This is a genomic window from Agrobacterium sp. 33MFTa1.1 (genome assembly GCF_004328495.1).
Lineage (GTDB): Bacteria > Pseudomonadota > Alphaproteobacteria > Rhizobiales > Rhizobiaceae > Agrobacterium > Agrobacterium pusense.
Genome location: NZ_CP036359.1, coordinates 1,291,839 through 1,382,500, shown reverse-complemented (window position 1 = coordinate 1,382,500; position 90,662 = coordinate 1,291,839). Strand labels below are relative to the sequence as shown.

Below are 90,662 nucleotides of genomic sequence, written 5' to 3'. Positions count from 1 at the left end.
AGCGGACTTATAAGAGAACCCCACCGAACAAGTCAACAGGCCAAATTCGAAAAACTCAGAAAATTCGACAAGCATCTGAATTTAATATGTTATTTCGGTTTCCTGGGAATGCCGGCCGACGGGCCCCTGTTAAACGCAGCGATTTTGCACAGGAGAAGATCCCGAAGGCCCGCAAGAACCGGGGCGTGCCTTCTTTTGGCCCGGTTCCTCACTAATTGGTTTGTCAACGAAGCGTTAACATGGGGCATGCCTGCGCATATCCTATAAAGCGCGCTGCAAACCTTTAGCCATGGTGTCGATGGATTTGACTCGCGGCTTTGAAAGTTGCACATCTTCGCCTGAAGTTTCTGGAGAGCGCATGACCGACGGGGCACAGCCAGTATGACTGCGGATCGCAACGTGATCCGGTCGCTAGGCACGGAACCGCCAATTCTGGCGGAAGGGCGACGTGCACCCGATCGCCGCGAAATTTCGCTTCGATGGCTTTCCGGCACGTTCCTCACTGGTATTACCTCTTCCATATTGATGGGTGTGGCCCTGTTTGCCGCTCTCGACGGACGTCAGCAGCTTGCCATCCCCGCCGAAGCCTTCGCCAAGGCGGATATGGGCAACAACGTGACGGAGGCAGCCCGTCGCGGCACGCGCCTCGTGGCACCGAATATTGCCGCGCGACCGTCCGACCGCTCGATCATGGAAGTCTCGACAGTCATCAACGAAGGCGACAAGGAAGTGGTCCGCAAGGTGCCCTTCTCCCACGTGAAAATTCCGCTTGCGGCAAATTACGCCAAGCAGGACGACTATCCAGCCTTCGATCCCCTTAATATCTTCGCCAGCAATGACGACAAGGACGCGTCGGCACCTGCACCGAGCAGGACGGGAACGATTTACGGTTCCGAGGTCGAATCCGAAGTCAGCCTGAAGACCGTTGCCTTTCCCGTGCAGCATTCCAAATTCCCCTTCGCCGGCTCGCTGAGCTTCGATGAGGTGGAGGAAGCCGTGCGTTCCAACGGATCGATCCTGACAGACGGCAACGAACAGCTTGCCGCGCTTTATTACATCGATCCACGCCGTTTCGATAATGACGAAGGCGACGTCGACATCACCGCCGGCCTGGCCGCCCGCGTCGTCGAACAGAACATGTCGGTCTCGACGCCGCAATCGGCCTCCGTTCCCGTCAAGGAATATGCCGATGACGTGATCCCTGCCCGTCAGACCGAAACCATCGAGGCCGCGCTTTTCGGCGCAGGTTATTCGAAGGCACAGTCTTCGGAGATTGCCGGCCTGCTGGCACCGCAAATCCAGTCGAACAATGTTGAAAGCGGCGACGTGCTGCGCGTCGGCATCCTTCAGGAAGACGAGAAAAGCGATATCGTGCGCGTGAGCCTTTACCGCAAGGGCCGCCACATGGTCACCATGGCCGTCGATGACCGCAAGCGCTTCATCAAGGCCAGCGAACCACCGAAACTGGACGCGGTGGCGACCGCCTTTGACAGCACACCCGCACCTGCGGCGGGGCGCGATCTGCCAAGCGTCTATGACGGGGTGTACCGCGCCGCGCTTGCTTACGGCATGAACCAGGGCATGGTTTCGCAGTTGATCAAGCTTCTGGCCAGCAGCGTTGATTTCCAGGCGCAGCTCAAGCCCGCGGATACGCTCGAAGCCTTCTTCTCAGTGGAAGATGCGGATGGCAAGGCGACGGACAAGTCGGAGCTGCTCTATGTCAATGCCAAGTTCGGCGACAACGAGACACGCTTTTACCGGTTCCAGAATCCGGAAGACAACAGCATCGATTATTTCGATGAAAACGGCAAAAGCATCCGGCAGTTCCTGTTGCGCAACCCGGTTCCAAACGGCCGCATGACCTCCGGTTTCGGCATGCGCCGCCATCCCGTGCTGAAATTCAGCCGCATGCATACGGGAACAGACTGGGCCGCCGCCCGGGGCACGCCGATTATCGCAACGGGTAACGGCACTGTCGAGAAGGCCGGATGGGCTTCCGGTTACGGCAACCAGACCCTGATCCGCCATGCCAATGGCTATGTCTCTTCCTATAACCACCAGAGCGCGATCGCCAAGGGGGTCACCGAGGGGGCAAAGGTCCGGCAGGGTCAGGTCATCGGCTATGTGGGGTCGACCGGTCTTTCGACCGGCGCGCATCTGCACTACGAGCTGATCGTCAACGGCACCAAGGTGGACGCGATGAAGGTGCGTCTGCCGGGCGGCAAGTCGCTTTCCGGCGAAGCGCTGGCGCGTTTCTCCGACGAGAGAAAACGCATCGACAATCTGCTGAATATCGAAGAAAAGTCCAATCAGGTGGCAAGCCGCTGATCGGCAGGGGATTTCAGATCAACAGAGTCCGCTTATAGGAAAAGGGCCCCGTTTCCGGAGCCCTTTTTTTATGCAGCGTCGGCGGCCTCAGTGTCGGCCTCGGCTTTTGGCGGCTTGACCTTGAACAGCAGCCGGTCGGTTCCAGAGGTCACCTTGACCCGCGAACCATCGGGGATTTCCCCGCCAAGGATCATTTCCGCAAGCCTGTCCTGAACCGCCTTCTGGATCACCCGCTTCAGCGGACGCGCGCCATAGGCGGGATCGTAGCCTTTGTTGGCAAGCCAGTTACGGGCATCCTCATCCAGTTCGAGCGAAATCTTGCGATCTCCCAGCAGCGAAACGAGCCGCTTCAACTGGATTTCCACGATGGCACCCATCTCGTCCCGCCGCAGGCGATGGAAGAGGATGATATCATCGATACGATTAAGGAACTCCGGCCGGAAATGCGACCGGACACGCTCCATCACCAGTTCGCGAACCGAATCCACGTCGTCATTGTCACCCATCTGCGTCATGAATTCCGAACCGAGGTTCGAGGTCATGATGATGATGGTGTTCTTGAAATCGACGGTGCGGCCCTGGCCATCCGTCAGGCGGCCATCATCCAGCACCTGCAGCAGGACGTTGAAGACATCCGGATGCGCTTTTTCGATCTCGTCGAACAGCACGACCTGATAAGGCCGGCGGCGAACCGCTTCCGTGAGCGCCCCGCCCTCCTCGTAACCGACATAGCCGGGAGGCGCACCGATGAGCCGGGCAACGGAGTGTTTCTCCATATATTCCGACATGTCAAGGCGAACCATCGCGGTTTCGTCGTCGAACAGGAAGCGGGCCAGCGACTTGGTCAGCTCGGTCTTGCCCACGCCCGTCGGGCCGAGGAAGATGAACGAACCGATCGGCCGGTTGGGATCCTGCAGGCCGGCACGCGAACGGCGAACCGCCTTGGACACGGCCTGAACGGCCTCACCCTGCCCGACAACGGACTTGGCAAGTTCGTCTTCCATGCGCAACAGCTTTTCGCGCTGGCCTTCGAGCATCTTGTCAACCGGAATGCCGGTCCAGCGGGAAACGACATGCGCGATGTTGTCCGCCGTCACCACTTCCTGAACCATCGAGCCGGCACCGCTGCTGTCCCGCGCTTCCGCTGCAGCCAGTTCCTTTTCGATCCCCGGAATGATGCCGTAGGTCAATTCACCGGCGCGCTGGAACTGACCGTTGCGCTGCGCGATCGCCAGTTCGTTGCGGGCTTCGTCCAGCCGTTTCTTGAGATCGGCGGCGTGGCCGAGCTTCTGCTTTTCCGCCTGCCAGCGGGCCGTCAGCGCATCGGCCTTCTCTTCCGTATCCGCCAGTTCATCCTCGAGCTTCTTGAGCCGGTCGACAGAAGACTGGTCCGTCTCCTGCTTCAGGGCTTCGCGCTCGATCTTGAGCTGGATGATCCGGCGATCCAGTTCGTCCAGTTCTTCCGGCTTGGAATCCACCTGCATGCGAAGACGCGACGCGGCTTCGTCCATCAGGTCGATTGCCTTATCCGGCAGGAAACGGTCGGTGATATAGCGATTGGAAAGCGTCGCAGCCGCAACCAAGGCCGAATCCGAGATACGGACCTTGTGGTGCTGTTCGTATTTTTCCTTCAACCCGCGCAGGATCGAGATCGTGTCCTCAACGGTCGGTTCATCCACCAGCACGGGCTGGAAACGGCGGGCAAGGGCCGGATCCTTCTCCACATGCTTGCGATATTCGTCGAGCGTGGTGGCGCCAACGCAGTGCAGCTCACCGCGGGCAAGCGCGGGCTTCAGCAGATTGGAGGCATCCATCGCCCCATCCGCCTTACCGGCGCCGACCAGCGTATGCATTTCGTCGATGAAGAGGATGATGCCGCCATTTTCAGACTGCACCTCATTGAGGACAGCCTTCAGGCGCTCTTCGAACTCACCGCGATATTTCGCACCTGCGATCAGCGCGCCCATATCGAGCGCCATCAGCTTCTTGTCTTTGAGGCTTTCGGGCACATCGCCATTGACGATGCGCAGGGCGAGGCCTTCGGCAATCGCCGTCTTACCGACGCCAGGTTCACCGATCAGCACGGGATTGTTCTTGGTACGGCGAGACAGCACCTGAATGGTACGGCGAATTTCATCGTCGCGGCCAATAACAGGGTCCAGCTTGCCTTCGCGGGCCTCTTCCGTCAGGTCGCGCGCGAACTTCTTCAGCGCGTCAAAGCCCTGTTCGGCATTGGCGCTGTCAGCCGTGCGGCCCTTGCGGATATCATTGATGACCTGATTGAGCGCCTGCGCCGTCACGCCGGCCTTCTTCAGGGAAGCCGAAGTGGAAGCAGAGCTTTCAATCGCAAGCGCCTGCAGAAGACGCTCGACGGTGACGAAACTATCGCCAGCCTTTTTGGCCAGGTCTTCGGCGGTGGAAAACACCTTTGCAAGGGGAGCCGTCAGCGAAAGGCCGCCATTGCCACCGGATACCTTTGGTAATTTTGCCAGTGCGGCATCATTGGCAAGACGCGCTTCTTTCGCGTCGCCGCCAGCCCGCTCAATCAGCGATGCCGCCATACCCTGCTCGTCATCGAGCAGCACCTTGAGAACATGCTCGGGCGAAAACTGCTGATGGTTTTCGGCCAGCGCAAAGGTCTGCGCCGATTGCAGAAAACCGCGAACGCGCTCGGAGTATTTTTCAATATTCATAGTCGAACCTCCATAGACCGGCCCGCCCGCTTTCGGCACGGCTCCGGGTGTTAGGGTTGAGGCTCCCTCAAAAGGCAAGCCCCGCTACGACAGCCGTGTTTAAGGATTTCACGATCGCCGCCTCTCGATGGTCGGTCGCCAGCAGTATCGGCAACCTTCCATCCTGCTCGAATATGGGAGGCATTTTCATCGGTTTAAAGGGGAAGAAATCCGGCCGTCGAGAAATTTTCCCAGGAAGTTGACGGGCGTCAGCTTCACCCTGCTAGCCATGCTGGCGCGCGCAGTCATAGACTTTGGCGCGCCAAAATAAAAAAACTCCGGCGAGCCGGAGTTTTCAGTCTGGGGCATGTCTGCCTGCGCTGTTTATTCCGCGGCGTTTTCAAGCGTGGCGGGAGCGGCCTCTTCACCGGCTCCTGCATCTTCACCTTCGGCACCTTCGGCAGCCGCAGTGCGACGTGGACGGCGCTGGCGCGGACCGGTCGCCCGGCGCGTCTTCGGTGCGCGTTCGGCTGGAGCTTCCGCCTGCTGCTGTTCCTCTTCGACGGCCACCTCCATCGGCGTACCCTCGATGACGGGCTGCGGCGCCTGACTGGCGTCATAAACCGGAGGCTGCTGGTCTGCGCTCGCCTGCTGGCGTGGCTGACGCTCCTGCCGCTCACGGCGGTCGGGACGTTCACGGCGCTCCTGGCGCTGCTCGTTCCGTTCGGCGCGCTCCTGGCGTTCGGGCTGCTGCGCGCGCTCGGCCTGTTCGGCCTGATGCTGCGGTGCAATGGCGCCTTCGTCACCATCATTCACATCCATCTCGTCGGCATCGGCGGCGTTATACTCGCCGCGGTCGTCGCGCTGGAAGCGTTCCTGCATCTGCGCCTGAGCCGACGCGATGATGCGGTTATAATGTTCAGCGTGCTGCAGATAGTTTTCAGCCATCACGCGGTCGCCGGAACTCTGTGCGTCGCGCGCCAGAGCCGCGTATTTTTCCGCTATGTGCTGGGCTGTGCCACGGATTTTAACATCGGGGCCGGAACTGTCATAAGTCCTGGTCAGCGGGTTACCGCCCTTGCGGTTGAAGTTGTTGTTACCGCCACCATTATTATTGTTGTTGTTTCCACGCCCCCGGCCGCGCTTGTTTTGCTGTCCTGGCCTCATCAATTGCTCACCTGAATTCTGTTTTGCTGATAATCTGGTTGTTTTCATGCAATTCCGGGCGGAAAACCGCTGGAAATTTTTCCTGAAATTGCTCCATCACGCGCCCTGCCGAGATACCTCCGGACAAGACCTCGCGTAAGACGACCGGTCGCGCAAATGCTGCACCGAGCCGTCTGCGAACAAAGTTTACTGATTCACATGCCGGAAACGCCCAGCCTTTCAGGGCTCTTTAAAGAACCCGCTTCGGGACTGACCCATACCCTGACGAATCTCAGTTCGTCCTCAGCCACCCGGCATGTGGCCGCAAACTATCCCGCTTCCCGCGGAAATCCAAGCCTTTTCTTTTGCTGTGCAAAATATCCTTGCAAAAAATTCCGCAGACATATCGTCGTCAACTATCTCCGGAAGGTCAAAACTCTATCATTACCGCCATAATCCTTCACGGCGTCCAGAAGAGAGAAGCCGTGGGAAGAAAATATAGCGGAAACATCAAGCCTTTGATCGAAACCGATCTCCACACCGACAATCCCGTTTTCCACAAGAAAGCGGCCTGCTTCGGCAGCGATGAGGCGGTACGGTGCAAGGCCGTCCTGACCTCCATCCAGCGCCGCCAGAGGATCATGATGACGAACCTCTCGGTCAAGCGTTGCGACGATATCGCTTCTTATATAAGGCGGATTCGACACAATTATGTCAAAGCGGCCAGAGATTTTTTCGAACCAGTCGCTTTGAACGGGTTCGAAACGACCGCCGAGATCATTTCGGAATGCATTTCTCGAGGCTGTCTCCAGCGCGTCGGCGGAGATATCGCTGCCGACACCGGTCGCCGCCGGGCATTCCTTCAAAAGCGCGAGACAGATCGCCCCCGTGCCTGTGCCCAGATCGAGAATACGCGCGCTGCCCCTGGCTGAAACGGCAGCCTTCAAGGCAGGCAGCAGCGTGTCTACCAGAACCTCCGTATCAGGGCGCGGCTCGAGCGTTTCCCTCGACAAAATAAGATCCAGGCCATGAAACTCCCGATGGCCCAGGATGCGGTGAACAGGCTCGCCGCCGGCGCGTCTTTCAACCATCGCATCAATTCGGGCTTGCTCCTCGGTCGTGAGCGACCGGTCCGGCTTCATCACGAAGTCGGTCAACGAAAAACCGACGACTTCGGCAATCAGGAGACGCGCATCGAGAAGTGGATCGGCGATCCCCGCCGCCTGCAGCCGCTTGCGGGCCGCGGCAAGTTCACTTGCGACAGTGGCCCCGGCCGGCGCGCTCAATGCTGCTCGCCGAGTTGCGCCAGCTGCCCCGCCTGATAATCGGCGATCAGCGCATCCACGAGCTCATCAATCTCGCCTTCGATCATCCGGTCCAGCTTGTAGAGCGTGAGATTGATACGGTGATCGGTGACACGGCCCTGAGGGAAATTATAGGTGCGGATGCGCTCGGAGCGGTCGCCGGAGCCCACCTGGCTCTTGCGGTCGGCCGAACGTTCACTGTCCACCTTCTGGCGCTCAATATCGTAAAGTCGTGAACGAAGAACCTGCATGGCCTTGGCGCGGTTCTGATGCTGCGATTTCTCCGAGCTCGTCACGATCAGCCCTGTCGGCAAATGGGTGATGCGAACGGCGGAATCGGTGGTGTTGACGTGCTGGCCGCCGGCGCCCGACGCACGCATCGTATCGATGCGAATATCTTCCGGGCGGATTTCGATATCGATTTCTTCCGCTTCCGGCAGCACCGCGACGGTGGCCGCAGACGTGTGGATGCGGCCGCTTGCTTCCGTTTCCGGCACGCGCTGCACCCGGTGAACGCCGGACTCGAATTTCAGCTTGGAGAACACCCCTCGCCCACTGATCGTGGCGATGATTTCCTTATAACCGCCGGCTTCACCCTCGCTTGCGGAGAGCACTTCCACCTTCCAGCCCTTGGAAGCAGCAAAGCGCTCATACATGCGGAACAGATCGCCGGCAAATAGTGCCGCCTCGGAACCGCCGGTCCCGGCGCGTATTTCGAGGATCGCACTTTTTTCGTCCGCAGCATCCTTCGGCAGCAGCAGGACCTGCATGTCCTTCTCGAGCTCTTCGATACGGCTCTCGATCTCCGGAAGCTCCATTTCCGCCAGTTCGCGCATATCCTTGTCGGTCGTCTTGTCGGCAAGCAGCGCTTCGAGATCGGCGGCCTCAGAGATCGCCTTCTCGTATTCGCGAATTTTCTTCACCACCGGCTCGAGCTCGGAATATTCCGAAGCGAGCTTCACATAGACATCCGCAGCAGGCCCGGCCGACATACGCGCTTCGATCTCGCCGAAACGTCTTTCCAACTCGCGCATTTTTTCGACGGGAAGCTTCGCCACCAGTCACTCCAATTATGAAACAGTTCTTTTTAAATGGGAATGGAATGCGTCGCCGCAAAGCGTAACAACACCTCGCGCGCGCTTTCCAGCGAATTATGATCATCCAGCGCCGCGTTCAACTCTTCGGCAAGACTTGCGGCATCGAGCCCGAGCAGCATGGCCTTCACGGGGCCGATCGCCGTCGGCGACATGGAAATCGAACGGAATCCAAGTCCGATAAGAGCCATTGCCGAAAGTGGCTTGCTCGCCATTTCACCGCACAGCGTAACCGAAGTCTGATGCCTTTCGCCCGCCCGCACGATATCGCGAAGCATGCGCAGGAACGGCTTGCCGAGATTGTCGAAGCGATCCGAAACACGGGCGTTGCCGCGATCCACAGCCATCGAGAACTGGAAGAGATCATTCGAACCCACGGAGACGAAATCCACCTCCTGCATCAGCTCATCGAGCTGCCACATCAGCGCCGGCACCTCCAGCATGGCGCCGAACTGCAGCTTTTTCGGCAGCGCATGGCTGAATTTGGAAAGATGCTGTACCTCCTTCTGCAGCAGGTCGCGTGCAGCGCGGATTTCGGACACTTCCGTCACCATCGGCAACATCATGCGCAGTTCGGCACCGGAAGCGGCGCGCAGAAGCGCGCGCATCTGCGTGCGCATCAGCCCCGGCCGGTCGAGCGACAGGCGAATCGCCCGCCAGCCAAGCGCCGGATTTTCCTCCTCCTGGCCGCGCATATATGAAACGACCTTGTCGCCGCCAATATCGAGCGTGCGGAAGGTAACGCTCTTGCCCTTCGCCTGCCGCAGGACGGAGCGGTAGAAGGCCTCCTGTTCCTCACCCTTCGGCATGTTGGAAGCGATCATGAATTGCAGCTCGGTACGGAACAGTCCAATGCCATCGGCACCCGATTCGTCCAGCTGCGGCAGATCCACCAAAAGACCAGCATTCATCTTGAGGTTGACCTTCTGGCCATCTTTGGTGATCGGTTCGACATTGCGAAGTGCGCGGAACTGCTCTTGCCGGCGGGCACGCAGACGCACTTTTTCCTCATAGGCGCGTTGCAGATCCGACATCGGACGCAAATGCACCTGGCCGTCATCGCCATCGATGATGATGGGATCGTTGTTTTCGGCAAGCGCGACAATGCCCGTCGCCTGCCCGATAACCGGAATGCCCATGGCGCGGGCCACGATGACGACATGGCTGGTCACCGCGCCATCTTCCAGCACCAGACCACGCAGTTTTTCGCGCGGATAATCCAGGAGTTCGGCCGCCCCCATGGCGCGGGCCAGCACGATGGCATCGAGCGGGAAATCCTGTTCCGGACCACGACCGCCGAAACCGATGAGCTGCCGAAGCAGCCGGTTGGCGAGATCGTCGAAATCATGCATGCGCTCGCGAAGGTAAGGATCGGTCAGGCGCATCATGCGCGCCTTGGTATCGCTCTGCACCTTCTCGACCGCCGCTTCCGCGGTCAGGCCGTTGCGGATCGCTTCTTCCATGCGTCGCACCCAGCCCTGATCGTGGGCGAACATGCGGTAGGTCTCGAGAACCTCGCGGTGTTCGCCTTCGGTCGGTACGTCACGGCGCTGCAGCATGTCATCGATGGAGAGCCGCAGCGAGCCGATAGCATCGGCAAGGCGACGGATTTCCGTATCCGCATCTTCGTTCAGCAGGTTGGTAACGACAATGCGCGGATCGTGCAGCACCACATGGCCAAGACCGATGCCTTCGCCATAGGCGTCGCCGTCGATGGAGACGGCACGCGTCAGGTCCAGCTCGACACCGGGGCGTGTGATCTTCTTCAACTCGCCGCTCGCCACTATTTCAGCGATAAGCATCGCGGTTGTTTCGAGCGCTTCAATTTCATCCTCCCGGTACGTTCGGCTGGCCTTGTTCTGGACCACAAGAACGCCAAGAGTGCGACCGGAGCGCAAAATTGGCACGCCGAGGAAGGAATGATAAATTTCCTCACCGGTTTCAGGAAGATAGCGGAATGCGGGATGCGCCTGCGCATCGGAAAGATTGAGCGGCTGGGCGGAAGCGGCAATGGTGCCGACAAGACCCTGCCCCATTTTCAGCTGGGCAAGATGCACGGCATCCTTGTTGAGACCTTCCGTCGCATAAAGCTCAAGCACGCTGTCGGAACGCAGCACATAGACCGAGCAAACCTCCGCCACCATGTTGCCGGCGATCTGACGGACGATCTGGTCAAGGCGGTCCTGCGGTTCAAGGTGCTCCGCCATCATTTCGCGCAGCCGCTTGAGCAGGACGCGCGGACCTGCGGAAAGGTCTCTCATCGCGTTTGCTCCCCGACGCTTCCGATCCGAATGTCATAATATTCGGGAATCAAAACGTCATTTAAAAATTTATAGCGCGAGAAGCGCGTCCCGCAAGGGACACGCTTTCATGAAACGCCACATCGGAAGAACGCAACTCCGAAGAATCGGAGCATCGGGAACCGATGTCTCGGCTTAGCTCTTATCGAGGCCGTAAGCAGAATGCAAAGTGCGAACCGCAAGTTCGGCATAGGCGCCATCGATCAGGATCGAAATCTTGATCTCGGACGTGGTGATCGCCTTGATGTTGATGTTCTTCTCGGCCAGTGCCTTGAACGCGCTGGCGGCAACGCCCGCGTGGCTGCGCATGCCAATGCCGATGACCGAAACCTTGGCGAGGCCGGTTTCGTTCTGTGCAACGTCGAAGCCGATCTGGGCCTTGTTGTCATCGAGAACCTTAAGCGCCTTGGCAACGTCGCCCGAAGGAACGGTAAAGGTCATGTCGGTGCGCGAACCGTCTTCGGAAATGTTCTGCACGATCATGTCGACATTGATGTGCGCTTCCGCCAGAGGCCCGAAGATCGCGGCGGAGACGCCCGGACGGTCGGCCACGCGGCGCAGCGAGATCTGTGCTTCATCCTTGGCATAGGCGATGCCGGTTACGACTTCCTGTTCCACGATTTCATCCTCGTCACAAATCAAAGTACCGGGCGGGTTGATGAGGTCGCCCATGCCCGGCGCATCGGGATCCTCGAAACTGGAGCGAACGAAGGTGCGCACCTTGTGTACCATGGCAAGCTCGACCGAGCGGACCTGCAGGACCTTGGCACCGAGCGACGCCATTTCGAGCATTTCCTCGAAGGCGATCTTTTTCATGCGGCGAGCCTTGGGCTCGATGCGCGGATCGGTCGTGTAGACGCCATCGACATCCGTATAGATGTCGCAACGATCCGCCTTCACGGCAGCGGCAATGGCAACGGCCGAGGTGTCGGAGCCGCCGCGGCCAAGCGTTGCAATGCGGTTATCGGGACCGATGCCCTGGAAGCCGGCAACAACGGCAACCTGGCCCTCGCCCATGCGTTTCACGATATCCGAGCCGTCAATCTCGAGAATGCGGGCGGCGCCATGCGCATTATCGGTGCGGATCGGGATCTGCCAGCCCTGCCAGGAGCGCGCATTGATGCCCATGGATTGCAGCGTGATCGCCAGAAGACCTGACGTCACCTGCTCGCCGGATGCGACAACCGCGTCATATTCGCGCGCATCATAAAAGGAGGCGGCATTGCTCCCCGTAATCTTTGCTGCGTTCTGCACCCAGTCAACCAATTCGTTGGTTTTACCGGACATGGCGGAAACGACCACAGCCACTTCATGGCCGGCATCCACTTCGCGTTTCACATGCCGGGCGACATTGTGAATGCGTTCGAGGTTCGCGACGGACGTGCCGCCGAATTTCATGACAATGCGAGCCATAGCCTTGACCAGTACCATCCCATTTTCCCGCCGGCTCTTTCAAAAGACGGACGGACAAGAACAAACCCAGTCGGCTCTTCCTGACAAAGAGCCTCAAGTTGCGGGTCTCTTAGCGAAAAGGCGGGGGCCACGCAATGCCGTTTATGAACCATGCGGTACGCCTTTTTCGGGAGCCTGAACATGCAACAATGGCGCACTGACGCGCCGGCGGGATAAAGCACCCGCAAAAGACCGTACCGCGGTGCACTGTACAAATCGGCCCATTCGCAGTATGAGCGCGGCAATGCAACCGGCCAGATGGCCGAAATGGCCTGTATCGGCTGCCCCGGAGACTTTAGGATCTATTGGTTTCGGGCGGATGCGGGCGGCTTCATATCCGAAAGACGGTAGATGACAGACACCCAGGGTATCGCCCCGGCGATCGCGCAGGCGTTGGAAAAACGCGGCTACAAAGATTTGACCCCCGTGCAGCAGGCCATGCTTGCGCCGGAACTTGCCGACAAGGACGCGCTGGTTTCCGCGCAGACCGGTTCCGGCAAGACCGTTGCCTTCGGCATCGCGCTTGCGACCACGCTGCTGCGTGACAACACCCGTTTCGGCCAGGCCGCTGCCCCTCTGGCGCTTGCCATCGCCCCCACACGCGAACTGGCCATGCAGGTCAAGCGCGAGCTGGAATGGCTTTACGAATTTGCCGGTGTCTCCATCGCCTCCTGCGTCGGCGGCATGGATATCCGCAATGAGCGCCGGGCGCTGGAGCGCGGCGCGCATATCGTCGTCGGCACGCCCGGCCGTCTCTGCGACCACATCAAGCGCAATGCACTCGATCTCTCATCGATCCGCGCTGTCGTGCTCGACGAAGCCGACGAAATGCTCGACCTCGGCTTCCGTGAAGATCTTGAATTCATTCTGGAGGAATCGCCCGAAGATCGCCGCACGCTGATGTTCTCGGCCACCGTGCCGCGCAGCATCGCCAAGCTGGCCGAAAGCTACCAGAAGAACGCCGTGCGCATCGCCACCGCTTCCGAACAGAAGCAGCATGTGGATATCGAATATCGCGCGCTTCTGGTTTCGCCTTCCGATCGCGAGAACGCCATCATCAATGCGCTGCGCTTTTACGAAGCCCGCAACGCCATCGTGTTCTGCTCCACCCGCGCCGCGGTGAACCATCTGACGGCCCGCCTGAACAATCGTGGCTTCTCCGTCGTGGCTCTCTCCGGCGAACTGACGCAGAACGAGCGCACACATGCCCTACAGGCCATGCGTGACGGCCGCGCCCGCGTTTGCGTGGCGACAGACGTTGCCGCCCGCGGCATCGACCTGCCCGGCCTCGAACTCGTCATCCATGCCGACCTGCCGACCAATTCCGAAACGCTTCTGCACCGTTCCGGCCGTACCGGCCGCGCCGGTCAGAAAGGCGTCAGCGCCATCGTGGTGCCGGTCAGCCAGCGCCGCAAGGCCGAGCGCCTGCTCGAAGGCGCCAAGGTCAGTGCCGCATGGGTACACCCACCCTCCGTTGAAGAGATCGTCGAGCGCGACGGCGCCCGGCTTCTGGCCGATCCTACGCTCAGCGAAGCAGTGGCGGATGACGAACGCGATTTCGTGACCAAGTTGCTGGAACAGCATGGCGCGGAAAAAGTCGCGGCGGCCTTCGTGCGCCTTTATCATGCGGGGCGTTCGGCACCGGAAGACATTTTTGAAGTCGCGCTTGATAACACCCGCAAGCCGCGCCGCGACAGTTTCGAAACACCCGAAAACAACGCTCCGCGCCGCGACAGGTCCGATTTCTCCGACAGTGCCTGGTTCTCCCTGTCTGTCGGTCGCAAGCAGAGTGCAGAACCGCGCTGGCTTATCCCGATGCTCTGCCGTTTCGGCAAGATCACCCGCCAGGATATCGGGGCGATCCGCATGCAACAGACCGAAACCTTCGTGGAACTGGCAGCCGATGCCGTCGACCGTTTCACTTCCGCCATCGGCAAGGACATGACACTGGAAAAGGGCATTCGCCTCAAGGCGCTTGAGGGCAAACCCGAGATGACTGGCGGCTTCCGCGAAGACACGCGGCCGGCCAAGGCCCAGCGGAAGTTCAGCAAGTCCGACAACGCGAGCGCCCCCCGCGATGATCGCAAGGGCGAAGACAAGCCCTGGAAAAAGAAAAAGCCCTTTGGCGACAAGCCGAAATATGAGGGCAAGAAGGACAAGCCATTCGAAAAGCGTGGGCCAAAGCCGACAAAGGGCTGAGGACGCCCTTCGTTTTTAGCTCTTGCAAGAAAATGAGTCCCTTTTTGTGGGACTCAAGCCGGTCGACGACCTCCTCCGTCATGCCGGACCTGATCCGGCATCCAGCCACGACGCGTCTGCGTCGTGAGAAGACCCTTTTGCGATCAAAGACTTGATCGCGCTAGACCCCGGATCAAGTCCGGGGTGACGGAGTGGGGATGCGAAAACTTTGCAATCGATTCAGGTCGACAGATTCAACAAAAAGCCCCGCTCTCGCGGGGCTTTTATTTTGTCTCAATTCTCAAAACGCCTGTGCTCAGAATTCCAGCGCGCGGTCGCCGTTTTCGTCCTTGATGCGGTTCGGAAGACCGATCTTGTTCAGAAGGTTCAGGAACGGCTTCGGTGGCAGTTCTTCAACGTTTGCCATCTGCTTCACATCCCATTCGCCTGTCGCTATCAACATGGCGGCAGCAACCGGCGGAACGCCAGCTGTGTAGGAAATGCCCTGCGAGCCGACTTCTTCATAGGCTTCCTTATGGTCAGCCACGTTGTAGATGAAGACTTCGCGTTCCTTGCCGTCCTTGATACCCTTGACGATATCACCAATGCAGGTCTTGCCGACATAATCGGGCGCCAGCGAAGACGGATCGGGCAGCACGGCCTTGACCACCTTCAGCGGCACGACTTCCAGACCTTCAGCCGTCTTGACCGGCTTTTCGGAGAGCAGCCCGAGGTTCTTCAGCACGGTGAAGACATTGATATAGTGATCGCCGAACCCCATCCAGAAGCGGACATCGGCGCCGTCCATGTTCTTGGACAGCGAATGCACTTCGTCATGGCCGGTCATATAGGCCTTCTGCTTGCCGACGACAGGCAGATCGAATTCCTGGCCGACTTCGAACATCTGGTTGGTCTGCCACTGGCCATTCTGCCAGGAATAGACGACCCCGGTGAACTCACGGAAGTTGATTTCCGGATCGAAGTTGGTGGAGAACCAGCGGCCATGGCTGCCGGCATTGATGTCGACGATATCGACCGAGGTGACCTTGTCGAAATACTCATCCTTGGCAAGACGCGCATAGGCGTTGACGACACCCGGGTCAAAACCGACACCGAGAATGGCAGTAATGCCCTTCTCCTTGCATTCTTCAGCACGCTTCCACTCGTAGTTTCCATACCACGGCGGCGTCTCGCAGATCTTGGTGGGATCCTCGTGGATCGCCGTATCCATATAGGCAACACCCGTGTCCATGCAGGCACGAAGAACGGACATGTTGACGAAAGCCGAACCGACATTGATGACGATCTGTACGCCGGTCTTGTTGATCAAGGCTTTCGTCGCCTCGATATCCATCGCGTCAAGCGCATGGGCCTCAAGTTTCACATCTGTCTTGAGGCTCTTCTTTTCGCGTACGGACTCGACAATCTTGCGGCACTTTTCCAAAGTCCGTGACGCAATATGAATGTCTCCCAATACATCGCTGTTCTGGGCGCATTTATGCGCCACGACCTGTGCTACGCCACCGGCGCCGATGATCAGAACGTTCTTCTTCATTTCAGGTGATGCCTCCTTTTCCCCGCAGGGATGAGCTTCGTTGGATGTTGAAACAGGGTTTAAGACAGGCTTTGCTCGAAATCGGCAAAGTCGAATTCACGGACGGCGCGAACCGAGCCGTCGAGTTCCTTGATGGCGATCGTCGGCATCTTCACGCCGTTGAACCAGTTTTTCTTGACCATGGTGTAACCGGCTGCGTCCTGGAAGGAGATGCGGTCACCCACTTTCAGCTCCTTGTCGAAACGGAAATCGCCGAAAATATCGCCAGCGAGGCAGGACTTGCCGCAAACCATATAGGGATGTTCGCCCTCGTTCGGCGATACCTTGGCGCTCTCACGATAGATCAGAAGATCGAGCATGTGCGCTTCGATGGAGCTGTCGACGATCGCGAGGTTCTTGCCGTTGAACAGCGTGTCGAGAACCGTCACTTCGAGCGTCGTGCTCTTCGTGATCGAGGCTTCGCCCGGCTCAAGATACACCTGCACACCGTATTTTTCTGAGAAGGCACGCAGACGGTCGCAGAACTGGTCGAGCGGGTAGTCGTCGCCAGTGAAATGAATGCCCCCGCCGAGGCTGACCCATTCAGCACGCGACAGCAGCGATCCGAATTTTTCCTCGATCTGCGTCAGCATGCGGTCGAACAGGGCAAAATCGCTGTTTTCGCAGTTATTGTGGATCATGAAACCGGAAATGCGATCCATGACCTTGTCGACCTTGGCGACATCCCATTCGCCAAGGCGGCTGAACGGACGTGCGGGATCGGCGAGATCGAAGCTCGAGGAGCTGACCTGCGGATTGAGGCGCAGACCGCGCGTGATGCCGGACGCCTTGTCGGCAAAGCGCTCCAGCTGGCCAATGGAATTGAAGATGATCTTGTCGGCATTCGCAATCACCTCGTCGATCTCGTAATCGGCATAGGCAACGGAGTAGGCATGGGTTTCACCGCCGAATTTCTCGCGGCCAAGACGGACTTCATAGAGCGAGGAGGAAGTGGTGCCATCCATATATTGCGACATGAAGTCGAACACCGACCAGGTGGCGAAGCATTTCAACGCCAAGAGCGCCTTGGCACCGGATTTTTCCCGCACATAGGCAATCTTCTCCATGTTGCGAAGAAGTTTTGTCTTGTCGATGAGGTAATATGGCGTCTGCAGCATCTCGTTTCACATATTGATTGAAGTCAAGGTCGGTCTTGGATGATGGGCCTTATATGATGCTTGTTACAGGAAAACAAATGTCCGGGGGCTAATTCCTTAAAAATGAGGCGCGTCGAGCGGGACGAAGAAAACACATGACGTTGCGGAACCAAGTCGGTGTCGCTGCGTTTCAATCACGGACAGGCGGGTAATTTCTGCCGCCGTAATGAAAGTCAGCGGCGTCAGTCATGGACATGTCGCCATCTCCATCAACGATGTTCAAGAAGGACTTCACTCATGGCAAGCGTGCGTAGCAGCGTTAATGACAAGATCCAGCAATCCCTCGAAAGCGGTGATGCAGCCGATGTGGCCGCGCAGCTCGCCCAGCTTCGCGAAGATCTGGCAAATCTTGCCAAGAGCGTGAAGGCGCTTGGCGTCGGTGCTTCGCATGAGCTGAAAGCTCAGGCCGCGCGTGTTGCGGACGATGCCATCTCCGCATCGAGCGACATGGCGGATACCGTGCGCAACGAGATTTCAACGCTGAATGACAATCTGACGGATCAGGTCCAGCGAAACCCGCTCCAGTCGCTCGGCATCGCGGTCGGCGTCGGTTTCGTTCTTGCCCTCCTGACACGTCGATAAGCTCATGCTTGAGGCATTGCTGGTCTATCTGGGGGAGACCCAGCGTGAAGGGCGTGTCGTCACGAGACGACTGCGCTCTGTCATCATATTATCGGTGCTGGCGGGAATATTTTTCCTGATAGCCTTCGTGGCGGCCGTTGTAGCCGGATCGATTTACCTCGCCCGGCACGTCGGCGCAGGCCCTGCAGCGCTGGTCGTCGCCGGATCCGCGTTTCTGCTTGGAGTCATCATGCTTGTGGCACTCGCCATCCTGAAGCGTCCTAGGGTCTATGCAACAAGGCCGGTCACGCCACTCGCCGCCGCAGCGCCGCTGACGGCGGCGCCGCTTGCTCTTCAGTCGTTGCTTTCACTCGCGATACAGGCGCGCCCCTATGCGACACTTGCCGTCGCCGTCGCAGCCGGGTTTCTCGCCACGAGAGCAGGTACAAAAAAGACCAAGTAACTTCTTGGCTCGCCAGCGACACCAACCGCGCATCCGGCCCATGGATGCGCGGTTTTTTTTATGTTACCCGCGAAGGATAGATTGGTTGATGGCGCACTGCGTCACGCCGCCCTTATTTAAACAAAGTAACATACAGTCTCGGCGCATCCGTAATTTTTTGAAAGGCAATTGATGAAGAAGAAAGTCCTTGTCGTCGGTGGTGCCGGCTATATCGGTTCTCACACGTGCCTTCTCCTCTCTGAAAGAGGGTATGAACCCGTCGTTTTCGACAATCTCTCCAACGGGCATGAGGAATTCGTCCGCTGGGGGCCGTTCGAACAGGGCGATATTCGCGACCGGGCGCGGCTGGACGAAGTCTTCGCCAAATACCGGCCGGAGGCGGTTCTGCATTTCGCGGCACTGATCGAGGTCGGTGAATCGGTCAAGCAGCCCGTGGCTTTCTATGACAACAACGTCATCGGCTCGCTCAACCTGCTTTCGTCCGCCATCGATGCCGGTGTCAATGCCTTCGTATTCTCCTCCACCTGCGCCACCTATGGTCTGCCGGAACAGGTCCCGATCGACGAAACGCACCGGCAGGCGCCGATCAACCCCTATGGCCGCACCAAATGGGTGGTCGAGCAGGCGCTGAAAGATTACAGCGCCTATAAGGGGCTGCGCTCGGTAATGCTGCGCTACTTCAATGCCGCAGGAGCTGATTTCGAAGGCCGCATCGGCGAATGGCACAAACCGGAAACCCACGCGATCCCGCTGGCCATCGAGGCCGCACTCGGCCGGCGTCAGGGTTTCAAGGTATTCGGCACGGATTACGACACGCGCGATGGAACCTGCGTGCGCGACTACATCCACATTCTCGATCTCGCCGACGCCCATGTGCGTGCAGTGGATTATCTGCTGGCGGGCGGGGAAACCGTGGAACTCAACCTCGGCACCGGCACGGGCACCACGGTCAAAGAATTGCTGGCAGCGATTTCGGAAGTCTCCGGTCGGCCCTTCCCCGTCGAATATACCGGGCGTCGGGATGGCGATTCGACAACACTGGTGGCAAATAACGAAAAGGCGAAAGAGGTTCTGGGCTGGGAACCGCGCTATTCTCTTTCCGATATCATCAAATCCGCCTGGGCATGGCATTCGTCGCGGAACGCGGGTGAATAAACCAGTCAGTTGATAAAAAGACACCGGCCGACGGCCGGTGTCTCCCGCGGGACGGCGGATGGCGCCTGTTCCCGCTCCTGCCTCCCAGGTATGGGATTTATGGCTTTGTCGCCGAAGTGGTGGTGCTGTCGGGTGCCGCGGGGGTTGCCGCGTTCTGCTCGCTGGTCTTCTGCTCCAGCGTCTTGAATTCCGGCGCTGCCTTCAGCGTTTCCGCGGTTTCGGTCGTCGTCAGGCGAATGGTGCCGTCCTGCGCGTTGCGCGTCATCGTCACCTTGTCCATGGGAACGGCCACGTCCTTGGCGCCGATACCCAGGAAGCCGCCAACACCGATCACCGCTGCAACCAGACCGCCGTCCTGTTCCATGATGAGGTTCGTCACATTGCCGATGCTCTCATCGGCCGCTGTATAGACAGACTTGCCGATATAGTCATTGGCGCTGATTTGCGTTTCGCCCTGCTCCGTCAGATAGGCTCCGCCGGTGGTCGTGGCTGCGCTGTCGTTGGCCGAGGGTGCTGCAGGAGCCATGGGCGTCGCTGAGGGCGTCGCCGGTTCAGTCTGTGCGCTGGGATTTGCCGGCGCGGGCTGCGTCGTGCCCTGAGCGATGGCAAGCGGCGCGAAAGCCGTCGTGCCCATGAGGGCGGCGGTGACGAGGATCGTAAGTTTCTTTGCCATTTCGTACCTTCCTTTCATCGTTCTCAACTGGCCGGCGGAAACATTTTTCCGCTCTTCGACCGGTTCGACTGGCAAACGGCATGGTTGTCCAAATAGTTCCGATTTTTTCAATCACGGCTTTGGGAGATGTCGTGAACCACAACAACCAAAGGTAAGAAATCAGCCATTGCCAATGGGGTATGGCGCGGTATTATCCATGTCGTAACAAAGGGATAAATGCCGGAGTTTTTATATGCCTCGACCCGGCAACAGACTGAAGAACATGATCTCGGCATTGCGTCGGCGTAGCGCGAATTTTTTCCCGACCGCCTCCATCGGCACCTATCTGGTGGTGATGGCGACCGTTATCACTTTGCCGCTGATCCTTTTTGTCGGCTACTTGATGCTCCGCCTGGAAGCGGAAAAACGCGACGACCTGCAGCGCGAGACGATCGAGGATGTACGGGTCGTCAGCCGCAACATCGATCGCCGTCTGCAGGAAATCGCCACCTCGCTCAATCTGCTGTCGCAATTTCCCGAACTCGAGAGCGGCAATCTCGCCGCCTTTCAGGGACGCGTAGCAGACAGCCTGAAACGGGAGGGTCTTTATGCCATTCTTGCCACCAAGGATGGCCAGCAGCATCTCAACACCCGTGTGCCCTTCGGCAAGCCTCTCGGCAAGGTGCCGGCCGAGGCCGATCTCGCCAAAGCGATAGAATCCCGCCGTATAACGGTATCGAACATTTTTTTCGGCTCAACCAGCAAGGAATGGGTGTTCAACGTTACCATGCCGCTCGATCCGGAACTCGGGTCTGCCGGAGACGCCCTCATCCTGACGCAGAATGCCAGTGACCTGAGCCGGCTCATCTCCACCGAGAACCTGCCGCGAAACTGGGCGGTCGCTATCATCGACGGCACCAATCGTGTCGTTGTATCCACCGCTCCTGACGAGGCGGCGATTGGCAAACCGTTCGTCACCCCGGCCATACTCTCCGAAATGCAGGCCTTCAGCGGCAATTTTTTCGACGGCAAGGGCAATCTTTACGCCTATGCGCAATTGCCGGGCTGGCAGTGGAAAACCGTCATGTGGGGGCCGCTTGCCGCCAGTCAGGCTGCGCTGGTCGATACCTGGCGGCAGATGATGATCGGCAGCCTGGTACTAGTTTTGATTGCTATAGGAGGCGCCTATCTGGTGGGGCGGCAATTGCGCAGCTCGATCCGCGACCTGACCCTCATGGCCGAGCGCATTGGTGAAGGTGAGATCGTCGCGCCGGTGGATACCAAGATAAAAGAGGCCAATCAGGTGGCCATCGCGCTTTCAAACGCCTCCTTCGACAGAAGCCAGTCAGAAGAAAGGCTGCAATTGCTGCTGCATGAGCTGGTGCACCGCTCCAAGAACATTCTCACGCTTGTTCAGGCGATGATACGGCAACTGGGCCGCGAGAATAAAAGCATTCCGGAATTCCAGAAAGAGGTGGACCATCGCCTGCGCGGCCTCGGCATGTCGATCCGGGCCTTGGCGGAAGTTCAGTGGCAGGGCTTGCCAATCCGGAAACTGATCGAGACCCACCTCGATGTTTTTGGCACGGTGGCAGAGCGTTTTGTTCTGGCGGGAGACGATTTCATGCTCTCGCCCGAGGCCGCGCAGAATTTTGGCCTCGTCGTGCATGAGCTTACCACAAATTCCATAAAATACGGCGCTTTGTCCGCGCCCTCAGGCAAAATTACTGTCCGTTGGGAACCGGTTGAAAAAGACGGGCGGCAGATGCTTCATCTTGTATGGACCGAAACGGGTGGCCCCCCGGCGCAGGAGCCCAGCCGCAAGGGTTTCGGGACTACGGTCATCAAGAGGCATGCGGAAGGCGCTTTCGGAGGGAATGTGACAACGGAATATCGTGAAAGCGGTTTCGAATGGGCGCTGGAGGCGCCGATGCGTTACTTCACGCCCAAACGATCCGATCAGGCGGGCTCCCACTAACTAATCGGACCCGCAAAAGTGACGATAATTCGTGAGCCGCAAAAAATATACATTTTGCTGGAACCGAATCTCGCCAGGTGTGTTTTTAATGCAGGCCAAGCAATTCCCCCGTCCCCGCCTGAAGCTTGGCCCAGTATAAACGGGTTTCGCCCCTGAAAACCCGTCATTGAAATAGCACGGCTCTCTCTGAGCCGTGCTTTTTTAATGTCTTCTGTAGTGAAAGGCGGCCGAGACGTCCGTCCGGCCGCGTGCGTCGCTTACATATCTGCGACGTCGCCCGAGGGGAATTTCAGCCGATAAACAATGCGCTCCGGAGTAAGCTCATATTCTGCACTTCCTCCCAGGGCGGAGGGAACCACCTTTTCCAGCACGACGCTGCCAAAACTGCCGCGCCTTGCCTCCACGGGTTCCTTCGACGGCGTCATCGGCTCGTTCCATTCGACTATATAGAACTCCCCCTCCTGCCGGCATTGCAGGGATATTGGCGGGTGATAGGCGAGATTGCCGCTGTGGCTGACAGTGTTGACAACAAGTTCGTGAAAGGCGAGCCCGATATAGAGCGCGCCGTTCGGATTGAGCAGCAGGTTCTCGCCCTCCATATGGATGAGGTTCGGATATTCAGGCACATAGAGATCGAATTGCTGGCGCAGCAGCTCGAATATACGTGCCCCCCGCCAATCGGAATCGGTGATGAGATCCTGGCTTTGGGCAAGCGCATGCAGGCGCCCCCGGAATTTGCGCAGGAAATCATCCTTGGTGAGACTGAAACGGGCCGTCTGGCCCGCAAGGCTCTGGATGATCGCCAGCAAATTCTTGGAACGGTGACTGACTTCGCGCAGCAACGAACGCAGAAGTTGCTCGCGTCGCCGTTCCGCCGTCACTTCCCGGATGGTGGTTTTCATCACCATCTGGTTCATCTGATTCAAAGTTGAGTGCACGTGGAACTGGAAGACTCGATCATTGCCCGCGCCCACTTCCAGCATGCCGCGACTGCCAGCCGCGCCCATGTCTTTCTTGAGCTCGGCCAACCGCCCGGACAAATCCTTTCCGAACAGATTTTCATCAGTTGGAGGGGATTCAGCCGGCAGCTTCCAGACATCCGGAAGATTGGCCACGAATATGTAGTCACGGTTGCGGTCCTGGAGCATGACTGTCTCACCCGAATCGAGCAAGGCAAGGACGAGCGAATCGTGAAGTTCGCTTTCGTCCCTCTCCGCGTTATGCCACGCCAGCCGATGCAAATTCATCTCCTTGCAGAAAGTCGCGGGGCAGCCCCACGACCGTAACCGCCAACGCCCGGGCACCAGAGAGGTTCCCGGTCAGCGTGCGGTTTCGGCAAAATCTCACGCCGCGACGCGCGAGCTTTCGTTGAAAAACAGGGCCTGGCTGATGAGCGCTTTCACCATGTCCGGGTTGAAGGGCTTCGTTACGAGGAATGTCGGCTCGGGCCGTTCACCCGTCAAAAGACGCTCCGGGAAAGCCGTGATGAAGATTACCGGAAGGGTGGTCATCTGAAGGATGTCCTTCATCGCATCGAGGCCGGAGCTGCCGTCGGCGAGCTGGATGTCGGCCAGGATCATCTTCGGCTGGGTACGATGGAAGAGATCGAGCGCTTCCGTGTGCGTGCGGGCGATGCCCGTCACACGATGGCCGAGATCGGTGACCATCTGTTCGATATCCATGGCGATCAGCGGTTCATCCTCGATGATCATGATATCGGTCGCCACCTGTCGGGCGATTTCAGACGCTGCCTCGTCGATGAGCTTACCAACCTGGTCTTCGGATACCCGCAGAACCTCAGCCGTCTCCGACGGCGAGAACTCCTCGACGGTTGTCAGGAGGAAAGCCTGGCGGGCAAGTGGCGGCACGGCGGATAAATTGGCGGAAGCGCGTTTTTCCCATCCAGACAGGTTTTCGTCGGCCTTAATATTGATCGTGACGGAACTAAAGATCGATACGAACAATTGATAGAGCGAAACACGATCGCTGCTTGTCTGCGGAAAGATGCTGATATCGGCGATCAGCGCTTCGAGTGTAGCCGCAACATAGGCATCGCCCGTTGATTGTGAGCCGCAAACGGCACGCGCGAACCTGCGCAGATATGGCAGGTGCGGTGCGATGCGTGTAGAAACTGACATGGAATTCTCCCCTTTCATGCGGTCTGCAACGCAAACCCAAGATAGCAACGTGCACATCGCAAAAAAAGTTCCGAACCACCGGAACTATTTTTTTCGCCGTGCATTCTTTGCCATGACAAAAAAGGAATACCGGACGTTATGAGCATATTTCAATCGGACCAAGATCAGCCGGATAATCCGGCCGCCCCCCAGGTCCCGCACTCAGGGCGGGCGGTGATTTCCCGTAAGCTCAGGGAGCTTTATGATGCCGTTCAGGACGAAGGCATCCCTGACAAATTCCTCGACCTTCTCGAAAAACTCGATGAAGCGGAAAGCAGAGCCAAAATCAAGGCTTTGGAGGAATGATGGCGAAAGAGCCGGAGCAGACAGAATACAACTTCAAGCGCGAGATGCTGGCAGCACTGCCCAACCTTCGCGCCTTCGCAATTTCGCTGATCCGTTCGAGGGACCGGGCCGACGACCTCGTGCAGGACACGATCATGAAGGCCTGGGCGAAACAGGACAGTTATCAACCCGGCACCAATATGCGCGCCTGGCTGGTAACGATCCTGCGCAACGAGTTTTACAGCCAGATCCGCAAATCCGGCCGCGAGGTGCAGGACACGGATGGTGTCTATACGTCCCGCATGTCGGTCCCGCCGGAACAGCATGGCTCGGTGGACCTTCAGGATTTCCGCGCAGCGCTCGCGAAATTGCCCGACGACCAGCGTGAAGCCATACTGCTGATCGGCGCTTCCGGCTTCGCCTATGAAGAGGCGGCGGAAATCTGCGGATGCCCTGTGGGCACGATCAAGAGCCGCGTCAGCCGTGCAAGGTTGCGCCTGCAGGAACTGCTCGGCATCGAGAATGAAAACGAGTTCGGTCCCGACGCGCAGATGACAGCCGTCACCGCCGCTGCAACGGCGCGCTGAGAGGACTGGACGCAGAAGGTAACGAACGGGCAGACGCGAGTCTGCCCGTTTTTTCGTCTTCTTTTTAGATGCCGGTTTCCTTGACGGACTGCATGACCACAAAGGTCGACGTGTTAGCGACAGACGGCAGGCTCGAGATTTTTTCGCCCAATACTCTTCTGTATTTGCGTATGTCGCTGGTGCGGACCTTCAGGAGATAATCGAAGGCGCCGGCGATCATGTGGCACTCTTCTACTTCTTTGATCTTGCGTACCGCAGTGTTGAACTCCTCCAGTGCCTTTTCCCGTGTATCGGACAGCTTGACCTCGGCAAAGGCGATATGGTCGACGCCGAGTTTCTGCGGGTTGAGCATGGCGCGGAAGCCGAGAATATAGCCCTCATCCACCAGTCGCTTCAGCCGCGTCTGGCAGGGTGTCTTGGAAAGACCTACCTTTTTCGACAGCTGCAGCACGGACATGCGCCCATCCTCGCTGAGCGCCTCGAGAATCTTGAGGTCGAAGTCATCCAAACCGTCTGCTTTCTGACTATTTGCCATTCATTTTCACGCCAAATTGGGACAATAAAAGTTCGTATTGCCTATTTTATGCTAAAAATAAGGCCATAGCAATTTTCGCGGCAATGATATTGTGAGCGTAAGGATGACGAGCGGCGGGCTGAGGACACACTGCCGCCGGCAGTCTGTCTTCAACAGCGTTTTCAGGATTTTCAGAATGGCCGATGGTGCAAGCAACGCCGGTGTAGTGACGAGTGGTATTTTCCAGAATTTTGCGCCGCCGGTGCGTGAGCAGACCCTGCTGCGCAAGGCGATCACTGCCGCCTATCGCCGTGCCGAAGAAGAATGCATGGCGCCGTTGATCGAGGCGGCGACGGTGACGGCAGAACAGGCGAAAGCCATTCGCGAGACCGCTCGCAAACTGATCGAAGCATTGCGCGCCAAGACCAAGGGCACCGGCGTCGAAGGGCTGGTCCAGGAATATTCGCTCTCCAGCCACGAGGGTGTTGCGTTGATGTGCCTCGCCGAGGCCCTGCTGCGCATCCCCGACACTGCCACCCGCGATGCGCTGATCCGCGACAAGATCGCTCGCGGCGACTGGAAATCTCATATTGGCGGCGGCCGCTCGCTCTTCGTCAATGCGGCCACCTGGGGTCTCGTCATCACCGGCAAGCTTACCTCGACGGTGAACGATAGCGGCCTCTCGGCGGCGCTGACCAAGTTGATCGCCCGGGCTGGCGAACCCGTCATCCGCCGCGGCGTCGATATGGCGATGCGCATGATGGGCGAGCAGTTCGTGACCGGCGAGACGATTGGAGAAGCGATCAAGCGTTCCAGGCCGCTGGAAGAACAGGGCTTTCAGTACTCCTACGACATGCTGGGCGAAGCCGCGACCACCGCAAAGGATGCGGAGCGTTATTACAAGGATTATGAAAACGCCATCCACGCCATCGGCAAGGCCTCTGCCGGGCGCGGTATCTATGGCGGTCCGGGCATTTCCATCAAGCTTTCAGCGCTGCACCCACGTTATGCGCGCGCGCAGGCCGAACGCGTCATGGCGGAGCTTCTGCCCCGCGTGAGATCACTGATGCTGCTTAGCAAAAAATACGATATCGGCCTGAATATCGACGCTGAAGAAGCGGACCGGCTGGAATTGTCGCTTGATCTTCTGGAAGAACTGGCGCTGGACAAGGACCTTGCCGGATGGAACGGCCTCGGTTTCGTGGTGCAGGCCTATGGCCGCCGCTGCCCGTTCGTTCTGGATTACATTATCGACCTTGCCCGCCGTTCGAACCGCCGCATCATGGTGCGTCTTGTCAAGGGCGCCTACTGGGACGCCGAAATCAAGCGCGCGCAGGTGGAGGGGCTGGAAGACTTCCCGGTCTTTACCCGCAAGGTGCACACCGATGTCTCCTACATTGCCTGCGCCCGCAAGCTGCTCGCCGCGCGCGATGTGATATTCCCGCAATTTGCGACCCATAATGCGCAGTCCATGGCGACGATCTATCATCTTGCCGGTCCAGACTTCAAACTTGGCGACTACGAGTTCCAGTGCCTGCATGGCATGGGCGAACCGCTTTACAGCGAGGTCGTCGGCAAGAGGAAGCTCGACCGGCCGTGCCGCTTCTACGCCCCGGTCGGCACCCATGAAACGTTGCTGGCCTACCTCGTCCGCCGCTTGCTGGAGAACGGTGCCAACTCCTCTTTCGTCAACCGCATTGCCGATCCCGCGGTGCCGGTGGATTCCCTGCTGGAAGACCCGGTCGCCATCGTCAAGGCCCATAACGTTCCCGGCGCACGTCACGACCGCATCGCCGCCCCTGCCGACCTGTTCGGGCCGCAACGTAAAAATTCCGCCGGCCTCGATCTCTCCAGCGAAACGACACTCGCTGCTCTCGACAGGGTCCTGAAGGCGGGGGCATCGGCCGAGTGGAAAGCGGCCGCGCCGCAAGCGGGCGGCGCAACGCGGCCGGTTCTCAACCCGGGCGACCACAATGATATCGTCGGATACGTCACCGAACCGACTGAAGCTGATGTGGAAGCGGCCATGCAGCGCGCGGCGTCCTCGAACTGGTCGTCCACCCCTGTGGAAGAGCGCGCCGCCTGCCTGGAGCGCGCCGCCGACGCCATGCAGGCCGAAATGCCCGATCTGCTCGGCCTTGTCATGCGCGAGGCGGGAAAATCCATGCCGAACGCCATTGCCGAGGTGCGCGAGGCCATCGACTTCCTACGTTATTACGCAGCGGAAGCGCGCAGGAATTTCACGGCCGGCGAAACGCCGCTCGGCCCGGTCGTCTGCATCAGCCCGTGGAACTTCCCGCTCGCCATCTTCATCGGTCAGGTGACGGCGGCGCTGGTTGCCGGCAATCCGGTTCTGGCAAAGCCCGCCGAAGAAACGCCGCTGATCGCGGCACAGGGCGTGCGCCTGTTGCATGAGGCCGGCGTTCCGCAGGATGCCGTGCAGCTTTTGCCGGGCGACGGCAAGACGGGTGCAGCACTCGTCGGCTCGCCGCTGACGGCAGGTGTCATGTTCACCGGCTCCACGGAAGTGGCGCGGCTCATTCAGGGGCAGCTTGCCGGCCGGGTTCTGGCGAATGGCCAGCCGGTACCGCTGATTGCCGAAACCGGCGGCCAGAACGCCATGATCGTCGATTCCTCGGCTCTTGCCGAACAGGTCGTCGCCGACGTCATTGCTTCCGCCTTCGACAGTGCCGGTCAGCGTTGCTCGGCGCTGCGCATTCTCTGCCTGCAGGAAGATGTTGCGGACCGCACACTGACCATGCTGAAAGGCGCGCTGCATGAGCTGCGCATCGGCCGCACCGATCGACTCTCGGTTGATGTCGGCCCGGTCATCACCGCCGAGGCCAAGGGAATCATCGAAAAACACATCGAGGACATGCGTTCGCTTGGTCACCGCATCGAGCAGATCACACTTGCGGGCGAAACCGGCAAGGGCACGTTCGTGCCGCCGACCATCATCGAGATGAAGTCCCTTGCGGATCTGAAACGCGAAGTTTTTGGTCCGGTGCTGCATGTCATCCGCTTCAAGCGCGACAATCTCGACCGGCTGATCGACGAGATCAACGCTACCGGCTATGGCCTGACCTTCGGCCTGCATACCCGCCTCGACGATACGATCCAGCACGTTCTGTCGCGCGTCGCGGCTGGCAATCTTTATGTGAACCGCAACATCATCGGCGCGGTGGTTGGCGTGCAGCCCTTCGGCGGGCGCGGCCTTTCCGGCACCGGTCCCAAGGCGGGCGGGCCGCTCTATCTCGGCCGCATGACGCAGACCGCCCCGAAGATCGACCGCATCGCCAGCCAGCAGGATCAGGCCGCCGTCGATCTCGCACGCTGGCTTGACGAAAACGGTGAGACGGTCGCAGCGGAAGCCGCAAGGCAGGCCGCGGCGCTTTCCGGCCTTGGCTTCGAGACAGAACTGGCAGGCCCTGTCGGTGAGAGAAATGTCTATGCGCTGCATCCGCGCGGAAAGGTTTTGCTGGTCCCGGCAACCGAACAGGGGCTTTACCGCCAGCTCGCGGCAGCGCTTGCGACTGGAAATGCGGTTGTCATTGACAACGCGTCGGGGCTTGAAAAGTCGATCTATGGCTTGCCGGCAACCGTCACCTCGCGCATCGTCTGGGCGGATGACTGGGCAAAGTCAGGCCCCTTTGCCGGTGCGCTGGTTGAAGGCGATGCGGAGCGTGTGGTTGAGATCAACAGGAAAATCTCGGCTCTTTCCGGTCCGCTGGTTCTCGTTCAGGCCGCTACCACGGAAGCGCTTTCCGGGGAAAGCCAGCCCTATACGCTGGACTGGCTGGTGGAAGAGGTCTCCGTCAGCGTCAACACCACCGCCGCTGGCGGCAATGCCAGCCTGATGAGCATTGGCTAAAACATGGGGCGGCAGGGGCTTGGCCCTGCCGCGACACCCATTATTACCCTGTAACCTCTCCCCGGCCGAAGAGCTGGTTCAGAACCTGCTCTTCCAGTCTCGCAAACTCCGCCGTGCCATGGCGGCGCGGACGTGGCAGCTTCACATCGAGGTCGAGTGCGATGCGGCCCTCATCGATGACGACAATGCGATCGGCGAGCGCCACAGCCTCGGAAACATCATGCGTGACGAGCACGGCGGTGAATTTCTGCTTGCGCCAGATGCGCTCCAGCAAAAGCTGCATTTCGATGCGGGTGAGCGCATCGAGGGCGCCGAGCGGCTCATCCAGCGCCAGGATCTGCGGATGGGCGACAAGCGCCCGCGCCAGCGCAACACGCTGCTTCTGGCCGCCGGAAAGCACATAGGGCCATTCCCCTGCCCGGTCTTTCAGTCCCACCTCTTCAAGAATGGCAAGCGCCTGTTCCTGCGCCGCCTCGCCCCTGGCGATGCCGGTCAATCCCACTGAAACGTTATTTGCGATACGCTCCCACGGCAGAAGACGCGGCTCCTGAAACATCATGCGGGTGCGGCTGGACGCATCCTTAGAGACGGTTCCGGTCGTCGGCGTGTCGAGGCCGGCCAGAATACGCAAAAGCGTACTCTTGCCACAGCCACTTTTGCCGATGATGGCCAGAAACTCGCCTTCCCGCACATCGAGATCGATGCCGCGCAGAACCGGCTTGTCGCCGAAGCTCTTCGTGACGTTGCGGAAGCTGAAGGCAACCTTGCTTTCAGCCGGTTTAGCACGAGATTCGGTTGTCGCCTGCGTTTCGGACGCAGTGGATGGCGTAGCGTCGGGGCGTCTCAGCGTCGTGACATTACCGGTCGACATGGGTTACCTCAGGCTTTCTTGAAGGCTGGATGCCATTGCAGGAAGATGCTTTCGAGGAAGCGGGCGAAACTGTCGGCGAGCTTGCCGAGAAGTGCATAGATGAGGATCGAAAGAACCACGACGTCGATCAGCAGGAACTCGCGTGCCTGCATGGCCATATAGCCAAGGCCGGAAGAGGAAGAGATGGTTTCCGCCACAATCAGCGTCAGCCACATAATGCCGAGCGCATAACGCAATCCGGTGAAAATGGCGGGCAGTGCACCGGGTAAAATGACCCGCCGGAACAGCGTGAAGGGCGACATGCCGTAGGTACGGCCCATTTCCACCAGTTGAGGATCGACGCCCTGGATGCCGAGCAGCGTGTTGATGTAGATCGGGAAAAACACGCCGAGCGCGACCAGAAAGAGCTTCGCTTCTTCATCGATGCCGAACCACAGGATGACGAGCGGAATGAGCGCCAGATGCGGAATGTTGCGGATCATCTGCAGCGTCGTATCGGTGAAACTGCGGGAGAACTTCGACAGACCGTTCGCCAGCCCGAAGATGAAGCCGATGGAGCCGCCGATGGCGAAACCGGCGAGTGCACGGGCGGAACTGACACCGATATTGGCGAGGAGTTCTCCCGAGAGCAGAAGCCGCCAGAAGGCTTCGGCGACTGCGGAGGGGGCGGGCAGCACATTGGCGGAAATCACCCCCGCGCGCGCCGCCACCTCCCATCCTGCAAGGATGAGTGCGGGAAGCAGCCAGCCGATGATGCCGCCGAACTCGATGCGCTTACTGCTGCTCACGGCATGTACCTCCGGCTCAGTTGGTGGCGCCCGACCAGACGGCATCCTTGATGCTGATCTGTTTCGGGATCAGGCCGAGACGATAAAAGCGATCCGCCGTTTCCTGCTGGCTGGCGATGATCTTGTCATCGATCTTGGTAATGCCGAATTCCGAACGGTTCGCGGCAAGCGTCTGTGCCTCCAGCGGCACGCCCGTCACCTCATGCAGCGCCGCAGCGACCTTGTCGCGATTGGCGGCGGACCATTTCGCAGCCTCACCGAGCGCATCGATCGTCGTGTTGATGGTGTCGCCATGCGATTTGGCGTAGTCGCGATTGGCGAGGAAATAGGTGCTGACAGCAAGCACATCGCTGGTGCGGGCCAGCGTCACCGGCTTGTATCGGGTTTCGGCAATCGCATAGAAAGGATCCCAGACGGCCCAGGCGTCGATCTTGTCGCTAGCGAAGGCTGCCGCGGCATCAGCAGGACTGAGATAGGTCACCTCGATATCGCTGAATTTCAGGCCATTCTTTTCCAGAGCCGCAACGAGCAGGTTATGTGCACTAGTGCCTTTGCCGACGCCAACCTTCTTGCCCTTCAGATCGGCAACCGACTTGATGCCGCTTTCGGGTTTGGTGAAGATCGCCTCGCCCTTACCGTTCGAGGGAAGCGCCGCCACATAAACGATGGCCGAACCCGCTGCCTGGCCGAAGATCGGCGGCGCATCACCCGTCCAGCCGACATTGATGGAGCCGACATTCAGGGCTTCCACCAGCGGCGGGCCTGCGGTGAATTCGACCCATGAAACCTTCACGCCCTTGGCTTCAAGCGCCTTTTCGATGACACCCTGCTGGCGGGCGATAACAGGCAGTCCGGTTTTCTGATAACCGATCTTCAACTCTTCCGCCGCCCCTGCCTGCAGCGGCAGGACGGAGAATGCGGCGACGGCAAAAAGGCTGGCGGAAAGCGCGCGTCGGGTGATGGCTGGCATTTCATCTCCTTATCACCAGCCCCTCTGGCCGGATCACGATATGGAGCAATGCTATGGTTTTCCATTAAAACGATAGAGAGACGATAATTCAATATCGGCAATGTTGCGGGAATAAAATTTCGCGCAACCACATGTTTTCCGCAAATCATCGCGGAGGCCCTTGTCAGACCCATCGAATAGAAATGCCGGCGCGGAGGAAGCCGCACCGGCATGACGGATCAATTTCTCTCTCGACAACGCGATCGAAAAGTCGATTACTCGATATCGAAGGAAACCCCCTGCGCCAGCGGTAGCGCCTTGGAGTAGTTGATCGTGTTGGTGGCGCGGCGCATATACGCCTTCCACGCATCCGAACCGGATTCACGGCCGCCGCCGGTTTCCTTCTCACCGCCGAAGGCACCGCCGATTTCCGCACCCGACGTGCCGATATTGACGTTGGCGATACCGCAATCGGAGCCTTCCGACGACAGGAAACGTTCCGATTCCTGTATGTCGCGGGTGAAAATGGACGACGAAAGACCGGCGGCAACGGCGTTGTGCGCTTCAATCGCCTGATCGAGATCGCTGTACTTCATGACGTAGAGGATCGGGGCGAAAGTCTCTTCCAGAACGGGGCCAACCTGCTTCGGCATTTCGACCAGCGCCGGTTTCACATAATAGGCATCTGCCGCACCCGTATCCACGCGCCCGCCCCCATTCACCACGCCGCCGGCCGCCTTGGCCGCTTCGAGCGCTTTCTGCATGGCCTCGAATGCCGCCTTGTCGACCAGCGGGCCTACGAGCGCGGAGGTTTCCAGCGGGTTGCCGACGGAGACGGAAGCATAGGCCTTTTTCAGGCGTGGCACGAGCTCGTCATAAACGCTGTCATGCACGAAAAGGCGGCGAAGGGTGGTGCAGCGCTGGCCGGCCGTGCCCATCGCACCGAAGGCGATGGCGCGCAATGCCATGTCGAGATCGGCAGAGGGGCAGACGATGCCTGCATTGTTGCCACCGAGTTCAAGAATGGCACGGGCGAAGCGTTTCGCCAGACGCGGCCCGACATCACGGCCCATGCGGGTGGAGCCGGTGGCCGAAACCAGCGGCACCTTGGGATTATCCACCAATGCCTCGCCGACCGCGCGGTCGCCGATCAGCAGTTGGGACAGACCTTCCGGCGCATCGCCGAAGCGGGCGGCAGCGCGTTCGAAAATGCCCTGCACGGCAAGCGCCGTCAACGGCGTCTTTTCGGACGGCTTCCAGACGACCGCGTTACCACAGACGAGGGCAAGTGCGGCATTCCACGACCAGACGGCGACGGGGAAGTTGAAGGCGGAGATGACGCCGACGACGCCGAGCGGATGCCAGGTTTCCATCATGCGGTGGCCGGGGCGTTCGGTGGCGATGGTGAGGCCATAAAGCTGGCGGGAAAGACCGACCGCGAAATCGCAGATATCGATCATTTCCTGCACTTCGCCCAGACCTTCTGACGGGATTTTGCCCGCTTCCAGCGATACGAGACGGCCGAGATCGGCCTTGAAAGCGCGTAGTTCTTCACCAAGAAGCCGGATCAGCTCACCACGGCGCGGCGCGGGAACATTACGCCATGTCTTGAAGGCAGCGTCCGCCCTGTCGATCACGGCCGCTACGCCCTCGACCGACACGGTCTTCAGACTTGCAATCCGCTCGCCTGTCACCGGGCTGAAAGAGGCCATGTCGCCGCCAGTGTAGAGATCGCGGGCAACGCCCATCCTGTCGAGCAGGGCGGCGGCTTCCTGTTTCACGTCGAGCTTCGTGGTTGCATCCATATCAATTGTCCTTCTGGCTGAGAGGGAGGAAAGGCCGCCTTGATACGGCGCTTTCAACTCCCGTCGCTCTTCTTTCCCCGGAATTCGTTTATGTTCTGGGAACTCGCTCCGTCGAACTCGGCAAAACCCCGTTCCATTCTTTCCCGTAATCATATATGGGCATTACGACCCTTTTCCAATGAGGAAAGCGGGTAAGTTGATGCGAGAATGGAATGGATCCGCGTAGAAGACTGGTCCCTGACATCGTCACCCTGCAGGCGTTCGAATGCGCCGCACGGCATGGCAATTTTACCCGCGCTGCCGAAGAACTCAACCTCACGCAGAGCGCTGTCAGCCGACAGATCGGCGAACTCGAAGCGCAGACGGGGATGCAGCTTTTCGAGCGTATCCGCAGACGGGTGGTCCTTTCAGAGGCGGGGCGCAAATTCCTGCCCGATGTGCGGCGCCTGTTGCAGCAATCCGAGCAGCTGATGGTGCGTGCGGTTTCGGCGGGAACATCACATGCATCGCTATCCGTCGCGACGCTGCCGACCTTCGGCAGCCGCTGGCTGATGCCGCGCCTGCACCGCTTCATCGACGCCAACCCGGATATGACAATCACAATCGGCTCGCGCTCCCATCCCTTCGATTTCGACGAGGAGGGCTTCGATCTGGCCATTCACTACGGCCAGCCGGTCTGGGCACATGGCACCTGCACATTCCTGTGCGATGAGGTGATCGTACCCGTCGCCAGCCCTGCCCTGCTGCGCCATGCGGCGGTGACGCGGCCTGAAGACCTGACGCGGCAGCCATTGCTGCACGTCACCACGCGCCCGAAACTGTGGACGGAGTGGCTGGAAATGAACGGGGTGATGGCCGAAAATGCCTATCAGGGCAGCCGTTTCGACCAGTTCTCCATGATCATCGAAGCCGCCGCGAGCGGTATCGGTTTCGCCCTTCTGCCGAAATATCTCATCGAGGCCGAACTTTCCTCCGGCCGCCTCGAAATCGTTTTCGATATGCCGTTGCAGACCGACAAGAGCTATTATGTCGCCCTGCCGGAAGGGCGGCAGGACAACGCGCTCGCCCGTGCCTTTCAGGCCTGGCTGCTGGATCAGGTCGGCAAGCCGTTATAGCTGTGCGCATTAGAGGCGATTGCGGAAAAACGGGTTCCAGCGCACCGTGCCGAGCCTGACCTTTTCGCGGATCATTGTCAGCAGCCCGGATGCGGCGATGACGGCGAGCCCGAGTACCGCAATGGCGTCAGGATATTCGTGGAAGAAGGCCATGCCCATCGCGACTGCCCAGAGGATTTGCGAATAATGCGAAGGGGCGATCTGGCTTGCCGGTGCAATGCGGGTTGCCACCAGAAGCGTGATCTGCCCCGTCGCCGTGCAAAGCCCGATAAAGGCAAAGGCCAGCAGCTGGTGCAGGTTGGGCATGACAAAATCGGGAATGGAGGCAATGCCGTTGAAGGTGAGGCCGTAGACCAGCAGCACACCCATGATCGAGGTGCGCTTTTCCTTGCCCGCAAGCGAGCGCAAAAGCACGATGGTCATGGCCGCCAGGAAGGCGACGCCGATTGCGGCGATATGCCCAAGTTCCAGCGTCTTGAAACCTGGCCGCACGACGAGGATAACGCCCACGATGCCCGCCAGAACCGCAGCCCAGCGCCATGGGCCGATATTCTCCTTCAGCACGACGGCGGAAAGGACGGTTACGAAGAGCGGTGACAGGAAGATCAGCGCATAGGCTTCCGCCAGCGGAATGGTGGTGAAGGCATAAATACCGAAAATACCCGCGAACAGGCCGGAAATGGCGCGACCGTGCACCGCGAACGGCCGGCTCATGCGCCAGAACTCACGCCACCTTTCCTCGCGCGGTTTGCTGAAGAAGATGAAGATGCCGGAGAACAGGATGCTGAAAAAGCCGATTTCGAAAACGCTGATCTGCGATCCAAGCGACTTGATGGTGGCATCGCCCATGGAAAAGGTCGCGTAGGCGAACAGACCGAGCAGAAAACCCTTTTGCATTTAAACGTCCCCGAAAATCGACCGCAACGCAAAGCTTCTCCCAGCCGCGTGGAACGCGGCCTGGACGCCCCCACTCCGGGGGACAGACAGTCTGGCAGATTTTGATCCTCTCCCTATGGCTAGACCCGGCTACCTATGAGTGCAAGCCGGAAAAATCGTAAAATGGTCCGATTGAACGCGACCAGTGCAAATGGCTGCAAGGTGCGGCAAATTTGTCCCGTCACCGCCATCACATCCCCGTCATGGAAAGACGTTAGCCGGTGTTGATCGCGGCGCTTGGCGACGGGCATGAAGGCGGCTAAATATTATCCTGCGATTTTCACCCGATGATTTCCCCGGCTGATATTGCTGCGTTACCATGGCCTCGCTAACCGAAAGGAAAAAGAATGCGGATTGTGATGATCGGTTCGGGTTATGTCGGCCTTGTGTCCGGCGCGTGTTTTGCAGATTTCGGCCATGACGTGGTTTGCGTCGACAAGATGCCGGAAAAGATCGAAGCCTTGAAAAATGGCCATATCCCGATCTTCGAGCCGGGTCTGGAGACCATCGTCGCCAACAATGCCAAAGCCGGGCGGTTGAGCTTCACCACCGATCTCTCCGCCGCCGTTGCCAAGGCCGACGTGGTCTTCATCGCGGTCGGCACGCCTTCACGGCGCGGGGACGGCCATGCCGATCTCGGTTATGTCTATGCGGCGGCAAAGGAAATTGCCCATGCGCTGGATGGTTTTACCGTAATCGTCACCAAATCCACCGTTCCCGTCGGCACCGGCGACGAAGTGGAACGAATTATCCATGAGGAAAACCCCTCGGCCGATTTCGCCGTGGTTTCCAACCCGGAATTTCTGCGCGAAGGTGCGGCGATAGAGGATTTCAAGCGGCCGGACCGTATCGTCGTCGGCCTTTCGGATGAACGTGCCCGGCCGGTCATGACCGAGGTTTACCGCCCGCTCTATCTCAACCAGTCGCCGCTGCTCTTCACCACCAGACGCGCTTCCGAACTCATCAAATACGCCGCCAACGCCTTTCTGGCGATGAAGATCACCTTCATCAACGAAATGGCCGATCTGTGCGAAAAGGTTGGCGCCAATGTGCAGGATGTCTCGCGCGGTATTGGCCTCGATGGCCGAATCGGCCCGAAATTCCTGCATGCCGGCCCCGGTTATGGCGGCTCCTGTTTTCCGAAGGATACGCTGGCGCTCGCCAAGACCGCGCAGGACTATGATGCGCCGGTGCGGCTGATCGAAACCACCATCGCCATCAACGACAACCGCAAGCGCGCCATGGGCCGCAAGGTCATCAACGCGGTGGGCGGCGACGTGCGCGGCAAGAAGATCGCCGTGCTAGGCCTCACCTTCAAGCCGAATACCGACGACATGCGCGACAGCCCGGCGATCGCCATCATCCAGACCCTGCAGGACGGGGGCGCGAAGGTGGTGGGTTACGACCCGGAAGGCATGGCGAATGCCCGCCATCTGATCGAGGACATCGATTACGCAACCGGGCCTTATGAGGCTGCGGAAGGCGCTGACGCGGTGGTCATCGTGACGGAGTGGAACCAGTTCCGCGCCCTCGACCTGCCGCGCCTCAAGGCGATCATGAAAAGCCCGGTGCTGGTGGATTTACGCAATATTTACCGCACCGACGAAGTCGCCGCCCATGGCTTCATCTATGCCGCCGTCGGTCGCCCGCAGGAAGGCGGGTCGGATAACGACGCTTGAAAGCGCCGCCATCGCAGTTTCATCAAAAGGTTTTCTGCGTTTCGGTTTAACCGCAGACGCACCAATGGATTCGGGAAATCATCATGCGTTATCTGGTCACCGGCACAGCAGGCTTTATCGGCTTTTACGTCGCCAAGCGTCTGCTCGATGCTGGTCATTTCGTCACCGGCTTCGACGGCATGACGAAATATTACGATGTCAGCCTCAAGGAAAAGCGTCACGCCATTCTTTCCCGCTCCAACGGCTTCCGGGCGGAGATCGGCATGCTCGAGGATACGGATGCGCTGAAGCGCGCGGCCGACGCCGCCGAGCCTGAAATCATCATTCATCTCGCCGCCCAGGCGGGTGTGCGTTACAGCCTTGAAAATCCCCGCGCCTATGTCGATTCCAATCTCATTGGCTCGTTTAACATGCTGGAGCTTGCCAGAAGCCTTGATGTCAAGCACCTGATGCTGGCATCGACCTCCTCCATCTACGGCGCCAATGAGAAAATCCCGTTTGCGGAAAGCGACAAGGCCGATGAGCCGATGACGCTTTACGCCGCCACCAAGAAGTCGATGGAACTGATGGCGCACAGTTATGCCCATCTGCACAAGCTGCCCACCACCGCCTTTCGTTTCTTTACGGTCTACGGTCCTTGGGGGCGGCCGGACATGGCACCGATCAAATTCGTCGACGCCATCTCGAACGGCCGCCCGATCGAAATCTACGGTCAAGGCAAAATGAGCCGCGACTTCACCTATATCGACGACCTGGTGGAGGGCATCGTCCGACTGAGCGCGGTCATCCCTTCCGAGGAAAACCGCGTTACACAGGAAGGCGTCACCGACACGCTCTCCCACCATGCACCATTCCGCGTGGTCAATATTGGCGGCGGCCAGCCGGTGGAATTGATGCATTTCGTCGAGACGGTCGAAAAAGCGGTTGGGAAACCGGCGGTCCGCAACATGCTGCCGATGCAGCAGGGTGACGTTCCCCGCACTTTCGCCTCGCCCGATCTTTTGAGAGCCCTTACCGGCTACGTGCCGCAGACGTCGGTCGAAGAGGGCATCAAAGCCCTCGTCGCCTGGTATCGGCAGATGCAATCCTCCTCGCTGCAGGAATAACTACAGCGTTGCCAGCAGGCGATTGGAGATGGTGCCGCCGGACGCGCTCTGCATGGCGATCTTGGTTTCCACTGCCTCTATGATCGTGTCGCTGAAATCCATATCCGTGAGGTCGCGGATATTGGAAAGCCCGCCCGGTGAAAACACGTTCACCTCCAGTATCTTGTCACCGACGATATCAAGTCCGACAAGGAACATGCCGTCCTCCACCAGCTTCGGCCGCACCATTTCGGCAAGCGCCACGATGTCGTCTGTCACCTTCACGGCCTCCGCCGTACCGCGGGCGTGGATGTTGGAACGCAGATCGCCTTTTGCAGGCACACGGCGAAGGGCGGCATATTTGCCGTCGCGCATCAACGGCCGGCCATTCATCATGAAGAAGCGGATATCGCCGTCCTTAGCAGCCGGCAGATAGGCCTGCGCGATCAGATAACCCTCGAGGCTGACGGCTTCGAAAATCTGGTTGAGATTGGTTTCCTTGCTGGAGCCGATCTTGAAGACGTTCTTGCCGCCGGAGCCCTGCAGCGGCTTGACGATGACGCCTTTTGGATGGGCATCGGCGAAGGCTCGGATTTCATCCACATTGCGCGAAATAATCGTGGTCGGCCGGACGATTTCGGGAAAGCTCTGGAAATAGAGCTTGTTCTGCGCCAGCGCCAGACCTTCGGGATCGTTCAGTACGACGACACCGCGCTGTTCGGCGAGCCGACCGAACAGGATGCCGGCATGGACCGCCCAGGGCCGTGTGGTCTGGTCGAGCGAGGGATCGTTGCGCAGCATCAAAGCATCGACCTCCTCGACATCCATGGTCCGCCGTTCCAGCGTCTTGTCCTGAAGAGCAGCATGAAACGCTTCGGATTTCTTGTATTTCGCCTTCGGCAGCACCGTGGCATGGATCGTCAGGCTGTCATCCGAACGCAGGGTAAAGTCACCCGGCGTCAGATAGATAACCTCATGGCCGCGATTAAGCGCCGCCATGGCCAGCAGGCCGGTTGCAAAATTCGGCCCCTCGGTTTCAATCGAATTGACGAAAAATGCGATACGCATGAAGCCCCTCCTATAATGTCGCGAGTTCGGCAATGGATATTCCCGCCCGGATTTTTTCCAGACGCTCGTTGGCCCTGGCCGGCAGCAGGAATGCGGGCCTGACGCCTGGCGGGCGCAAAAGGCCGCGCAGGGCAAGCTCCTGCATGACCGGGAAATGCTGGGCGGCGATCTTGCCCATCCAGAACGGATCGAGCGCACCGCCCTTGCGCAGATGGTCCAGCACCTCCGCCAGCCCGCGCAAATAGATCGCGTCCTTCGAGAGGCCGCCGCCGCGATAGATGCGCAACGTCATGTTGAAGGCGCCAGCCTCATCAAAACCATGGTCGCGGGTCATGAGCCGGAACGTCTCCACAAAGCTGGCGCCATCCAGCATGGCGGCACAGCCGACGACGCGGGCCGCAATCAGCCGCAGGCGCTCGCGCGTCATTCCGCCAGCCAGATGCTCCGCGAGCACCGCCAGCCCTTCCTGCACGCCCTCATAGCCGGAGAGGCCGGTGCGAAAGAGCCTGAGCCCCTGAAACGACCCATTGAAATAGGTGAGGAGATGCACGCCGATCTCATGCGACAGGAGCGCTTCGACACGGCGCTGTTCCATAACCGTGTGCCGGGAAATCAGAAGTTTCTCGCCCGTCACCATCAGACCCGGCGGCAGGTCGTCGCGGATTTCTACCCGTGCCTTGAAGCCCGCCTCCTCGGCCAAGTAGGACTCGACCATCTCGCGCGACTTCCGTGCGACGGCGTAACAATCTACCATCGCGATTTCGCCGCCCTCCTCCCGGCGAGGACAATCCTCCAGCACCCGCAGCGCCAGCGTCAGCAGCGCAGGTTCGACGGCGCCATAGAGGGCGCGGGAAAAATCCGTGAAAGTGCGCCGGTGCAGATTGGCCAGCATCGTCAGTTGCAGATCGATCTCCTGCTGTTTCTCCCGATAGAGATGGTAAAGCACCGGATCTTCCAGATGATCGAAAACCACCGAATAGAGCTTTCGCTTCTGCTCCTCGACATCGACGCCTAACGGCCGGTAGAGAAGACGCGGCGCGAACTGGAAGCTGCCGTCCCGAAATTCCTCGAAGGCCCGGCGGGCATTGATTGGCGTGACGGAGAGAAGGAAATCGAAGGACGATACGATATCGTCGATGGACCTGTCTGCGCGCCTGACCGCATCGACGAAGGCCTTGCGGCCGAGCGCCCTGTGGCTGGTCACCTTGAGCGCGTCCATCCCTGCAGAGAATGACGAGAAGGCTTGCAGGCCCGCGTCGAAAAGATCGGCGATCATCGTCTCGCGCAGGCCCGGATAATCGGCACCGGATTCCGGCTGTCTATAGATCGGCGCGAAACGGACACTGATACAGGGAAAGTCCAGTCCTGCATTCTGAAACCGGAGGATCGGGTCGCCTTCCGGCTCGGGCCGGGTGATGCGCGGTGTACGAAACCGGACCTCGGCGTCACACACAGCCTTGATGAATACCCGACGGGCCTTTTGTGTTTCCGGTTCGGCTGTTGCCGAGACGGAGACCTCATAATGCGGTAAGAAGGGTGAATCGTCGGCAAGCAGGATGTCGTGCTCCAACTCACCGATATCGAGCACGATGAAGGCGCCGAAACGCTCCCGCATGGCCGTACCCACGGCCTCGATCAACGGCGCGGCCTCCTGAACGGTCGAAGCAATGAGATAGGAAGCGTGAGCGGCGGCAATGTCGCGCGCGGCAAGATCTTTCGTGCCGCCGGTCAGATGCAGGCACAGGAAAGGTAGTGGCCGGTCGATATGAAGCCGGCCGTCTTTGCCGATATCGCGACGTATTGCCTTGCCTGCCTGGAGGCAAGATGTCACGTCATCCACCAGCTCGGCAGTGGGAGAAGGGACATCACGGGCGGCAGAAACATTCATCGCCGCGACCTCAGACATTCCTCGACAACGGGCTGAAGTGCCGTGATCATGTCCCGTATTTCCGACACTACGCGCCTGTCCGGCTTTCCTGTCCATTCGTCCATAAAGAATTTCTTGAACTCGATGGCGATGGCACAGCCGTTTTCCGCGAAACGCTCGTGAATGAAACGGGTCTGTTCCCCCTTGCCCTGAAACGCCACGTTCTCGCGGACATCAAGACGGCGTCCGGCAATGGTCGCTGACGCGAAATGATGACCGACGGCGCTGACGATATCGTTCCAGCGGCTGCGGTCCATGGAAAAGGTGCCGATATTGATATCGGGTGCTTCCGCAGGCGTGGTCGGCGGCGCAGCCGGACCCTGCCGGCGATGGTTGTATGTGTGCACGTCTAGCACGACAAAAGCGCCGTGCCGCCGTTCGAGCGCGGCCAGCGTATTTTCCAGCATCGCGTAATAATCCGCGTGGAAATCCAGAGATTGCCGGACCGCTGCCGGCGCGGGCTCCTGCTTCCATACCTCAAGCCCCCAGGATTGTTCCGGCTTCAGATAGATGGCCTGATCGGCGGCGCGGTTGAGGTCGATTTCGAAACGTGAGTGGTGCACAATGACGCGGTTGGTCAATCCCGCAATCATGTCGCCGGTGAACGGATCTTCCTCTCTCAGGCGTTGTTCGCCCGAAAGCGCCATCAGCCCGGCTATATCGGGCCGTATGCGGTGGCCGTCATGGATGGCCGTGCCGATAACCGGCGAATTGCCAAACCCGATCGTCCAGAAGCCCGTATTTTCATCCTTGCCGTCGCTGTGTCTGGCTACCATGCTGCCTCCCCTGCATCAGGGGTAGAACAGCACAAGCGGCCCGTTTGTTCCGGCAAAAATTGCGCGCGATTTATTGGGCCGCAGCACGCATGCGCCGTTAAAAAAGTGCGGAACCATACCGGAAAGCTCACGTTGTTCTGGCAGGAGGGCCGCCGTGTCAAACGGACATGATGGCGCTGAAGAACATCGGGGTTTTTCCGTTTTCTCCCGGTGGCCAACGAAACGGCAGTCGAGCTTCTTACCCATCCGGCGTCCCTCCGTTCCCGATTCCACACACAAGGAGCCGCGACATGGAAAAAACCGAAACGCGCAAACTTGCGGAAGAATATCTGCGGCTCGGCGGCACGCGTCAGGTGATGATCGACGACAACAAGACATTTGTGCGCCAATGGGAGCACGAACCAGCTGCAGCCGAGACATTCTGGCAGACGCACATCGAACCGCTCGACGCGGAACGCCGCAAAGACGTGGAATTTTTCCTCCCCTCCGTGAATTCGGACAAGGAAGATTGAACCCAAAGGAGACAGATATGACTGCTATTAACGCCGCAAAAATTCTTATCCTGGCAACCGACGGCTATGAACGCTCGGAGCTCAGGGTGCCCTACGATCAGCTCAAGGCCAAAGGCGCGGATGTAAAGATCGCCTCTATCAAGGAAGGAGAAATCAAAAGCTGGGATGAAAAGGACTGGGGCGACAGTATTGCCGTCGATCTCCTCGCGAAAAGCGTTCGCCCGGATGATTTCGATGCGCTGGTGCTTCCCGGCGGCCAGATCAATCCGGACGTGCTGCGCCATGACGAAGACGCCATGCGGGTGGTCCGCGATTTTCTGAAATCCGGCAAGGTGGTAGCGGCCATCTGCCACGCGCCCTGGCTTCTGGTCGAAGCCGACGCCCTTCGTGGCCGTGACGCCACATCCTATTGGTCGATCAAGACCGACCTGAAAAACGCCGGCGCCAACTGGAAGGATGAAAAGGTGGTCACCGACAAGGGTATCATCACCTCCCGCAGCCCCGATGATCTTGACGCTTTTGTGGCCAAGATCGTCGAAGAGGTGGAGGAAGGTCGCCACGAGCGCCGTGCCGCCTGATAAGCTCCGCAATTCCTTTGTGCCGCCGGCTTCCGGCGGCACTTTTTTGGGAGGAAGTCATGAAAAGCAGATTGCTGGCGAGCGCCGCCGAACGTACCTTCATTCTCGTGATCGAGCCGGATGAAGAGGCATTCGACGCGATCCGCCGCTTTGCACGGACCGAAAACATCAACGCGGCCTCGGTGACGGCGATCGGTGCCTTCTCCACCGCGACGCTTGCGTTTTTCGACCTTTCATCGCGAGAATACAAAGAAATACCCGTGACGGAACAGAGCGAGGTCCTGAGCCTGCTCGGCGATATTACCCTTGACGAAAAAGATACGCCGAACCCGCACCTGCATGTCGTTCTGGGCTTTGCCGATGGCTCGACCAAGGGCGGGCATTTTCTGAAAGGCGTGGTACGACCGACACTGGAGGTGGTTATCCGCGAAACACCCGCAGAACTGCGACGCAGCTATATCAGTGACTTCGGCATAGCCCTCATCGAGCCCGCGAAATAATCCCGCGGAACCGGAAAAACGCCATTGCGTTATCTCTTCACACGGGGGATGGCATGGCGGCGACAATCGATCGGGACGGTGAAGGCGACGACGAGGTCAGACAGTTTCTGACAGGTCTGGCGCGAGGAACGGCGGGCGCATTGCTGTTTGCCCTGCCCATGCTGATGACCATGGAGATGTGGTTTCTGGGCCTTTACATCAGCCCATGGCGGCTCCTGCTGCTTTGCGTCCTCAACCTGCCGCTCCTCCTACTTCTCGCCCGTCGGATCGGGTTCGAGAATATTCACTCCTGGAGCCAGGCGGCGCGAGACGCAATAACCGCCTACGGGCTGGGCGTCGCGGTGAGCGCGGCCGCACTTCTGCTGTTCGGTGTCCTCAACGACCAGATCACCGCCTCCAACATCGTCACAAAGGTTGCGTTACAATCCGTTCCCGCGAGCATAGGCGCCCTGCTTGGCCGCAGCCAGCTTGGACAGCATTCCGATGAGCAGGATGAAGAGAAAGGCGAATATTCGGGCGAGACCGGATATCTGCACGAGCTTTTCATGATGGTGGTGGGTGCGCTCTTTCTGAACCTCAACGTCGCGCCGACGGAAGAAATGATCCTCATCGCCTATAAGGTGACCCCCTATCACATTCTCGCCCTGTGCCTGCTGTCGATCGCCATCATGCATGGTTTCGTCTACGCGCTTCATTTCAAGGGCTCGCATCGGCTCCACGAGGGACAGAAATGGTGGCAATCCTTCATCCGCTTCACCCTGCCGGGCTACGTCATCGCCATCGGCATCAGCATCTACACGCTCTGGACTTTCGAACGCCTCGACCACACCTCCCTGTCGCAGATATTGAATGCCGCCGTCATTCTCGGCGTTCCCGCCTCGATCGGCGCCGCCTCGGCCCGGCTGATCCTGTGAGGACATCATGACAATCTCCAAGGATGGAAAACACACGGAAAGTTCCGATCCGCACTGGATCGAATGGGTCACGGGCGCCATCTGCACTCTGCTCGTCGCCTCCATGCTCGGCTGGATCCTCTACGACATCTATCGCTACGAACCGGACGACGCCCGCTTCGAGATCGCCGTGACAGACGTTAACGGTGAGCCGGGGCAATATCGGGTGAAATTCGATATCCGCAATCTCTCCATGACGACGGCGGCGCAGGTGCAGGTACGCGGAGATCTGCAGCAGGACGGCGGCACGCAGGAAAGCGCGGACGTGACATTCGATTACGTCGCCTCGGAATCGCGCGACAGCGGAACGCTTTTCTTCCGCAACGATCCCGCAGGCGGGAGGCTTGTCATCAACGTCGCCGGCTATACCGAACCGTGACAGTTTTCAGGACCATTTCATGACCGCATCAGACCTGACGAAGGAACGCGACCTCAGGGAGTCAACCCCGCTCTGGGCCGATACGCCGCGGATCGGTGTCAGAAGCGGCAAGACGCCGAAAGACAACCACTACGACACAATCGTTGTCGGGACCGGTATCAGCGGCGCGCTGGTGGCCCACTCGCTGCATCGCCCGGGACGATCCATGCTGATCGTTGACCGACGCGAACCCGTCAAAGGCAGCAGCATGGCGAGCACCGCAATGATACAGCACGAGATCGACACGCCGCTGACGAAACTCCGGACGATGATCGGCAGGGAGGCCGCAGACAGGGCTTGGCAGCGCTCGGCGCGCGCGGTTCTTCGTCTGGAGGAAATCGTCACCTCGCTCAATATTTCCTGCGGCATGAGACGAAAACAGGCACTGTACCTCGCCGGTGACGACATGGGTTCGCGCGCTCTGAAGGCAGAGGCGGATGCCCGCGCAGAAGCCGGCATCGAGGCTGAGTTTCTCGGCGCCGCGCAACTGAGAGAGCATTATGGGTTGGAACGGACCGCCGCCATCGTCAGCGACATATCGGCCTCCGCCAATCCCGCCCAGTTGACAGCGGGTCTGCTGCGCCATACCGCGAGCGCTGGAGCGGAAATCGTCGCTCCTCTGGAAATCACCGATCTCAGAAACGTTGGCGACGAAGTAATCGTCGCCACTGCCAACGGGAAAATCCTCTCCGCCGGCAACATCGTATTTTGCACCGGGTATGAGTTCTTGAAAGCGCTTGAAAGCCCGACACACCGGATCATTTCCACCTGGGCGCTGGCCAGCAGGAAAGGGCTGGATCTGCCGGACTGGCTGCAAAGCCACATCGTATGGGAGGCGGCAGACCCCTATCTCTATCTGCGAACCGACCGTGAGGGACGAGTGATTGCCGGCGGCGAGGACGAGGAAAATCCTGTCTCCTATCAGTCGAAGAGCAAGCTGGCAGGCAAGACACGAACAATCCGCCGCAAGATTGAAACACTGCTGGGCGTGGATATCGGCGAACCCGATTATCGCTGGGCGGGAGCCTTTGGTACGACCACCACGGGCTTGCCGCTGATCGGCCTCGTTCCGGGCATGAAAAATGTCTATGCGGTGATGGGGTTCGGCGGCAACGGCATCACTTTCAGCCAGATCGCCGCCGAAATCGTGGCCGCCGCCATCAATGGCGGTACCGACCCCGACGCCGATCTTTTTCACTTCCGCTGATGCCGTTCATTCATCCTTGATGCCGGTTACCACCTGGATACGGCGAAGCGTCCATAATACGACGATGCCCATTGCTGCGGCGAGCAGAGCGAGCGGCCACATGCCGAGACCGGCCGAGAGGCCGATCGCCGCCGAAAGCCACATGCTTGCGCCCGTCGTCAGCCCCTTGACGTCGCCCTTGGTGTAAACGACCACACCTGCGGCGAGAAAGGCGATACCGGCGGTTACGGCTTCCACCAGTCGGATGGGATCGAGCCGCGCTGCCTCATGCCCTTCCGCCATCGTTTCCATCATATGGATGGTGATGACGCAGAAAGTGACGGCGGCAAGGCCGATGAGCATATTGGTGCGCAGACCAGCGGTGTTTTTGTGAAATTCGCGCTCCAGACCGATCAGGCCGCACAGGATGACCGCGCCGAACACGCGCACCAGCAGCACCTCGAACGGAATGGAAATATTCATGGAAAATTCTTCTGCAAGGCTTTGGGGCACTGTCGCGTCTCCTCCCGGAAATTTCTCCACACTAAGTTCGAAAAGGCGCGATGGTTCCGCACAGCAATATAAACGTTGCGTACAACCGAACCGGAACCATAGGAGCAGCTGAAAGTTTGTTTCCCGTGCGCATGAGCGCACATCGTGCATTTCCACTTCATGGGAGAAGGACCAATGGCCGAGAAGAAACTCGACGACCTGTTTTACGACACGCTGAAGGACATCTACTACGCCGAAAGGCAGATCCTGAAAGCCCTGCCGAAAATGGCGCGGGCGGCGACCGACCCGAAGCTGAAGCAGGCTTTCGAAAAGCACAAGGAAGAAACGCAGGGCCACGTAGAGCGCCTGCAGGAAGTATTCGAGATCATTGGCAAGCGCGCCCAGGGCAAGACCTGCGAAGCCATCCAGGGCATTATCGCCGAGGGCGAGGAAATCATGGAGGATTTCAAGGGCACCGCCGCCCTCGACGCCGGTCTCGTCTCATCGGCCCAGGCGGTCGAACACTATGAAATCGCCCGCTACGGCACGCTGAAGGCCTGGGCGGAAAAGCTCGGCCATACCAAGGCGGTATCGCTGCTCGATGCCACTCTTAAGGAAGAGTCGAAGACCGACGACGCGCTGACCGCGCTTGCCAAGACTTCGGTGAACGCCGCGGCCGAGAAGAAGGCTGCCTGACGCCATCCGCATCGGCTCAAAGAAAAACCGGAATGGTCAGCCATTCCGGTTTTTTATTGTCGTCGTAGCCTGAAGGTTACGGCAGGGTGTAGGCGATGACGTAGTCGCCCGGTTTGGTCCCGACGGAACCGTGACCGCCCGCAACCATCACCACATATTGCTTGCCGTCTTCCAGTGCATAGGTCATCGGCGTTGCCTGACCGCCGGCGGGCAGGCGCGCTTCCCAGAGCTGCTTGCCGGTGGTGAGGTCATAGGCCCGCAGATAATTATCCACTGCGGCACCCAGGAAGGCTACGCCGCCCTTGGTGATCATCGGTCCGCCAATTCCCGGCACGCCCACCTTGAAGGGGAGCGGCAGCGGGGTCATGTCATAGACCGTACCGTTCTTGTGCTTGTAGGCCACATCCCCGGTGCGCAGGTCCGCGCCGGCGACATAACCCCACGGCGGCGCCTGGCAGGGAATCTGCAGCGGGCCGAGGAACGGCCCCATGAAAACGCCATAGGGCGCACCGTCATTACGGTTCAGACCCTGCTCGCTGCCCTTTTCGTCCTGACCCTTGGGCGGAATCTGATCGCGCGGGACGAGCTGGGAGGTGAAGGCGAGATAGGTCGGCATACCGAACATGACCTGCCTTTCAGGATCCACAGCCACACTGCCCCAGTTGAAGGTGCCGAAATTGCCGGGATAGATGATCGAGCCGGTCAGTGACGGCGGGGTGTAGCGGCCCTTGTAGTTCAGCTGATGGAAGCGGATGCGGCAGGCGAGCTGGTCGAACATGGAGACGCCCCACATGTCCTTTTCCTGCAATGGCTCCGGCTTGAACGAGAGGGCCGTTGTCGGCTGCGTCGGCGAGGTGAAGTCCTCGGGGATCGCACCGCCCGGGGCTGGCTCCTCCGTGATCGGCAGAAGCGGCTCGCCGGTGCGCCGGTCGAGAACGTAGATATCCCCCTGCTTCGTTGGCCCGACGAGCGCAGGAACGGTCTGACCATCCTTGGTTATGTCGAGCAACACCGGCTGGGCCGGCACATCCATGTCCCAGAGATCGTGATGAACCGTCTGGCGCACCCAGCGATCCTTGCCCGTATTGATATCGAGCGCGACGATGGAGGAAGAATATTTCTCCACATTCTCGCTGCGGCCCATGCCGAGCTGGTCCGGAACCTGATTACCGAGCGGGACATAAACGAGCCCGAGGCCTTCGTCATAACTGAAGACGGACCAGCTGTTCGGCGAGTTGGTCGTGTAGGTCTCACCGGCCGCAATCGGCTCGGTCTTTTGCGGGTTCCCGGAATCCCAGTTCCAGATGAGCGCACCGCTGTTCACATCGAAAGCGCGGATCACGCCGGACTGTTCCTGCGTGGAGTAATTGTCATTCACCGCGCCGCCGATGATGATCTTGCCCGCAGCAATCACGGGCGGCGATGTCGAATAATAATAGCCGGCGGGATTATATTTCATGCCCTGCTCGAGATGCAGCACACCCTGATCGGCAAAGGAGGTGCAAACCTGGCCGGTGGCGGCATCGAGCGCGATCAACCGTGCATCCGACGTGGGCAGATAGACCCGCTCGGCGCAGGCCGTTCCCGGCGCGGCACCCGGTTCGGCATAATAGGACACGCCGCGGCACGTCTGGTGCTGGCGATCCGGATTGAGGCCGACATTCGGATCGTATTTCCATTTTTCCTTGCCTGTCGCGGCATCGATGGCGATGGCCCAATTATGCGGCGTGCAGATGAAAAGCGTATTGCCGATCTTGAGCGGCGTCACCTGATAGGTGGTTTCGCCCACATCGTCCGGCAGCTTCACGTCGCCGGTCTGGTAACGCCACGCCTCCTTCAATTGCGAAACATTGTCGACATTGACCTGGGTCAGCGGCGAATAACGCTGCCCATAGGGCGTGCGGCCATATTGATGCCAGTCACCATCAGGCACGTTGCCGCCATAGGCCGGCGTCGCGGACGCCGTTTCCTGCGGCAAGGACCCTGGCTGATCATGCGGGTCCTGTGCCATCGAATATCCGGCAACCGCGATGGAAGCGAGAACGGAAAGCGCCAGCGGCCAGGCATTCGGCCCATAGCTTAGCCCCGTCGGGCTTGCAAAACCGAGTGGCTTCCTCACCCAGGGCACCAGGAGCCAGAGGCCTATCACAATGATAAAACCGCCGCGCGGGCCAAGCTGCCACCAGTCAAAACCGACTTCCCAGACGGCCCACGCAAGTGTTGCGACAATGAACACGGCATAGACGTGAAGTGCTGCGCGATTGCGCTTGAAGAGCAGAACGGCCGTCAACAGAAAGGCCAGTCCGGAAAGCACATAATAAAAACTGCCCCCAAGCATCACCAGCTGGGAGCCGAAACCGAACAGCGCGAGGCCGATGAGCGTGAGAAAAACTGCAGTGACGGTGACTGCCATGAATGAAACCCCCGATTCCTGTCACTTTGTGTGAAATGAAATCGGGAGCAATATGGTTCCATTCAAACGCCACGAAAAATCATGGCATCTGCGTCACGGGTTCTGCGGCGCCCCCGTGGAGTCCTGCGGGGAAGGGTTTCGCTCCGTTGAAGCCGGCGGCGAAGCACGGCCGTTCGCGGGATTGTTGTCGAAGCTTTCCGAACCCGAGGGCTGCTGCGGGACGGGGGCGTTCTCCGTCTGCGGATTTTGCGGCAGGTTCTCGTCCGGTTCGAAAACCGCGTATTCCACGACAGCCCAGACCACCAGCGCTAACAACACGCTGACGATCAGAATGACAAGAACCGGACGTCCTGTCGATCCTTGCCGTGCCCGTGTGGCCGTCTCCTTTTTCGGAGCATCCCGACCGTCGAGATAGCTGGTATTTTCTCTGGCCATGTCTTTCACTCCCTAAACTCTGTCAATCTAATCCACAGGGAGAGGTTTTGTTCCCGCGAGGGGCCGGCGCATTCGACATGGCGCAATCTGGCTCTTACCGGAAGAGGGCGTCCGGGCCTCTCGGTTATTTCGCGGTCCAGCCGCCATCGATGGAAATGGTGGTGCCGGTGATGGAACGGGCCATATCGCCAGCGAGATAAAGTGCCATTTCGGCGATTTCCTCCGGCTGGATGAAGCGTCTTGTCGGCTGCGGCGCAAGCATCACCTTTTTCACCACATCTTCCTCACTCATGCCGTGTACCCTCGCCTGATCCGCGACCTGTGCGGCCACAAGCGGGGTCCAGACATAGCCGGGGCAGATGGCGTTACAGGTGATGCCGAGTTCGGCAACCTCCAGCGCAACGCTTTTCGTCAGTCCCACCACCGCATGTTTGGTTGCCACATAGGGCGCCTTGAAGGGAGACGCGCGCAAACCATGCGCGGAAGCGATGTTGACGATGCGGCCCCAGCCTCTTTCCTTCATGCCCGGCAAAGCAGCGCGGATGGTGTGAAAGGCGCTGTCGAGAGAAATGGCAACGATGCGGGAAAAATCCGCGAAGTCGAACTCATCGATCGGCGCGACCTTCTGAATGCCGGCATTGTTGACGAGGACATCGACATGGCCGAATTCCGCAATGACCTTTTCAGGCAGATGCGCGCTTTCTTCATAGTTCGCGAGGTTGGCGGAGAAATAGGCCGGTCTTTGCCGCGCCACTTTCCCCACAGCCTCCAGCGCCTGCGTCGCCTCCTCCACCGTTTCTATGCCATGGACAGCGACCAGATAGCCCGCCTCGGCGAAACGCCTGGCGATGGCAAGTCCGATGCCGCTGGTGGAACCGGTGACAAGCACGGTTTTCGGTTGATCCTCCATGGGCCTAGTCCTTCAGCTGCGGCAGGTTGCGGAAAAGTTCGAGCGCTTCGGGATTGGCGAGCGCATCGGCATTCTTCACCGGCCGACCATGGATGGTGTCGCGCACCGCGATTTCGGAAATCTTGCCGGAGCGTGTGCGTGGGATAGCGCTGACAGCAATGATCCTTGCCGGCACATGCCGCGGCGTCGCCCCCGAACGGATGCGGCTGCGGATGGTCTTTTCAAGCTCTTCCGTCAAGGCAGCACCACCCTTCATGCGCAGGAAGAGGATGACCCGCTGGTCCCCGTCGATATCCTGCCCAACGGCAATGGCCTCCTCTACTTCGGGCACGGTTTCCACCTGCCGGTAGATTTCCGCAGTCCCGATGCGCACCCCACCTGGATTAAGCGTCGTGTCCGAGCGTCCATGGATCACATAACCGCCGGAGGGCCGCAGTTCGGCGAAATCGCCATGCGCCCAGATGCCGGGGAAACGATCGAAGTAGGCGGCCTGATAGCGCGAACCATCCTCATCGCCCCAGAATTTCACCGGCATGGACAGATGCGCATTCCGGCAGACGAGTTCACCGGGAACGCCGCGAACGGAACGGCCCTCATCGTCAAGCGTATCGATATCCATGCCGAGCATCGCGCCCTGCAATTCACCGCGATGAACCGGCTGTAGGGGATTGCCGCCGAGGAAACAGGCGCAGATGTCGGTGCCGCCGGAAATGGAGGCGAGATGCACATCCGCCTTCCAGTCGCGATAGATATAATCGAAGGATTGCGGGATGAGCGGCGAACCAGTGGAGAGAATTGTTCGCAGCGATGAAAGATCATGGCTTTCCCGCGGTTTCAGTCCCGCCTTCAGGCATGCATCGATAAATTTCGCAGACGTGCCGAACGTGGCGATCCCTTCGGCGTCGATGAGATCGATCAGCCGGCCGGGCGTCGGATAGCCGGGATTGCCATCATAGGTGACGAGGGTGGTACCGAGCGCGAGACCGGAGACCTGCCAGTTCCACATCATCCAGCCGCAGGTGGTGAAATAGAAAAAGCGCTCACCCTCCTTGATATCGCATTGCAGTTTCAGCTCCTTCATGTGCTGAAGAAGCAGGCCGCCGCCGGAATGGGTGATGCATTTCGGCTTGCCTGTCGTGCCGGAGGAATAAAGGATCACCAGCGGCGCCTTGACGGGCAGACGGTTGAAGACAATCTCGCCCGCCGCATAAGGCGCAACGAAAGCCGCAAGCGTGACGCAGCCCAGATCGCTAAGGCTTTCGGGAACGGTTTCACCGATCAGAACGATCTTTTCAGGGGCCGCACTCTCCGCCACGGCGCGGATGGTCGGGCCGACGTCGATCCGTTTACCGGCATAACCATATTCCGGCACGGCGATGATGATTTTCGGGCCGATCTGAGACAGGCGGTCAGAAGCGCCTGCCGGGCCGAAATCCGGAGAGCAGGACGACCAGATGGCACCGATGGCGCTCACGGCCAGATATCCCACGATCGCCTCTATATCATGGGTGACGATCGCCCCGACGCGATCACCTTCCTGCACCCCGGCATGCACGAGCGCCTGCACCATGCGGGACACTGCGTTGTAAAGCCCCTTGCGGCTTATCTCGCGCCTTGTACCATCGTCGCGATGGGCGATGATGGCCAACCGCTCATCGGCATCGCGCAGCAGGTTTTCGGCGTAATTCAACCTCGCGCCCGGATAGAACTCAGCCTCCCGGATCGTCGCGCCCGGCTTGAACGCAACGTCGCCGCGCGTGCCGATGATGCCGAGCTCGTCCCACAGCGCATCGTAAAACTCTTCCGGCGAGTCGATCGACCAGCGCAGCAGGCCGGCATAATCATCGGCGGCCTGCCCGTGTATCTTTCCGGTTTTTGTCGCGAAGGCAAAAAGCGCCGAGCGCTTCACCCTCTCTTCCGGCGACACCCACAGAATGTCAGATGGCGCGGCGGCTGTCATGCTCTGCTCCCGCGCAGCATTTCAACGATGGCGGAAAAATCACGCCCGCCCTGCCCGTCGTCAACGAAGCTCTCATAAAGCGCTGCCGCAGCAGCACCGAGCGGTGTGGAGGCGTCAGCACCATTGGCCGCCTCCTGAGAAAGCTTCAGGTCCTTGAGCATCAAGGCTGCGGCGAATCCGGGCTGGTAATCCTTGTTGGCGGGTGATGTCGGCACCGGACCCGGCACCGGGCAATAGGTGGTGAGCGACCAGCATTGCCCGGAAGAGGTGGAGGCGACATCGAACAGCGCCTGGTGCGAAAGCCCGAGTTTTTCGCCGAGCACAAAAGCCTCGGAAACCGCGATCATGGAAATGCCGAGGATCATGTTGTTGCAGATCTTGGCCGCCTGCCCGTTGCCGCCCTTGCCGCAATGCACGATCTTTTTGCCCATGGCTTCCAGCAGCGGCTTCGCCGCCGAAAAAGCCTCCGCCTCACCACCGCACATGAAGGTCAGGGTGCCGGCGACCGCACCGCCCGTGCCGCCGGAAACGGGGGCGTCGACCGAAGGGCAGCCGGCGGAAGCGGCCAGTTCATGCGCCTTCAATGCGCTTGCCATATCCACGGTCGAGCAGTCGATAAGGAGCGTTCCGGCAGAGATTTTACCAATCAGATCGCCATAGGCCGAAACGACATGCTCGCCCTTGGGCAGCATGGTGATGACCACATCAGCCGCGTTGACTGCTTCGGCAGAATTCGCGGCAACCGGAATGCCCGCCTCCTTTGCCGCTGCACGGCACGCTTCGGCAAGATCGTATCCCCTGACGGCATAACCCGCCTTGACGAGATTGGCGGCCATCGGCAGGCCCATATGTCCCAGCCCCAGAAAAGCGATGGTCTTCATCGGTAGGTTCCTTTCAGCGATTATCCGCAAGGATCATGTCGGCGGCCTTTTCGGCAATCATGATCGTCGGCGAATTGGTATTTCCGGATGTAATGCGCGGCATCACCGAGGCATCGGCGACGCGCAGCCCGGCGAGGCGGCGGAACTTCAGGCGCGCATCAACGACACTTTCCATATCCGACCCCATGCGCAGCGTGCCGACAGGGTGGAAGATGGTGGTGCCGATATCACCTGCCGCCTTGGCAAGATCATTGTCGTTTTCGAAGGAGGGGCCGGGCCGGTATTCCTCCGGCCTGAAGCGGGAAAAGGCCGGCTGGGCGACGATGCGGCGCGTCAGCCGCATGGCATCTATGGCCACCTTCCGGTCGCCTTCAGTGGAAAGGTAGTTCGGGCGGATTTCCGGTTGCATGGCGAAATCCGGTCCTTTCACATGCACTGAGCCACGGCTTTCCGGCCGCAGATTGCAGACGCTTGCCGTTATGGCGGGAAAAGTGTGAACCGGATCCCCGAACTTGTCGAGCGAAACCGGCTGCACATGATACTCCAGATCAGCGGTTTCCTTTTCCGGAGAAGAGCGGGTGAAGACACCGAGCTGGCTCGGCGCCATGGACATCGGCCCGGAGCGCGTCAGCGCATATTCCAGGCCGATCCGCGCCTTGCCGAAGAGCGTCGAGGCCCGCTCATTGAGCGTCAGAACACCGGAGACCTTGTAGACCATGCGCAGCTGCAGATGGTCCTGCAGGTTCTCGCCCACACCCTGGACCTCCGCCACCGTATCGATACCGGCAGCCTGCAACACATCCCCACGGCCGACCCCGGAAAGCTCCAGAACATGCGGCGAGCCGATTGCGCCGGCGGACAGCACGGTTTCGCGCCGCGCCCGCATTTTTTTCAGGACGCCGTCATGATGGAATTCGACACCCGTCACCCGGTCTTCTTCGATGATGAGCCGTTTGACATGGGCCTTGGTCAAAACGGTGAGGTTCTTGCGGCCAAGCACCGGTTTCAGGAATGCTTTCGCCGTGTTCCAGCGCCAGCCCGCCCGCTGGTTGACATCGAAGTAACCGGCCCCTTCATTGTCTCCGCGGTTGAAATCGTCAGTCGCGGGAATACCCGCTTCTCCTGCCGCCTTCTGGAAGGCATCAAGCACATCCCAGCGCACGCGGGCCTTTTCCACACGCCACTCGCCCCCGCTGGAATGCAGGTCACTCTTGCCGCGATAAAAATCTTCAGACTTCAGGAAATAGGGCAGGATGTCGTTCCAGCCCCAGCCTTCGCAGCCAAGCTGCCGCCAGACGTCGTAGTCCCGTGCCTGCCCGCGCATATAGATCATGCCGTTGATGGAGGAGCAGCCGCCCAGTACCTTGCCGCGCGGATAGATCAGCGCGCGTCCATTCAGGCCAGGCTCTTCCGCCGTCTTGAAACACCAGTCCGTGCGTGGATTGTTGATGCAATAGAGATAACCAACCGGAATATGGATCCAGTGGTAGTTGTCGTTGCCGCCCGCTTCTAGAAGCAGCACGCGGTTGTTCGGGTCTTTCGAAAGGCGGTTGGCGAGAACGCATCCGGCGCTCCCCGCTCCGATGACGATATAGTCATATTCGCCCATTCTCTTCTCCACACGCCATCCTTGCCGCGTTGTCCCGAACGCGGGGAGGCTTTTCAGGTGTTTTCAAAATTGGCTAGCTGCGGTGCTGAAAGCCGAGTTTCCGCCCCAGCCGGGAAGCATAAAATTCACCGATCAGACCGCGACGGAACACCAGAACGCAGGCCATGAAGACGAGGCCGGTAATGATGGTGACCGGGAAGTCCGAGGTCGCGAGATAGTTCTGCAGGGTCACGACAAGGCCTGCGCCGAAAATCGGGCCGATCATGGTGCCGATGCCGCCGAGCAGCGTCATCAGGATCACTTCACCGGACATCTGCCATGTCACGTCTGTCAGCGTCGCGAACTGGAACACCAGCGCCTTCAGCCCGCCAGCAAGCCCGGCGAGCGCCGCCGACATGACGAAGGCGCCGAGCTTGTAGCGCTGCACGCTATAGCCGAGTGAAATGGCGCGTTGCTCATTTTCACGGATCGACTTCAGGATCATGCCGAACGGCGAATTGACGAAACGCCAGATGACCAGCAGCGCCAACACGAAGGCGGCAAGCACCGTGTAATAGATATTGAGCGGACCATTGAGATCGAGAATACCGAAGAGATGGCCGCGCGGCACGCCCTGCAGGCCGTCCTCTCCATGAGTGAACGGCGCTTGCAGGCAGAAGAAATAGAACATCTGCGACAAGGCGAGTGTGATCATGGCGAAATAGATGCCCTGTCGGCGAATGGCGAAAAAGCCGATGACAAGGCCGAGGAGAGCGGCACCGGCCATGCCGATGACCAGACCAATTTCCGGTGTGACACCCCATTCCTTCACGGAATAGGCGGTGAAATAGGCGGCGCCGCCAAAGAATGCCGCATGGCCGAAGGAAAGCAGCCCGGTATAACCGATCAGCAGATTGAAGGCGCAGGCAAAGAGCGCAAAGCAGAGAAGCTTCATCAGGAAGATCGGATAAACGAACATCGGCGCGGCGATGAGAATGGCAAGCCCGGCCAGAATGAGCACCGTCTTGATGGTTGCTGCCGTCGTCGATACTTCCGTCCGCGGCATTGCGCCGGCTGTCGGGCTATGGGTGGCTTTGGACATATCAGGCGTCCTTTCCGAAGAGTCCGGCGGGGCGGATGAGCAGCACAAAGGCCATGATGACGAAGATGACGATATTGGAGGCCTCAGGGTAGAACACCTTGGTGAGGCCCTCGGCGATACCGAGCATGTAGCCGGTGACGATGGCGCCCATGATCGAGCCCATGCCGCCAACGACCACCACCGCAAAGACGACGATGATGAGGTTTGTGCCCATCAGCGGCGAGACCTGATAGATGGGGGCGGCGAGAACGCCGGTGAAACCCGCAAGGCCGGCGCCGAGCGCGTAGGTGAGCGTCAACAGAACAGGCACATTGATGCCGAAAGCCTGCACAAGGGTCGGGTTTTCCGTCGCGGCGCGCAGATAGGAGCCGAGACGCGTCTTTTCGATCAAGGCCCAGGTGGCGATGCACACGATCAGCGAGATCACGACGACGAAGGCGCGGTAGTTCGGCAGGAACATGAAGCCGAGATTGGTGCCGCCTGCGAGTTCGCGCGGCACCGAATAGGGTTGGCCCGCCGCGCCGTAAAGCCACCGGAACGTGCCTTCCACCACCAGCGCCAGGCCGAAGGTGAAGAGCAGACCATAGAGTGGATCGAGATCATAAAGCCGCGACAGAAGGAAACGTTCGATGATCGCCCCGAACAGCGCGACGACGAGCGGCGTGACGATGAGCGCCACCCAGAAATTGATGCCGAAATATTGCAGGCCGAGAAAGGCGACGAAAGCGCCGAGCATATATTGCGCGCCATGGGCAAAATTGATGACGCGCAGCAGCCCGAAGATGACAGCAAGCCCAAGTGACAGCAGCGCATAGAATGAGCCGTTGATAAGGCCGACCAGCAATTGCCCGAGGAGCGCCTGAATTGGAACGCCGAAGATCATCGTCATGGTTAAACCCCCAGCACCTTGTTAAGCTCCCCCATGCGGGCGGAAAGCTCCGCCACCGGAAAATCCCCGACCATCTGGCCGTGGTCCATGAGGTAGAAGCGATCGGCGATACGGCTCGCAAACCGGAAATTCTGCTCCACCAGAACCACGGTCATGCCGCGGCTCTTCAGCTTCTGCAAAACCTCTCCAATGCGCTGTACGATGACGGGGGCAAGCCCTTCGGTCGGCTCATCCAGCAGCAGCACCTTGACGCCGGTGCGCAGGATGCGCGCCATGGCCAGCATCTGCTGCTCGCCACCGGAGAGCTTCGTGCCGGGGCTGGTGCGGCGTTCGTAAAGATTGGGAAACAGCTCGTAGATTTCATCGAGCGTCATGCCGCCGGACGCGACGACGGGCGGCAGCTTCAGGTTTTCCTCAACACTCAGGGTCGCGAAGATGCCGCGCTCCTCCGGCACGAAACCGAGGCCGTATTTCGCCGTACGATGCAGCGGCACCGGCATAAGATCCTTGCCGCCGAGCTTGATGACGCCCTTGCGGTTGCGGATGATGCCCATGATGGTTCGCAAGGTCGTGGTCTTGCCCACGCCATTGCGGCCGAGAATGGTGATGGTTTCGCCCTCGCCGACCGTCAGATCGACGCCGTGCAGCGCCTGGCTTTCGCCATACCAGGATTTCAGGTTGGAGACTTCGAGCATCGCCGCCATATCAAGCCTCCTCCGTGCCCATATAGGCCGTGCGCACGCGCGGATCGGCAGAAACCGTGGCATAATCGCCCTCAGCCAGAATTTCTCCACGCTGCAGAACAGTAACGTGATGGCAGATATCGGCCACGACCTTCAGATTATGTTCGACCATCAGCACCGCGCGGGTCTTTGCCACCTCACGAATAAGCTCGGCCACATGCGAGACATCTTCTCCACCCATGCCCGCCATCGGCTCGTCCAGCAGCAGAACTTTGGGATCAAGCGCCAGCGTAGTAGCGATTTCGAGAACCCGCTTGCGGCCGTAAGACAGATCGGCCGCAAGCGCGTGTTTTTCCCGCGTGAGGCCCACCATGGAGATCAGCTCCTCGGCGCGTGCATTCAGCCTGTCCAGCGAAGAGAGCGGCAGCCAGAACTGCGTTGCAAGGCTGTTGGGCCGCTGCAATGCCACCCGCACGTTTTCCAGAACTGTCAGATGCGGAAACACCGCCGATATCTGGAAAGACCTGACGAGGCCGAGACGCGCCACCTTGTCCGGTGGCGTTTTTGTTATATCCGTTCCCATGAAGGTGATCGCCCCGCCTGTCGGCTGGAGAAACTTGGTCAACAGGTTGAAAACCGTGGTTTTGCCGGCACCGTTCGGACCGATAAGCGCATGCACGCGGGCATGGTGGACGTCGAGATCGACGTTTTTCACGGCCGCGAATGCGCCGAAGGTCTTGGAGAGACCGCGCGCCGAAAGAACGACGCGAGGTTCGGCCTGCCCGGCAAGGGCGGGAGCGATCGTCATCAAGCTTTCCCCTTTTTATTCTTCTTTACTGCGTTACCAGCGGGCAACCGCTCTTTGCGGGGTCCATGAAGGCTTCCTTGCCGGGGATGGTGGCAAGTACCTTGTAATAATCCCACGGCTGCTTGCTTTCGTCCGGCTTCTTCACTTCCATGAGATACATGTCGTGGATCATGCGGCCGTTGGCGGCCACATGGCCGTCCTTGGCGAAGACGTCGTTGACAGCCATTTCCTTCATGGCCTTGGCGACGGCGTCCGCATCGTCGGTGCCGGCCTTTTCGATCGCCTTCAGATAATGCAAGACAGCGGAATAGGTGCCGGTGTGAACCATGTTCGGCATGGCCCCGGTGCGTTCCTTGAAGCGCTCACCAAACTTGCGCGATTCATCGTCGCGATCCCAATAAAAACCTTCCGTCAGTGTCAGCCCTTGAGCTGCCTCAAGGCCGAGGCCATGGACTTCTGCAAGCGTGAAGAGAAGCGCTGCAAGGCGCTGGCCACCTGCAACGATACCGAATTCCGCAGCCTGTTTGATGGCGTTGGAGGTGTCGAGACCGGCATTGGCAAGACCGATAACCTTCGCGCCCGAAGACTGCGCCTGCAGCAGGAAGGACGAATAGTCGGTGGTTGCGAGCGGATGGCGGACGGAGCCAAGCACCTTGCCGCCGTTAGCCTTGACGAAATTGGACGTATTTTCTTCCAGCGAATAACCGAAGGCATAGTCGGCTGTCAGGAAGAACCAGCTGTCGCCGCCCTGTTTGACGAGTGCGCCACCGGTGCCGACAGCCAGCGAATAGGTGTCATAGGCCCAATGAAAACCATAAGGGCTGCACTGCTTGCCGGTCAGCTCGGTGGTGGCAGCACCGGTGTTGACGGTGATCTTCTTTTTGTCCTTCGAAAGTGCCTGCACGGCAAGGCCGACAGACGACGAGGTCAGTTCCATGATCGAATCGACCTGTTCGGTGTCGTACCATTGGCGGGCAATGTTGGAGGCGACATCCGCCTTGTTCTGGTGGTCAGCCGTTACCACTTCCACGGGCGCGCCAAGCACCTTGCCGCCAAAATCCTCAACCGCCATCTTCGCGGCTTCATAGGAGTATTTGCCGCCGAAATTGGCGTAAACGCCGGACTGGTCGTTCAGGATACCGATCTTGACCTTGCCGTCCGAAATCTCGGCGGCATAAGCGGCGGTGCCGGCGGCCAGTGCCATGGCCGTGGATAAAACGATACTCTTGCGCATGACTTCTCCTCCCAGAGATGATTGCGAGCCTCAGATTGTCTGTGCAGCGGTGAACCGAAACCCTGCACATGAATGGCCGCACCGCCCTCCTCAAAGCGGCGCATCCTAAGCGTAGACTTCTCGAATTCGGCCGTTGACACAAGAGCGTGTCATCATCAAATTGCGAACAGGAACTGTTCATTTTTGAACAGAACTCTTGATGGGAGACAATTATGGCCACCCCTTTCACCTGGGACGACCTGCAATATTTCCTGGCCGTGGCCCGCACCGGACAGCTCTCATCCGCCGCCAGAAGCCTGCGCACCAGCCACGCCACCGTCTCCCGCCATATCGACCGGCTGGAATTTTCGCTTAAAACCAAGCTCTTCGAGCGGAACCCGCGCGGGTATGAGCTGACGACGGTGGGGCGGCGACTGGTCGATACCGTCGAGCGCATAGAGGCAGAGGCTGAACGGCTGCAATCGGATATTTCCGAAAGCGGCAGCCTGCTGCGCGGCGTTGTGCGCCTGAGCGCTCCCGAAGGTTTTTCCAATTTTTTCTTCGTCGAGAGGCTGAAGGACTTCGCCGCCACCCATCCCCACATCATGGTGGAAATGGTGACGATCCAGCAGATCATGGCGCTTTCCCGAAAGGAGGCGGATGTGGCTGTCACGCTCGATCCGCCGAAGGCCGGTCCCTATATCAATGAACAGATCATCGATTACACGCTGCATATTTACGCCTCACGGTCCTATCTCGCCGGACAGCCGAAAATTACGAAGCGGGAAGACCTGCTCGACCACTTCTTCATCGGCTACGTGCAGGATCTGATCTTTTCACCCGGCCTCGATTACATGCGCGATGTGCTTCCGGGCCTGCGGCCAAATTTCCAGTCTTCGAGCATTTTTGCGCAACTGACCGCCACGCTTGGTGGCCGAGGGCTTTGCATCCTGCCGAATTTCATCGCCGCGCGCTTTCCGGATTTGCAGATGGTGCTTCCGGGTGAGGTCGAGCTGCGGCGAGGTTACTGGCTCACCAGCCATCAGGACTTTGCCAATGTGCCACGGGTGCGCTCCTTGATGGATTTCATCCTCACCACCGCGCGCGCCCACGAAAAGCTCTTTATTCTCAAGCGCGGCATCATGGTCTGAAGTCGCGATCGTTCACATTTCGGCGACACCCTGTCTTCGTCTCGCAGGTTGGAGGATCTGCGCCGTTGCTTATATGAGGGACAACAACGATGTCGCTGCACTAGCGGACATCCTCCAAATCTGGAAGGTCATTATGAAAAAGATCGGATTCCTATCCTTCGGCCACTGGACGCCCTCCCCCCAGTCGCAGACCCGCTCGGCAGCCGATACGCTGCTGCAGTCGATAGACCTCGCCGTGGCCGCAGAAGAACTGGGGGCTGACGGCGCCTATTTCCGTGTGCACCACTTCGCCCGTCAGCTGGCCTCACCCTTCCCGCTTCTGGCCGCCGTCGGCGCCCGCACGAAAAAGATCGAGATCGGCACCGGCGTCATCGATATGCGTTACGAAAACCCGTTCTACATGGTGGAGGACGCCGGTTCGGCCGACCTCATCGCCGGTGGACGCCTGCAGCTCGGCATCAGCCGGGGCTCGCCGGAGCAGGTCATCGATGGCTGGCGTTATTTCGGTTATCGCCCGGCCGAGGGCCAGAGCGAAGAAGATATGGCGCGTCAGCACACCGAGGTCTTCCTCGAGCTTTTGAAGGGCGAAGGCTTTGCCGAGCCGAACCCGCGGCCGATGTTCCCCAACCCGCCGGGTCTTCTGCGGCTGGAGCCGCATTCCGAAGGCTTGCGCGAGCGCATCTGGTGGGGCTCGAGCTCCAATGCAACGGCAGTGTGGGCGGCAAAGCTTGGCATGAACCTGCAAAGCTCCACGCTGAAGACGGACGAAACCGGTGAGCCTTTCCACGTCCAGCAGGCGCAGCAGATCCGCACGTTCCGGGAAGCCTGGAAGGAGGCCGGACATGCGCGTGAGCCACGCGTCTCCGTCAGCCGCAGCATCTTCGCCCTCGTCAATGATCGCGACCGCGCCTATTTCGGTTACGGTAACGAAGGCGACGACAAGATCGGCTATATCGACGACAAGACGCGTGCGATCTTCGGACGCAGCTATGCCGCCGAACCGGAAAAGCTGATCGAACAGCTGAAGGCCGATGAAGCCATCGCCGAAGCTGACACGCTGCTGCTGACCGTGCCGAACCAGTTGGGCGTCGATTACAGCGCCCATGTGATCGAAACCATCCTGAAGCAGGTAGCGCCGGCACTTGGCTGGCGCTAAATCTGGAAAAATCGTATCATCCACACGCCGTCACCCCGGACTTGATCCGGGGTCCAGCGCGATCAAGTCTTTGATCGCGAAAGAGTCTTTTTACGGCGTAGACGCGCCGTGGCTGGATGCCGGATCTAGTCCGGCATGACGGAGGACGTGCTTCCCTCCGTTAAAATCCGGGCTGTATACCGCTGCTCTAGTTCAGCGCCTTGCCGTAACGCGCGAAGCTCTCCGCCAGCGGCGTGGTGCTCGCACCCGGCTGCTCAGGCCGTTTGTAGACACCATCCTGCACCTGGATCGGTTCTTCGAAATGATCCTTGATCCACGGAATATATTCGAGAATGGTCGACGCCGGATGCCAGTAGCTCAGATGCACATGCACCTGGCTCATCTCGCCGGCATGCGGCACGACAGGCAGGCGATGGGCGAGTGCCAGATCGGCAACCTGGATATATTCGGTGACGCCGCCAAGCCGTGTTACATCCGGCTGGACATAAGCGACGGCGCCGGCATCGATGAAGGAACGGAACGCATCCACCGTATAAAGCTGCTCGCCTAGCGCAATCGGGATAGTGGTATTGCGCGCCAGCCGGGCATGGCTCGTCACATCGTCATACCACAGCGGCTCCTCGAACCAGTAGATGTCCAGATCCCTCGCTGCCGCACAGAAGCGCTGGCATGTGGGCAAATCCCATTTGCCGTTGCCATCGATGGCGATGCGGATGGATGAGCCGACGCGTTTGCGGACGGCAGCAAGCCGGGCGATATCGATATTCGGGTCGTCATGCCCGACCTTGATTTTCAGCCGGGTGAAACCGTCTTCCTCCACCGCCCTTGAGCTGCCTGCAAGCAAATCGTCCAACGAGAAGGAAAGCCAGCCGATATCGGTATTATAAGCTTCCACTGCCGCCGTGCGTGCGCCGCCGAGATAGTGCCACAGCGGCACGCCTGCCTTTTTCGCTTTCAGGTCCCAGAGAGCCACATCGATCGCAGCTAACGCCAGATGGGTGATGCCAGCCCTGCCGACCCATTGGAGTGAGGGATAACGAGCGAGCTTCATCCAAAGCCGTGAATGCTCCGACGCATCCTCGCCGACAAGCAAGGGCGCGTAACAATCGCTGATGCAGGATGTGATCAGCCTGTCCGACGCCAGATGCGCATGGGTGCCGGTGAAACCATAGCCCTCGAGGCCGTCACTGGTGGTGATCTTTGCGCCGACAACACCCCAATGGGTGATGCTGTGGGTGGAATCGGAAATGGAGTCCGATGTCAGCGGCAGGTGCAGGATGAAGGGTTCGACGGCGGTAATTTTCATGATCGGTCATTCCTCGATGCTTGAACGCTTCTGGGGAGGAAAGCCGGAAGTCCCTTTATGAAACACGCTTTGCCGACTGGGCGGGTGAAATCGTGTTATCTCCCGCGTCCAATGGTTGCAGGAGTCAAACCGTCAGGGGATTGCCGGACCGCCCTCCTCCGGCAGCCGGCTTCCGATGGCAGACAGAGCTAACAGAAAAACGGATTTTGTAAAATAAAAAATTTTTTATTTTTAATATTCGATCATTGCCTGCTTAGCAAAGCTGGGCGATGATGTGGGCATGAACACACTCGTCAAAGTCACGCTCGCCGAACAGGCGCACCGGGAACTGCGCGCACGCATCGTCAGCGGCAAATTGCGCGGCGGCGAACGTCTGCTGCCAAATGAACTTGCCGCCGATCTCGGCATCAGCCCGACGCCGGTCAAGGAAGCCTGCCTGAAACTCGAGGCGGATGGGCTGGTGGTCAGTTCGTCCCGGCGCGGAATGGTGGTGCGCGACTTCACGGTCGAGGATGTGGAGGAACTATACGCGGCCAGGATGCTGCTTGAAAAAGGTGCGGTTGAAGTGGCCTTCGATGCCGGGCAGCTGGACGGAACGCTGCACGTAGCACTGCTGGAAAGCCTCGACAAACACCGCGCCTTCGCCAAAGGCTCGACGCTGGATGAATTGTCGAAAGCGCTTTTTTACGACCGCAGTTTCCACGCGACCCTGGTCGCAGCGGCGCGCATTCCGGTCATTTCCGGTTCGCATGAGCGCATTCTAGACCAGACCCACACGGTCTTCGTCTCGATCCTCGGTGATTACGCCCGCTCGGTCGAGGAGCACCAGAATATTGCCGATGCCATTGCCGCCGGCAGCAAGGCCCAGATCATCGATGCGCTGTGGCGGCACCTGGAGCGCAGCCGCCAGAACACGCTGCGTCAGGTCCGACTGTTCAAAGAGGCCGGCGCCTGATCAATTAAAAGACAAGTGGAGGACTGCATGCGCGAAAACCCCGGGGTCGCAATTCCATCAGCGCGAGCCGAAACCATCTCATTCGCCAGGGGGATTTTGTGCTGATGATGGACCGGCTTTCCGCTAGAACCCTGCCCCGCCTGCCGCACACGGTCACGACCCCTGCCTATGAGCGCATGAAAATCACGCCCGGCATCGTGCATCTCGGCGTCGGCGCCTTTCACCGGGCGCATCAGGCGGTTTTCATCGACGATTGCCTCAATCGCGGCGAAACAGGATGGGGCATCGTCGCCGCATCGCTGCGCAGCCCGGACACCCGCGACGCCATCGAACCGCAGGATAATCTCTACACCTTCTGCCTTCGCGATGGCCAAAGCGAGCGCCTGCGCATCGTCGGCTCGATTCTTGAAACCGTCGTCGCCCCGGAAAACCCGGAGCGACTGGTGGAGCGGATGGCCGACCCGCGCGTTCTCATCGTGACCCTGACCGTGACGGAAAAGGGTTACCTGACCAATCTCGCCTCCCGCAGCCTGCTGCGCGACCATCCCGATATCGTCCACGATCTCGAAAACCCGGAGCGGCCGCGCTCGATCTTCGGCTTCATCCTTGCAGCGACCCGGCGCAGACGTGCCGAAGGCTCCCTGCCGCTGACGCTGCTGTCCTGCGACAACCTGCCCGCCAACGGCCACATGCTGCGAAAGCTGCTGCTGGAATTCGCGAGCCTTGCGGATCAGGAACTGGCCTCCTTCATCGAAGCCAATATTGCCTGCCCCTGCTCGATGGTGGACCGTATCGTTCCCGCCACCACGGATGCGGACCGGGATGCGATTTCGGCCGCACTCGGCCTCAGCGATGCATGGCCGGTCGTTGCGGAACCTTATTTCCGTTTCGTCATCGAAGACCGTTTTCCTCATGGCAGACCGGCGCTTGAGAAATCGGGCGTGGAATTCGTCGATGATGTCGAACCTTACGAGCATATGAAGCTGAGGATGCTGAACGGCTCCCACAGTGCCATCGCCGCCATCGGCCAGATTGCCGGCCTTGCGACGGTGGCCGATGCCTGGGCTGAAAAGACCGTGCGCGACTTCATCGACGTCTATTGGCGTGAGGTCGGACGGACGCTGGATCCTGCCGTCAATGGTTCTGAATTCGCAGCCGGCCTGCGGCAGCGTTTCGCCAATCCCTCATTGCAGCACAAGACCATGCAGATCGCCTCCGATGCGTCGCAGAAAGTGCCGCTGCGGATACTTTCACCACTACGAGAATTGCTGGCGGAAAAGGCTGAGTGCGGAGCGGTCATTTTTGCCGTCGCGCTGTGGATCAGGTCCTGTGCAGAGGAAGATGAAAAGGGGCAGCCGATCACCATTCTCGACCCCGCCTTCAGGGAATGGGATGCGCCGGATCAACTGGCGATGGCTCCGGATGCGGTGGTCGACCGCTTCCTCGGTTTCAAACGCACCTTTGGCAGCGACCTGCCCGCCACCGAAACCTTTGTCCTGGCCCTGAAAGCCGCCTATCGCAACAGTCGCGAGCAGGGCGCCCTGGCGGCAATTGGGCGTTTCCTGAAGTCCTGAAAAAAGAACAGGCCGGAAATCCGGCCTGCTCCCAACCTCTTTCGTCAACCGTCAGGCTGTTGCAGACTGTCTCGCCGCCTTGCGGCGCTCCACGCGGGCGCGAATGGCATCGACATCCGTGATTGGGGTCGCGGCGAAGAGCTGACGGGTATAGGGGTGCTTCGGATCGGCGAAAAGTTCCTCGCGCGTGCCCTGCTCCACCGCCTCGCCCTTGGAGATGACCATCACGTCATCAGCAATGTAACGCACCACGGAAAGATCGTGGCTGACGAAGACATAGGTCAGTTCGAATTCCTCTTGCAGATCGCGCAGCAGGTTCAAGACCTGTGCCTGCACCGAAAGATCGAGTGCCGAGACCGGCTCGTCCAGCACCAGCAGCGCCGGGTTCAGCATCAGTGCACGCGCAATGGCGATGCGCTGGCGCTGGCCGCCGGAGAACATGTGCGGATAACGGTTGAAATGCTCAGGACCAAGGCCGACCTTGACGAGCATGGCTTCAGCCCGCTCGCGGCGCTCGGAAGCAAGAATCTTCGTGTTGATGATGAGTGGTTCCATCAGCACGTCACCCACCTTCTGGCGCGGATTGAGGCTGCCATAGGGGTTCTGGAACACCATCTGCACCTTGGAGCGCATTTCCGTGCCGGGACGGCGCCTGGCGATATCGACCGGCTGGCCATCGATCTTCAATTCACCGCCGGAAGCCGGATCGATGAGGGCAATGATGCGAGCCAGCGTCGACTTGCCCGAGCCGGATTCACCGACAATGGCGAGCGTCTTGCCGCGCTCGACGGCGAAATCGATGCCCTTCAGGGCCTGCACCATTCTCGCACCGCCGAACAGGCCGCCGGGAACGTGATAGTCGCGGGTAATGCCCTTGCCTTCAACCACGATACTCATCGAACGCCCTCCTTGCCGAAGAAATCGGAGACGGTGGGCAGACGGTCGCCGGTGGCATTTTCCGGCAGGGCCGAAAGCAATGCCTTGGTGTAGGGATGCTGCGGGGCTTCGAAGAGGCTCAGCACATCCGCCTCCTCCATCTTGCGGCCCTTATATTGCACGACGACACGATCGGCGGTCTCGGCAACCACGCCCATATCGTGGGTGATGAGGATCAGCGCCATGCCATATTCTTCCTGCAGCTTCATCAGCAGGTCGAGAATCTGCTTCTGTATCGTCACGTCGAGCGCAGTCGTCGGCTCGTCGGCGATCAGGAGACGCGGCTTGGAGGCAATCGCAATGGCGATCATCACGCGCTGGCACTGCCCGCCCGACATCTGGTGCGGATAGGCCTTGAGCTTGGATTCCGGATCGGGAATACCGACAGCACGGAATAGCTCCAGCGCGCGGGCGCGTGCGGCAGCGCCGCTCATGCCGAGATTGAGGCGAAGCACTTCCTCGATCTGGAAACCGACCGTGAAGGACGGATTGAGCGAGGCGACCGGCTCCTGGAAGATCATGGTGATCTCACGGCCGATCAGCTTGCGGCGCTCCTGCGGCGACATGGCCAGCAGATTGATGCCGTCAAAGAGCATCTCATCGGCGGTAATCGTCGCCGTATCGGGCAGCAGGCCCATGACGGCGAGCATCGATACCGATTTGCCCGAACCGGATTCACCGACGATGGCCAGCACTTCGTGTTTGTCCACGGACACATCAATTCCGTCGACGGCGGTGAAGGCACCGGTGGCGGTGGCGAATTTCACCGTCAGGTTCTTGATTTTCAGCAGGCTCATATCTCAGCTCCGCTTCAGTTTGGGATCGAGCGCATCACGCAGCCCGTCACCCATCAGGTTGATGGCAAGCACCGAGATCAGGATCGTCAGGCCGGGAAGGGTAACAACCCACCAGGCCCGCAGAATGAACTCACGCGCTTCCGCCAGCATCGTGCCCCATTCGGAGGCAGGCGGCTGAGCGCCCATGCCGAGGAAGCCGAGTGCGGCCGCATCGAGAACCGCAGACGAGAACGAAAGCGTTGCCTGTACGATCAGTGGTGCAAGGCAGTTCGGCAGGATGGTCTTGAACATCAGCCGGAGATTGCCGGCACCGGCCACGCGCGCGGCCGTGACATATTCACGCCGAAGCTCGCTCATGACCGCTGCACGCGTCAGACGCGCAAAATGCGGCTGATAGACGATGGCAATGGCGATCATCGCGTTGGTGAGCCCCGGCCCAAGGATCGCGACCAGCACCAGCGCCAGAAGCAGCGATGGGAACGCCAGGATGACGTCCATCACACGCATGATGACGGTATCGACCCAGCCGCCGAAAAAGCCGGCAATGAGACCGATGACAATGCCGCCAATGAGCGCGATGGAAACGACAACGATGCCGATGAACAGCGAATATTGCGCGCCGTATATCAGACGGGACAACATGTCACGCCCGACGGCGTCCGTGCCGAAGAAGAAGCCGGCCCGGCCGCCTTCCTGCCAGACCGGCGGCACCAGCAGCGCATCGCGATATTGCTGGGTTGGATCATGCGGCGCGATCAGCGGCGCAAAAACCGCGACCAGCACGAGGAGAATAAACACGGCAAGGCCGATGACGGCACCACGGTTCTGACGGAAATAGAACCAGAAATCGGCGATCATCCGGCGGCGGATGGCGGCGTCAGAAAGCCTGACGACCGGAGCTGTGGTCACATCGCTCATTTGTGACGGATCCTTGGATTGATGAGGCCGTAGGTCAGGTCGACGAGCAGGTTGACGATCATCACCAGACCCGCAATCAACAGCAGGCCGCTCTGCACGACCGGATAGTCGCGGCGCGAGATGGAATCGATCATCCACTTGCCGATACCCGGCCAGGAAAAGATGGTTTCGGTCAGGATGGCGCCAGCCATCAGCACGCCGATCTGCAGACCGATGGTGGTGATGACGGGGATCATGGCGTTGCGCAGCGCATGGATGCCGACGACACGGGAAGGCGACATGCCCTTGGCGCGGGCCGTGCGCACATAATCCTCGCCGAGAACCTCCAGCATGGCCGAGCGCGTCTGGCGCGCAATGACGGCAAGCGGAATGGTGGCAAGCACCACCGAGGGCAGGATAAGATGCGAAAAGGCCGAGGCGAAGGCGCCCTTCTGTCCCGAAATCAGGCTGTCGATCAGCATGAAACCGGTGACGGAGGGGAAGAAATACATCAGCGAGATGCGGCCCGAAACCGGCGTCCATTGCAGGATACCGGAGAACATGATGATGAGCAGCAGACCCCACCAGAAGATCGGCATGGAGAAGCCGACGAGCGCCGTCGTCATGGAAATCTGGTCGAACCAGGAGCCGCGGCGAATAGCGGCGATCACGCCGACCGGAACGCCAATCAGCGTTGCGATGATGATGGCGACGAGACCAAGCTCGACCGTCGCGGGAAAGAGCGACAGGAACTCGGTGAGAACCGGCTTCTTGGTGACCAGCGAATTACCGAGATCGCCCTGAAGCAGCCGTCCCAGGAAATGAAGATATTGCTGCCACACGGGCTGGGCAAAGCCGAGCTGTTCGGCAAGCTGCGCATGCCGTTCGGGCGAAATGCCACGCTCGCCCGCCATCAGCAGCACGGGATCGCCCGGCAGGACGCGCACGAAGGCGAAGGCAACGATGGTGATGCCGAGGAAGGTCGGAACGAGATAGAGAAGTTTGCCGAGAATGAACCGGATCATGGCTTTTTCCTGAAAAGACGCGCGGAAGAACAGGGTTCTTCCGCGCGTCCGGTTGTTCGGGGATTACTCCGCGATGTCGACGTTTTCGAAGGTGAAGTCGCCAAGCGGGCTCATGGTGAAGCCGGAAACCTTGGCGGACATGGGAACGAACTGCGTGGAGTGCGCAAGCGTCGCCCACGGAGCCTGTTCCTTGAAGATCACCTGTGCCTGCTCATAAAGCTTGGTGCGCTCGGCAACGTCGGTGGTCTGCTTTGCCTTGGCCAAGAGGTCCGAGAACTCCTTGTTGCACCACTGTGCACGGTTCGCACCGCCTTCACCGGTTGCGGCGCAGGACAGGAGAACGCTAAGGAAGTTGTCCGGGTCGCCGTTGTCGCCGGTCCAGCCGAGGATGACGGCACCGTCGCGCTTCGTTTCGGTGGACTTCTTGAGATATTCACCCCACTCGAAGGAGACGATCTCGGCCTTGACGCCGACCTTCGCAAAATCCGACTGGATCAGCTCGGCGGTACGACGGGCGTTCGGCATGTAAGGACGCTGCACCGGCATCGCCCAGATCTTCATCGACAGATCCTTGACGCCAGCGGCTTCGAGAGCCTTCTTGGCAGCTTCCGGATCGTAAGCATCGTCCTTGATGCTGTCGTTGTAGGACCACATCGTCGGCGGGATCGGGTTCTTGGCAACCTGGCCTGCACCCTGGAACACGGCGTCGATGATCGCCTGCTTGTTCATCGCCATGTTCAGCGCCTTGCGGACTTCCGGCTTGTCGAAAGGTGCAACGGTCGTGTTGTAGGCGAAGTAAGCGACGTTCAGGCCCGGCTGTTCATCGAGCTTGAGGTTCTTGTCGGCGCGGATGGTCGCGAGATCAGCCGGAGCAGGGTATGGCATCAGGTGGCATTCGCCAGCCTTCAGCTTCTGCAGGCGAACCGCAGCGTCAGGCGTGATCGCGAAGATCAGGTCGTCGATCTTCGGGGCTTCACCCCAGTAGTCGGCGTTCTTCTGGAAGCGGATGACCGCGTCCTTCTGATAGGCGACGAACTTGAACGGACCGGTGCCGATCGGCAGATTGTTGAAGTCTTCCTTGGTGCCGGCCTTCTCAAGCGTATCGGCATATTCCTTCGACACGATGGAGGCGAAAGGCATGGCGATGTTGGCGAGGAACGGCGCTTCCGGGCGGGTCAGCACGAACTTGACCGTGTAATCGTCGACCTTGACGATTTCCTTGATCAGGGACGGCATTTCCATGGAGTTGTAATATTCGTAGGTGATGCCTGCGATATACTGGTTCCACGGGTTCTTCGCGTCGCCCTGGCGGTTGTAGCTGAAGATCACGTCGTCAGCGTTGAATTCGCGGCTCGGCGTGAACTTGTCGTTGGAGTGCCACTTGACGCCCTTGCGCAGGTGGAAAGTGTACTCGAGACCATCCTTGGAAACGTCCCACTTTTCCGCAAGGCCCGGCTCTACTTCTGTCGTGCCCTTTTTGAACTCCGTCAGACGGTTGTAGACCGGATGCGCGGAAGCGTCGAAGGTGCCGCCGGCGGTGTAAGGCGACGGATCAAAGCCTTCCGGCGATGCCTCGGAGCAGTAAACGAAGGTCTTCGCCATGGCTGGCATGGCGGAAGTCATCGCAAGTGCAGAAGCGATAAGCAAACTGCGGGTCAGCATTTTCATCTGATGGTCCTTTCCCTCTTTTTCTGAGTTCCTGCGGCCCCCTCCAGGGGCCTACCTTCTTCTGGTCAGCGGCGGCACGGGGATGCCCGTCTCGCCGTTCGGTCTTTGCCTCCCGACCAATTACCCGGCGACCGGCTGAAACAACCGGTCGAGGTTCGTTTCCGGTGGGCAGAACCAGCGCGGCCCTGCCTCCGTCATGTAAGCGATATCTTCGAGACGAACGCCGCATTCCCCATAAACGCACAGCATCGGCTCGATGGAAAAACACATGCCGGGCTCAAGCGCCGTGGCATTTCCTGCAACGATATAGGGTTCTTCGTGAATATCCAGCCCAAGCCCGTGACCCGTGCGGTGCGGCAGACCGGGAAGCTGATAATCCGGGCCAAATCCGGCCGCCTTCAGACTGTCCCGGGCGGCCTTGTCCACCTCGAAACAGGCGGCGCCAACGCGGGCGGCAGCGAAGGCCGCGGCCTGTGCGTCACGTTCGGCATTCCAGAGAAAACGCTGCCGTTCCGTTGGCTTGCCAAAGACATAGGTACGGGTGATATCGGAACGATAGCCATGAAGAATACCACCGAGGTCGACCAGCACCATGTCGCCCTGGTTCAGCGTCTGCACATGGGGCACGCCATGCGGATAGGCCGTCGCCTCGCCGAACTGCACCGCCACAAAAAGCGGCTTCATGCCAAGGGCAATATGGGCGGCATTGACGAAATCCGCGACTTCCGTGGTGGAGATGCCGGGACGCAGGCCTTCGAACACGGCCTTCTGCACATTATAGCTCGCGTCCATCGCTGTCTGAATGAGGGCGATCTCCGCTGCAGACTTGACCTGCCGCTGGGCGACAATCAACGGCTGAGCGGAAATGATGCGGCCTTCCAGACGCTGCATGAGCGAGGATGCAAAAACAAAGGGCGTAGCCGGATCGATGGCGACGAAGTGACCTGCACAGGCCAGCGCACCGATACGCCTTGCCATCAGGTCGAACGGGCTTTCATCCTCTTCCCAGGTGGCGACTGCGCCGGGGATACGGATCAGGGTCTGGAGTTTCGGTTCCTCGAAGGTCGGGCTTATATAGATCGGCTCGCCCTCGGCCGGCACCAGAGCACCGTGAATACGCTCGGAAAGGCCAAGCGACAGACCGGTATAATAAGTCAGCGACGACGAAGCGTCGAGCCAGACCGCCTTGATGTTCTGCTGGGTCATTCGCGCCTGCAGGCCACGCAACCGCAACCTGAGCTCGTCTTCAGCGATCGATGAAACCGCGATCGGCTGAAACTGCTTCAGCGCCTCTTGAAAGTCTGCCATTCTCTCCCCGCCGCCTTCGGGCGCACGGACACTGGCGTGCCGGCACCTCCCAAGCGTTCTTTTGCCCATGCTTAACCACAGGGGGAAGGCTAAGCAATGGGGCGGGAGGACGCACCGCCACAAAACTGTGCATATTTATCTAGACATAACGAAATCGTGATCGACGCGAGCCTGATTTCAGGAGTCGTTGCCTTGACGCGGAAATCGAAAATCCCCCGGAAATCCAAGGGAGAAACCAGCCCCTTGTCCACGCATCGCGTGCAGCCGGGAAACGGACGCCAATCCACCACGTAAAAAAGAGCCAAGAAAAGGAAAAAGCCTGCCGCGGGAGGAGGTGCGGCAGGCTTCAAACTTGATCGGTGATTGGGAGGAGGAGTACCACCGATCCACATCGAGCGACGCTGGGAGGAGGAGTGCGTCGCTTCGATGATTTGAATATAGCGGTATCTGTGATTTTTAACAGAGCAAGTCTCGCAATGCAGCATTGCATTTCTGCATAGCTCCGGAATGACTGCCCGGTTTTTCGGCAGAACCTACCCTACCGCGGGAAGTCAGCTCTCCCGGTAGACCTGGAAACCGGCGAAGGACTGGTTGACTGGCATGAGCTCAAGACTGTTGATGTTGATATGTTTGGGCTGCGAGGCGACCCAATAGATGGTGTTGGCGATATCATCGGCCGTGATCGGATTGACGCCCTTGTAGAGATTGTCCGAAGCTTCCTGATTGCCCCCGGTGCGCACCAGCGTAAATTCCGTTTCGCACATGCCCGGTTCGATTGAGGTTACCCTGACGCCCTTGCCGTGCAGATCCGAGCGCAGACCGAGCGAAAACTGCCGCAGGAAGGCTTTGGTGCCGCCGTATACATTGCCGCCCGTATAGGGATAATGCGCGGCAACAGACGAAAGGTTGACGACGATACCTTTACGGTCGATCAGTATCGGCAGGAGATGGTGGGTGATGTTCAGCAGACCGGTGATGTTGGTGTTCACCATGGTCTGCCAGTCCTTTAGCGGCACCTGCGGCGCGGGGGCCGTGCCCAGTGCCAGGCCGGCATTGTTGACGAGGACATCGATGTCTCGGAAGCCCTCCGGCAAGGCGGCAAGCGCTTTTTCGGCTGCGTCCTCATCGGTGATGTCGAAGGCGGCGCCGTAGAAAGCCGATCCGAGTTCGGCTGCCAGTGCCTCCAGTCGTTCCGCCCGACGGCCCGTGCCGATGACCTTCCAGCCTTCCCTGATGAAGCGTCGGGCCGTAGCCTGTCCGAAGCCCGACGTCGCGCCGGTGATGAGGATGGTTCCGCTCATGATGATGCCTCCACTCTATTCGTTTTTTCAGGGTCAATCGGTGCCAGTAGTTTTTCCGCCGCCGCTGCAAGGCAGCGCTGGTAGGCGGCGAGATCCGTATACAAGTCCTCATCGGAAACGTCGCCGACAATAACGTTGCCGCCCCGCCGCAAAATCCCGCCGTGCAGCATGAGATTGTCGACCATGTCGAAATTCTCGATCGACAACCCGTCCGGTCCGCGATACCGGCCCGTTTCATCCACGGTGACAACATTGCCGTAATGCGCCTTGATGCGGCTGAAGTGATTGGCCGCGACATTGGTGTAGGCGAACACCGGCTTGCCCAGCGCGCACATGAAGCCCAGCTCGTAGCTCGTTCCCGTGTCGGCGGCGATGCCGCGAAACGGTGTGAGATTGGCAATCACGGCATCCGCTTCAAGCATCATCCCTTCGTCGACTTCATTGATGTTGCAGCCATGACCGATCCTGGTATCCGCCGGCGGGATCTGCAGATCGCCCGGCGAAAGCGGGATGAAGCCGGCCTCCCGCGCCAGTGCTGCCTTGAGGTCGAGCATTTCGCGCGCATTCGGGAGGAACACTTCCGGTCCGGCGAGATAGATTTTCTTTGTCATTGGGAATTCATGCAATTTGTCAGGAAAAGATTTCCGACCCTAACCCGGGGACTTTCGCAAAGGCAAGTGCCAAGGGCGTGCGGCGTGGCGCGGCGGACCGACCGATAAAACGGTATCGTCCCGCTGGTCTTTCCGTTATAGCCGGAGCAGTAGACTGGAATTTCTGGAGCAGGACATGGCAGCACCCATCCGTTATCACGAAGGCGATATTTCCGCCGAAGATGCCGCGCGCTATACCGGCGCCATCGCCATCGATACGGAAACGCTGGGTCTGGTGCCGCGTCGCGACCGCCTCTGCGTCGTCCAGCTTTCGCCGGGCGACGGCACGGCAGACATCATCCGCATCGCCGCTGGGCAGAAAGAAGCGCCGAACCTCGTGCGCATGCTTGCCGATCCCGCCCACCAGAAGATCTTTCACTATGGCCGTTTCGATATCGCCGTGCTTTTTCATACGTTCGGTGTGACGACCACGCCTGTCTTCTGCACCAAGATCGCTTCACGGCTGACCCGCACCTATACGGACCGGCACGGGCTGAAGGACAACCTCAAGGAAATGCTGGAGGTCGATATTTCCAAGGCGCAGCAATCTTCGGACTGGGCAGCGCAAACGCTTTCCCCGGCGCAGCTCGAATATGCCGCTTCCGACGTTCTTTATCTGCATGCGCTGCGCGACAAGCTGACGGCGCGTCTCATCCGCGACGGCCGCCTTGATCATGCCGATGCCTGTTTCGCGTTTTTACCGACCCGTGCGAAGCTAGACCTGCTCGGCTGGGACGAAACCGACATTTTCGCCCATAGCTGAGCGTTTTCGCCTTCGTTTAAACACTGATTTACCAGACTTGCCTATTCTCGGCCGTAACTTTGGGCGGCCGGGGACTTTCCAGATGATTACTCCGCTACAACAGACGGCGGGCATTGCAGTGAGCGACCTCATGCGCTCGATGGTCGAAACCATCGAGGAACGCCAGCGCGAGGAGCAGGAAAAGGCCAACGGCACCAAGAAGGATGATGCGGTCAGAACGAACCCGCAGCCGGATGAAAGCCAGCGCGTCGCCAATGAGAAGATAAGCGCTTATCTCTTCGGTGCCATGAAGCCGGACCCGGATGCCTTCGCCTCGCTTGTTTCCCGCTTTTCCGCCGCCCTCGGCATCACGCAGGACGTGGATGAATCCAATTTTTCCTTTGCACAAAGGCTTCAGGATGCGCTGACCCTGACCCAGAGTTTCGAAAAAACCGATGCGCAGGGAAAAGCCACCACAATTTCCCTCGCCTCCTTCGGTGTTTCGCAGTTGCAGGTCGTCGATGTGCTGAACAACGGCGTCAACGCCAAAACCGATCCCATGGCGGCGCTTGCCGCCCGCATCGCCGAGCGTGCCGGCCTCACCGGAACGGAGGAGGATTTTGGCGCGCAGATGTCGGAGGCCATCATGGCCGCGCGGGCGACCTTGCCCATGAACGTCAGTGAACTGGAGGAATCGACCGGTCTCGAGGAGCTCGGCATCTCAGCCAGCGCGATGATCGCCGCCATCGCCAATCCTTACGGAGATCAGGCGCGAGCGGTAAAAGATGCGCTCAATGACAAGGCGCAAGGCACTCTCTTCATGACGAGGGAGACCCTGAAGGTCATCCAGCGTCTGGAAGACGTGGCAGATCCGAAGTCCAAGGAAGAATTGCAGGCCGAACGTGGCGAAAAGCGCATTGGCGAAATCAACGATGCGGAAGTGGCAGCCGAACGGGAAGAAGATATCCAGACCCGTGACGCACAGGGCAAGCTTGAGGACGTGCAGGAAATTCAGGACGTCGTGAAGGAGCACATTGACGCCTCCGCCGATGAGAAGGCGGATGGCGCAGCCGGCCAGGGCCCCGCCGACATCTCATCGGAAATCGCCCTGATTTCCGTGCTCGCGGCAACGCCGGCGGAAGAGGCCCCACCTGCTGAAGGCGATAACGAGCCTGAGGGAGCGGATGCGGCCACCACGCCGGCCGATGCGGAAAACGAGGCAGAAAAGCTGCTTGATGCACAGGCCGCTGTCGAAGCTGCCGGAACCGACATCTTGCCGATTTCGGTCGATGAAAACGGCCTTTATGCATTGCTGAAGAAAAAGGCGGCATGATTGCCGTCTGGAACTGTCACGTGAGCGAAACATGATGTGAGTTCAGACATGGTCGATATCTCAGGCGTGTCAGGCGGCGCCATTCACGATGCCGAACCGAACGCGGCCCAGGCCCTTCTTTCCATGGCGGCTCCGCCCCTCGCGCCGGAGGATGCCACCATCATTCCACTGGCTGGCGAAGAAGCGACTATCGCGCCCGCAGAAATCCAGCCGGAGCGAAGCTTTCCGAAAGCGAGCTGGCTGGATGCCATGCCGCCGGAGGCGCTGGAAGTCACGGTGAGCGAACCCGATCGTATCTCCTCCGTCAACTCGGACGACAACGGGCTTTATCGCATGTTCATAGGCGTTTCGCCCTGAGCCGGTCCGGCCGTGCGCAATCACTTGGTTAGCCAAATCTTAATATCTGCAGGCGAGGATTCGGCTTGATGATTCTGTGTGCGCTGAAAAGAGCGGCCTTCGAGCCTATGGTGCACATGGCGCTCCCGCATGAGCGGGCGAGATGACACCTGTATGCCAGCGGCGTGGCGATTTTCAACATTCGAGGCAGATGCGGATCACAGAGCCAATGGGGATTGGCGCTTTCGCAGCCGGCGCCGGCCACCGATAGAAACGGAGCGCAGCATGTTACCGCCTGTATCCAAAGTTTCCGCAGCCGATGCCACCTATGGAGCCTCGCTCGCGCCGGCGCAGCGCGCGCAGCCGAAAGGCGTCGTGCAGCCGCAAGGCGTCGTGCAGCCGCAACCAAGCGCTGCCCTTCCCGAACAGAGCGCCAGCCTTTTTTCACGGGCTGCAGTGGCCTCCCTCGCCGGCGAGTTCCAGCTGGCCCGGAGCACCGCAGTCTTGGCGGAAACACTCGGCAAGCTGATGAACCTGCCGCGACGGGACGGCGAAGCCGTCGAAACCTATGTCGGGCGTCTGACGGAAGCCTTACGCGCCCTGCCGCCCGCGCAGCGTCTTGCGCTGGAACAGCAGATTGGCAAAGCACTGCAGGGTCTCAGCCTTTCGATGCTCGCGGAAATCCTGAAACAGCCGACGGGACCGGATGCGGCGCGGCTTGCGCTGCTGATCGAGCTTTCGCGTTACAGGGGGGCCGATCTGGCTGCGAGGGCGGTGGTCTCCTCCTATCAGCAGAATAATTCCGCCAGTCCGGTGCCCGCCCAGCCCAGGCAGCAGCCGACCGCCGCGAGCCCCAATGCGGAGTTCCGTTCCAATCCGCCCGCGGCAGCGCAATTGCCGGGCTCCACGACAACCGGCCGTCTGTTGCCGCTGCTTACTGGCCCACTCGCTCTCAGCGGTGCGGCAATGAAGGCAACGGTCACGGCGCTGACCGCGCAACCGGAAGGAGCCGTCCGGCATTCCGCCGCGCCCGCAAATGCGCCTGACCTGCCAGACCAGTCGGCAAAACCGGAAGGCAGGACGGAAAACACGACGCGTCCGCTTCCGCCGCAGACGGGCAGCATGACAAAAGAAGCGCCGGCAGAGACCCTTCCAGGCAATTCGCCTCGCGCGCAACCCGGCGAAACACGCCCTGCCCTTCCGCATCGGGAGATGATGAAGACCGAGCAGAAAGACGTCCGCACCGCCTCACTGTCAATCTTCGGCCCGCCTGCAACTGATGCAGAGAACGTGGCCAGTCTTGTGCTGGCCGCCACGGCCGGCAAACTGCCGGCGAGAGCAAGCACGACGCAGCAGCCCCCCGCCATGCCGCAGGGCATCGAGCCGCCATCGCCCGACGATCAGCCAACCGAAAAGTCGGGGCTGTCCGCTGCCCACCCAACAGGGGAAGAAGCGGAATCGGTGGCTCACCGGCCTGAAGCTCCCTACTCTTCGCGACTCCCGCTGGACACGGAAGCGAGAATGGCGATGATGGAGCAATCCGCCTCGCAATCGCTGATTGCCGCCGCTCTGGCAAAAGACGGCACGCCGCTGCCGCTCGTCGCTTATCCCCCTGCCGATGATGATTACGAATCAGAAACGCCACCCCGCGGCGGCGGGCCTTTTTCCGACGATGAGGCGGAAAGCGAAAGCGGAGCGGAGTCTGAAAATTCCGGCGATGACGATGGCCTGGAAGAGCGCGTTGCCGCCAATGACGGGATCGACACGCAGGAAAGTCCGACGGCGACGGCCGCCGACGACAGCGCGGAGAATTATTACCTCAAGATGAGCGGCGTCCTCTGAACGCCCAATTGCCTGCCGGCGGATCGCCCAAGAAAAAACCCGCCGGAAAATTCCGGCGGGTTCTTCATTTCAACGATCTAGACGATTATTCGCCGCGGTTCTTCAGAGCCGCGCCGAGGATGTCGCCGAGCGAAGCGCCCGAGTCGGACGAACCGAACTGTGCGACGGCTTCCTTCTCTTCAGCGATTTCCAGAGCCTTGATCGAAAGCATGACCTTGCGGTCCTTCTTCGAGAAGTTGACGACGCGGGCGTCGACAACCTGGCCAACGGAGAAGCGCTCAGGGCGCTGCTCGTCACGGTCACGGGAAAGATCAGCGCGACGGATGAACGAGGTGAGGTCTTCGTGGTTGACGAGCTTCACTTCGATACCGCCATCGTTGACCGCGGTGACTTCAGCGGAAACGACTGCGTTCTTGCGCAGGTCGCCGGAAGAAGCGGCTTCGCCGACAGCGTCCTTGCCGAGCTGCTTGATGCCGAGCGAGATGCGTTCCTTCTCAACGTCAACGTCGAGAACGACAGCCTTAACGACGTCACCCTTGTTGTACTCTTCGATGACCTGCTCGCCCGGACGGTTCCAGTCGAGGTCCGACAGGTGAACCATGCCGTCGACATCGCCTTCGAGGCCAATGAACAGGCCGAATTCGGTCTTGTTCTTGACTTCGCCTTCGACTTCCGTGCCAGCCGGATGGCTGTAAGCGAATGCCTGCCACGGGTTTTCAAGCGTCTGCTTGAGACCGAGCGAGATACGGCGCTTCGACGGATCGACTTCGAGAACGACAACGTCAACTTCCTGGCTCGTGGACAGGATCTTGCCGGGGTGTACGTTCTTCTTGGTCCAGGACATTTCGGAAATGTGGATCAGGCCTTCGATGCCCGGCTCCAGCTCAACGAATGCACCGTAGTCGGTGATGTTCGTGACCGTGCCGGAGATCTTCTTGCCAACCGGGTACTTGGCGGAGATGCCATCCCACGGATCGGACTCGAGCTGCTTCATGCCGAGCGAGATACGGTGGGTTTCCTGGTTGATGCGGATGATCTGAACCTTGACCTGCTGGCCAATGTTGAGGATTTCCGAAGGATGGTTGACGCGGCGCCATGCCATGTCGGTGACGTGCAGCAGACCGTCGATGCCGCCGAGGTCAACGAACGCACCGTAATCGGTGATGTTCTTGACGACGCCGTCAACAACCTGGCCTTCTTCGAGGTTCTGAACGATTTCAGAACGCTGCTCGGCACGCGACTCTTCGAGAACCGTACGACGCGAAACAACGATGTTGCCGCGACGCTTGTCCATCTTGAGGATTTCGAAGGGCTGCGGGTTGTGCATCAGCGGGGTAACGTCGCGGATCGGACGAATGTCGACCTGCGAACGCGGCAGGAACGCAACAGCGCCATCCAGATCGACGGTGAAACCACCCTTGACCTGGTTGAAGATGACGCCTTCGACGCGCTCGCCAGCTTCGAACTTGGCTTCGAGCTTGACCCAGCTTTCTTCGCGGCGAGCCTTCTCGCGCGACAGAACGGCTTCGCCGAGAGCGTTTTCAATGCGCTCGACGTAAACTTCGACTTCGTCGCCGACCTTCAGCGTGCCGTCCTTGGACTTCGCGCCGAATTCCTTCAACGGTACGCGGCCTTCAACCTTGAGGCCGACGTCGACGATGGCAACGTCCTTCTCGATTGCCGTTACGATACCCTTGGCAACATAGCCTTCGGCAAGATCGTTGGAGGCAAAGGATTCTTCGAGAAGCGCTGCGAAATCTTCGCGCGTGGGGGTAGATACTGACATGAAATCTCCTGATTGCATCCGCGCAATGGCGAATACAAAAGCGCCGGTGGGCTAGTGTTGTTGATACCCGACCCCATGCCCGCCTTTTCAAAAGGCTTTCCGGCGCAAGGACATGTCTTCGGGCAATTCCTGACTAAACGCAGACGGCAGGAAGCCGTTCCGCGAAAAACCTATCTCTTCAGAGCGGCGTCGATGATCGTGCGCGCGGCCTGAAACGCCGCCTCTATACTCATTTCCGACGTATCTAGCAAGTGTGCGTCTTCCGCCGGCTTCAGCGGACTGTCGGCGCGGGCCATGTCGCGCTCGTCGCGTTTTTTCACCTCGGCGAAAATGGCATCATAATCCGCGGTGCCGCCATTGGCCAGAATCTCATCGTAGCGCCGGCGCGCCCGCACGTCGGCAGAGGCGGTGACATATAGCTTCACTGGCGCATCCGGGCATACTACCGTGCCGATATCGCGGCCATCGAGAACCGTACCCGGCTCCCTCAAGGCAAAACGCTGCTGCGCCATCACGAGCGCCCGCCTCACCGGCGTCATCACCGCAATCCTCGACGCGGCTTCGCCAATATCGTGCCGGGACAGGACGGAGCGGTCGAGCCCCGCAAGATCGACCTCCAGGGCGACCTTCTCCGCCACGGCCTCGTCATCCAGCGGCAGGCCCGCGTCCAGGAGCGCCCTCGCTGTCGCCCTGTAGGTCAGCCCGGTATCGAGATGATGAAAACCGTAGGCTTCCGCGATCTTTCGCGACAGGGTTCCCTTGCCCGCCGCAGCCGGCCCGTCTATGGCGATCGTGAAGGTCATTAAGCTTTCCGCCTGTGCATCTGTTATTCATATAATAGAGTGCGACACGCCTTACGATTTATATCAGCATTCCCGAACAGGGGTTGCGCCAAGGCAGGAGGCACCCGAAGTTTGTCTTTGACACGAAAGAGCGCAACGATTAAGGGGACCGGCTATAAATTTTACCGTCTATGCCGGTTTTACGGCGTACACACCGAAACTCATTCGACAATTTGAGGCTTAGACAGTGGCAAAAGCGGAACTTGGTACCAAGCGCACAGACCCCGATACCGGCAAGAAGTTCTACGATCTGAACCGCGATCCGGTCGTTTCTCCTTACACCGGCAAGTCCTGGCCGCTCTCCTTCTTCGAGGAAAGCACAGCTCAGGCAAAGCTCGAGCAGGCTGAAGAAGAGGATGTAGCGGAAGTCGATACCGAAAACACGGAAGTCGAACTCGTGTCGCTGGAAGATGCCGACGGCGACAACAGCGGCGACGATATCCCTGATCTCGGTGACGACGATGACGTTGAAATCGACGACGACGACGACACCTTCCTGGAAACCGACGACGAAGATGACGACGACGACATGTCCGGCATCATCGGCGTATCGGGCGACGACGAAGAAGCTTGATTTTATTTGATAATTCGGCCCGACGACAAAAAAATGACGCCGGGCCGTTTTTTATGCTTGCACTCGTCGGAAAGCCGCAGTAGTAAGCCGCCACCGAACGGAACAACAACCGCTTCGGTTCCCGGAACCGGAAGAAATGCCGGAACCCTTATGGGGCTATAGCTCAGCTGGGAGAGCGCTTGCATGGCATGCAAGAGGTCAGCGGTTCGATCCCGCTTAGCTCCACCAAATTTCCCAAGATAAAATTCATCACGTCAGTAAAATCTGAATTGTGCGACCTTCAGTCCCACCTCACGCGGCCATCTATCGCAATAACGCCCGCACATCCTGTCCGTTGATACGGCATTCCAGAGAACGGAGCGCGCCGCTCTCCCCCACCACGCGACATTCGATATATCTGCCGCGCAAACGGTTCTCCAGCGCTTTGAAGGCATTGAGGCCGCAGGCATAACGGCGGCCGTCCGGGGTGGTGCAGACACGGTTTCTCTCCACCTCCTCCACGCCTGCGAGGCGGAACTCCTCGTTTTTGAAGGTGAAGCGGCTGCTGGAGATGACGCGAAGGCGCTGGTCGGCATGCATCTTCAGCGGGAAGGGAGCCGGCGGGGTCGGAACGCGCTCGTATTCCTGCCGGGTGGGGTCAACCCGTACGGGCGAGGTGGTCCACAGCTGTTCGGTGTTGGCCGCAAGTCCTGCCAAGGCGGAGGCAGTCTCGCCATTGACGAGCGAGGCAATACGCATGCCGGCTATGGCGACGCCTATGACCAGGGCGATCTGAAACAGCAAAATTGCGACCTGCCGGACCATGTCACCGCAACATCAAAAACAATGAACAAAATAAAATCGGTCTGACGTCCCCTTGCGAGAGGCCACGGCCGCCCATCACATCAATAGAAGCTTGCCTGCGCTGATATCCCTGACCGTGCCCATGGCCATGATCGGAAGCCGATCGCTGTCGAGGATCACGCGTCCTGTTGTCCGCAGCCAGCGAAAACCACCAGAGGTGAGCTGGATACGGTATTCCTGATCGTAAAACACGCCGTTCGTCAGCGAATTATAGACCGCTTCAGCCACACGCGCCCGGGAGCCGCTTTCGATTTGCGCAATGAAATCCTCTACCGGGATACCGCGGGCGGCCTTTTCCGGACGAACCTCCCGCAGGCGCGCGGCCACGGCATCCAGATAAACCAGATTTTGCCCGATATTCCAGGTGTAGTAACCCACAAGTGTCTCTTCGAGAGATATGTTCTTCAACATCGGCCTTCAACAGTCTGAGATGCTTGTGGCGGGTCTCTACCATAATGGACGATAAACGGCTAACCACAAGAATTCATTCTTTTGTCTGATATAGTATCTTTTTTGGCCGGTCGCTTATCGACAGGCCATTTCGGCCGACATGTTGGCGAAGCGATCTTCCTGTGCCAAAGAAGGTTGACCTTGCCGCCACAGATCACAGGAGCCGCCGTGACCATCGGGCTTGCCCATGCCGAACTCATTGCCGTCGTCACCGCCATTACTGGAGATGAACCGCGCGTGATGACCGTTCGGGCGGGGTCGGCGCTTCCTTCGGGACCCTTCGAATTCGGTCACAGGACGCTTCAAAGCGGCTTGCGGGAATGGATTCACGAGCAGACGCATCATCCCGTCGGTTATCTCGAGCAGCTCTACACCTTCGCCGATCGCGACCGAAACAACGATATTCCGGGCGGCAGAACCATCTCCATCGGCTATCTGGGACTTGTCCGCGAACAGGAGGCCATGGACGGCAAACGTCCTTTCTGGCACGGGTGGTACGATTATTTCCCGTGGGAAGACCATCGCCAAGGACGCCCCGCGGTTCTCGCCAGCATCATCGAGAAGCTGCGGGCATGGGCGGATTCCGACCCATCTTGTAAAAACCAGCGCCACTTGCGGGCCGATTTTACCTTCGGCCTCGACGGCGGCGGCTGGAACGAGGAACTCACCCTTCAGCGCTATGAGCTGCTGTATGAGGCGGGGCTGGTTGAGGAAGCGCAGACCGAACCCCGGATCAATTTCGGAAGGCCGATGTTCGCCGATCACCGCCGCATCCTCGCCACCGGAATTGCCCGGTTGAGGGCCAAAATCAAATACCGGCCGGTGGTATTCGAACTGATGGCCGATACCTTCACGCTGCTGCAATTGCAGCGTGCCGTCGAAGCGTTGGCTGGGCTGACGCTGCACAAGCAGAATTTTCGCCGGCTGATCGAACAGCAGCAACTGGTGGAAGAAACCGGCGACATGGCTACGGAAACCGGCGGACGACCGGCAAAGCTTTTCCGCTTCCGCCAGACCGTCCTCGATGAACGCGCTCTTTCCGGAACGAAACTGCCGCTCTCCCGCAATTGACATATGCTCATAATGAGAATATCTCTTCGTTCTAGATATACTCAAAACGAGCATAAATGGGAGAGCATCGTGAACGAGCAGATTTCCGCCGCAAGCCTTTACGACCGCGTCGCCCGCGTCATTCCCAAGGCCGAATGGATGGGTTTCCAGGACGATGTGGAGGCGATCCTTGAGTTGAAGCGCAAGCGTAATGCCGTCATCCTCGCCCATAATTACCAGACACCTGAAATATTCCACGGTGTCGCCGATATCGTCGGCGACAGCCTTGCCCTTGCCCGCAAGGCGATGGAGGTGGAGGCGGATGTCATCGTTCTCGCCGGCGTGCATTTCATGGCCGAGACGGCGAAGCTGCTCAATCCGGGAAAGACCGTGCTCATTCCGGATATGGCTGCCGGCTGTTCGCTTGCCGATTCCATCACGCCGGAGGATATCGCCCTCCTGAGAAAGGCCTATCCCGGCGTGCCTGTTGTGACCTATGTGAACACGTCCGCCGCAGTGAAGGCGGCGTCCGATATCTGCTGCACGTCGGGTAATGCCCGCCAGGTGGTGGAATCGCTCGGCGTGCCGCGCGTCTTGATGCTGCCGGATGAATATCTGGCGAAGAACGTGGCCATGGAAACCAATGTCGAACTGATCGCCTGGCGCGGCCATTGCGAAGTGCACGAGCTTTTCACCGCCGATGACATCAGGGAGCTGCGGGAAAGCCATCCCGGCGTGATCGTACTGGCGCATCCCGAATGTCCGCCTGAGGTTGTCGAGGCCGCGGATTTTTCCGGCTCTACCGCCGTGATGTCCGACTATGTCGGTCGTGAGCGCCCCGCCCGCGTGGTGCTTCTGACGGAGTGCTCGATGAGCGACAATGTCGCCGTGCATCACCCGGACGTCGAATTTATCCGCCCGTGCAATCTCTGCCCGCACATGAAACGCATCACGCTCGGAAATATCCGCACAGCCCTTGAGGAAAACCGCCACGAAGTGACTGTCGATCAGGCCATCGCCGCCGCCGCCCGTCGCGCGGTGGAAAGGATGCTGGAAGTATGAGCGAGCGCTTGCCGCAGCAGGACTGGACGGCCATCGTCGGCAGCGGCATTGCCGGCCTGATGGCGGCGCTGACACTTGCGCCGCAGCCCGTGCTCCTTCTGACACGTGGTGCGCTTGGCGGCGAAACGTCGAGCGCCTGGGCGCAGGGCGGCATTGCCGCAAGCCTCGGTCCCGATGACAGCGTCGCGCTGCATCTTGCCGATACGCTCGCCGCTGGAGACGGTCTCTGCGATGCGGAAATGGCCGCCGATATCGTTTCCGCCGCCCCTGCTGTCGTCGAGGCGCTGGAGCAGGCCGGGGTGCGCTTCGACCGGGACGCCGATGGCAGGCCCATCTTCGGGCTGGAGGCCGCCCACAGCCGAAGGCGCATCCTGCACGCCGAGGGCGACGGTTCGGGCGCGGCCATCGTCAGGGCTCTCGCCGCCGCCGTTCTGCGCACACCGTCGATCACGGTTCTTGAAGGCACCGAAGTGCGCCGGCTGCTGACACAGGACGGCGCGATTGCTGGCCTCGCCTGCGCCGGACCGAAAGGCGGCTTCGTTCTGCCGGCAACGCGGGTGGTTCTCGCCACCGGCGGCCTCGGCGGCCTCTACGAGGCCACGACCAATCCTTCCGGCAATTTCGGACAGGGCATCATGCTGGCCGCCCGCGCCGGCGCAATCCTTGTCGACATGGAATTCGTACAGTTCCATCCGACGGCGCTTTCTTCAGCGCGGCGGCCGCTGGCGCTGGTCAGCGAGGCGGTGCGGGGCGAAGGCGCACTTCTCCTCAACGAAAGCGGTGAAAGGTTCATGGCCCCTGTTCCCGGCGCGGAACTCGCCTCCCGCGACGTCGTCGCACGCGCGATAGATCGTGAAATCCTGCGCGGCGGCAGGGTGTTTCTTGACGCCCGCAAGGCCCTTGGCTCCGGCTTTTCCGCCCGGTTTCCTGCAATCGACCTGCTCTGCCGGGAGGCTGGAATAGATCCGGCCCGTGAACTGGTCCCCGTCCGCCCTGCCGTGCACTATCATATGGGCGGCATTGCCACGGACGGCAGAGGCCGAAGTTCGGTGCCGGGCCTGTGGGTCGCCGGCGAGGCCGCCTGCACGGGGCTTCACGGCGCCAACCGGCTGGCCAGCAATTCCCTGCTGGAAGCTGCCGCAATGGGTATGCGTGCGGCGCAGGATATCGCCACCCAGCCCTCGTTTGCACCGCCGAGTACCACCGCTTCTGCAACCCGCACGGTGGACCATCCTGCCGCCGATCCCGCCACCGTCCGCGCCATCATATCCCGACATCTCGGTATCGTCAGACATGCGACGGGTCTAACCGAGGCGATCCGGGATTTACTGCCGCTCGTGGAGGGAAAGGACCCGGCATCCGATCCCGCCCTCGTGGGTCTGGCGATCGCCGTTTTTGCCGCCTTGCGGACGGAATCGCGCGGAGCGCATTTCCGCGATGATTTTCCTGGGAAGGATGCGACGGCGACGAGGCGTCGCCTGAGCATGGCAGAGGTGATTGACCGTGCCCATGCCCTTTCCTCGACCAGCCCCTCCTCTTCCAGCTTCGCACGGACCGCCTGACATGACCCTTGCCCCCCTGCCCCGCCTCATCATCGAACCGCTGGTCCGTAACGCCCTTCTGGAAGACCTGGGCCTTGCGGGCGACGTCACTTCTACCGCCGTCATTCCCGCCGATCACCGGTCGGTCGTCGTCATGGCGGCACGCGAAGAGGGTGTCGTCGCCGGGCTTGATGCTGCGGAACTGGCCTTCCAGCTCGTGGACCCCGCCATCACGATAGAGCGGAACGTGCAGGATGGAGCTTCCGTCGCACCAGGCGACACCGTCGCAACGATCAGGGGGCCTTCACGCGGGCTTTTGACGGCAGAGCGTACGGCTTTGAATTTCCTCGGCCACCTGTCGGGCATCGCCTCCGTCACGGCTAAGATCGTCGCGGCCATCGCCGGGACCAATGCTTCGGTCGCCTGCACCCGCAAGACCACACCAGGCCTCCGGGTACTGGAAAAATACGCCGTGCGCGCCGGCGGCGGCATGAACCACCGTTTTGCACTCTATGACGCTGTTCTCATCAAGGACAACCACATCGCCGTGGCGGGCAGCGTGCGTGACGCGATCCGCCGTGCAAAAAAGGGTGTCGGCCATCTCATCAAGATAGAAGTCGAGGTGGATACGCTTTCGCAGTTGCGCGAGGCGATGGATGAAGGTGTCGATGCGGTTCTTCTCGACAATATGACGCCTGAACAGCTGCGCGAAGCGGTGAAAATCGTCGCCGGTCGTGCCATTACCGAAGCGTCCGGCCGCATCACTCCACAGACGGCTGCAGCCATCGCCGCCACGGGCGTCGACCTCATCTCCATCGGCTGGCTGACCCACAGCGCGCCGGTTCTGGATATCGGACTGGATTTCGAGAGCAAAAATTGAAGCCTGCACGCGGCACGGAACAAATTTTCCGCGCCATCGTTATTATCCCGCCTGGGGTCGATTCAAGGCGGGGGGACGTGCGCACAAAGCGGGTCCATATGCCTTTTGACCTCTCTTAGAAAGGAAAGGCCTGTTATGGAAGACGCACAAGTTGGCTGGATTGCAGCAATCATCATTGGCGGCGTAGCTGGTTGGCTCGCCGAACAGTTCATGAAAAGCAATATGGGTGTTTTCATGAACATTATCCTTGGCATTGTCGGTGCCATCGTCGCCAATTTCCTTCTGGGATTGGTGGGCGTTTCGCTCGGCGGCTGGATTGGTTATCTCATTGCCGGTTTCATCGGCGCCTGCATTCTTATTGCCGTCGGGCGTGCATTTCGCCGCTAAGGGGAGGACAGAATGAGCTTTTTCGACAAGATCAAGAACGCGATTTTCGGCAAGGCAGAAGCCGCCCCACAGACTTCGGCTCCGGCCGGCACGCCGACGGGCACTGCCAGCACAACTGCAGCAGCCCCTGCCGCACCGGCGTCACCTGCACCGACAACGGCGGCACCGGCTTCTACCGGCAACGTCGATGTAGCGTCCATCCTGGATGCGGCGGTCAAGAAAAACGGCCAGAAGCTGGACTGGAAGCACTCCATCGTCGACCTTCTCAAGGCCCTCGACCTCGACAGCAGCCTGACCGCCCGAAAGGAACTCGCCAGCGAACTCGGTTACACCGGCGATACCTCGGATTCGGCGACCATGAACATCTGGCTGCACAAGGCCGTCATCAAGAAACTCTCCGAAAACGGCGGCAAGGTTCCGGCCGAACTTCTGGACTGAACCGATAAACGGGAGGCCGCCATGGACGACTATTCCAGCTTGAGGGAGCAGATCGGTCGCGATCTCGACACCCTGCAGGGAACGGAGAACCCGAAATCGATCTTCGAAATCGCCGACGATTACCTTTTGGGAGATCCGGGTCTGAAGCGAACCATCGTCGAAGACATTATCAAGGAAGAAGCGGACAAGCGCGGTATTGCTATCCACTGAAGCAGCGCCTAGCGGGCACCGGCATTAAAAAAGGGGCGGCATCCGGTTTGGATGCCGCCCCTTTCGTGTCGCGCACATCAAGCCGCTATCTATCCAGCTTGGCTTCGGCCTTTTTCGCGTTTTCTTCCATCAACTCATACCACATCGCATTCATGACGGCGAAGATGGCGGCGAGAGGCAGGCCGAGCAGCCAGGCGAAGTACCACATGTTCGATCTCCTTCTTTCTTGATCAATAAGCATGACCGCTGTCATCGCGGATCGCCTTTTCATCCACCTTGCCCCACAGCACCCGATAGACCCACGAGGTGTAGGCGACGATGATCGGGATGAAGATGAGGGCGACGACCAGCATGATGAACAGCGTCATATGGCTGGAGGACGCGTCCCATACCGTCAGGCTCGATTTCGGATCGACCGAAGACGGAAGGATGAAAGGAAACATCGTGAGGCCCACCGTCGAGATGATGCCGAAGATTGCGAGCGAACTGGCAAGCAGCGCCATCACCTCCCGGCGCAGCGTCAACAACAGCAATGCGACGAGCGGAAAAACAAGGCCGAGGGCCGGCGCCAGCATCATCCATGGATGCGCTGCATAATTGGAGAACCAGACCCCGGTTGCAATCTCCACCGTCTTTGACAAGGGATTGGACGGTCCATCGGTCACGACTTCCGAGGTGAAGCGATAACCATCGATACCAAGCCACAGAAGAACGCCGCCAAGCGCGAAGAGAACGGTGGTGGCAAGTGCGGCGACGGAGCCGAAACTGCGGGCGCGGGCCGCCACCGGACCATCCGTTTTCAGTACCAGCCATGCGGCGCCATGCATGACCAGCATGGCGACGGATACAAGCCCGCAGAGAATGGCGTAGGGGTTCAGAAGTTCAAACAGCGTCGTCCCGTCATAGAAAATCCTGAGATCGTCATTGAGGTGGAAGGG

Annotated in this window: 83 protein-coding genes and 1 tRNA gene (1 of these 84 only partly in view); 36 read left to right on the top strand and 48 right to left on the bottom strand. The window is 59.7% G+C overall.

What is annotated here, in order from left to right:
* Positions 1 to 381: 381 nt before the first annotated feature.
* Positions 382 to 2,328, top strand: coding sequence for a M23 family metallopeptidase (locus tag EYD00_RS20175; RefSeq protein ID WP_006698031.1), 1,947 nt, complete (start codon positions 382 to 384; stop codon positions 2,326 to 2,328).
* Positions 2,329 to 2,396: 68 nt separating this feature from the next.
* Here the strand turns inward: EYD00_RS20175 and clpB are convergent, their stop codons facing one another.
* The 6 genes from clpB to EYD00_RS20145 form a co-directional block, all read right to left on the bottom strand.
* The gene (clpB, locus tag EYD00_RS20170) at positions 2,397 to 5,021 is read right to left on the bottom strand and encodes an ATP-dependent chaperone ClpB (RefSeq protein WP_006698032.1); all 2,625 of its coding nucleotides are present in this window, start codon (positions 5,019 to 5,021) and stop codon (positions 2,397 to 2,399) included.
* A gap of 363 nt (positions 5,022 to 5,384) precedes the next feature.
* Complete coding sequence (locus EYD00_RS20165; protein ID WP_034500240.1) at positions 5,385 to 6,167, bottom strand: DUF4167 domain-containing protein; 783 nt, start codon at positions 6,165 to 6,167, stop codon at positions 5,385 to 5,387.
* A 395-nt stretch (positions 6,168 to 6,562) separates the two neighbouring features.
* Positions 6,563 to 7,432, bottom strand: a complete 870-nt coding sequence (gene prmC / locus EYD00_RS20160) for a peptide chain release factor N(5)-glutamine methyltransferase (protein WP_022563497.1) — start codon at positions 7,430 to 7,432, stop codon at positions 6,563 to 6,565.
* Positions 7,429 to 8,508 (bottom strand): peptide chain release factor 1, encoded by a 1,080-nt coding sequence (prfA, locus tag EYD00_RS20155; protein WP_004437995.1) that lies wholly within the window; start codon positions 8,506 to 8,508, stop codon positions 7,429 to 7,431. The genes prmC and prfA overlap by 4 nt, the downstream gene beginning before the upstream one ends.
* A 29-nt stretch (positions 8,509 to 8,537) precedes the next feature.
* Positions 8,538 to 10,805 (bottom strand): phosphoenolpyruvate--protein phosphotransferase, encoded by a 2,268-nt coding sequence (gene ptsP, locus EYD00_RS20150; RefSeq protein WP_004437993.1) that lies wholly within the window; start codon positions 10,803 to 10,805, stop codon positions 8,538 to 8,540.
* Between the two features lie 174 nt (positions 10,806 to 10,979).
* Positions 10,980 to 12,257, bottom strand: coding sequence for an aspartate kinase (locus EYD00_RS20145; protein WP_006698035.1), 1,278 nt, complete (start codon positions 12,255 to 12,257; stop codon positions 10,980 to 10,982).
* A gap of 390 nt (positions 12,258 to 12,647) precedes the next feature.
* Between EYD00_RS20145 and EYD00_RS20135 the strand changes: the two genes are divergently transcribed.
* Positions 12,648 to 14,495, top strand: a complete 1,848-nt coding sequence (locus tag EYD00_RS20135) for a DEAD/DEAH box helicase (protein WP_022563496.1) — start codon at positions 12,648 to 12,650, stop codon at positions 14,493 to 14,495.
* Positions 14,496 to 14,790: 295 nt separating this feature from the next.
* Here EYD00_RS20135 and EYD00_RS20130 read toward each other — a convergent pair whose 3' ends face one another.
* Positions 14,791 to 16,029: a saccharopine dehydrogenase family protein gene (locus EYD00_RS20130; protein WP_004437987.1), complete on the bottom strand. Its 1,239-nt coding sequence runs from the start codon at positions 16,027 to 16,029 to the stop codon at positions 14,791 to 14,793.
* Positions 16,030 to 16,088: 59 nt separating this feature from the next.
* Complete coding sequence (gene nspC, locus EYD00_RS20125) at positions 16,089 to 17,186, bottom strand: carboxynorspermidine decarboxylase (protein ID WP_004437985.1); 1,098 nt, start codon at positions 17,184 to 17,186, stop codon at positions 16,089 to 16,091.
* Positions 17,187 to 17,462: 276 nt separating this feature from the next.
* Here nspC and EYD00_RS20120 point away from each other — a divergent pair, with 276 nt between their 5' ends.
* From EYD00_RS20120 to galE, 3 genes are all read left to right on the top strand, one after another.
* Positions 17,463 to 17,807 carry an ElaB/YgaM/YqjD family protein gene (locus tag EYD00_RS20120; RefSeq protein WP_004437983.1) on the top strand — a complete coding sequence of 115 codons (345 nt, stop codon included), beginning with the start codon at positions 17,463 to 17,465 and terminating at the stop codon, positions 17,805 to 17,807.
* 4 nt (positions 17,808 to 17,811) lie between these two features.
* The gene (locus tag EYD00_RS20115) at positions 17,812 to 18,249 is read left to right on the top strand and encodes a hypothetical protein (protein ID WP_004437980.1); all 438 of its coding nucleotides are present in this window, start codon (positions 17,812 to 17,814) and stop codon (positions 18,247 to 18,249) included.
* 171 nt (positions 18,250 to 18,420) lie between these two features.
* Positions 18,421 to 19,404, top strand: a complete 984-nt coding sequence (gene galE / locus EYD00_RS20110; protein ID WP_022563495.1) for a UDP-glucose 4-epimerase GalE — start codon at positions 18,421 to 18,423, stop codon at positions 19,402 to 19,404.
* A gap of 97 nt (positions 19,405 to 19,501) precedes the next feature.
* Here the strand turns inward: galE and EYD00_RS20105 are convergent, their stop codons facing one another.
* Positions 19,502 to 20,077, bottom strand: a complete 576-nt coding sequence (locus tag EYD00_RS20105; RefSeq protein WP_022563494.1) for a PRC-barrel domain-containing protein — start codon at positions 20,075 to 20,077, stop codon at positions 19,502 to 19,504.
* Positions 20,078 to 20,309: 232 nt separating this feature from the next.
* Here EYD00_RS20105 and EYD00_RS20100 point away from each other — a divergent pair, with 232 nt between their 5' ends.
* Positions 20,310 to 22,034 (top strand): sensor histidine kinase, encoded by a 1,725-nt coding sequence (locus EYD00_RS20100; RefSeq protein ID WP_004437972.1) that lies wholly within the window; start codon positions 20,310 to 20,312, stop codon positions 22,032 to 22,034.
* A 257-nt stretch (positions 22,035 to 22,291) separates the two neighbouring features.
* Here the strand turns inward: EYD00_RS20100 and EYD00_RS20095 are convergent, their stop codons facing one another.
* Both EYD00_RS20095 and EYD00_RS20090 read right to left on the bottom strand, forming a co-directional pair.
* Positions 22,292 to 23,281, bottom strand: coding sequence for a sensor histidine kinase (locus tag EYD00_RS20095; RefSeq protein WP_034500236.1), 990 nt, complete (start codon positions 23,279 to 23,281; stop codon positions 22,292 to 22,294).
* A gap of 96 nt (positions 23,282 to 23,377) precedes the next feature.
* Complete coding sequence (locus EYD00_RS20090) at positions 23,378 to 24,172, bottom strand: response regulator (protein ID WP_004437964.1); 795 nt, start codon at positions 24,170 to 24,172, stop codon at positions 23,378 to 23,380.
* A gap of 138 nt (positions 24,173 to 24,310) precedes the next feature.
* On the opposite strand from EYD00_RS20090, the gene EYD00_RS20085 reads away from it, so the two are divergent.
* Both EYD00_RS20085 and EYD00_RS20080 read left to right on the top strand, forming a co-directional pair.
* On the top strand, positions 24,311 to 24,517 hold the full coding sequence (locus EYD00_RS20085) for a NepR family anti-sigma factor (protein WP_004437962.1): 207 nt from the start codon (positions 24,311 to 24,313) through the stop codon (positions 24,515 to 24,517).
* Positions 24,517 to 25,083 (top strand): sigma-70 family RNA polymerase sigma factor, encoded by a 567-nt coding sequence (locus EYD00_RS20080; protein WP_004437960.1) that lies wholly within the window; start codon positions 24,517 to 24,519, stop codon positions 25,081 to 25,083. The genes EYD00_RS20085 and EYD00_RS20080 overlap by 1 nt, the downstream gene beginning before the upstream one ends.
* A 64-nt stretch (positions 25,084 to 25,147) precedes the next feature.
* Here EYD00_RS20080 and EYD00_RS20075 read toward each other — a convergent pair whose 3' ends face one another.
* Positions 25,148 to 25,618 carry an Lrp/AsnC family transcriptional regulator gene (locus EYD00_RS20075; protein WP_022563492.1) on the bottom strand — a complete coding sequence of 157 codons (471 nt, stop codon included), beginning with the start codon at positions 25,616 to 25,618 and terminating at the stop codon, positions 25,148 to 25,150.
* 175 nt (positions 25,619 to 25,793) lie between these two features.
* On the opposite strand from EYD00_RS20075, the gene putA reads away from it, so the two are divergent.
* Positions 25,794 to 29,468, top strand: coding sequence for a trifunctional transcriptional regulator/proline dehydrogenase/L-glutamate gamma-semialdehyde dehydrogenase (putA, locus tag EYD00_RS20070; RefSeq protein WP_022563491.1), 3,675 nt, complete (start codon positions 25,794 to 25,796; stop codon positions 29,466 to 29,468).
* A 43-nt stretch (positions 29,469 to 29,511) separates the two neighbouring features.
* Here the strand turns inward: putA and EYD00_RS20065 are convergent, their stop codons facing one another.
* From EYD00_RS20065 to amaB, 4 genes are all read right to left on the bottom strand, one after another.
* Positions 29,512 to 30,339, bottom strand: coding sequence for an ABC transporter ATP-binding protein (locus tag EYD00_RS20065; protein WP_022563490.1), 828 nt, complete (start codon positions 30,337 to 30,339; stop codon positions 29,512 to 29,514).
* Between the two features lie 8 nt (positions 30,340 to 30,347).
* On the bottom strand, positions 30,348 to 31,127 hold the full coding sequence (locus EYD00_RS20060) for an ABC transporter permease subunit (RefSeq protein WP_022563489.1): 780 nt from the start codon (positions 31,125 to 31,127) through the stop codon (positions 30,348 to 30,350).
* A 16-nt stretch (positions 31,128 to 31,143) separates the two neighbouring features.
* Positions 31,144 to 32,097 carry an aliphatic sulfonate ABC transporter substrate-binding protein gene (locus EYD00_RS20055; RefSeq protein ID WP_022563488.1) on the bottom strand — a complete coding sequence of 318 codons (954 nt, stop codon included), beginning with the start codon at positions 32,095 to 32,097 and terminating at the stop codon, positions 31,144 to 31,146.
* Positions 32,098 to 32,351: 254 nt separating this feature from the next.
* Positions 32,352 to 33,881 carry an L-piperidine-6-carboxylate dehydrogenase gene (gene amaB, locus EYD00_RS20050; RefSeq protein ID WP_034500234.1) on the bottom strand — a complete coding sequence of 510 codons (1,530 nt, stop codon included), beginning with the start codon at positions 33,879 to 33,881 and terminating at the stop codon, positions 32,352 to 32,354.
* A gap of 212 nt (positions 33,882 to 34,093) precedes the next feature.
* Between amaB and EYD00_RS20045 the strand changes: the two genes are divergently transcribed.
* Positions 34,094 to 34,996: a LysR family transcriptional regulator gene (locus EYD00_RS20045; protein ID WP_006698048.1), complete on the top strand. Its 903-nt coding sequence runs from the start codon at positions 34,094 to 34,096 to the stop codon at positions 34,994 to 34,996.
* Positions 34,997 to 35,005: 9 nt separating this feature from the next.
* Here the strand turns inward: EYD00_RS20045 and EYD00_RS20040 are convergent, their stop codons facing one another.
* Positions 35,006 to 35,893: a DMT family transporter gene (locus tag EYD00_RS20040; RefSeq protein WP_004437937.1), complete on the bottom strand. Its 888-nt coding sequence runs from the start codon at positions 35,891 to 35,893 to the stop codon at positions 35,006 to 35,008.
* Between the two features lie 386 nt (positions 35,894 to 36,279).
* Here EYD00_RS20040 and EYD00_RS20035 point away from each other — a divergent pair, with 386 nt between their 5' ends.
* Both EYD00_RS20035 and EYD00_RS20030 read left to right on the top strand, forming a co-directional pair.
* Positions 36,280 to 37,611: a UDP-glucose dehydrogenase family protein gene (locus EYD00_RS20035; protein ID WP_004437935.1), complete on the top strand. Its 1,332-nt coding sequence runs from the start codon at positions 36,280 to 36,282 to the stop codon at positions 37,609 to 37,611.
* Positions 37,612 to 37,694: 83 nt separating this feature from the next.
* A complete protein-coding gene (locus EYD00_RS20030; RefSeq protein WP_022563485.1) occupies positions 37,695 to 38,717 on the top strand; it encodes an NAD-dependent epimerase in 1,023 nt (340 codons plus the stop codon).
* Here EYD00_RS20030 and EYD00_RS20025 read toward each other — a convergent pair whose 3' ends face one another.
* From EYD00_RS20025 to EYD00_RS20010, 4 genes are read right to left on the bottom strand one after another with little or no spacing between them, the layout of a single operon-like run.
* On the bottom strand, positions 38,718 to 39,764 hold the full coding sequence (locus EYD00_RS20025) for a glutathione synthase (protein ID WP_004437928.1): 1,047 nt from the start codon (positions 39,762 to 39,764) through the stop codon (positions 38,718 to 38,720). It lies immediately after the preceding gene.
* Between the two features lie 10 nt (positions 39,765 to 39,774).
* Positions 39,775 to 41,652, bottom strand: a complete 1,878-nt coding sequence (locus EYD00_RS20020; RefSeq protein ID WP_022563484.1) for a flavohemoglobin expression-modulating QEGLA motif protein — start codon at positions 41,650 to 41,652, stop codon at positions 39,775 to 39,777.
* Positions 41,649 to 42,467 carry an N-formylglutamate amidohydrolase gene (locus EYD00_RS20015; RefSeq protein ID WP_022563483.1) on the bottom strand — a complete coding sequence of 273 codons (819 nt, stop codon included), beginning with the start codon at positions 42,465 to 42,467 and terminating at the stop codon, positions 41,649 to 41,651. The genes EYD00_RS20020 and EYD00_RS20015 overlap by 4 nt, the downstream gene beginning before the upstream one ends.
* Positions 42,468 to 42,482: 15 nt before the next feature.
* The gene (locus tag EYD00_RS20010; RefSeq protein WP_077987880.1) at positions 42,483 to 42,713 is read right to left on the bottom strand and encodes a hypothetical protein; all 231 of its coding nucleotides are present in this window, start codon (positions 42,711 to 42,713) and stop codon (positions 42,483 to 42,485) included.
* Between the two features lie 44 nt (positions 42,714 to 42,757).
* Between EYD00_RS20010 and EYD00_RS20005 the strand changes: the two genes are divergently transcribed.
* Genes EYD00_RS20005 through EYD00_RS19980 form a run of 6 tightly spaced genes read left to right on the top strand, consistent with a single transcriptional unit; the run spans position 42,758 to position 46,635 of the window.
* Positions 42,758 to 42,979: a hypothetical protein gene (locus EYD00_RS20005; RefSeq protein WP_004437916.1), complete on the top strand. Its 222-nt coding sequence runs from the start codon at positions 42,758 to 42,760 to the stop codon at positions 42,977 to 42,979.
* Positions 42,980 to 42,996: 17 nt separating this feature from the next.
* Positions 42,997 to 43,557 (top strand): DJ-1/PfpI/YhbO family deglycase/protease, encoded by a 561-nt coding sequence (locus EYD00_RS20000; RefSeq protein ID WP_004437914.1) that lies wholly within the window; start codon positions 42,997 to 42,999, stop codon positions 43,555 to 43,557.
* Positions 43,558 to 43,616: 59 nt separating this feature from the next.
* Entirely contained in the window at positions 43,617 to 44,057 is a 441-nt protein-coding gene (locus EYD00_RS19995; protein ID WP_022563482.1) for a PPC domain-containing DNA-binding protein, read from the top strand.
* A gap of 53 nt (positions 44,058 to 44,110) precedes the next feature.
* Positions 44,111 to 44,971 carry a TIGR02587 family membrane protein gene (locus tag EYD00_RS19990; protein WP_004437909.1) on the top strand — a complete coding sequence of 287 codons (861 nt, stop codon included), beginning with the start codon at positions 44,111 to 44,113 and terminating at the stop codon, positions 44,969 to 44,971.
* Positions 44,972 to 44,978: 7 nt separating this feature from the next.
* Positions 44,979 to 45,389: a TIGR02588 family protein gene (locus tag EYD00_RS19985; protein WP_022563477.1), complete on the top strand. Its 411-nt coding sequence runs from the start codon at positions 44,979 to 44,981 to the stop codon at positions 45,387 to 45,389.
* Between the two features lie 19 nt (positions 45,390 to 45,408).
* A complete protein-coding gene (locus EYD00_RS19980) occupies positions 45,409 to 46,635 on the top strand; it encodes an NAD(P)/FAD-dependent oxidoreductase (protein WP_022563476.1) in 1,227 nt (408 codons plus the stop codon).
* A 6-nt stretch (positions 46,636 to 46,641) separates the two neighbouring features.
* Here EYD00_RS19980 and EYD00_RS19975 read toward each other — a convergent pair whose 3' ends face one another.
* A complete protein-coding gene (locus tag EYD00_RS19975; protein WP_004437902.1) occupies positions 46,642 to 47,127 on the bottom strand; it encodes an MgtC/SapB family protein in 486 nt (161 codons plus the stop codon).
* 174 nt (positions 47,128 to 47,301) lie between these two features.
* Between EYD00_RS19975 and EYD00_RS19970 the strand changes: the two genes are divergently transcribed.
* Positions 47,302 to 47,802 carry a YciE/YciF ferroxidase family protein gene (locus tag EYD00_RS19970; protein ID WP_004437899.1) on the top strand — a complete coding sequence of 167 codons (501 nt, stop codon included), beginning with the start codon at positions 47,302 to 47,304 and terminating at the stop codon, positions 47,800 to 47,802.
* Between the two features lie 76 nt (positions 47,803 to 47,878).
* Here the strand turns inward: EYD00_RS19970 and EYD00_RS19965 are convergent, their stop codons facing one another.
* The 11 genes from EYD00_RS19965 to EYD00_RS19915 form a co-directional block, all read right to left on the bottom strand.
* Positions 47,879 to 50,215 carry a glucose/quinate/shikimate family membrane-bound PQQ-dependent dehydrogenase gene (locus EYD00_RS19965; protein ID WP_006698058.1) on the bottom strand — a complete coding sequence of 779 codons (2,337 nt, stop codon included), beginning with the start codon at positions 50,213 to 50,215 and terminating at the stop codon, positions 47,879 to 47,881.
* A gap of 93 nt (positions 50,216 to 50,308) precedes the next feature.
* Positions 50,309 to 50,650, bottom strand: a complete 342-nt coding sequence (locus tag EYD00_RS19960) for a hypothetical protein (RefSeq protein WP_022563475.1) — start codon at positions 50,648 to 50,650, stop codon at positions 50,309 to 50,311.
* 124 nt (positions 50,651 to 50,774) lie between these two features.
* Positions 50,775 to 51,560, bottom strand: coding sequence for a 3-hydroxybutyrate dehydrogenase (locus EYD00_RS19955; protein WP_004437889.1), 786 nt, complete (start codon positions 51,558 to 51,560; stop codon positions 50,775 to 50,777).
* A 4-nt stretch (positions 51,561 to 51,564) separates the two neighbouring features.
* Positions 51,565 to 53,520 carry an acetoacetate--CoA ligase gene (locus tag EYD00_RS19950; protein WP_022563474.1) on the bottom strand — a complete coding sequence of 652 codons (1,956 nt, stop codon included), beginning with the start codon at positions 53,518 to 53,520 and terminating at the stop codon, positions 51,565 to 51,567.
* Positions 53,517 to 54,401: a 3-hydroxyisobutyrate dehydrogenase gene (gene mmsB / locus EYD00_RS19945; protein WP_022563473.1), complete on the bottom strand. Its 885-nt coding sequence runs from the start codon at positions 54,399 to 54,401 to the stop codon at positions 53,517 to 53,519. The genes EYD00_RS19950 and mmsB overlap by 4 nt, the downstream gene beginning before the upstream one ends.
* Positions 54,402 to 54,414: 13 nt before the next feature.
* Entirely contained in the window at positions 54,415 to 56,010 is a 1,596-nt protein-coding gene (locus EYD00_RS19940) for a GMC family oxidoreductase (RefSeq protein WP_006698061.1), read from the bottom strand.
* A gap of 73 nt (positions 56,011 to 56,083) precedes the next feature.
* Entirely contained in the window at positions 56,084 to 57,091 is a 1,008-nt protein-coding gene (locus tag EYD00_RS19935) for a branched-chain amino acid ABC transporter permease (RefSeq protein WP_006698062.1), read from the bottom strand.
* Between the two features lies 1 nt (position 57,092).
* Positions 57,093 to 57,980, bottom strand: coding sequence for a branched-chain amino acid ABC transporter permease (locus EYD00_RS19930; protein ID WP_004437878.1), 888 nt, complete (start codon positions 57,978 to 57,980; stop codon positions 57,093 to 57,095).
* A gap of 2 nt (positions 57,981 to 57,982) precedes the next feature.
* On the bottom strand, positions 57,983 to 58,684 hold the full coding sequence (locus EYD00_RS19925; RefSeq protein ID WP_022563472.1) for an ABC transporter ATP-binding protein: 702 nt from the start codon (positions 58,682 to 58,684) through the stop codon (positions 57,983 to 57,985).
* 1 nt (position 58,685) lies between these two features.
* The gene (locus tag EYD00_RS19920; protein ID WP_022563471.1) at positions 58,686 to 59,471 is read right to left on the bottom strand and encodes an ABC transporter ATP-binding protein; all 786 of its coding nucleotides are present in this window, start codon (positions 59,469 to 59,471) and stop codon (positions 58,686 to 58,688) included.
* A 25-nt stretch (positions 59,472 to 59,496) separates the two neighbouring features.
* Positions 59,497 to 60,705, bottom strand: a complete 1,209-nt coding sequence (locus EYD00_RS19915; protein ID WP_004437873.1) for an ABC transporter substrate-binding protein — start codon at positions 60,703 to 60,705, stop codon at positions 59,497 to 59,499.
* A 212-nt stretch (positions 60,706 to 60,917) separates the two neighbouring features.
* Here EYD00_RS19915 and EYD00_RS19910 point away from each other — a divergent pair, with 212 nt between their 5' ends.
* Both EYD00_RS19910 and EYD00_RS19905 read left to right on the top strand, forming a co-directional pair.
* The gene (locus EYD00_RS19910) at positions 60,918 to 61,835 is read left to right on the top strand and encodes a LysR family transcriptional regulator (protein WP_004437871.1); all 918 of its coding nucleotides are present in this window, start codon (positions 60,918 to 60,920) and stop codon (positions 61,833 to 61,835) included.
* 133 nt (positions 61,836 to 61,968) lie between these two features.
* Positions 61,969 to 62,991: an LLM class flavin-dependent oxidoreductase gene (locus EYD00_RS19905; RefSeq protein ID WP_034500268.1), complete on the top strand. Its 1,023-nt coding sequence runs from the start codon at positions 61,969 to 61,971 to the stop codon at positions 62,989 to 62,991.
* A 187-nt stretch (positions 62,992 to 63,178) separates the two neighbouring features.
* Here EYD00_RS19905 and EYD00_RS19900 read toward each other — a convergent pair whose 3' ends face one another.
* On the bottom strand, positions 63,179 to 64,297 hold the full coding sequence (locus EYD00_RS19900; RefSeq protein ID WP_022563468.1) for a mandelate racemase/muconate lactonizing enzyme family protein: 1,119 nt from the start codon (positions 64,295 to 64,297) through the stop codon (positions 63,179 to 63,181).
* Between the two features lie 280 nt (positions 64,298 to 64,577).
* Here EYD00_RS19900 and EYD00_RS19895 point away from each other — a divergent pair, with 280 nt between their 5' ends.
* Together EYD00_RS19895 and EYD00_RS19890 are read left to right on the top strand one after the other, a co-directional pair.
* Positions 64,578 to 65,252 carry a GntR family transcriptional regulator gene (locus EYD00_RS19895; RefSeq protein WP_022563467.1) on the top strand — a complete coding sequence of 225 codons (675 nt, stop codon included), beginning with the start codon at positions 64,578 to 64,580 and terminating at the stop codon, positions 65,250 to 65,252.
* A gap of 104 nt (positions 65,253 to 65,356) precedes the next feature.
* Positions 65,357 to 66,826 (top strand): mannitol dehydrogenase family protein, encoded by a 1,470-nt coding sequence (locus EYD00_RS19890; RefSeq protein ID WP_034500228.1) that lies wholly within the window; start codon positions 65,357 to 65,359, stop codon positions 66,824 to 66,826.
* A gap of 51 nt (positions 66,827 to 66,877) precedes the next feature.
* Here EYD00_RS19890 and EYD00_RS19885 read toward each other — a convergent pair whose 3' ends face one another.
* The 8 genes from EYD00_RS19885 to EYD00_RS19845 all read right to left on the bottom strand — a co-directional run bounded on the left by EYD00_RS19885 (position 66,878) and on the right by EYD00_RS19845 (position 75,369).
* Positions 66,878 to 67,723, bottom strand: a complete 846-nt coding sequence (locus EYD00_RS19885; protein ID WP_022563465.1) for an ATP-binding cassette domain-containing protein — start codon at positions 67,721 to 67,723, stop codon at positions 66,878 to 66,880.
* Positions 67,720 to 68,559: an ABC transporter ATP-binding protein gene (locus EYD00_RS19880; RefSeq protein WP_051674350.1), complete on the bottom strand. Its 840-nt coding sequence runs from the start codon at positions 68,557 to 68,559 to the stop codon at positions 67,720 to 67,722. Before EYD00_RS19880 ends, EYD00_RS19885 begins: the two co-directional genes overlap by 4 nt.
* A gap of 3 nt (positions 68,560 to 68,562) precedes the next feature.
* The gene (locus EYD00_RS19875; protein WP_004437857.1) at positions 68,563 to 69,477 is read right to left on the bottom strand and encodes an ABC transporter permease subunit; all 915 of its coding nucleotides are present in this window, start codon (positions 69,475 to 69,477) and stop codon (positions 68,563 to 68,565) included.
* Complete coding sequence (locus EYD00_RS19870; protein ID WP_004437854.1) at positions 69,474 to 70,481, bottom strand: ABC transporter permease subunit; 1,008 nt, start codon at positions 70,479 to 70,481, stop codon at positions 69,474 to 69,476. Before EYD00_RS19870 ends, EYD00_RS19875 begins: the two co-directional genes overlap by 4 nt.
* A gap of 63 nt (positions 70,482 to 70,544) precedes the next feature.
* Entirely contained in the window at positions 70,545 to 72,149 is a 1,605-nt protein-coding gene (locus EYD00_RS19865) for an ABC transporter substrate-binding protein (RefSeq protein WP_004437852.1), read from the bottom strand.
* Positions 72,150 to 72,269: 120 nt separating this feature from the next.
* Positions 72,270 to 73,457 (bottom strand): M24 family metallopeptidase, encoded by a 1,188-nt coding sequence (locus EYD00_RS19860; protein ID WP_022563463.1) that lies wholly within the window; start codon positions 73,455 to 73,457, stop codon positions 72,270 to 72,272.
* Positions 73,458 to 74,008: 551 nt separating this feature from the next.
* Positions 74,009 to 74,758 (bottom strand): SDR family oxidoreductase, encoded by a 750-nt coding sequence (locus tag EYD00_RS19850; protein WP_022563462.1) that lies wholly within the window; start codon positions 74,756 to 74,758, stop codon positions 74,009 to 74,011.
* Positions 74,755 to 75,369, bottom strand: coding sequence for a nucleoside 2-deoxyribosyltransferase (locus EYD00_RS19845; RefSeq protein ID WP_034500225.1), 615 nt, complete (start codon positions 75,367 to 75,369; stop codon positions 74,755 to 74,757). Before EYD00_RS19845 ends, EYD00_RS19850 begins: the two co-directional genes overlap by 4 nt.
* 175 nt (positions 75,370 to 75,544) lie before the next feature.
* On the opposite strand from EYD00_RS19845, the gene EYD00_RS19840 reads away from it, so the two are divergent.
* The 4 genes from EYD00_RS19840 (at position 75,545) to EYD00_RS19825 (ending at position 79,661) form a co-directional block, all read left to right on the top strand.
* A complete protein-coding gene (locus tag EYD00_RS19840; protein WP_006698074.1) occupies positions 75,545 to 76,171 on the top strand; it encodes a ribonuclease D in 627 nt (208 codons plus the stop codon).
* Between the two features lie 82 nt (positions 76,172 to 76,253).
* A complete protein-coding gene (locus tag EYD00_RS19835; RefSeq protein WP_022563460.1) occupies positions 76,254 to 77,483 on the top strand; it encodes a hypothetical protein in 1,230 nt (409 codons plus the stop codon).
* A 48-nt stretch (positions 77,484 to 77,531) separates the two neighbouring features.
* Positions 77,532 to 77,840 carry a hypothetical protein gene (locus EYD00_RS19830; RefSeq protein ID WP_004437838.1) on the top strand — a complete coding sequence of 103 codons (309 nt, stop codon included), beginning with the start codon at positions 77,532 to 77,534 and terminating at the stop codon, positions 77,838 to 77,840.
* A gap of 264 nt (positions 77,841 to 78,104) precedes the next feature.
* Positions 78,105 to 79,661, top strand: a complete 1,557-nt coding sequence (locus EYD00_RS19825; protein ID WP_034500223.1) for a hypothetical protein — start codon at positions 78,105 to 78,107, stop codon at positions 79,659 to 79,661.
* A gap of 85 nt (positions 79,662 to 79,746) precedes the next feature.
* Here the strand turns inward: EYD00_RS19825 and rpsA are convergent, their stop codons facing one another.
* Both rpsA and cmk read right to left on the bottom strand, forming a co-directional pair.
* Positions 79,747 to 81,447, bottom strand: a complete 1,701-nt coding sequence (rpsA, locus tag EYD00_RS19820; protein WP_004437832.1) for a 30S ribosomal protein S1 — start codon at positions 81,445 to 81,447, stop codon at positions 79,747 to 79,749.
* 170 nt (positions 81,448 to 81,617) lie between these two features.
* Positions 81,618 to 82,250, bottom strand: a complete 633-nt coding sequence (cmk, locus tag EYD00_RS19815) for a (d)CMP kinase (RefSeq protein WP_022563458.1) — start codon at positions 82,248 to 82,250, stop codon at positions 81,618 to 81,620.
* A 226-nt stretch (positions 82,251 to 82,476) separates the two neighbouring features.
* Between cmk and EYD00_RS19810 the strand changes: the two genes are divergently transcribed.
* Positions 82,477 to 82,863 (top strand): TIGR02300 family protein, encoded by a 387-nt coding sequence (locus tag EYD00_RS19810; protein ID WP_004437826.1) that lies wholly within the window; start codon positions 82,477 to 82,479, stop codon positions 82,861 to 82,863.
* A 152-nt stretch (positions 82,864 to 83,015) separates the two neighbouring features.
* A tRNA-Ala gene (locus EYD00_RS19805) sits at positions 83,016 to 83,091 on the top strand.
* A gap of 75 nt (positions 83,092 to 83,166) precedes the next feature.
* Here EYD00_RS19805 and EYD00_RS19800 read toward each other — a convergent pair.
* The gene (locus EYD00_RS19800) at positions 83,167 to 83,667 is read right to left on the bottom strand and encodes a hypothetical protein (RefSeq protein ID WP_022563457.1); all 501 of its coding nucleotides are present in this window, start codon (positions 83,665 to 83,667) and stop codon (positions 83,167 to 83,169) included.
* A 75-nt stretch (positions 83,668 to 83,742) separates the two neighbouring features.
* A complete protein-coding gene (locus tag EYD00_RS19795; protein ID WP_006698082.1) occupies positions 83,743 to 84,117 on the bottom strand; it encodes a PAS domain-containing protein in 375 nt (124 codons plus the stop codon).
* 207 nt (positions 84,118 to 84,324) lie between these two features.
* On the opposite strand from EYD00_RS19795, the gene EYD00_RS19790 reads away from it, so the two are divergent.
* From EYD00_RS19790 to EYD00_RS19760, 7 genes are all read left to right on the top strand, one after another.
* The gene (locus EYD00_RS19790) at positions 84,325 to 85,227 is read left to right on the top strand and encodes an NUDIX hydrolase (protein WP_022563456.1); all 903 of its coding nucleotides are present in this window, start codon (positions 84,325 to 84,327) and stop codon (positions 85,225 to 85,227) included.
* A gap of 69 nt (positions 85,228 to 85,296) precedes the next feature.
* Positions 85,297 to 86,268: a quinolinate synthase NadA gene (nadA, locus tag EYD00_RS19785; protein WP_022563455.1), complete on the top strand. Its 972-nt coding sequence runs from the start codon at positions 85,297 to 85,299 to the stop codon at positions 86,266 to 86,268.
* A complete protein-coding gene (locus EYD00_RS19780) occupies positions 86,265 to 87,830 on the top strand; it encodes an L-aspartate oxidase (RefSeq protein WP_022563454.1) in 1,566 nt (521 codons plus the stop codon). The genes nadA and EYD00_RS19780 overlap by 4 nt, the downstream gene beginning before the upstream one ends.
* A gap of 1 nt (position 87,831) precedes the next feature.
* Positions 87,832 to 88,689 carry a carboxylating nicotinate-nucleotide diphosphorylase gene (gene nadC, locus EYD00_RS19775; RefSeq protein ID WP_022563453.1) on the top strand — a complete coding sequence of 286 codons (858 nt, stop codon included), beginning with the start codon at positions 87,832 to 87,834 and terminating at the stop codon, positions 88,687 to 88,689.
* Positions 88,690 to 88,824: 135 nt separating this feature from the next.
* A complete protein-coding gene (locus tag EYD00_RS19770) occupies positions 88,825 to 89,076 on the top strand; it encodes a GlsB/YeaQ/YmgE family stress response membrane protein (protein ID WP_004437812.1) in 252 nt (83 codons plus the stop codon).
* A 12-nt stretch (positions 89,077 to 89,088) separates the two neighbouring features.
* Entirely contained in the window at positions 89,089 to 89,514 is a 426-nt protein-coding gene (locus EYD00_RS19765) for a DUF3597 domain-containing protein (RefSeq protein ID WP_004437809.1), read from the top strand.
* Between the two features lie 21 nt (positions 89,515 to 89,535).
* Positions 89,536 to 89,724: a hypothetical protein gene (locus EYD00_RS19760; RefSeq protein WP_004437805.1), complete on the top strand. Its 189-nt coding sequence runs from the start codon at positions 89,536 to 89,538 to the stop codon at positions 89,722 to 89,724.
* An 85-nt stretch (positions 89,725 to 89,809) separates the two neighbouring features.
* Here EYD00_RS19760 and cydX read toward each other — a convergent pair whose 3' ends face one another.
* Both cydX and cydB read right to left on the bottom strand, forming a co-directional pair.
* The gene (gene cydX, locus EYD00_RS19755; RefSeq protein ID WP_006698088.1) at positions 89,810 to 89,932 is read right to left on the bottom strand and encodes a cytochrome bd-I oxidase subunit CydX; all 123 of its coding nucleotides are present in this window, start codon (positions 89,930 to 89,932) and stop codon (positions 89,810 to 89,812) included.
* Between the two features lie 22 nt (positions 89,933 to 89,954).
* Positions 89,955 to 90,662, bottom strand: the 3' portion of a protein-coding gene (cydB, locus tag EYD00_RS19750) for a cytochrome d ubiquinol oxidase subunit II (protein ID WP_004437800.1). The gene runs 450 nt beyond the window's last position; 708 of the gene's 1,158 nt are visible here — the last part of the coding sequence; its start codon lies beyond the right edge, outside the window — the gene reads right to left on this strand; the stop codon is at positions 89,955 to 89,957.

Excerpts from the sequence above, each read along its gene's own strand:
- EYD00_RS20175 (WP_006698031.1), top strand. The coding sequence starts at position 382 with ATGACTGCGGATCGCAACGTGATCCGGTCGCTAGGCACGGAACCGCCA.
- clpB (WP_006698032.1), bottom strand. The coding sequence starts at position 5,021 with ATGAATATTGAAAAATACTCCGAGCGCGTTCGCGGTTTTCTGCAATCG.
- EYD00_RS20165 (WP_034500240.1), bottom strand. The coding sequence starts at position 6,167 with ATGAGGCCAGGACAGCAAAACAAGCGCGGCCGGGGGCGTGGAAACAAC.
- ptsP (WP_004437993.1), bottom strand. The coding sequence starts at position 10,805 with ATGAGAGACCTTTCCGCAGGTCCGCGCGTCCTGCTCAAGCGGCTGCGC.
- EYD00_RS20145 (WP_006698035.1), bottom strand. The coding sequence starts at position 12,257 with ATGGCTCGCATTGTCATGAAATTCGGCGGCACGTCCGTCGCGAACCTC.
- EYD00_RS20135 (WP_022563496.1), top strand. The coding sequence starts at position 12,648 with ATGACAGACACCCAGGGTATCGCCCCGGCGATCGCGCAGGCGTTGGAA.
- EYD00_RS20130 (WP_004437987.1), bottom strand. The coding sequence starts at position 16,029 with ATGAAGAAGAACGTTCTGATCATCGGCGCCGGTGGCGTAGCACAGGTC.
- nspC (WP_004437985.1), bottom strand. The coding sequence starts at position 17,186 with ATGCTGCAGACGCCATATTACCTCATCGACAAGACAAAACTTCTTCGC.
- EYD00_RS20120 (WP_004437983.1), top strand. The coding sequence starts at position 17,463 with ATGGCAAGCGTGCGTAGCAGCGTTAATGACAAGATCCAGCAATCCCTC.
- EYD00_RS20115 (WP_004437980.1), top strand. The coding sequence starts at position 17,812 with ATGCTTGAGGCATTGCTGGTCTATCTGGGGGAGACCCAGCGTGAAGGG.
- galE (WP_022563495.1), top strand. The coding sequence starts at position 18,421 with ATGAAGAAGAAAGTCCTTGTCGTCGGTGGTGCCGGCTATATCGGTTCT.
- EYD00_RS20105 (WP_022563494.1), bottom strand. The coding sequence starts at position 20,077 with ATGGCAAAGAAACTTACGATCCTCGTCACCGCCGCCCTCATGGGCACG.
- EYD00_RS20100 (WP_004437972.1), top strand. The coding sequence starts at position 20,310 with ATGCCTCGACCCGGCAACAGACTGAAGAACATGATCTCGGCATTGCGT.
- EYD00_RS20095 (WP_034500236.1), bottom strand. The coding sequence starts at position 23,281 with ATGAATTTGCATCGGCTGGCGTGGCATAACGCGGAGAGGGACGAAAGC.
- EYD00_RS20090 (WP_004437964.1), bottom strand. The coding sequence starts at position 24,172 with ATGTCAGTTTCTACACGCATCGCACCGCACCTGCCATATCTGCGCAGG.
- EYD00_RS20085 (WP_004437962.1), top strand. The coding sequence starts at position 24,311 with ATGAGCATATTTCAATCGGACCAAGATCAGCCGGATAATCCGGCCGCC.
- EYD00_RS20080 (WP_004437960.1), top strand. The coding sequence starts at position 24,517 with ATGGCGAAAGAGCCGGAGCAGACAGAATACAACTTCAAGCGCGAGATG.
- EYD00_RS20075 (WP_022563492.1), bottom strand. The coding sequence starts at position 25,618 with ATGGCAAATAGTCAGAAAGCAGACGGTTTGGATGACTTCGACCTCAAG.
- putA (WP_022563491.1), top strand. The coding sequence starts at position 25,794 with ATGGCCGATGGTGCAAGCAACGCCGGTGTAGTGACGAGTGGTATTTTC.
- EYD00_RS20065 (WP_022563490.1), bottom strand. The coding sequence starts at position 30,339 with ATGTCGACCGGTAATGTCACGACGCTGAGACGCCCCGACGCTACGCCA.
- EYD00_RS20055 (WP_022563488.1), bottom strand. The coding sequence starts at position 32,097 with ATGCCAGCCATCACCCGACGCGCGCTTTCCGCCAGCCTTTTTGCCGTC.
- amaB (WP_034500234.1), bottom strand. The coding sequence starts at position 33,881 with ATGGATGCAACCACGAAGCTCGACGTGAAACAGGAAGCCGCCGCCCTG.
- EYD00_RS20045 (WP_006698048.1), top strand. The coding sequence starts at position 34,094 with ATGGATCCGCGTAGAAGACTGGTCCCTGACATCGTCACCCTGCAGGCG.
- EYD00_RS20040 (WP_004437937.1), bottom strand. The coding sequence starts at position 35,893 with ATGCAAAAGGGTTTTCTGCTCGGTCTGTTCGCCTACGCGACCTTTTCC.
- EYD00_RS20035 (WP_004437935.1), top strand. The coding sequence starts at position 36,280 with ATGCGGATTGTGATGATCGGTTCGGGTTATGTCGGCCTTGTGTCCGGC.
- EYD00_RS20030 (WP_022563485.1), top strand. The coding sequence starts at position 37,695 with ATGCGTTATCTGGTCACCGGCACAGCAGGCTTTATCGGCTTTTACGTC.
- EYD00_RS20025 (WP_004437928.1), bottom strand. The coding sequence starts at position 39,764 with ATGCGTATCGCATTTTTCGTCAATTCGATTGAAACCGAGGGGCCGAAT.
- EYD00_RS20020 (WP_022563484.1), bottom strand. The coding sequence starts at position 41,652 with ATGAATGTTTCTGCCGCCCGTGATGTCCCTTCTCCCACTGCCGAGCTG.
- EYD00_RS20015 (WP_022563483.1), bottom strand. The coding sequence starts at position 42,467 with ATGGTAGCCAGACACAGCGACGGCAAGGATGAAAATACGGGCTTCTGG.
- EYD00_RS20010 (WP_077987880.1), bottom strand. The coding sequence starts at position 42,713 with ATGGGTAAGAAGCTCGACTGCCGTTTCGTTGGCCACCGGGAGAAAACG.
- EYD00_RS20005 (WP_004437916.1), top strand. The coding sequence starts at position 42,758 with ATGGAAAAAACCGAAACGCGCAAACTTGCGGAAGAATATCTGCGGCTC.
- EYD00_RS20000 (WP_004437914.1), top strand. The coding sequence starts at position 42,997 with ATGACTGCTATTAACGCCGCAAAAATTCTTATCCTGGCAACCGACGGC.
- EYD00_RS19995 (WP_022563482.1), top strand. The coding sequence starts at position 43,617 with ATGAAAAGCAGATTGCTGGCGAGCGCCGCCGAACGTACCTTCATTCTC.
- EYD00_RS19990 (WP_004437909.1), top strand. The coding sequence starts at position 44,111 with ATGGCGGCGACAATCGATCGGGACGGTGAAGGCGACGACGAGGTCAGA.
- EYD00_RS19985 (WP_022563477.1), top strand. The coding sequence starts at position 44,979 with ATGACAATCTCCAAGGATGGAAAACACACGGAAAGTTCCGATCCGCAC.
- EYD00_RS19980 (WP_022563476.1), top strand. The coding sequence starts at position 45,409 with ATGACCGCATCAGACCTGACGAAGGAACGCGACCTCAGGGAGTCAACC.
- EYD00_RS19970 (WP_004437899.1), top strand. The coding sequence starts at position 47,302 with ATGGCCGAGAAGAAACTCGACGACCTGTTTTACGACACGCTGAAGGAC.
- EYD00_RS19965 (WP_006698058.1), bottom strand. The coding sequence starts at position 50,215 with ATGGCAGTCACCGTCACTGCAGTTTTTCTCACGCTCATCGGCCTCGCG.
- EYD00_RS19960 (WP_022563475.1), bottom strand. The coding sequence starts at position 50,650 with ATGGCCAGAGAAAATACCAGCTATCTCGACGGTCGGGATGCTCCGAAA.
- EYD00_RS19955 (WP_004437889.1), bottom strand. The coding sequence starts at position 51,560 with ATGGAGGATCAACCGAAAACCGTGCTTGTCACCGGTTCCACCAGCGGC.
- EYD00_RS19950 (WP_022563474.1), bottom strand. The coding sequence starts at position 53,520 with ATGACAGCCGCCGCGCCATCTGACATTCTGTGGGTGTCGCCGGAAGAG.
- mmsB (WP_022563473.1), bottom strand. The coding sequence starts at position 54,401 with ATGAAGACCATCGCTTTTCTGGGGCTGGGACATATGGGCCTGCCGATG.
- EYD00_RS19940 (WP_006698061.1), bottom strand. The coding sequence starts at position 56,010 with ATGGGCGAATATGACTATATCGTCATCGGAGCGGGGAGCGCCGGATGC.
- EYD00_RS19935 (WP_006698062.1), bottom strand. The coding sequence starts at position 57,091 with ATGTCCAAAGCCACCCATAGCCCGACAGCCGGCGCAATGCCGCGGACG.
- EYD00_RS19930 (WP_004437878.1), bottom strand. The coding sequence starts at position 57,980 with ATGACGATGATCTTCGGCGTTCCAATTCAGGCGCTCCTCGGGCAATTG.
- EYD00_RS19925 (WP_022563472.1), bottom strand. The coding sequence starts at position 58,684 with ATGGCGGCGATGCTCGAAGTCTCCAACCTGAAATCCTGGTATGGCGAA.
- EYD00_RS19920 (WP_022563471.1), bottom strand. The coding sequence starts at position 59,471 with ATGACGATCGCTCCCGCCCTTGCCGGGCAGGCCGAACCTCGCGTCGTT.
- EYD00_RS19915 (WP_004437873.1), bottom strand. The coding sequence starts at position 60,705 with ATGCGCAAGAGTATCGTTTTATCCACGGCCATGGCACTGGCCGCCGGC.
- EYD00_RS19910 (WP_004437871.1), top strand. The coding sequence starts at position 60,918 with ATGGCCACCCCTTTCACCTGGGACGACCTGCAATATTTCCTGGCCGTG.
- EYD00_RS19905 (WP_034500268.1), top strand. The coding sequence starts at position 61,969 with ATGAAAAAGATCGGATTCCTATCCTTCGGCCACTGGACGCCCTCCCCC.
- EYD00_RS19900 (WP_022563468.1), bottom strand. The coding sequence starts at position 64,297 with ATGAAAATTACCGCCGTCGAACCCTTCATCCTGCACCTGCCGCTGACA.
- EYD00_RS19895 (WP_022563467.1), top strand. The coding sequence starts at position 64,578 with ATGAACACACTCGTCAAAGTCACGCTCGCCGAACAGGCGCACCGGGAA.
- EYD00_RS19890 (WP_034500228.1), top strand. The coding sequence starts at position 65,357 with ATGATGGACCGGCTTTCCGCTAGAACCCTGCCCCGCCTGCCGCACACG.
- EYD00_RS19885 (WP_022563465.1), bottom strand. The coding sequence starts at position 67,723 with ATGAGTATCGTGGTTGAAGGCAAGGGCATTACCCGCGACTATCACGTT.
- EYD00_RS19880 (WP_051674350.1), bottom strand. The coding sequence starts at position 68,559 with ATGAGCCTGCTGAAAATCAAGAACCTGACGGTGAAATTCGCCACCGCC.
- EYD00_RS19875 (WP_004437857.1), bottom strand. The coding sequence starts at position 69,477 with ATGAGCGATGTGACCACAGCTCCGGTCGTCAGGCTTTCTGACGCCGCC.
- EYD00_RS19870 (WP_004437854.1), bottom strand. The coding sequence starts at position 70,481 with ATGATCCGGTTCATTCTCGGCAAACTTCTCTATCTCGTTCCGACCTTC.
- EYD00_RS19865 (WP_004437852.1), bottom strand. The coding sequence starts at position 72,149 with ATGAAAATGCTGACCCGCAGTTTGCTTATCGCTTCTGCACTTGCGATG.
- EYD00_RS19860 (WP_022563463.1), bottom strand. The coding sequence starts at position 73,457 with ATGGCAGACTTTCAAGAGGCGCTGAAGCAGTTTCAGCCGATCGCGGTT.
- EYD00_RS19850 (WP_022563462.1), bottom strand. The coding sequence starts at position 74,758 with ATGAGCGGAACCATCCTCATCACCGGCGCGACGTCGGGCTTCGGACAG.
- EYD00_RS19845 (WP_034500225.1), bottom strand. The coding sequence starts at position 75,369 with ATGACAAAGAAAATCTATCTCGCCGGACCGGAAGTGTTCCTCCCGAAT.
- EYD00_RS19840 (WP_006698074.1), top strand. The coding sequence starts at position 75,545 with ATGGCAGCACCCATCCGTTATCACGAAGGCGATATTTCCGCCGAAGAT.
- EYD00_RS19835 (WP_022563460.1), top strand. The coding sequence starts at position 76,254 with ATGATTACTCCGCTACAACAGACGGCGGGCATTGCAGTGAGCGACCTC.
- EYD00_RS19830 (WP_004437838.1), top strand. The coding sequence starts at position 77,532 with ATGGTCGATATCTCAGGCGTGTCAGGCGGCGCCATTCACGATGCCGAA.
- EYD00_RS19825 (WP_034500223.1), top strand. The coding sequence starts at position 78,105 with ATGTTACCGCCTGTATCCAAAGTTTCCGCAGCCGATGCCACCTATGGA.
- rpsA (WP_004437832.1), bottom strand. The coding sequence starts at position 81,447 with ATGTCAGTATCTACCCCCACGCGCGAAGATTTCGCAGCGCTTCTCGAA.
- cmk (WP_022563458.1), bottom strand. The coding sequence starts at position 82,250 with ATGACCTTCACGATCGCCATAGACGGGCCGGCTGCGGCGGGCAAGGGA.
- EYD00_RS19800 (WP_022563457.1), bottom strand. The coding sequence starts at position 83,667 with ATGGTCCGGCAGGTCGCAATTTTGCTGTTTCAGATCGCCCTGGTCATA.
- EYD00_RS19795 (WP_006698082.1), bottom strand. The coding sequence starts at position 84,117 with ATGTTGAAGAACATATCTCTCGAAGAGACACTTGTGGGTTACTACACC.
- EYD00_RS19780 (WP_022563454.1), top strand. The coding sequence starts at position 86,265 with ATGAGCGAGCGCTTGCCGCAGCAGGACTGGACGGCCATCGTCGGCAGC.
- nadC (WP_022563453.1), top strand. The coding sequence starts at position 87,832 with ATGACCCTTGCCCCCCTGCCCCGCCTCATCATCGAACCGCTGGTCCGT.
- EYD00_RS19770 (WP_004437812.1), top strand. The coding sequence starts at position 88,825 with ATGGAAGACGCACAAGTTGGCTGGATTGCAGCAATCATCATTGGCGGC.
- EYD00_RS19765 (WP_004437809.1), top strand. The coding sequence starts at position 89,089 with ATGAGCTTTTTCGACAAGATCAAGAACGCGATTTTCGGCAAGGCAGAA.
- EYD00_RS19760 (WP_004437805.1), top strand. The coding sequence starts at position 89,536 with ATGGACGACTATTCCAGCTTGAGGGAGCAGATCGGTCGCGATCTCGAC.
- cydX (WP_006698088.1), bottom strand. The coding sequence starts at position 89,932 with ATGTGGTACTTCGCCTGGCTGCTCGGCCTGCCTCTCGCCGCCATCTTC.